Consider the following 114,570-nt stretch of genomic DNA (forward strand, 5'->3'; position numbering starts at 1 on the left):
TTAGGTAAGCCATCAGACCCAAGAACCTCCCTCCAAATTCATCCCGACTGAATCGGGGATACGACAAGGCGCCTCATGGCGCACTGCCACCGGTCCGCGACCTGCACGGCCTGCGGGGCACCGGTGGTGGCGCCCTCGGCGAAGAACAGCGCGCGGTCCCGGCATACCACCTCGATTCCTGGCCGCTGGGCCAGCCATGCGGCCAGGCTCGATGACTCCCGGTCGGGCAGCAGGTCGACTGGCCGGCGGGTTTCAACGTCCACGAGGACGGTGCCGTAGTGGCGGCCCTTGCGGGTGGCGTACTCGTCGACGCCGACCACCCGCGGGGCGGGTACTTCCGGCTCGGGAAGTGCGTCGACCAGCCGCAGGACCGTGCTGCGGCTGACCGGCGCACCGACGATGTCGGCCAGGCGGGCGCCGGCCCGGCCTGCGAGGGCGAGACCGATCGCTGCCAGGGTCGAGCGGAGCCGCTCGGTCCGCTGGCCGTGCCTTCGGGTCAGACCGGGTATCTGCTCGACGAACGTGCGGCGTCCGCACTCGGCGGTCCGGCAGGCGAACCGGCGAACCCGCAGCTGGAGTACGACGCTTCGTCCCGAGCTCGGAACATCAGCGGGAAACCGCAGGTAGGAACCGTGAACGGCCGAACAAGGTTGAGCGCGTTGCCAAGTTCATTCGGGAGCAGTGCTACAGGGTCCGCACTTGGCCGCGAGAGCAGCGCGCGGAACTGTGGAATCTCCACATTGCGCCGTTGCGAGTGACCCTTGATGAGGCCATCAACGAGGTAATCAGCGCACGCTCCCCTGCTGGCCCTCTGTCGCCGAGGGGGGAGCAGCGGAAAGGGACCAGGCTTCAACTCGTCGGTGCCTACAATCCCGTTCATGCTGTTCGCTGAAGCCGCGAAGCCCTGGTACGAGTCCGGAACCTTCTTGCAGTTCACCATCACGACGCTCGTCGCCGTGGCGGTTGGGGCGCTGGGGGCGTTCGCAACCATGCGATCCAGCAATCCGAAGCGGAAGCTGAGCTGGGGGTGCAGTCCAACACGCCCCTCATGCAAGTCTCCACGGGGCACCCCGCACTCAGAGTGTCACTCGGGGGGATTCCGTTGGCTAATCCGCGCATCGTAGAGCTGGTGATCGCGAACAAAGGGCGGCGCGACATCACCGCAGGAATGTTTCACAACGACGAGGGATTTGGGTTTGACTTCGGTGTCGGCGTGACGATGATCCTGGGTCTCACCACCACGCCGAGCGGGACTGTGCTCCCCGTGCTCCGTACTGGTGACAGCCTTCAGGCAACTCGGCTCGAAGTGCGCCCGTCCCTGTTGAGCCGAGGACAGGTGATTACCGTGACGATGTTGATCGACGGCGACGAGAAGCCGGTGGAGCTTCTGCGTGCCCCGCTGGTTGACGTAAAGGTCGTGTCCGAGGTGCCGAGGGCATCCTCATACGACTCTGCGCTTGAGGTGATGGCCAATCAGGGGCCGTGGGCGTTCGCGGCACCAGCTCGGGCAGTCCTGGCCCTGACTCGTCGACCTTGAAACCGTGGCACGATCTCAGCCGGTAAGACTCGGCGGTGCTCCTTCCCATCCACCGGGGGTCACCCCCCACCCCCTTCGGGCCTCTGCTGCCATCCCGCGCCGCTCGCCAGGGCTGAGCCGAGGACGCTGAGCAACCGCGCAACGGCCAAGCAAACACAGACCGGCCAACCTCCCCGGCCATCACATCTACGGCCAGCACGAGGCCACACACGGCCGAGGGGGACATCGTCAACGACTCTTCGGCCAACAGCTCAGGCCAGCAACCAACCAACGAACACGAACAACTCGACGGCGAACAGAGCCAGGTCGAGCAGGAAGGAAGGCAAGCCAACCGCCCAACTGGGAAGGAAGCGATCGGCGATCGAGACCGCCGAAGAACTGGGCGAAGATCCGCCTGCAAGTACTGAAGCGGGATGGCCACATCTGGCAGCACCGCAACGTGTACGGCGATCAGTGCGACGCTCCGGCTACTGGCGTCGACCACATCCGACCGGGCGACGATCATGCGATGTCCAACCTTCAGAGCCTGTGCAGCTTCCACCACCAGCGGTTCAATGGACCGAGCGACACCCCGGCAAGTTGCAAGACAGGCCCCTCGCCCTTGCATGACAACCCCCTGGCATTGCATGACAGAGCCCCGGCAACCCTGACGATGGGGTGACCGGGGCCCCTTCTGTTCTGTCGTTGTGGGTCTACTCGGTGTCGCTGGTGAGTACGTGCTTCCAGTCGACAGTCAGGTGATCCTCGGTGGTCATGTTCCGTGCATGGCGCCCGTTGGCTGCGTTCAGGGTCACGGTCAAGGTGAAGTCCACCCAGGCTCGACGGACGGGAAGGGGGGTGTCAGACCATCCGGTGATCAGGCCAGCAACACCCTGCACGGGGTCGATGGGAGGTAGGCCAGTGACCTTCCCCAACTCGCCCTCTACGGCCTCCAGCTTGGCCCGGAGGGCTTCGGTACCGGCGGTCATCTGGGAGAGGCTGATGTGCCCCTCTGCGTACGCCAGAGCCAGACCGTCGAGTCGTTCCCGGATGGCCTGCGCTTCGGTGTGGAGTGCCGCCGAGTCGGTGTCGTCCAACCCCTGTCGACTGGCCAGGACCGAGGGTAGGAAGTCGGGGAAGACCAGCCGTGCCAGGACAGCATTACCGGCCCTCTTGTCGGCCACATCCCGAGGGGTGCGGGTGTGGGTCAGCTTGCAGCCGTAGACGAGCGTCCCCCGGTAGCTGCGACCGCCCACCGTCTCACCGCACACGCCGCACAGGGCGATGCCCGACAGGAGGGTCTGAGGGGTCCTGCCGGTACGGGGTCCACCGCTCAGCCGGTCGGGGTTGTTCAGGATCGCCACCACCGCGTAGAACGTGGCTTCGTCGAGGATCGCCTTCCACTCACCGGGGCCGACAACTTCCCCCCGGTAGGTGCGCTGCCCGATGTACCGGGGCGAGGTGAGGACGTTCTTCGCACCCCGCAGCGTCCACCCTTCAGCCTTGGTCGACCGACGCGCCGAATTCGGCGTACGTCCAGCGTCGCCCCGATGCGACGTCGACGAGCGCCTCGCGTTCACCGAAGGCCGCGACCGCGCGGCCGAGATTGCCTCCGATGGTGTCGCCGAGCAGCGCCCTGGTGCCGGTGCCGTGCGCGTAGGACAGCTCCTGGGCCCGAGGATGCCCGCCCGCTCCGGCGGCACCGACGCCGGCCCCTTGCGCGGGGGACAGCTCGCTCATCGCAGATCCCCCTCGTCGTACTCGGTGCCGGCGCCCCGGGCCGTGCGCTCGCGCAGTTCGATGCGGCGGATCTTGCCGGAGACCGTCTTGGGCAGCTCGGCGAACTCCAGCCGCCGAACCCGCTTGTACGGGGCGAGGACCGCCCTGGAGTGCTCGAACAGGACCTTCGCCGTCTCCGGTCCGGGCTCCCAGCCCTCCGCGAGCACGACGTACGCCTTCGGCACCGCGAGCCGTACCGGGTCGGGGGCCGGGACGACGGCGGCCTCGGCGACCGCCTCGTGTTCCAGCAGGGCGCTCTCCAGCTCGAACGGCGAGATCTTGTAGTCGGATGCCTTGAAGACGTCGTCGGCGCGGCCGACGTAGGTGATGTAGCCGTCCTCGTCGCGAAAGCCGATGTCACCGGTGCGGTAGTAGCCGTCGGCCATGGCCTCGGCGGTCCGTTCCGGGTCGCCGTGGTAGCCGGTCATCAGGCCCACCGGGCGGTAGGACAGATCGAGGGAGATCTCTCCCTCGGCCGCGCCGGGCTCGCCGGTGACCGGGTCGAGGAGCTCGACCTTGAAACCGGGGCTGGGCCGTCCCATCGAACCGGCCTTCAGCAGCTGCCCCGGGGTGTTGGCGACCTGGACGGCGGTCTCCGTCTGGCCGAAGCCGTCCCGGATGGTGACGCCCCAGGTGCGCCGCACCGTCTCGATGACCTCCGGGTTCAGCGGCTCACCGGCCGCGACGACCTCGCGCGGCGGGGTCTTCAGCTGGGAGAGGTCGGCCTGGATCAGCATCCGCCAGACGGTGGGCGGCGCGCAGAAGCTGGTGACGCCCGAGCGGTCCATCTCGGCCATCAGCCGGCCCGCGTCGAAGCGGGTGTAGTTGAAGATGAAGACGGTCGCCTCGGCGCTCCAGGGCGCGAAGAGGTTCGACCAGGCGTGCTTGGCCCAGCCGGGCGAGGAGATGTTGAGGTGGACGTCCCCGGGCTTGAGGCCGATCCAGTACATCGTCGACAAGTGGCCCACGGGGTAGGAGACATGGGTGTGCTCGACGAGCTTGGGGCTGGCGGTCGTCCCCGAGGTGAAGTAGAGCATCAGCGGTTCGCCGGCGTCGGTCTCCCGGTCCGCCTCGAAGGTCTCGGGCTGCTCGTCGGCGCCGGTGTACGACAGCCAGCCGGGCACGTCCGCGCCGACCGAGATCCGGGTGTAGTCGCCGGGCACCTCGTCGAACTTGGCGGTGTCGGTGTCCCGCACCAGGGCGTGCCGGACCCGGCCGCGCTCCACCCGGTCGCGCAGATCGACCGGGCCGAGGAGCGGGGTGGCGGGAATGACGACGGCGCGCAGCTTCATCGCGGCGAGGGCCGTTTCCCACAGCTCGACCTGGTTGCCGAGCATGACGAGGATGCGGTCCCCGGCCCGTACCCCCTGCGAGCGCAGCCAGTTCGCGGCCTGGTTGGAGCGGGCGGACATCCGGGCGAAGGACACCTCGGTGCGGCCACCGTCCTCCTCCACGATGTGCAGGGCGGTGCGGTCGTTGTTCTCTGCGATGGCGTCGAACCAGTCGAGCGCCCAGTTGAAATGGTCGGTCCGTGGCCAGCGGAAGCCCTCGTAGGCCGCGTGGTAGTCCTCGCGGTGCTGCAGCAGAAAGTCCCGGGCGGCCCGGAACGTCTCCGTCGCGCTGGTTGCCGACATGTGCCCTCCTCATTGCGGACCGGACCGGTCGCTTAACATCATGTAAACAGTGACCCAGGTCTCACCACCCCCGAACGAGGGTGGTGAGACCAGCGGGGGCCGTGGAGCCTGCCGGAGCCGGGCAGGACCGGGCAGAGAGGCGGCAGCGTGCCGGAATCCGTCGATGCGGTGGAAATGCAGGCGGCGCTGCTGCGGCTGCGCCGGACCAGTGGGCTGCCCGTGGCCTTCGGAGGGATGCTCTCGGATTCCCGTCATGCCCGGATAGCCGAGCTGAACGGGGCGCAGACCACCGCTCTGCGCGGGCTCGTCATCTCGGCGGGCAGCGGGCTCGGCGGCAAGTCGATCGCCCTGTCCCGGCCGTGCGCGGTGACCGACTACCGCTCCTCGCGCCACATCAGCCACGAGTACGACCTGGCGGTCGCGGCGGAGGGCCTGCGCTCGGTGGTCGCGGTGCCCGTCGTCGTACGGCGCACGGTGCGCGGCGTGCTGTACGGGGCGCTGCGCGCGCCGGTCACACTCGGGGACCGTACGTTCGACGCGGCGATGGCCGCGGCCCGCGACGTGGAGCAGGCCCTGGTCGTACGGGACGAGGTGCAGCAGCTCCTGGCCGTGACCCGGGAACAGGTCACGGACCCGAGAGCGGCGCCGGAGGCGTGGGAGGACGTCCGCGAGGCCCATCGCGAACTGCGTGCCCTGGTCCCGAAGGTCGTCGACCCGGCGCTGCGCGACGATCTGCTCGCGGTGTGCGGGCTGCTCGCCTCGGCGGCCGGGACCCGCGCGCCGAAGCCCCGCGGGGTGCACCTGGCGCCGCGCGAGGTGGACGTGCTGGCCTGTGTGGCGGCGGGGGCGACGAACGCGGTGGCGGCGGAGCGGCTGGGGCTGCGGCCGGAGACGGTGAAGGGGTATCTGCGTTCGGCGATGCGCAAGCTGGGGGCGCACACCCGGCTGGAGGCGGTGGTGGCGGCCCGGCGCGCGGGATTGCTGCCGTGATCCCGGCGCCGCCGGACTCGTAACTCCTCGCTCCGTGCCGCCGCCTCGCCGGCTCGTCGCCCGAAGTCGCTCGTCGCCCGAAGTCGCTCGTCACTCGAAGTCGATGAACGGAGCGAACCGGATGTCGTACGCCTTCGTGTCGTCGGCCGCCGTCGTCATGGTGGTGAGCATCCGTACGGCCTCTTGCGTGACGGCGTCGCGATCCGCCCGGCTCAGCCTGCCGAGCGGCTGCACGGTGAGGGCCGTCTTCTCGGCTCCGGTACCGAGCCGCCAGATCGCCGCGAGGAATCCGTCGACCAGCACTGTTCCGTACGCCTGGTTGCCGTTCCCGTTGCGCCCCCGGTACTGCGGCGGAATGACGCGCGTACGGTCCGCGTGGCCGAGCAGCACGTTGTCGAACTCGGGCAGGAAACGCGGCGGGGCGAGGGTGTCCTCGTCGGGGCGCGGGGCATCGGGGAGGTCGAAGAGCTCGGTGCCGTTCTCGTCCCGGAAGGTGATGAGCCGCGGCCGCAGCCGTTCGAAGACCTCCCGCAGCCGGGTCAGCCCGGCCCATGTCTGCATGTCCTGCACGGAGGCGGGCCCGAAGGCGCCGAGGTAGCGCAGCACGGTGGCATCGGGTGCGGGGACCGGCTCCGACGGGCTGCCGAGCCAGTGTTCGGCGGTGGTCAGCGCGACCTGGCCGCTCCTCCCCCACACTCCGCGCGGGGTGACCTGGACCAGCGGCAGCAGACAGCGGGCGGCCACGCCCAGCGACTGCGGGTCGGCGTCGGGCCACTCGGCGAGCAGCGCCTCGCGGATCTCCTTGGGGGTACGGGGCCGCTCCTCGACGAGCTCCCTGGCGAGCGCCCCGAGCCGGTCCGGTTCCACCCCGACCAGCCCCTTGCGGAAGGTCCTCAGCTCCCGGTCGCGCGCCGCCTGGACGAGCGGGCGCAAGGTGAGCGCGTCGGCGGCGGTGTGCAGGTGGATGGTGGATCGCATGGTGACCATACGGACCACCTCACGGGACTCCATCAGTTCCGCGAGCTCGGCGGGGGCGAAGCCGTCGAGGCGGGCGAAGAGCTGGTAGTACGGCGGCCTGGTGTTCTGCGCCTGGAGACCGACCAGATGCTCGACGGCGTCCTTCGCGGACATCGCGGTCCGCCGCAGCAGCAACTGCCGCTCCAGCGTGGCGCGCCCCAGTGCGCGCGGAGAGAGCACGACCGGTGCGACGGCGTTCTTCTTCGCGGCGGGGTTCGCCTTCACGGCGGTGCTCTTCTTCGGGGCCATGGACGGCACGTTACGCGGGCTTGCGGACATCTTCGGTCCTCATCGGCTGCCGCGCTCCACTCCGTACGCCCGCTCCGTACGCCCGCTCCGTACGCCCCGCCATGCCGCCACGCCGCCGCACCCCGGATCGTGGGCCCTCCGCCCGCATCATGGATCGGTGATCAGCGTTCTGTTCGCCATCCTGACCGCGCTCAGCAACGGCGCGGCCTCCGTGCTCCAGCGCCGCGCCGCCCGCACCGTCCCCGACACGGAGGCCATGCATCTGTCGCTGATCGGGCATCTGCTGCGCCAGCGCTTGTGGCTCGCCGGTATCGGCCTGGTGATCGTCGCAGCCGTCTGCCAGGCCGTGGCGCTGGCCACCGGGCCGATCGCCGTGGTCCAGCCGATCTTTGTGATCGAACTGCCGGGCGCGCTGCTCATGGCGGGATTCGTGATGCGGGTCCGGCTGCCCCGGTCGATCTGGTACGCGGTGGCGGCCGTGACCGTGGGGCTGGCCCTGGGCATGGCCTCCGCGGCCCCGGGCGGTGGCAGCACGTCCGTGCACGGAGCGGCCTGGGTGCCGACGCTGATCCTGACCGGCGTCTTCGAGGCCACGCTGATCGGCGCGGCCCTGAGCACCCGCGGCAACCCCCGGGGCGCGCTGCTCGGCCTCGCCGCCGCATGCGGATACGCGCTCACGGCCGCGCTCATGAAGGACGCCATGGCACAGCTCGAAGCGGACGGCGGCGGAGCCGTGGCACTCCTGACGTCCTGGCAGCTGTACGCCACCGCCGCGGCCGGGGTGGGCGCGCTGTTCCTCCTCCAGAACGCGCTCCAGGCGGGCACGCTGGTCGCCGTCCAGCCGCCGCTCACCCTCGGAGACGCGCTGATCAGCGTCCTGTACGGGGTGACATTGTTCGGCGAGGAGCTGCGCACCGGCTGGTGGGTGCTGCCCGAACTGGTCGCACTCGTCCTGATCACCATGGGCTGCGTCGAGCTGGCCCGCTCCCCACTGGCGTCCGGAACCGCGCCGCCGGCGCGCAGGGTCAGGTGACCCGGGCGATTGACCGGATCGGGTCGCGCCGCCCGGACGCACAGGGCTATTCTCCGGTCGAGCCCTGTGTGGCGACGGGCAAGGGGCCCGATCATTTTTTTGGGGGTTGGTGTGGTTTCTGGTCGCGTGGTGCGGTTCGACGGAGCACGGGGATACGGTTTCATCGCGCCCGATCACGGCGGTGAGGATGTTTTCCTCCACGTGAACGACATGTTGATCCCGGAGTCCTACGTACACACGGGTACGGCGGTCGAGTTCGAGATCGAGGACGGTGACCGGGGGCTGAAGGCGTCGTCCGTCCGGCTCGCCGAGGGCCCCGACGGGAAGCCGCTGACGCCTCCGAGGCCCGTCGCGGTCCATGGTTCCGGATCGGCGGACGACGACACCCTGTGCGATGTGCTCAGTGCGTCCGAGTACACCAAGGAGGTGACCGACCTCCTGCTGGAGTCGGCGCCGACACTGACGGGGGCTCAGATCCTGCAGATCCGGAGCGGGTTGCTGCAGTTCGCCAAGAACCACGGCTGGACCGAGGGCTGACGGCACCGCACCCGACGGAGCGGTGAACGGCACCGGGGCCGGTCCGGCGATGATCCGCCGGACCGGCCACGGGACAGGCCCCGGGCGGTTCAGACGCTCGATTCACGCACCACCAGTGGGGTGCCGAGCACCTGGTGTCCGCCGGTGGCCAGCATGCGCACCTCTCCGCGGTCGCTGATCTCCGCACGCACGATTCCGGTCTCGTCCTCGTAGATCGGGTACCCGCCCGCGCCCGACTGCGCCGTACGCCGAACAGTCACCGTGTCGTCCTCCACGGCGGACGCCTGAAATACCAGCTCGTAGCTCTCCGGGTAGTCCATGGCGATTCTCCCGATACGGATGGGGCAGGGCATGGTTCCACCTGCCACTTCCATCGTCCCCCCGACCGGCCCGCGGCGCCCGGTCTGGCGGCCCACGGCTGCGGGCTCATGCCCGGGCAACCTATCCTGAACCCATACGGGCGGTTTGACGGCATCAGGGCGCATACCGCACACATACCGCATGTACGCCCCCTTTCCCCCGAGTCGCGTGTGCGCCATGCACGACCGGGATCCCCGAGACCGGGAAGGGACTGACCATGAAGGATGGCGACATGGGAGACGATGTCTACCAGCCCCAGGAACCGGAAGCCTCCGATCCCACCGAGCAGCTCGACATCGAGGACACCCTGGACAACCGGGGGCTGACCGACCTCCTCGACGAGGGCTACTCCCCGCCCGAGCGACCGTGGGCGGTGGAGGACCAGGGCACCACGGCCGCCGAACAGCACAGCGGCGAGCCACTGGAGAGCCGTCTGGCCCGGGAGCTGCCGGAGGTCACCGAAGCCGCAGGTGACGACGTGGGAGACCTGTCCGACGGTGACGGCGAGCTCTGGGACGCGGAGGTCGGTACGGTACGCGCCGGCCGTCTCACCCGGCAGCTGGACATCAACGAGCCGGACACACTGACAGCCGAGGACGTCGGGATCGACGGAGCGGCGGCATCGGCCGAGGAGGCCGCCATGCATGTCGTCCGGGACAGCCAGGTCTGAGGAGGCGCCTCCCTCTTCCTCCTGCACCGATGCTCGGCAGCCCTTTCCTCCGCCCCACCGCATGACCCCGGAGGTAATCGACGCCCTCCGCGCCGTCGGACATCGTGTTCCTCACCAGCACACGGGAGCCCGGCCCAGGGACCGGGACGCGAGGAGAGGACAGCACGATGACCGCATACGAGGACGCCGTTCAGCGCTACTTCGTCGCCTGGAACGCGGCCACCCCCGAGGACCTGGAGAAGGCTGTGGCGGCCGCCTTCACCGAGACCGCCACATACACCGACCCGCTGGCCGATGTGCGCGGCCACGAAGAGCTCACGGCCGCGATCAACGGAGCCCATCAGCAGTTCCCCGGGTTCGAGTTCCGCCCGACCGGCACCCCGGACGGGCACCACGACATCGTGCGCTTCAGCTGGGAACTGGTCTCCACCACCGACGGCTCGGCGCCCGTCGCCGGGTCGGACGTGCTCGAGCTCGCCGACGACGGACGCATCGCTTCGGTCAGCGGCTTCCTCGACCGGGTGCCCGGAGCCTGATCCCGGACCCGAGACCGAGCCCGGTCCCCATGGCGTCCGGGTGGCCGAGCCGGCCCCCGGACCGCCTCGCCATCAGGCGGCTCTTCAGGCCGGCCCGTCGAGAGACTTCCCGCCCTCCAGAAGGGTCTTGAGCGACGAGAGGATCATGATCCAGCCGCCGCTGACGCCCTCCAGCATCTTGCTGTCCGGGCTGTCGAACCCGTCGTGGGTGATCGTCAGCTTGACGCCCATCTCGGGCACCTCGGCCGGCTCGATGTCGAAGGTGACCTTCGACCGTTCCTGGACGGCCTTCTCCCACGCCCCGTCCGAGACGAAGTCGAACATCTGGCGGTGCATGGGCTGCAGGGTGTGCCAGGTGTACGAGAGCCGCTTGCCCGGCTCCGCCACCAGGACCCGCTGGCCGACCTCCTCGAACTCGCCGTCCGGGGCCATCTTCCAGCGGACCGGTGCGCCGACCTCCCACGTCGAATCGGGTCCGTGACCGCCCATGTAGATCTTGATGAACTCGGGGTCGGTCAGCGCCTGGTAGAGCTTCTCGGCGGTGGTCCGGATGTAGATGACGTAGACGAACTCGGGCTTGTCCATGGCCGTTCCTTCCAGGGTCTGCTTGAGGTGGGACAGTGCGCTCAGGCGGTGGCGTTCGTACCGTCCGATCCAGCGGTCGGCGACCTCCTGGATGGGCACCGGGTTGAGGTAGTGCAGTTTCTCCCGGCCCCGGCGCGCCGCGGTGACCAGCAGCGCCGATTCGAGCACCGCGAGATGTTTGCTCACCGCCTGCCGGCTCATGTCCAGGCCCTCGCCCAGCTCCCGCAGGGTCTGGCCGCCCCGCGCATCGAGCCGGTCGAGGAGCTCCCGGCGGCTCGGATCGGCGAGCGCCCTGAATATCGCGTCCATCGTCGCCATCACGTCACCGTCGCCATCACGTCACCGTCACCTGTTCGTGTCCCGGATCCTCACCATAGGCAACCTATTGGTTGCATGTCGAGCCGGGCACGCTACGCCCAGCGCTTCCGGGCCGCCGGCCGTCGGGCCGACGGCCCTCAGCACTTCCGGGCCGCCGGAGCGATTTCTGGAATTAACTTCTGATGTCTTGTCACGGCCGGGTCTACGCGCATAGCTTTTGCCCTCACCACACTTCGGGAGCAGCCCACCGTGCGCATATCCAGACCTCGTTCCGTTCTGCTGTCCGGCGCCGTCGCCGTGACGCTCTCGGCCACCGCTCTGCCTGCCGCCTTCGCGGCTCCGTCCTCGACCGCCGTGATCTCCGAGGTGTACGGCGGCGGGGGCAATTCGGGTGCGACGCTCACCCGCGACTTCATCGAGCTGGCCAACGCCGGCACCGCCGCGTACGACCTGTCCGGTTTCAGCGTGCAGTACCTGCCGGCCGCCCCGTCGGCCGGCTCGCTGTGGCAGGTCTCGGCGCTGACCGGGTCCGTCGCCCCCGGCGGCCGCTATCTCGTCGCCGAGGCGGCGGGCACCGGCGGCACGGTCGCCCTGCCGGCGCCGGACGCCACCGGCACGGTCGCGATGGCGGCCGGCGGCGGAACCGTCGCGCTCGTCTCCGGCACGACCCCGCTGACCTGCAAGACGGCCGCCGACTGCGCGGCCGACCCGCGGATCGTGGACCTCGTCGGCTACGGCACCGCGGTCGTACGGGAGGGCAGCGGCCCCGCGACGGGAGCGTCGGCCACCTCCTCGGTGGCGCGCGGCACGTCCCTCGCCGACACCGACGACAACGCCGCCGACTTCACCGCGGGCGCCCCTACGCCGGTCAACGCGGCCGGTCAGACCCCCGGCGGCTCCGACCCGGGTGACCCCGGCGGCCCGACCGAGCCCGGCACCGTCCGGATCCACGACATCCAGGGCACCACCCGGGTGTCGCCGCTGAAGGGCCGGCAGGTGACCGGGGTCCCCGGCATCGTCACCGGCGTACGGACCACCGGTTCCCGCGGCTTCTGGATCCAGGACACCGCGCCGGACGCGGACGCCCGGACCAGCGAGGGCGTGTTCGTCTTCACCGGCTCCACCGCCCCGGAGGTCGCCGTGGGCGACTCGGTGCTGGTCAGCGGCAAGGTGGACGAGTACTACCCGTCGTCGACCACCCAGTCGATCACCGAGATCACCGCCCCGAAGACGACGGTCCTGTCCTCGGGCAACGCGCTGCCCGCCCCGGTCGTGCTCGACGCGGCCTCGGTGCCGGACGCGTACGTTCCGTCGGCGGACGGCGGTTCGGTCGACTCGCTGGCCCTCGACCCGTCGGCGTACGCCCTCGACCTCTACGAATCGCTCGAAGGCACCCGGGTCCGGATCTCCGACACCCGGGTGACGGGTGCGACGACCGCGTACGACGAGGTCTGGGTGACCGTCAAGCCGGACGAGAACCGGACCGGGCGGGGCGGCACGCTGTACTCCTCGTACAACGACCAGAACACCGGCCGTATCAAGGTGATGTCGCTCGACCCGGCCAAGCCGGTCCCCGTCGCCGACGTGGGCGATGTGCTGTCCGGCGCCACCACGGGTGTCGTGGACTACGCGTCGTTCGGCGGCTACAACCTCCAGGCCACCGAACTCGGCACGCTCACCGACAACCACCTGCGGCGCGAGGTCACCCGGAAGCAGAAGGGCAACGAGCTCGCCGTCGCCACGTACAACGTGGAGAACCTGGACGCGCTGGACGAGCAGGCCAAGTTCGACACCCTCGCCGAGGGCGTCGCGGTCAACCTCTCCTCCCCGGACATCGTGTCGCTGGAGGAGATCCAGGACGACAACGGTGCGGTGAACGACGGCACGGTCGGCGCCGACGCGACGCTGAAGCGGTTCACCGACGCCATCGTGGCCGCGGGCGGTCCGCGGTACGCGTGGCGGTACATCGCCCCCGAGAACAACAAGGACGGCGGCGAACCCGGCGGCAACATCCGTAACGTCTTCCTCTTCAATCCGGAGAGGGTCGACTTCGTGGACCGCGCGGGCGGCGACGCGACCACCGCCGTGACCGCGGTGAAGACGAAGAAGGGGGTGACGCTCTCGGCGTCGCCCGGCCGGATCACCCCGACCGACGCGGCGTGGGCCGACAGCCGCAAGCCGCTCGTCGGCGAGTTCCGCTTCCACGGGAAGCCGGTCTTCGTCATCGGCAACCACTTCACGTCCAAGGGCGGCGACCAGCCCCTGCACGGCCGCTACCAGGAGCCGAAGCGCAGCTCGGAGACCAAGCGGGTGAAGCAGGCGACGGAGGTCAACACCTTCGTCAAGTCGCTGCTGGCCGCGGACGATTCGGCCCGGGTCATCACGCTCGGCGACCTCAACGATTTCGCGTTCTCACCGACGATGGACGCGCTGACGAAGGGCGAGGTGCTCAAGCCGCTGATCACCACGCTGTCCGCGAGCGAGCAGTACAGCTATGTGTACGAGGGCAACTCGCAGACGCTGGACCACATCCTGACCAGTCCCGGCATCCGCCGCTTCGACTACGACGTGGTGCACATCAACGCGGAGTTCGCCGACCAGGCGAGCGACCACGACCCGCAGGTCGTGCGGGTGGACGTCAACGCGCAGGACAACGGCGGGCATTGACCGCCGGGCCCGCGCGAAGACCGCGGGCCGTTCGGCGTGGGTGGGGCCGGGCCTCACCCACGCCGGGCTCCGACCCATGGCCCGAGCCGCCACTCACGCCCTCACCCCGCGGCTGCCGCACACCGACCGGGCCGCGATCACCCAGGGGTACGCGGGCGTGTACTCCAGTTTCCTGCTCCACGCGGAGCGGGCCGGTGAGCGGTACGGCGTACCGGCGCGCGAGATCCTGCGGCGGGTGGGCGAGGCGGGGTACGTGGGCGGCCAGGAGGACGTGATCATCGACGTGACGCTGCAGCTCGTCGCCGAGCGGGAGCGGGGCGCGGTGCACGTCCGAGCCGGCGACTCGGCCCAGGGCCCTGCCCGGTGTCCATGGAGGCGGTCGCCGGACAGGGCCCAGGCCTGCGCCTCAACCGCGTGGGAGTGAAAGGGAGTTCGACACGCGGGCAGATGATTGTCATGCCCTGAACACGTCGCTACTCTGAGCGGGCTTCGCGGCCCCCGGCCCACCCCACTCGGGCCCGGGGGCCGTTCTCCTTCCCCCACAGAGCAGGAGCAGGTATGCCCAGACGAGCCGCAGTCCACACCAAGGGCCGCGCATCCGTCCTAGCGGCCCTCACCGCCACCGTCCTGGCCGCGACCGGCAGCCCGGCCTTCGCCGCTCCGGACGCCGACCACTCCATGAACCGGGCGTTCGCACGGGCGGCCGCGAAGTTCGACGTACCGCGTGACCTGCTCGCCGCCGTCGGGTACGGCGAGACCCGCCTCGACGGGCACCGGGGGCACCCCAGCCAGGCGAACGGGTACGGCGTCATGCACCTCGTGAGCAACCCCACGAACCCGACACTGGAACGCGCGGCCGCCCTCACCGGCGAACCCCTGGCTCACCTGCGCGCCGACACCGCGGCCAACATCCTGGGCGGCGCGGCGGTGCTGCGCAACTACGCGGACAAGCTCGGCCTCGATGCCCGGGAGCGCGACGACGTCAACGCCTGGTATCCGGCCGTCGCCCGGTACAGCGGCACGACGGGACCCGCCGCAGCCCTCTACGCCGACACCGTGTACACCTTCCTGACCAACGGGCTCTACGCCACCGTCCCCGGCGGTGAGCAGATCTCGGTGACAGCCCGACCGGTCTCACCGCAGAAGGGCGCGTTCGACACCACCGACGTACGCACACAGAGCGCCGACTACCCGTCGGCGCTGTGGGTTCCGGCCGACGCGCACAACTTCGCCGTGGGCCGGACGGCCAAGATCGACAAGGTGATCATCCATGTCACTCAGGGCTCGTACGCGGGCTCGATCAGCTGGTTCCAGAACCCGACGGCGGAGGTGAGCGCGCATTACGTGGTGCGCTCTTCCGACGGCCAGATCACCCAGATGGTGCGCGACAGCGACACCGCGTACCACGCACGGAGCCAGAACTCCTCGGCGCTCGGCATCGAGCACGAGGGATTCATCGACGACCCGTCCTGGTTCACGGACACGATGTACCGCTCCTCGGCGGCCCTGACGAAGCATCTGTGCGACCGGTACGGGATTCCGAAGGACCGGGCGCACATCATCGGGCACAGCGAGGCACCGGGCAACGACCACACGGACCCGGGGCCGTACTGGGACTGGAACCGCTATATGCAGTTGGTGGGCGGGGCCAACGGCGGCGGCAACAGCGGTGAGGGCCTGAACTTCACCGTGTACGAGACCCAGCGGAGCGGCTCGACGGGCCCCCAGGTCAGAGCCGTTCAGCAGCTGCTGAGCGAGCAGGGCTACGGGGTGGGCGCGGTGGACGGCAGCTTCGGCCAGGCCACACGGAACGCGGTGATGGCGTATCAGGCGACCCACGGCCTGACGACCGACGGCGTCGCGGGACACAGGACCTGGACCGCACTGCTGTCCGCCGGTCCGACGACGACCCTCGAGCAGGGCGACTCGGGCGACGGGGTGAAGCGGCTCCAGCGCTCACTGACCGCAGCGCTCGGCTCGACGGTCGGCATCGACGGGACCTTCGGCCCGGCGACGGCGACGGCGGTGCGCAGCTACCAGACGAGCCGGGGGCTGACGGCCGACGGCATCGTGGGACCGGGAACCTGGGCAGCGCTCCAGGCCGGTCACTGACCGGTCCTACGGGAAGACGGTGGTGCGGTCCGGCGTGAAGCGGGACGTTCCGCAGGACCGGGCCCCCGGTGCATGCGCCGGGGGCCCGGTCGGCCATCGGGTGTCAGGCCCGCTCGGCCCGGCGGCCGGCCGCCACGACGAGGCCGGCACCTGCGGCGAGCACCACAGCGGCGCCGATGACCAGCGGGACCGTGCCGCTGCTGCCCGTCGAGGCCAGGTCCCCACCGCCGGCCGCGGGCGTCGTGCTCTCCGACGGGCTCGGCGCGGGCGGTGCGGCGGGCCGGGAGGAGTCACCGGACGGCGTGCCGCTCTCCGAGGGCGGTGTCACGGAGGCGGACGGTGTGCTGTCCACCGGCGGCGTGGTCCCGGGCGTGCCGCTCGGCGTCGGCGTGGCGGCCTCGGGTGCTTCAAGCGGCGCCGACGGCGGGTGTGCAGCGCTCGCGCGTCCGGTTCGGGGCCGGTCACGGCTCGCGGTTCGTAGCTTTCGCAGGGGTCTTCGCAGTGGATTTCGCAGAACCCAGCGCGCGGATGATGCGGTTCAGGTCGGCCGGGGCGGCCGCGAGGCGGACCGGATTGCCCGCGTCGTCGAGATCGGCGATGTGCCAGGTCGTGGGGATGGTGTCGCCGTCGCCGCCCCGGGCGCGCCGCACGTCCTTCACGGTGAGCCGCTCCACCGGTATCCGCTTCGCCGCGAACCGGCCGGGGCCGGGGTGGGGTGTCACCGCGAGCGGGCCGCCGCCTCCGAGGACGATGTGGGTGCCGAAGCCGTACGGGTTGTAGTCGGTGTCCTCCAGAAAGCGGGCGGCCAGAAACACTTCCTCCCCCTCGGCGGACCCTCCGGTCGCTCCGGCCTCTTCGGCCTCTTCGGCCTCTTCGGGCGTACGGATACGGGTGGCGCGCCAGGCCCAGGCGAGGAGGCCCAGCGTGACCAGCGAGCCCGCGGCCGCCCACCTGATCGCCACGGAATCGAGCGGAGTCGTGGGGTGGAGGTAGCAGAGCGGCAGCAGCCACAGAGCGGTACCGACGAGCGGTACCGCGAACGGAAGGGCCGACGGGAGGACCTCGTCATCGGGCAGCCGGCGCCCGCGCAGACGCAACAGCACCCGGGCGCCGGGGTAACCCGCGGCGAGGACGAACGCGGCCGCGACCGCGGCCAGGTCCCCGGCGGCGGGCATGTGTTCGCGCCACACGTGGCGCTCCCCCGCGATCTTCCTCACCTTGCCGCGCCAGGCGGTCAGTTCGACCCTGTCGCCGGGCCGGAACGCCTGGGCGTCCTCCCGCGATACCGCGACCCGCTCCACCGGCCGGTTGCCGGCGAAGTACACCCAGCTGCTCTGCTTGGGACGGTTGGCCTCGGTCCGCGCGATCACAGCCGGCAAGACGGTCAGGCACTCGCCGCGTTTCGTGGCGGGCGTCTCGGCGGAGCACGGGGTGGCCGACTTCCACGCCCGCAGATCCGAGGCGGCGTCCGGCACGAACGCCCCGGCCACACCCGCGCACGCGAGCAACAGCACACACAGACTCAGCGCCCCCGCCCAGCCACGCCCGGCGGTGCGGTCCGTGACGACGGGAACGTGGCCCGACTCCGGCGCCCCGTACCGGCGGTGCAGCGCGCGGAGCGCGTCCAACTGCGCGTCGAAGTCCGCGTCGGCGGAGGACCGGCTCTGCGGCAGTGGCAGGACCCACTTGCGGCCGTCGCGCAACACCAGGCCGACGCGACGGATCTCCTGGCCCTGGTGCCCGTGCTTCAGACGTACGCGCAGGTCGGCGACATCGCTCCACGGCGCAATCCGGCGGCGCAACAGCGTCCGGGAGCACAGACCGTACGCGTCGGCGCTCACCCGGGCTGTAACCGCGTGGAGCGCCGCGATACCCACCAGCGCGAACAGCAGACCGACACCCAGCCACGGGTCCGGCCCCCAGTACACCGAACGTACCCCAGCCACGCCCGCCCCGGCCGCCCCGAGCCCGACGAAGAACCACAGGGCACGCCGGTAGAGGGGGTGGCAACTTACTTGCCGGACATCCGTCATGCACGGAATCGTGCCATCGACCCGACCGTGCGTACTTGTGCAGAGTGCGGCAGCTTCTTGTCCCACAACTCTGCCGAATGAATACGAGTTGAAGCGCGAAGCAGCCGACGGTCGGCCGCTACTCGCCCTGGGGCCAAGGACTTTCCTGCGGTTGCGGGGATGGTCCCGCGAACATCGTCTCCCGGCCTTCGCCGCGCTCTACGACCGGGTCGGCCGCAAGCCCGTTGTGATCACCGGCCCCATCGCCTCGGCGCTCGCCGCGTATCCGCTGCTGTGGCTGGTCGACTCCGGTTCCGTCGGCCGGCTCGCCGTGGCCCACCTGGTCGGCAACCCGCTGCTCCAGGCATCGATGTACGGGCCGATGGCCGCCTTCATCAGCGAGATGCTCGGCACCCGGGCCCGCTGCACCGGCGCTTCGCTCGGCTACCAGCCGGCCACCACGCTCGGGGCCGGACCGGCCCCGCTGATCGCCACCGGTCTGCTCTCCGCGGCCGGCGGCGGGACGAACACCGGCACCGTCTCCCTGTTCCTCGCCCGCGTCTGCGTGATCAGCGCCGTGGCCATCTCACCGACCCGGGAGAGCCACCGGAACGACCTGTCCGCCCTGGAGCCGGCCACCGCGGCGAAGCGGGCGCCGTCCGCGGTCTGACGGGTCATGTGCACCGCCCCGGGGGCCGTCGGACGCCGCCGGGGCAGTGCACGTACCATGAGGCCCCACGTCACGTTTGAGTAACCTGCCGGAAACCCTTGACGTTTCTCCTGACTCGTTCTTAACCTCACTGCGTAGTTCGCATTCCTTGCAGTTCACGTGCTGCGGCGCTTTCCGCAGTGTTTTGACAGGCACAGACATAGACCACCTGTCGGTGGTTTCGTCATGCCTGTTTTTTGTGCTCCCCGTGCCGCCGATGGGTCTTCCTCGAAGGCGGATTCATGGCACAACGTCCGAGCGTCAAAGGCGTCGCCGACGTCGTTGCGCTCATCGATGGGCTGGGAAAGATCACCGGCCGGGCGCAAGTCATCTGGTTCTTCGTGTTCGGCGGGCTGTTTCTCGACGCCTATTCGAACGCCGCGCTGAGCGCCGGTCTGGGACCGATGACGTCCCAGATGGAGCTCACCAGCACCCAGGTCTCGATCCTCACGGCCACCGCTCCGGCCCTGGCGATCATCTTCAACCCCGTCGGCGGCTGGCTCGCCACCCGGATCGGCCGCGTTCCCCCGCTGCTCATCGCCAAGGTGTTCGCCATCGCGGGCGCCCTGCTGGCCGCGTTCGCCGGTGACTTCACCGTCGTCTGGCTCGGCCGGGTCCTGGTGGGTGTCGCGTACGGCATCGACTTCGCCGTCGCCATGGCGCTGCTCGCCGAATACACGCCCGCGAAGCTGGGCGGCCGGCTGAACCTGTGGCAGGCCGTGTGGTACGTCGCCACCACCAGCAACCTCGCGCTCGCCCTGCTCTTCTTCAACCTGGACGTCGGCGCGGACATCTGGCGCTGGTCGGTCGGCTCGGCCGCGGTCGTCGCCGTCGCACTGCTGCTGGGCCAGTGGCTGATGCTCCGGGAGAGTCCGACCTGGCTGGCGAGCAAGGGCCGGCTGGACGAGGCCGTCGTCAACCTGGACAAGATCTACCGGATCAAGGCCGTCGCCGGTAAGCCCGACGAGGCGACCCGCGCGGCCACCGAGGGGCCCGCCATCGGGTTCCGTCAGGCCGGACTGCTCTTCAAGGGCGAGTACCTGCCCCGGACGATCCTCTCCTCGGCCATCTCGCTCGGACAGTCGATGCAGTACTTCGCGGTCGGCTGGTACCTCCCGCTGATCAGCCTGACCATCTTCGGCGAGAGCTTCGAGAAGGCCACCATCGGCTCGATGGTCTTCAACGCCTTCGGTATCGCGGGCGGTCTCCTCTCGGCGTACTTCGGCCGACGGCTCGGGCTGCGGCTCAGCTCCGCGGCCGGTTTCGCCGGGGTCTTCGTCGCACTGCTCGCGATGGGGCTGACCTTCGAGAAGGTCCCCACCGCCGTGGCGTTCCTGTTGCCGGTGCTGTTCATCCTCTGCCACTCCGCGGGTCCCGGCGCCAACGGCAAGTCCATCGCCGCGCTCTCGTACAGCAGTGACGTCCGCGCGCTCGGCACCGGTGTCACCGGGATGGTCGGCAGCTTCGGCAGTGTCGTCGGGCTGTACGTCTTCCCGCAGATCAAGGACTCGCTGGGGCTCGCCGACACCTTCCTGGTGCTCTCCGTCGTGCCGCTGCTCGGCCTGATCACCTGCCTGGCGATCAAGTGGGACCCGACGAAGGCCGCGTCCCCCGACGGGGCCGCCGGACAGGACCGGGCCGCCGTCGGCGCCCAGGCCGGCTCACCGCAAGACACGCGGTCCGCGACCGCGCGCTGACCCGGCACCGGACCTGCCGCACCACACGATGGTCCCCTCCCCTCTCGTATCCCTCCGCACAGCTCGCAATGCTCGCAATGAAAGGGCTGCAATGACGCAGACGTTCCCCGGCGCCGCCCCACGGCGCGGTGTGCTGTCCATCGACGAGGGCACCACGGGCACCAGGGCCGGAGTCGTCCTCGACTCCGGCGCAGCCCACGAGGTGTTCTACCGGTCGATCAAGGTCAGCCATCCGGACGACCTCTCGGTCGAGCAGGACCCGATGGAGATCTGGAGTGCCACCGTCGAGGTGGCGCGCCGGGCCGTCGGCCGGGCCCGCGAGGAGGGCATCGAGATCACCGCGGTGGCGCTCTCCACCCAGCGGGCCACCGCGATGTTGTGGGACCGGGTCACCGGGCAGCCGTTGCTGCCCGCGGTGGTGTGGCAGGACCGGCGTCACGCCCATGAGCTCACCGCGTACGAGGCGGAGTGGGACGCCGTGCTGCTGGCCCGTCAGGGCCGGCCGGTCGGCGCCCGCGCCCCGTTCCTCTGGGCCGCGCAGCAGATCGCCACGCACCCGGAGGTGGCCGCCGCGCACCGCGAGGGCCGGCTGCTCTTCGGCACCGTCGACACCTGGCTGATCTGGCGCCTCACCGGCGGTGCCGTGCACGCCACCACCCCGACCAACGCCGCGTCCAGCGGCGGCTATCTGCTGGAACGGCACGCCTGGGACGAGGAGTGGATCAGCCACCTCGGCTTCCCCCTCGACCTGCTTCCGGAACTCCGCTCCGACGACGCCGGATTCGGTACCACCGACCCGGCCGCCCTCGGGATCGCCGTCCCGCTGGCCGCCTCCATGGGCGACCAGCACGCCGCACTGATCGCGCTCGGCGGCCTCGCCGCCGGGCAGGGCATGTGCGTGTACGGGACCGGTGCCTTCGTCGACGCGGCGACCGGCACCACGCCCGCCCTGCCCCGGCCGGACATCTCCGGGGTGCTCGCCCAGCCCGGCCGGCGGCAGGGCGACACCAGCCACTACAGCCTGGAGGCGTACACCTCCACGGCGGGTTCGGCGCTGCGCTGGCTCTGCGACGACCTGGGGCTGTTCGCAGCGCCGAAGGAGCTCGGTGAGGAGGCGGGCCGGGTCCCCACCCGGCCGGGCCGCACCCCGCGTTTCGTCCCGGCGCTCGCCGGGGTCCGTACGCCGGTCTGGCACCCGGAGGCCACCGCCTCCCTCACCGGGCTCACCCTCGCCACCACCCGCGCCGATCTCGCCCGCGCCGTGCTCGACGGGATCGCGCACTCCGTGTGCGACCTGATCGACGGGGTCGCCGACACCATGGGCACGCCGTTCACCCGGCTCCGGGTCGGCGGCGGGGTCTCCGGCAGCGACCCGCTCATGCGGATCCAGGCCGATCTGACCGGCCTGCCGCTGGAGCGGGTCTCCGACTCCGCCACCGCCAGCCTGCGCGGCACCGCCTACCTGGCCGGGGTCGCCCAGGGCCTGTGGTCGTCGCTCGAAGAGGTCGTCGAGGCACAGCCGCACGGCCAGGTCTTCGAGCCGTCGATCACGGCGGCCGAGCGCACCGAGCAGCGGGCCGCCTGGCGCGACGTGCTGATCGCCCACCTGAACGACCCCGCGCTGCTTCCCCTGACGGACCCCGAACCCCGAACCCCCCACTGACGGCCCCCGACCGTCGCACTGGCGGCCCGTACCCGACCACGTGGCCGCCGCACCGAAACACCAGGAGTTGATGTTGTGATCACCATGCCCGCCCGGAAACCGCGGCGCAGCGCCGCGGCGACCCGCCGAACGCCCCTGCTGCTCGACCGGGCGGCCCTCAAGCGCCGGCTGGCCGACGACACGTACGACGTGCTCGTCATCGGCGGCGGCATCACCGGGGCGTACGCCGTGCTCGACGCGGCCTCGCGCGGGCTGCGCGCGGCACTGATCGAGAAGGACGACTTCGCCTCCGGCACGTCGTCGAAGTCCTCGAAGATGGTGCACGGCGGCCTGCGCTACATCGAGCAGGGCAACGTCAACCTGGTCCGCCACTCGCTCCTGGAACGTCACCGCTTCCGCAAGAACGCCCCGCACCTGGTGCACCGGCTGCCGTTCCTCTTCCCGATCCTGGAGAAGGAGGGCATCTTCGACGCCCGCCTCGCCAAGGGCTTCGAGGGTCTGCTGTGGACGTACGACCTGGTCGGCGGCTGGCGGATCGGCAAGCTCCACCAGCGGCTCACCGTCCCCGAGGTGCTCGCGCAGGCGCCGACGCTGCGCGCGGAGAACCTCAAGGGCGGGCTGATGTACTTCGACGCCCGCACCGATGACGCCCGGCTCGTGCTGACCATCGTCCGGACCGCCGCCGCGCTCGGTGCGACGATCCTCAACGGTGCCAAGGCCGAGGGTCTGCTGATGCAGATGGGCAAAGTGTCCGGTGCCCGGGTCTCGGCGGACGGCGACACCATCGACATCCGCTCGCGGGCCGTCGTCAACGCCACCGGTGTGTGGACCGACGAGCTCGACGCGAAGGCCGACGACGGTCACAAGCCGCAGGTACGGCCCGCCAAGGGCGTCCACATCGTGGTGCCGTGGGACAAGGTCCGGATCAACTGCACGGTCACCGTGCCGATCCCCGGCCGGGCCCGTCGCGCGACCTGCACCCGCTGGGGCAACAGCGTCGTGCTCGGCACCACGGACGAGGACTACCAGGGCTCCCCCGACGACGTGCACTGCACCCGCAAGGAGATGGACTTCCTGCTGGAGGGCGCCAACACCGCCTTCGAGGGGAAGCTCACCCCGGACGACGTGGTCGGCTCCATCGGCGGCCTGCGTCCGCTGGTCGGTGGCAAGGAGGGCGCGACGCTCGACATGCGCCGCGACCACCACATCACCGTCGGCCGCACCGGCATGGTGACGGTGACCGGCGGCAAGCTCACCACCAGCCGGCACATGGGCGAGCTCGTCATCGACAAGGTGATGACGGTTCTCGGCCGCAAGGGCAGGAGCCGCACCACCGACCTCCCGCTGCTCGGCGGTGCCGGTTACGACGCCGAGGCCGTCGCGGCCTCCGGTGGCATCGCCGCACACCTCGGCGAGCGCTTCGGCACCGAGGCCCGGTTCGTCGGCGACCTGATCCAGGACGACCCGACGCTGGCCGAGCCGGTCGTCGCGGGACTCCCGTACACCAAGGCCGAGGTCGTGTACGCGGCCCGCGCCGAACTGGCCCGCTCGGTCGACGACGTGCTCTCCCGGCGGCTGCGCGCCCGGCTGTTCGCCCGGGACGCCTCCGTCGACGCCGCCGGGGCCGTCGGCGCGATCCTCGGCCGGGAACTGAACCTCTCGGAGGCCGAGGTGGAGCGTTCGGTCTCCGAGTACCTCGCAGCCGTCCGTCACGAAAAGTCCGTACTCCTCGAAGGGGCAGCAGCATGATCAGCCGTCAGACCATCACCCACCCGTTCAACCGGGGCAACTACACGATCGGCGCCCCCAGCTTCGCCAAGTGGGCGCAGAACACCCCGATCGGGGACGGCGAGGCCGCCCTCCAGACCGACCCGGTCGAGGTTCCCGAGACCGTGATCGAGGCGCTGCGCGAGGCCGCGCACGCGGTGCACACCGCCCGCGAAGAGGTCGTCACCCGGACCCGTGACTGGTGGGCCGGCTCGATGATCGGCGAGACCGAGGGCCGTCCGGCGACGCCGAACGCCGTGATCGTCGAGGCGGCCGACGCCGACCAGGTCGCGGCCGTGCTGCGGATCTGCCACGCGGCCGGCATCCCGGTCACCCCGTCCGCCGGCCGCTCCAACGTCACGGGCGCGGCGCTCCCCGTCTTCGGCGGCGTCGTCCTGGACGTCTGCGGACTGAACCGGATCACCGGCTTCGACGCCGAGTCGAACATCGTGGACGTCCAGGCCGGCATGTTCGGCGACCTCTTCGAGAAGCAGCTCCAGGAGGAGTACGGCGTCACCACGGGCCACTGGCCGTCCGCGTTCGCCGTCTCCACGGTCGGCGGCTGGATCGCCTGCCGGGGCGCCGGCCAGCTCTCCACCCGTTACGGCAAGATCGAGGACATGGTCGTCGGCGTCGACGTCGTGCACGCCGACGGCACGCGGGCCACGTACGGCGACTACGCCCGCGCCGCGGTGGGCCCGGACCTGCGCCAGCTGTTCGTCGGCTCGGAGGGCACCCTCGGTGTCATCGTCTCGGCGCGGCTGCGCGTCCACCCGCTGCCCGAGTACGCGAACGCCGTCGCGTTCGGCTTCAAGACCTTCGCCGAGGGCCTGGACGCCTGCCGCACGATCATGCAGCGCGGTGCCACCCCTGCCGTGCTGCGGCTGTACGACGCCCTGGAGTCGGGCACCCACTTCGGCCACCCGGAGACCAACCTCCTGCTCATCGCCGACGAGGGCGACCCGGCCATCGTCGACGCCTCGATCGAGGTGGCGCGGGAGGTCTGCGGGGCATACGGCCCCGAGCTGGACAGCAAGGCGGTCTTCGAGCGCTGGCTGGACGAGCGGATGCTGGTCGGCAAGTCCGCCGACGGCTTCAAGCCGGGTCCGGGCTTCGTCGCCGACACCCTGGAGATGGCCGCGTCCTGGACCGACCTCCCGGTGATCTATGACGAGGTGGTCGCCGCGATCCAGTCGGTGGACGGCACCCTGGCCGCCTCGGCCCACCAGTCCCACGCGTACACCGACGGCGCCTGCGTCTACTTCTCGCTGCGCGGCGACGTGGCGCCCGAGTCGCGGCGCGACTGGTACCGCTCGGTGTGGGACGCGGCCAACACCGTACTCATCAAGCACGCGGCGGCGCTCAGCCACCACCACGGCTGCGGTCTGCTGCGCGGCCCCTACCTGGAGGAATCCCTCGGAGCGGGCTTCGCGACGTTCGTCGCGGTGAAGAAGGCCCTGGACCCGGCCGGCATTCTCAACCCTGGCAAACTGGGCCTTCCCAGCCGATTCGGTACGCCCCCGCTGAACTGACCTCAGCAGCCGCGAACCCTCCTTCCCCAGGCAGGCCCTTGCCATGACCCCTTCCCCCTCCCGGTCCGGTGCCGCACTCGACCCCCGGCTCACCTCGGCGTTCGCCGAGGTGCCGGTCGTCGCGTCGGTCGTCGGCACTCAGCCGCTGCGGCAGTTCCTGACCGCACCGGCCAAGGTGTGCATCCTCGCGTCGCTCGCCGTGGGGCAGCTGCCCCAGGTCGTGCCGGCGCTGGGCCGGGCGGGGAAGACCGTGTTCGTGAACGTGGACAGCAGCCCCGGCCTGGCTCAGGACCGGGGCGCGCTGGAGTTCATCAAGAACATGGGCGCGCACGGCGTGGTCAGTACCCGGCTCTCCCTCATAGAGAAGGGCCGCCCGCTCGGCCTGCTGACGATGATGAAGGTGTTCGTCACCGACCGGTCCAATCTTCGCCGCTCCACGGACGCGATCTCGCGCGGGGCACCGGACCTGGTCGAGATCATGCCCGCCCCGATCGTCGCCCGGATGAGCGCGCAGGCACAGCGCGCGATGTCCCCGTCGGTCGCCGCCGGCTTCGTGGAAACCGCCGCGGACGTGGCGCTCGCTCTGGCCCTCGGGTCGGCCGCGGCAGCCACGTCCGACCCCCGCCTCTGGCACCTGCGCCGGGACCAGTTGCCGCCGGTCCCGCCCACCGCTCTGAAGAGGCCCCCCGCACCCCAGGAGTAAGCCCCCCATGACATACGTAGTCGTCGCCCGCTACCGCACCAGGGCCGGCGAGGAGAACGCCGTCCTCCCCCTACTCGACACGATGGCCGCCGCCTCCCGCCAGGAGCCGGGCAATCTCGCCTACCGGGTCCACCAGGGCACCGAGGACCCGCGGGCGATCGTGCTCTACGAGGAGTACGGCTCCGAGGCCGACTTCACCGCGCACTGCGCCACCCCGCACTTCCAGGAGATCGTGCTCGGCAAGGTCGTCCCGCTGCTGGAGAGCCGCGACGTGCTGCGCTGCGCCCCGCGTCCGGAGGTGCGGGCGTGAAGACCCGTGCGGTGGTGCTGCGCGGGATATCGACGGCCCGTCCCTACTCCGAGACCCGCCCGGTGGAGGTGGAGGAGCTGGAGCTGGGCGCCCCGCGCGAGGGCGAGGTGCTGGTCCGTATCGCGGCCGCCTCGCTCTGTCACTCGGACCTCTCGGTGGTCAACGGCGACCGGGTCCGCCCGCTGCCGATGGCGCTCGGCCACGAGGCAGTGGGCGTCGTCCAGGACACCGGACCGGGTGTCAGCCGGGTCTCCCCCGGTGACCATGTGGCGCTGGTCTTCGTGCCGAGCTGCGGCTTCTGCGCCGACTGCGCGGCGGGCCGGCCCGCCCTGTGCGCACAGGCAGCGGCGGCGAACGGATCGGGCGCGCTGCTGCACGGCCCGTCGCTGCTGACCGACGCCTCCGGCAACCGGGTCCACCACCAGTTGGGTGTCTCCGCGTTCTCCGAACACGCGGTGCTGGCCCAGGAGTCGGTGGTCCCGATCCCCAAGGACATCCCGTTCACCGTGGCGTCGATGTTCGGCTGCGCGGTCCTTACGGGCGCGGGCGCGGTCATCAACACGGCGGCTCTGCGTCCCGGCCAGTCGACGGTGGTCTACGGTCTGGGCGGCGTGGGGCTCTCGGCGGTGCTGGGCGCCCGGGCGGCGGGGGCGTACCCGATCATCGCGGTCGACCCGGTCCAGGAGAAGCGCGAGCTGGCCGTCCGGCTGGGTGCCACGCATGCGTACGCCCCCGGCCAGGCGGTCGACGCGATCCGCGAACTCACCTCCGGTGGCGTCGAGTTGGCGGTGGAGGCGGTGGGCAGTCCCAGGGTCATGGCGGAGTGCCTGACGGCCGTGGCCCGGGGCGGCACCGTCGTCTCGGTGGGCCTCCCCGCACCCGACCGGGTGCTGGAGGTCCCGGCGCTGGCGTTCGCGGGCGAGGGCAAGTCCCTGCTCGGCTCGTACATGGGCGACGCGGTACCGCGCCGCGACATCCCGAGGTTCCTGGACCTGTGGCGGGCGGGCCTGATGCCGGTGGAGCAGATGCACACGGGCACGCTGCCGCTGGCCGACATCAACACGGCGATGGAGGAGCTGGCTTCGGGCCGGGCGATCCGCCAGGTCATCGACACGTCGGGAATGTTGGACGCCTGACGCCATCCGGTGTCGCCATCCGGTGTCGCCATCCGGTGTCGCCATCCGGTGTCGCCATCCGGCCCGCGCCCCGACTCCGTCGACGGCGCTCCCGCTGGTTGCGGGGGCGCCGTCGGCATGTCACACGCCGCGCGATGTCCGCACATGCGACATGTGACATGTGGCATGCCGTACGACACCCGCACATGTGACATGTGATGCGGGCTACTCCTTCGCGGCTGCAGGCGCCTGCCGCACGATGATCTTGCGACGGCTGATGCGCCAGCCCCGCTCACCGCGCACGATCACGTCGTCGTAGGTCACGCTTCCGCACGTACCGTCCGCCTTGATACCGATCCCCTTGGACCGGGCGCGCACCTGATCGTCACCGGCCTCGGTGAGGATAACGTTGGTGACGTGGTGACTGACGGGCCCGCGCTCCGCCATCGCCAGCGCCGCGTCCCGGAAGGCCGCCAGCCCGTGCATCTCTCCATGCCCGAGGTCCGAGGTGTCGTAGACGATGTCGTCGGTGAACAACTCGTCGAGTCGGTCGAGTTCGCCGTCGTCAACCAGATGCCCGTGCAGGGCGATCAGTTCGGTGATGGCCAGACGGTCCTCGGCTCCGAGTGTCATCGCCTGTCCTTTCGTCAGATCTCGTGACCGTGCGGCCACCTGTACACGGTGCGGCATTTATACGGGGAGAACCGCCCGTACGGTCCGGTGGAGCAGCGGTCACACCACCGCGGCTCGGCGAGTTCATTCCGGTGGAGCAGCCGCGGGGCGTTCGTGGCGAAGGAGCACGACCCCGTTGCCGAAGGTCCGCGTTTCGGCCAGGCGAAGCCCGGTCCGGGCATCCGACGCCGGAAACAGGGGCTTTCCCCGTCCGATGAGAACCGGATGGATGTAGACGCGGTACTCGTCGATCAGATCGTGCCGCATGAAGGACGAGGCCAGATCGGCACCGCCGAGCACCAGGTCTCCGCCGGGCTGCGCCTTGAGAGCCTTGATCTCGTCGACGTCGACCTCCCGCCTGATGGTGGTGTTCCAGTCGGCCCGCTCCAGCGTCCGGGAATACACGATCTTGGGCATGTCCCGCCAGATACCGGCAAACTCGGCCACTGGTCCGGCACTTGAGGGGTCGGAGTCTGCGGTCGGCCAGAACCCGGCCATGAGTTCATATGTCACACGGCCGTCCAGGAAGCCGCCCATGGCCCTGAGCTGCTCGTTGAAGTGACGGTGCAGTTCGTCGTCGACCAGGTGCCAGTCGATCTCACGGCCCGGGCCTTCGATGAAGCCGTCGAGGGACACCGACATCATCAGGACGATCTTTCGCATCGCGGTCCCCTCCCGCCGAAGCCGTCGCACCACGCAGGTGCGCAGCGCCGGAACAGCCGACGCCCCAGTCTCACACCCTGCCTTCTTCAACGGTGGCAATTCGGACGAGACGTCGGAAGCCGGGTCAGTAGTAGCCCGTCTCGCCGTCCAGGATCTCCCTATGGCGTCCAGGTGGCCCGCGTGCCGGGCGGTCTCCTCGATCAAGCGGATTTCGGCCGCTGCCCTTCCCCCGAAGCGCCCTCCACAACACGCTTCTCACCCTGGTACGTTGGCACGCATGTTCCTCTCTCGTGCGTAGGACCCCGTACTGACCGCACCCCGTCCCACCGGGTGCGGCCCTCGGTGTCCCCGCATGCCCGCGGCGCCTTGTACCGCGCTGCCCTCACGAGGAACGTCCTCATGCCTTCGCCCTCACCCGCGCCTTCGCGCGCCCCTTCGTACGCCACCGTCCTGCGCACCCGCCATGCCTCCCGCACCTTCGGTGCCGCTCTGTTGGGGCGGCTGTCGTACGGGATGATCTCCCTCTCCCTGATGCTGGCGGTGAAGGACGCCACCGGCTCGTACTCCGTCGCGGGCGCCGTCATGGCCCTGTTCGGGGCGACCAGTGTCTTCCTCTCCCCCGCCCGTGCCGCGCTGATCGACCGGTACGGGCCGCGCCGGGCCCTGCCGCCGATGGCCGGTGTCTACGCGACACTGCTCACCGCCCTGGCGTACGCGACGTGGCGGCCGGGAGCCTCCTCGCTGGTGCTGGGGGCGCTCGCCGTGGCGGCGGGCGCCTGCACACCGCCGTTGGGACCGGTGATGCGGACCCTGTGGAGCAGCCTCGTTCCCGAGCCAGAGCTGTTGCGGCGAGCGTACAGCCTGGACGGCGTCGCCGAGGAACTGCTGTTCGTCACCGGACCGTTGCTGGTGGGCGTGGTGGTCACCTTCACCGTCCCTGCGGCGGGTGTCGCGATCAGTGCCGTGCTCGTGCTGGTGGGTGCCCTGGCGCTGGCGTCCTCGCCCGCGGTCCGCGGCATCGCCGCGACACCGTCCGCTCAGGAGGCCGCCGCGCCACAGGACGCACCTCGCGAGCGGCGGCTGCTCGGCATCGCCGGGCTGCGGCACGCCGCGATCGTGGCGGCGTCCGTGGGGTTGTGTCTGGGTGGGCTGGACCTGCTGGTGGTGGCGTTCACCGAACAGCGCCACCAGGGCGCGGCGGTGGCGTGGGTGCTGGCCGCGCTCTCGGCAGGAAGCGCGGTCGGCGGGCTCGCCTACGGCGCCGTCTCCTGGCGTGCGCCGAACCGGGTACGGCTGCCGGTGCCGGCCGCCGGCCTGGGAGTGGCGATGGCGGTGGCCGGGCTGTCGCCCGATGTGTACGTGCTGGCCGCTGTGCTGGCGGCCGCCGGGGTGTTCGTCGCACCGGCCCTGACGACCGCGTATCTCGTCGCGGACGAGTCCGTGGGCGCGGGCGGCCGCACGCAGGCGGGTGCATGGGTCAACACCGCGGTCAACGCCGGGTCCTCGGCGGGCACCGCGGCGGTGGGTCTGCTCGTGGACCGCCTGCCGCCGGCCGGGTGTTTCGCGGTCGCGGCGCTCCCCGCGCTGCTGGGCGCGGCCGCGGTGGCGCGCGTCGCGGTCGACCGCTCCCGGATCAGCCGCTCCTGACCGTGATCGAACCGTTGGCCGCGGCGGCGGACCGGTCTTGTGGTCGTCCGCCGGGTCATGGGCAATGCCGATGGGCCGGGTTCAGCGGAGCTTGATCGCCCCGCTGTCGGCCGTCAGCGTCTGACCGGTGATGTACCCGGCGTCGTCGCTCGCCAGGAACGCGACGACCGGGGCGACATCCGCGAGGTCGGTCTTGTTGGTGATCAGGAGGTCGGCGCCGGTGATGCCGGGGCCGCCCTTGCGGGCGACGTCACCGCCGCACGTTGGGGCCCTGGTCGGGCTGCAGGGGTGGGCTGTTCGTCCCACCGCTGGTCGGGCTGCTGGTCAGGCAAGGAAGAGTCTCCTTTCTCGTGGTGTGTGTTCGAGCGCCCACTACTCGGTGAGCGGGGGCGTACGGGCGGGCAGATCGGCCGGGGTCCGTACCGCGAGGGCCTCGGCCACCGCGGCCGCGGCGTGCGGCTCCGCGGCGAGGATCCAGGCGACGGTGTCGAGGGGATCGCCGGGCAGCAGCTTGAGCGCGGCGGAGGCGATGGTCTGCAGTGCGTCGTAGACGACGCCGTGCGCCAGCTCCTCCTCCGACACCTTCATGACGGCTCCGAGGGCGGCCGGCGCGATCGGCCTCAAGGGGCGCGGGCGGATCGCTGACAGGGCGGTGACCGCGGGGTGATCCGGAGCCGGCCGCCGTGCCAGGCGGTGCACCCCGCGGCCGAGCGTCGTCGATGCCTCGCGCAGGGGTGCGGTGAGGGTCCGGGCGGCGAGGGCCTGTTGTACGGGGCCGTAGTCCACCGGGTCCTGCCCTGCGGCCCGCAGGGCGAGCACGGCGGCGGCTGCTTCGGTGACGGCCGCCGTGTGCAGCCGCGCCCGCAGCAGGGCCGGGATGCGGTCGCGGGTGAGGCCTGCCGCGACGGCCGGTTCGAGCCCCGCGCTGTAGCTGTACGCGCCGACCGGGAGCCGGCCGTCGCCGAGCAGCAGGGGTGCGAGGCCCGCCATCAGAACATGGAGTACCGCTGGGCCAGCGGCAGTTCGGTGGCGGGGGCGGGCTCGACGAACTCCCCGTCGATGCGGATGGCGAAGGTCTCCGGGTCGACGTCGATGTCCGGGAGCGCCGTGTTGTTCGGCAGGTCCGCCTTGGTGAGGTGGCGGGTGGGTCGAACTGCGGCCAACTCACGTACCAGACCGAGACGTTCGGCGAGTTTGTCCTCCAGGGCGGCCGGCGCCACGAAGCTGGCCAAGAGGTGCGGGGCGGCGTCGGCCGCGGCGGTGGGGCGCAGCAGGACGGGCTGGGTGGTGGGGATTGCGGCGTTGGCGTCACCGAGGGGCGCGTACACCACCATGCCGCCCTTGATCACGGCGCCGGGCGGATGCCGAAGAAGGCTGCCACCTCCTTGATCAGGAGCTACACCGAACGAACGATTTACAGTCCCTCGATGAAGGCCCAGATCGACAGCTTAGGCCTATCTCGAACTTCGATGTTCCGAGCCAATCAGCCGGTTGTATCGGGGCTCGTGGACTGGTCGGTTGACGCCACCACAGGACTCGTGGACTGATCGGTTGACGTCACCACAGGACTCGTGGACTGATCGCTTGACGCCACCACAGGACTCGTGGACTGATCGCTTGACGCCACCACAGGACTCGTGGACTGATCGCTTGACGCCACCACAGGACCGCACGTGGACTGGCCACAGTAACCAGACGGTGTGGTCGACGGAGTCGACGTTATAGGCGGTGCCGACGGAGTCGACGTTGTAGCCGGTGCCGACGAAGTCGACGTTGTAACCGGTGCCGACGAAGTCGACGTTGTAGCCGGTGCCGACGAAGTCGACGTTGTAGCCGGTGCCGACGGCTCAGACGGTGTGGTCGACGGCGACGACGGTGCCGACGGCTCAGACAGAGTCAGAGCACCGGCGATCCCGCTGGCTCCAACGGTCTTGAACATTTGGAGATTGCGGAAAGCGGTGTTATATGCGTCGCGGTAGCTCTTGAGCCACGCACCTTCATACACGCTGTAGCCTGAGGCCGGAGGGGTTTCCGGAACATTCCGGGGCTGTTTCAGGCCTTTAGCAAGGAAGTCTTTCCTGGCATCATTGATCCCTGCAACGTGACCATCGTAGATGCCCTTGTTGTACTCCGTGAAAGAGTCGGGACCGGGTTCGCCACCTTGCCCAACGTAGGCGTGGAGGCTCGGGGCTGACACCGGTACCTGCATTGGGGCCGGGGCCTTCGCCAGGGCTGTGCCGGCTCCGCCGAAGAGCGTGCTGATCGCTATCACGGCGGCTGCTGTAATCCCGCTCACTCGCTTCTTTCCTTGGTGCTGAGCGCCTTTGCTGGACATTTCAATTACCACTCTCTTGATGTTCCAACCGCTCTCTCCCTTTTCATGGTATGCCGCGTCGTTCGATGTCACGAGGCCCGGACAGCGCATGGTGCGTGGACCGGTTGGGCACGACGTCCGCGGTGTCGGTCTTGAAACTGTCGTGGCGCGAGTGACCGTGGGTTCACATCCCACACCCACCGCAGATGAATGGCCCCTGCCCAGGTCATACGGTCAGGGGCCGCTGTGCTGCACGGTGCCCACTCGCCACCGTGGTTCGCCGGGGCTTCCCGCAGGATCGGGCACGAATGGGGCACGGGCACCTGAGGAGTAGGCACTACGTTGTCGGTTACCTCGGCCAGAATGCTTGGTATGAGCATCAAGATGCAGCTGCGCGCCATGCCGGAGTCCGAAGTCCGAGAGGACTGGGCTTGGCTGGAGAATTTCAAGGGGGAGGCCGGAGACTTCGACCGCTTCCAGGCCGAACGCCAGGCCGGAATCGCCGAAGTCGTGGTACCACTTCCCCGCCCTCCATGAGGTCTATGGCACGGCGTGCACCCCGCGGGATCCTCACGATTGGGAGCTCCCAGTCTTCGGGGGCAGCCCCGTGTACCACGCCGCTCACAACCAGCCGCCGCTTCTGATACTCCGCCCCGCCCAGGTGCGCGAGGTGGCAAACTTCCTGGCTGCGGCCTCTTTCGACGATCTTTGGGAGGCTGCCCGGGCGAAGGTTCTGCCTCCGTTCTCCGCCTTCGACGAGGCTGAGGTCAAGGGCTGGTTCCTCACCCATCACACCGACCTGCAAAACTTCTACACCCGGACCGTCCCCACGGGGCACGCGGCCGTCAAGGCCTTCTGGTACTGAACCGCAGTCTTCTCGTGGCCCGACGTACCGAGCGGTCGGCGGAGCGACTTTGGGCAGGAGCTGCCATGCAACACCGTTGCGTTTGAGTCTTGAGTCGCAGGTCAAGCCCCTGGTGAATGACGCAACGGGACGCCCTGACAGATCAGCCTGTATCGAGCAAGAAGATCACCGGGAGTCCCGTCGCAGGAGAAGTCTGTCATCACGACCATGCTGGATGACCGTGTCCTGCACTCCCGCAGCCCGCAAGGGCTTGACCAGGAGGACTACGCCCTGCTCACCACCTACCAGGCCCTGATCCGGGCCGCCGCCGACACTGCCTGCACCCGGCCCGGCCTGGCCGGGACATGGACCGCATCAGCTTCACCTTCCTGCAGACCACCGCCGCCAACACTGTCACCACCGCGACCGGAATCCTGCCCCCGGCGGGACCCGCCGAGCTCGTCGGCACCACCGGCAGGGCCGGTCCTCGACGCCCTGTACCCCGCCCGCCGCCGGCACCGCGTCAAGGCCCGCACCCACAAGAACCCCACCAGCAAGTACGGACCGAACGCCGGACAACACCCCTCGACCAGCCAGAACTGCACCGTCCACGCCACCGTCACGTTCCTCGAACACGGACTCACGAATCGCTCACGGACATAAACGCGACGGCGTTGATAAAAGGTGGCTCCACACCCCTGTCGGAGGGTGTGGAGCCACCTCTCGTCCGGAACCTCCCGAGCGCCTCCCGCGTGCCTCCCGAGCAACCTCAAGAGGCACTGTCAGCAGGTCACTTCAGCCGGACAGTCACTTCAGGCCGAACGCCCGGATGATTTCCTGATCGATGCCGAGCCCGTCCCCGGCCTCGGCGTGCGCCTTGATCGAGACGAATCCGCCGGCCTTCTTCGGCGTCTTGAACCGGGCGGTCCAGGAGCCGGCCGAATTCTCGCGCAGCTCCACGTCGTTCCAGCTCTTGCCGTCGTCGTAGCTGACCGACAGCGACGCCTTCTTCGCCTTCACCGCACCGTCCAGCCACTCCTGCGTACCGGAGGTGAGACCGATCTCGGTCCACTGGCCGGCCTTGACGTCACCGGCGAGGTCGGTGTGAACCTTGTAGTCCAGCTGCAGCAGCGGAAGGTCGGCCTGGTACGGGCCGTTCTCGTCCATGGCTCCCGAGACGAAGTTCCACTCGGTGTGCGTGCGGGTGGAGGTCTTCCACACGTCGCCGTCCCGGGTGGCGTCGAGCACGAAGCGATACGGCAGCTTCTCGGCGGACACGTCCCAGGCGAAGCCGGCCCGGCCCTTGACCTTCTTGATCAGCGTGTCGCCCTGGTAGAAGGCGGTGGTGGTGGTGTCGTACTCGTCCGCGTACATGGAACCCGAGTGGCCCGCGCCCGAGTCGGTCCACGGAGTGAAGTTGAACTGGATGTCGTTGTAGACGGAGCGGAACGGACCCCAGTAGCCGGTGCCCAGACGCGGACGGGTGATCGGCGCGAACCACTCGGCGGGGTAGGTGCGGCCCGCCGTGTAGTCCAGGTCGCCGCTGCGCATCTCCTGCGCGAAGTCCGTCTCGGTGGCGTTGAAGATCGAGTGGTTCTCGTACCAGAAGGAGGCGCCCGGAAGCGGGTTGACCCACTCCTCGCGGGTGCCGGGGAACTTCTCGTACTCCTCGAAGCCGAGACCCGGGCCGTAGTCCGGGATGTCGTAGCGGAAGCCCGCGCCGAGCACGCCCTTGTGGCCGTAGAAGGTGTTCTCCACCTTCGCCAGCTGACGGGTCGAAGGGGCGAACTCCAGCGAGCGGTCCGGGACGACGCCGTCGTGGCGGTCGACCAGGTCGTACACGTAGCCGGCGAAACGGTGCTGATCGATCGTCAGCTTCGCACCCTGCTGGACGGACTTGATCAGGTCCTCGCCCGCCAGGCGCTGGACCGAGGCGACCGGGATGGTGCCCTTGGTCCCGTAGGGGGTGTAGCTCTGCATCAGGACGCCGTCGCCGTCGTTGACGACGAACAGTGCCCCGGCGCCCGCGGCCACCGCGTTGGCGAGCCGGTCGGCGGGAGCGACCGCATCACTGCTGCGGATGACGACGGCCTTGCCCTTGACGTTCAGACCTTCGTAGTCGGCCACGGCGCCGTTGCCCGCGAAGACGCCGGCCAGCTTCTTCTCGCCGTCCTCGGCGATGGCCGCACCGCCCTGCGGGAAGACCGGCACATCGCGGCCCTCGGAAGACACGTCCAGCTGCTTCTCGCCCTGCCGCCAGCGGGTCAGGAAGGAGAAGCTGCCCTGCGTGACCTTCTTGGTGGGGCTGGCCCACAGCTGGTCGTAGGTCAACGGGATCTGGTACGCGTCGCGCTGGACCGTGCCGTCCGGTGCGGTACGTGCCATGTCAAATCGCAGCTGTCGGGTCTCGGTCTCCTTCGGTGTGCGCACACTGACCTTGCGGGCCTTGGACGCGTCGAGGGTGACCGTGGTCGCCTTGTCGAGGATCGTCTCGGGAGCCGCGAGGAAGGCCACGGCCTTCGAGTCGGCGCGGTCACCGGCGATGTCGACGGAACTCCAGGCGGTGTAGTTGCCCGGCGGCAGCCGCAGAGTGGTCTCGCCCGACACCTGAACGATGCCCAGGTTCGGGTCGCCGAGCTCGCCGATGACGACCAGGCCGTCCATCGGCTTGCCGTCGCGGTCACGGAGCCTGAGCGTCAGGTCGTACAGCTCCCGTTCCTTGTTCAGGGCGAAGCCGGTGTGCGCGACTACGGTGCCCGCCGCGTCCTTGGCGATGACCTGACCGGAGAACTGGGTGCCGCCGGCGACCTTCGACGGATCCAGCGAGAGAACGGCCTCGGCGGTGGAACCGGCCGGGACGGTCAGCTGCTTCGCCGACAGGGTGTACGCGTCGGCGTCCGTGTCGGTGGCCAGGTCGAGGGTGACATCCTTCGTACCGGTGTTGCGGTACGTGATGGTCCGCTGGGCGACCGGGTCGGACGCGGAGTGCGGCCAGTCGTAGGAGGCGACCGCGACGGAGCCGGTGGCCTCGATGGTGGTGTCGACGGCCGCCTTCACATCGAGCCGACCGGTGCCCTGCTCGTACGGGGTGTACGCGTCGAGCTTCTTCGACGAGCTCATCAGCGCGTCCTTGATCCGCTGGCCGGACCAATCGGGGTGACGCTGCTTCAGAATGGCTGCGGCGCCCGCGACATGCGGGGTCGCCATCGACGTACCGGACATCGACCGGTACATCCCGCTGACGCCCGGGACCGCCTGCGAGGCGGCCGCGTTGATGTCCACGCCCGGTGCGGACAGGTCGGGCTTCAGGCCGTAGGACCTGACGAGCGGGCCCATTGAGGAGAAGGCCGCGCGGTTGTCCTTCTTGTCGACGGCGGCGACGGTGAGCGCCTTCTCCGCCGAGCCGGGCGAGCCGATGGTGCCCGCGCCGTACGCGTTGCCCGCGGCGATCACGAACAGCGGTCCGCCGTCGGCGGAGAGCGCGTCGACGGCCTGGGACATCGGGTCGGAGCCGTCGTCCGGGATGCTGGAGCCGAGGCTCATGGAGACGACGTCGGCGCCTTCGGTCTTCGCCCACTCCATGGCTTCGATGATCCCGGAGTCCGCGCCGGTGCCCCCATCGCTGAGCACCTTGCCGATGATCAGGTCGGCGCCCGGGGCGACGCCCTTGTTGACGCCCTCCGAGGCGGCGCCGGAGCCCGCGATCGTGGAGGCGACGTGCGTGCCGTGGCCGTGCTTGTCGAGGACCTCCTCGCCCGGCACGAAGCTCTTGGTTTCGAGGATGCGGGCCTTGACGTCCGGGTGGGTCGCGTCGATTCCGGTGTCCAGAACTGCGACCTTGGAGCCCTTGCCGTCGTAGCCCTCGGCCCACGCCTGCGGGGCGTTGACCTGCGGCACGGAGTCCTTGAGGGCGGCCTCCACCCGGCCGTCGAGCCAGAGCTTGGCGATGCCGTTGTCCAGCGAACGGGCGGTGGCGGTACGGGCGATGTCGTTCCAGAAGGCCCGGGCGGTGTCCTTCTCGGCCTTCAGTGCGGCGCCGTGGATGCTCTCCAGAGTGCGGGTCTTCTTCGCGCCACGAGGGGCAGCGGGCAGTGAACGGCCCTGGCTCGCCGAGTAGGTGGCGATCAGCGGAATGCCGCCCGACTTCCTGTCGTCGTACCCCATCTTGGCCAGAGCCGAGACATTGAACAGCCGGCGGTCCAACTTGCCTGCTGCCAGGAGGGAGTTGGCCTCGTCGGGCAGGACGTACAGATCGTCACCGGCCTGCTGGACATGCACGCCGCCGACCGCTCCGTCGGGGCGGTCCACGGTGACGGTGTCCTGCTTGCCGACGCCGTCCGAGTAGTGCACGACATCACCCGTGAGCAGGGTGATGTCGTACTCCTTGACGGGGGCGGCGGCCTGGCGGTCGACGGGCCTGGACTTACCTGCGGCGGCGGAAGCGGAGCCCGCTGCGGGCAACAGTGCGCCACTCACCAGGGCGACCGAAGTCGCTATGAGCAGAGCCCTGCGTCCCGCACGAGCGGATCTCGCCCGGCCGGAAGCGGAGGAGGGTGTGAATGTCATGCAGCAGATCTAAAGGTAAATCCGAAGCTACGGTTGAGTTCACACCTGGCGTGAAGCCGCCGTGGCGGCAACCCGCCCACGGACAATCATGGTTCACGGGTCGGTTCAGGCCACGGATGTGATCAGTCCCGTCGACGGCCGGCCGCCCTCGTGGTGGATCGGGGTGTGTGCGCCCTTGAGCGGTACGCCGCTGCCGCCGCGCCGGTCGGCGACGATTTCGGCGGCGATCGACAGCGCGGTCTCCTCGGGGGTACGGGCGCCGAGGTCGAGGCCGATCGGCGAGTGCAGCCTGGCCAGTTCCAGCTCCGTGACGCCGACCTCGCGCAGCCGGTCGTTGCGCTCCAGGTGAGTGCGGCGCGAGCCCATCGCTCCGACGTACGCCACCGGCAGCCTCAACGCCAGTTCCAGCAGCGGGACATCGAACTTGGCGTCGTGGGTGAGGACGCACAGGACGGTGCGCGCGTCGACGTCGGTCGCCGCGAGATAGCGGTGCGGCCAGTCGACGACCAGCTCGTCGGCCTCCGGGAAACGGGTCTTCGTCGCGAAGACGGGGCGTGCGTCGCACAATGTGACGTGGTACCCGAGAAATTTTCCGGCCCGGACCAGGGCGGACGCGAAGTCGATGGCCCCGAAGACGATCATCCGGGGCGGCGGGACGCTCGATTCGACGAGCAGGGTGAGTGGTTGCCCGCAGCGCGAGCCCTCGGCGCCGATGGTGACGGAGCCGGTGCGGCCCGCGTCCAGCATCGCGCGGGCGTCGGCCGCCGCGGTGCGGTCCAGCTCCGGATGTCCGCCGAGCCCGCCCTCGTACGAGCCGTCGGGGCGAACGAGCAGGGGGCGGCCGAGGAGCTCCGCGGGCCCGTCGGTGATCCTGGCGACCGCCGCCGCCTCCCCCCGAGCTGCGGCGGCGAGCGCGGCGGCGAACACCTCCCGTGCGGGGTCGTCCGCACGGACCGGTGTGACCAGGATGTCGATGACGCCGCCGCAGGTCAGCCCGACCGCGAAGGCGTCCTCGTCGCTGTAGCCGAACCGCTCCCGTACGGTCCTGCCGTCGTCGAGGGCCTGCCGGCACAGCTCGTACACCGCGCCCTCCACACACCCGCCGGAGACCGATCCGATCGCCGTGCCGTCGCGGTCGACGGCGAGGGCGGCTCCCGGCTGCCGGGGCGCGCTCCCGCCGACCGCCACGACGGTGGCCACGGCGAAGTCGCGTTCCTGCTCGACCCACCGGTTGAGCTCTTCGGCGATGTCCAGCATGGCGATTCTCCTTCTACGGGGGTGCGGAGGGACTGACCGATCCCGTTACGGGCGGGCCTACTTGGCCCCGATCCAACTCTCGATCGGGCTGAGCGCGAAGTACACGACGAACACGCCGGTCAGCACCCACATGAAAGCGCCGACCTCACGGAATCTGCCCTGCGCCGCCTTGATCGCGACGAAGGAGACCACTCCGGCGCCGACACCGGCGGTGATGGAGTACGTGAACGGCATCAGGGCGACCGTCAGGAAGACCGGCACCGCGACGGAGCGGTCGCCCCAGTCGACATGGCGGGCATTCTGCATCATCATCGCGCCGATGACGACCAGCGCGGCAGCGGCGATCGGCCCCGGCACGATCTGGGCGAGCGGGGTGAAGAACAGTCCGGCGGCGAAGAGTACACCGGTGACGACGGAGGACAGACCCGTGCGGGCCCCCTCGCCGACGCCGGTCGCCGACTCGATGAAGACGGTCTGGCCGGAGGCTCCGGAGACGCCTCCGATCGCCCCGCCCGCGCCGTCGATGAACAGCGCCTTGGACAGGCCGGGCATCCGGCCCCTGCTGTCGGCGAGCCCGGCCTCGGTACCGACGCCGATGATGGTCGCCATCGCGTCGAAGAAGCCGGCCAGCACCAGGGTGAAGACGATCATGCCTACGGTCATGACGCCGATGTCGCCCCAGCCGCCGAACTCGACATGGCCGAAGAGCCCGAAGTCGGGCATCGAGACGGCACTGCCCTGCAGTTCGGGTGCGCTGCCGCCCCATGCCTTGGGGCTGATGTCGCCGACGGCGTTGACGATGACGGCGAGGACGGTGCCGACGACGATGCCGATCAGGATCGCGCCGGGCACATTGCGGGCCTGCAGCATGAAGATGAGCAGCAGGGTGACGCAGAAGAGCAGTACGGGCCAGCCGGAGAGCTGTCCGCCCACGCCGAGCGTGACCGGGGCGCCCTTGCCGACGAAGCCGGCGTTGACGAGGCCGATCAGCGCGATGAACATGCCGATGCCGATGGTGATGCCGTGCTTCAGGGCCAGCGGTATCGCGTTCATGATGATCTCGCGCAGCCCGGTGACGACCAGCAGCACGATCACCGCGCCGTACATCACACACATGCCCATGGCCTGCGGCCACGTCATGTGGGGCGCCACCTGGGTGGCGAGCACGCCGGAGACGGAGAGTCCCGCGGCGAGAGCGAGGGGCACCTTGCCGATGAAGCCCATCAGCAGGGTGGAGACGGCGGCGGCGAGTGCGGTCGCCGTGATCAGCCCGGCGTGGCTGAGCCGGTGGCCCGCCGCGTCCGGTCCGGACAGCAGGAGCGGGTTGAGCAGAAGAATGTAACACATCGCCATGAAGGTCGTGATGCCACCGCGCACTTCGCGGGCGACGGTCGAGTCACGTTCGGAGATGTGGAAGTACCGGTCGAGCCAGGATCTTCCTGCGGGGATGCGCGAGCCGGAGCCCGCGTCCTGCGCAATCGTCCCGGACTCCACTGACTGCTGGGTCATGATGCCTGACTCCCAAGGTTCACAGGGGCACCCGCGATGAAGAATCGATATGCGGGATTTGGGATGGCTGCGCTGGCGGCACGACCCGGGGGACGGCCCGAGACGAACTGTGCATGCAGAGTGGAATGTGCTGGTACTACGGAACTGCGGGGCCGCGTCGTCACCGCTGGATTGCGCTACTGCGGGACTGCGTCGTCACCGCGGAACTGCGCTACTGCGGGACTGCTGGTTGTGCCAACATCTTTGAACGGTGCGGCACTTGAGTACTCCGGGCGGTGCGGGCAGCGGAAGTGTGACGTTCCCGGGATGCACGCACCGCCCGGAGAGTTCAGGAGGGAGCAGTGACTCAGGTGCCGGTGATGTGCTCGGGGCGTACCGGCGTCCTGTTGAGCTCCAGGCCCGTCGCGTTCCGGATCGCCGCGAGAACGGCCGGGGTCGACGAGAGGGTGGGGGCCTCACCGATGCCACGGAGCCCGTACGGGGCGTGGTCGTCGGCGAGTTCGAGCACATCGACCGGGATGGTCGGGGTGTCGAGGATGGTGGGGATCAGATAGTCCGTGAAGGACGGGTTGCGCACCTTCGCGGTCTTCGGGTCGACGATGATCTCCTCCATGACGGCGATGCCCAGGCCCTGGGTGGTGCCGCCCTGGATCTGTCCTTCGACGGACAGCGGGTTGAGGGCCTTGCCGACGTCCTGGGCGCAGGCCAGTTCGATGACCTTGACCAGGCCGAGTTCGGTGTCGACCTCCACGACCGCGCGGTGGGCGGCGAAGGAGTACTGGACATGGCCGCTGCCCTGTCCGGTACGGAGGTCGAACGCCTCGGTGGGCCGGTGGCGCCACTCCAGCTCGATGTCGACCGCCTCGTCCTCCAGCACGTCGACCAGATCGGCCAGCACCTCGCCGCCGTCGGTGACGACCTTGCCGCCCTCCAGGAGCAGTTCGGCGGTGGCCCAGGCGGGGTGGTACGTACCGAACTTGCGGCGGCCCATCTCCAGGACCTTCTCGCGGACGGCCTCGCAGGAGTGCTTCACGGCGCCACCGGTGACATACGTCTGCCGGGAGGCGGAGGTGGAGCCGGCCGAGCCGACCTGGGTGTCGGCCGGGTGGATGGTGACCTGGGCGACGCCGAGTTCGGTACGGGCGATCTGGGCGTGGACGGTGACGCCGCCCTGCCCGACCTCGGCCATCGCGGTGTGCACGGTCGCGACGGGCTCCCCGCCGACGACCTCCATGCGCACCCGGGCGGTGGAGTAGTCGTCGAAGCCCTCGGAGAAGCCGACGTTCTTGAGGCCGACCGCGTAACCGATGCCCCGTACGACTCCTTCGCCATGGGTGGTGTTGGACAGTCCGCCGGGCAGGGCCCGTACGTCGGCCTGCTCGCCGGCCACCTCCCACTGGCGCTCGGGCGGCAGCGGCCTGGCCTTGACCCGGCGCAGCAGCTCGGCGACCGGGGCGGGCGAGTCGACGACCTGTCCGGTGGGCAGGACACTGCCCTGCTCCATGGCGTTGAGCTGCCTGAACTCGACCGGGTCCATGCCGAGTTCGGCGGCGAGCTTGTCCATCTGGGCCTCGTAGGCGAAGCAGGCCTGGACCGCGCCGAAGCCGCGCATGGCGCCGCACGGCGGGTTGTTGGTGTAAAGCGCGATGGCCTCGATGTCGACGTCGTCGACGACGTACGGGCCGACGCCGAGCGAGGAGGCGTTGCCGACGACGGCCGGAGAGGCGGAGGCATAGGCTCCGCCGTCCAGTACGATGCGACATTTCATATGGGTCAGCTTGCCGTCGCGGGTGGCGCCGTGCTCGTACCAGAGCTTGGCAGGGTGACGGTGCACATGCCCGAAGAAGGACTCGAACCGGTTGTAGACGATCTTGACAGGCTTGCCGGTGCGCAGGGCGAGCAGACAGGCGTGGATCTGCATCGACAGGTCCTCGCGGCCGCCGAAGGCGCCGCCGACCCCCGAGAGCGTCATGCGGACCTTGTCCTCGGGCAGACCGAGGACGGGAGCGATCTGGCGCAGGTCGGAGTGGAGCCACTGGGTGGCGACGTACAGGTCGACGCCGCCGTCCTCGGCGGGCACGGCCAGACCGGACTCGGGGCCGAGGAAGGCCTGGTCCTGCATGCCGAAGACGTACTCGCCGCTGACCACGACATCGGCGCGGGCCGCCGCCGCGTCCGCGTCGCCGCGGACGATGGGCTGGCGGTGGACGATGTTGGGGTGCGGTACGTGCCCCGCGTGGTGGTCGTCGCGGCCCTCGTGGATGAGGGGCGCGTCGGGGGCGGTGGCGGAGGCCTCGTCGGTGACGACGGGCAGCTCGCGGTACTCGATCTTGATCTTCGCGGCTGCGCGCCGGGCCGTCTCGGGGTGGTCGGCGGCGACGAGCGCCACCGGTTCGCCGTGGTGGCGGACCTTGCCGTGGGCGAGGACCGGGGTGTCCTGGATCTCCAGCCCGTAGTTCTTCACCGAGGTCGGCAGGTCGTCGTGGGTGAGTACGGCGTAGACGCCGGAGGTGGCGAGCGCTTCCGAGGTGTCGATGGAGACGATCTTGGCGTGCGCGACCGTGGAGCGCAGCGTGTGGCCCCAGAGCATGTCCTCGTGCCACATGTCGGAGGAGTACGCGAACTCGCCGGTGACCTTCAGGATGCCGTCGGGGCGGAGCGTGGACTCGCCGATGCCGCCCTTGGTACGGGTGCCCTGGTTGATGCTGGTGGGGTTGCCGGTAACGCCCATCGTCAGACCGTTTCTTCCGCGCGGGCGGCCGCCAGGCGGACCGCGTCGAGGATCTTCTCGTAGCCGGTGCAGCGGCAGAGGTTGCCGGAGAGCGCCTCGCGGATGTCCGCGTCGGACGGCTCCGGGTTGCGTTCGAGCAGTTCGTCCGCGGCGACCAGCAGGCCGGGGGTGCAGAAGCCGCACTGGACGGCGCCGGCGTCGATGAACGCCTGCTGGATCGGGGAGAGTTCACCGGTGTCCCGGCTCTCCTCGCCGGCCGGCTCGGCTTCCCACTGGCGGGCCTTGTCGAGTGCGGTGCCACACGCGCCGGAGGCGCAGCCACTGCCGGGGTGTGCCTGGGAGCGGTGGGCGGCGAAGTCCGCGAGGCCCTCCACGGTGACGACCTCGCGGCCCTCCACCTGGCCTGCGGCGACCAGGCAGGAGCAGACCGGGACACCGTCCAGACGGACCGTGCACGATCCGCACTCGCCCTGCTCGCAGGCGTTCTTCGAGCCGGGCAGGCCCATCCGTTCACGCAGCACGTAGAGGAGCGACTCGCCCTCCCAGACGTCGTCCGCCTCGTGCCTGCGTCCGTTGACCGTGAAATTGACGCGCATGATCAGGCAGCTCCTTCGGTGCTGCGGCCGTTGCCGCGGTACGACTCCCAGGTCCAGCCGAGGGTGCGGCGGGCCATGATCCCGACCGCGTGCCTGCGATAGCTCGCGGTGCCGCGCACATCGTCGATCGGGTTGCAGGCGGCTGCTGCGAGCGCGGCGAACTGCGAGGCGATGGACGGGGTGATGATCGTGCGGCTGTCCCAGAACCCGCCTTCTTCGAGCGCGGCGTTCAGGAATTCCTCCGCTTCCTTCGCCCGTACGGGCGTGGGAGCGGCCGAGCCGATGCCGGTGCGGACCGTGCGGGTCTCGGGGTGCAGGGCCAGGCCGAAGGCGCAGACCGCGATGACCATCGCGTTGCGGGTGCCAACCTTGGAGTACTGCTGCGGCCCGTCGGCCTTCTTGATGTGCACGGCCCGGATCAGCTCGTCCGGTGCGAGGGCGTTGCGCTTGACGCCGGTGTAGAAGGCGTCGATCGGGATCAGCCGCGTTCCGCGTACGGACTCGGCCTCGACCTCGGCGCCCGCGGCGAGCAACGCCGGGTGCGCGTCTCCGGCGGGCGACGCGGTGCCCAGGTTGCCGCCGACGCCACCGCGGTTGCGGATCTGCGGCGAGGCGACGGTGTGGGAGGCGAGCGCCAGTCCGGGCAGCTCGGCGCGCAGGTGCTCCATGATGTGGCTGTACGGGACGGAGGCGCCGAGCCTTACGCTCTCCTGGCCCACCTCCCATTCGGACAGTTCTCCGATGCGGTTCAGGTCCAGGAGGTACTCGGGCCGCCGGTGGTCGAAGTTGATCTCGACCATCACATCGGTGCCACCCGCAATGGGCACAGCCGTCGGGTGCTCGGCCTTGGCGGCGAGCGCCTCCTCCCAGCTGGCGGGGCGAAGGAAGTCCATGAGTGGCTCTCTTCTTCTCAATCGGGTCGTTCGCTGGGGCTGGGGACGGCCGGCCCTCGACTGGTCGTTCATGTGTTGTTAACGCGGTGTGGGGCCAAGTACACAAGCCGTGCTCCACCTGGTGCAGTCACCGAAACCATGAAGGAGTTGGCTGGTCGATCTCCTCGTCTTGTAGATTCGAACGAATGGCGGGGGTCAGTAACCTCACCGCAATAACCAGTTTTCACCCGCACCAACGAAAGAGACGGCGGCGACGAGATGCGGCTGCGCGCACTGCTGGAGACCGACGCGCTGGGCCTGCGGCTGCTCGGCGGCGAGGACGAGCTGGACAGGACCGTCCGCGGCGTGATGACCACCGACCTGCGGGATCCCAGCCGCTATCTGTCGGGCGGTGAACTGGTCCTGACGGGCCTGGCCTGGCGCCGGAACGCGACGGACTCGGAGCCGTTCGTACGGATCCTGGCGGGCGCCGGGGTCGCCGGGCTGGCGGCGGGCGAGGCGGAGCTCGGCAATGTTCCCGGCGACCTGGTGGAGGCGTGCGCGAAGCACCGGCTGCCGCTCTTCGCCGTCCATGAGACCGTCGCGTTCGCAACGATCACCGAGCATGTGGTGCGCCAGGTGTCCGGCGAGCGGGCGGGCGATCTGGCCGCGGTCGTGGACCGGCACCGCAGGCTGATGACCTCGGGTCCGGCGGGCGGCGGCCCCGAGGTGGTGCTCGATCTGCTCGGCTCCGACCTCGACCTGCATGCCTGGGTGCTCTCCCCCACCGGCCGGCTGATCGCGGGCGCCGGTGACGCGCCGCTGGCCGGACCGGTGGGTACGGCGCTCGCCGGCCACCATCTGGCCGCCACCCGCACCGGCCGCCGGGCCCCGCACCGGACCACGGTCGGCGGCACCACGTATTCGCTCTTCCCGATCCGCAACACCGGGCGGGGTGCGCTCCCGGCTTCCCGGGATGTGCGCGAGTCGGTGCTCTCCGACTGGCTGCTCGCGGTCGAGGCGGACGCGAGCGACTGGCCGCCCGCCCGGCTGGATCTGCTCCAGGGCGTCACCCAGCTGATCGCGGTCGAACGGGACCGGCGCGACGCCGCCCGTACGGTACGCCGCAGGCTCGCCCAGGAAGTCCTGGAGCTGGTCCAGACGGGCGCCCCGCCCGCCGAGATCGCCGCCCGGCTGCGGGTCGCCGCCCCGGTGCTGCTGCCGGGGCTCGGAGCCGCGCCGCACTGGCAGGTCGTGGTGGCGCGGGTCGAGTGGGGCGGCGCGGAGGGCTCCGCGGGCACGGGCGGCCCGGCCGGCTCCGTCGCGGGCGCCCCGGCCGGGGGCCCCCGCTCCGCCGTCACGGGCGGCCCGGTCGCCCAGGCGCTGCTGGAGGAGATCCTGGTCGACCCCGCGGTCACCGGCCCCGACTCCGCGGACCGGATCGCGGTCGCCCACACGGGCGACGAGGCCGTGGCGCTCGTACCGCTGCCCTCCGTCACCGCGTTCGCACCGGCCCACGACTCCGCCCCCGATGCGGCACCCGCCGAGGAGGACTCCGCGCTCCACGCCGATGTGCTGCTCGCCGCCGTCCGCGAACCGCTCTCCGCGGGCCTCGCCGACGACGGCCGGCTGACACTGGGTGTCAGCGCGGCCGTGCATTCGCCCGAAGGCCTGCGCGGCGCCCTGGAGGAGGCCCGGCACGCCCGCCGGGTGGCGGCGGCCCGCCCCGGCCGGGTCTGCGCGGCCGGCCATCACGAGCTGGCCTCGCACGTGCTGCTGCTGCCGTTCGTCCCGGACGACGTGCGCCGCGCGTTCACCGCACGGCTGCTCGACCCGCTGCGCGACTACGACCGGCGCCACCGCGCGGAGCTGATCCCGACGCTGGAGGCGTTCCTGGACTGCGACGGTTCCTGGACCCGCTGCGCGTCCCGGCTCCATCTGCACGTCAACACACTGCGCTACCGGGTCGGGCGAATCGAGCAGTTGACGGGGCGTGACCTTTCGCGCCTGGAGGACAAGCTCGATTTCTTCCTCGCCCTGCGTATGAGCTGACGTCCGGGACCTGCCGCGGCTCGCGGCAGGTCCCGCCGTTTGTGAAATTTTTCACCTGACATTGACCCGACCCCTTGGCCCGGCGTGCCAATCCGTGCTGAGATGCGGCCAGACTCAACAGCTCAATGGCGCGCTCGGGGAGGGCAATGTGGCGCATACCGCCATGTCTGGTTCCGGAACGACAGCAGATGACGATCCGCCGCTCCAGACAGCGGTATGGCGGCTGCGGTCACGCGCCTGCTGGACGGACGCCGCCGCGCTGCTCGAACCCGACGCCGCCACCGATCCGGCGGCGGCACTCCAGCGGACGGCCCTGCTGACCGAACGCTGCCTGTACACCGGGCAGGGCTGGACCGATGCCGAGGACGCGCTGCGCACCGCCGAGGCACTGGCCCACGACGATGCCGAACGGGGTGCGGCCGCCTGCGAGCGCGGTCATCTGGCGTACGCGTCGACGCTTCTGGGGGTACGGGACCGGGCCGACGAGGCCAGCGTCGCGCTGAGCCGGGCCGCCGCGCTGCTCGCCCCGTCCGCGCCGGGCCGCCCGCTGCTGGACTTCCGCCGGGGCCTGATCGCGCAGAACATCGCCGACTCGCCGCAGGCCGCGCGCGCCGCGTACCGCAGGGCCCACGCCGGTGCGACCGCTCAGGGCGACGCCCTGCTGCTCTCCTCGACCTGGCGTCATCTCGCCCTGCTGGCCCTGCGCGAGGGCGAACTCGCGGAGGCCCGGCACGGCTTCGCCGAGTCCCTGCGGATCAGGGAGGAGCTGGGCTATCTGATCGGTACGGCTCCGGCCCTCATCGCCCTCGCGGACTCCGAGCCTGAACCGGAGGCGGCGACCCGGCTGCGTGCCGAGGCGGGCCGGCTCTTCCGGCTGCTCGGGGGCGTGCCGACCTGGCTGGCCCCGCATCTGGACCCGCCGCCCCCGGAGACGGCCGAGGCGAACTGAGACCCGGAAGCCGGTGCTCGGTCAGTTCTCGGCGCCGGTGAAGTGTTCCCGTACGAGCGACTGCACGACGGTCAGGTCCTGGGCGATGAGCGCGTCGAGCAGGGCGGTGTGCTCGGCGGCGTCGGCGAGCAGGTCGGCGCGGCGGGTGACGGGGCTGTTCCCCAGGGGCCACTGGGAACGGCGGTGCAGGTCGTCGGCGACCATCACCAGTTGCTCGTTGCCGCAGAGCGCGAGGACCGCGCCATGGAAGGCCCGGTCCGACTCGGCGTAACTCGCCCGGTCGCCCACGGCGGCGGCCGTCACCGTGGCGTCGGCCAGCGGGCGCAGGGCGCACCAGCGGGCCGGCGGGACGGTACGGGCCAGTCGCAGCATGACGGGGACCTCGATCAGGGCCCGTACCTCGGCCAGCTCGGCCAGCTCGTGCGGGCCCCGCTGGGACACCCGGAATCCGCGGTTCGGTACGACCTCGACGGCGCCCTCGACGGCCAGCTGCTGCATCGCCTCGCGCACCGGGGTCGCGGAGACCCCGAAGCGGGCGCCGAGGGCCGGCGCGGAGTAGACCTGCCCCGGGACCAGTTGGCCGTCGACCAGGGCGGCGCGCAGGGCGTCGAGGATCTGACCGCGTACGGAATGCCGCTGCACCCCCGCGCGCGGGGCGGGCGGCTCGCTGTGGGTGTGCTCGCCACGTGCCTGTTCCCTGCGTGCCTCTGCACCACGCGCCTGCTCGCCGCGTGACTGTTCGGGTACGCGTACGGATGCCGGGGTGCTCGCGGACGCGGCGGACGCGTACGTCGGTCGCGCCTGCTCTCGCGCACTGCCCTGCTCCACTCGGACCTCCTCGGCCTGCCGTGGGCGCCGCTCGCGTGCGCCATGCCCCCTGTGCACGATAGGCGGAGCAGGCCGCAGTTCAAACATCGATCCGTTCGGGTAAGGTAAGGCTTACCTGCAAACGATCGCGATTCGGTGGTCCCTGCATGACACTCCCCGCCCTGCTTCCCGGCACCACCGCGTCCGCCGTGACGGTCGCGTACACGCGTCTGACCGAGGTCTTCCCCGGCCTGCGCGCAGAGGTGCTGACGGACGATGACGCCGCACCCCGCGGCGCCGGCTGGGTGGGCGCCGACGAGCTCGCGGCCGGTGGTGCCGCGCTCGACGCCTTCCTCGCCTGGGACCACGCGCAGGTGGTGCGGGACTACGGACAGCAGCCCCGCCCCGATGTGGTCGCCGGCTTCGGACTGCACCGGTATGCCTGGCCCGCCTGCCTGCTGGTGACGCTGCCGTGGTTCCTGCACCGGCGGGTGCCCCGGATCCCCGTCGGCGATGTGGCGTTCCAGCGCGCGCTGGGCCATCTGACCGTCCGCGTAGGCGAGTTCGCCTGCCTTCCGGACGATCCCGCGGCCGGACTGCCGGGCGCCCGGGTGGTCCCCGACGAGGCGGCGCTGCGGGCCGAGGTGCTCGCCGCGGTGGCCGACCACATCGGCCCGGTGCTGGACGGCTTCGGACCACGGATGCGGCGCGGCAGGCGGGCGCTGTGGGGCATGGCGACGGACGAAATCGTCGAGGGCCTCTGGTACATCGCCCATCTCCTCGGCGAGGAGCGGCGGGCGATGGCCGAGCTGGAGGCGCTCCTGCCCGGCACCACGAAGCCGTACGTCGGCGCGGCGGGCTTCCGTGAACTGACCGGGCCGGACGGCGGATCGCTGCCCACCCGTGACCGGACGAGCTGCTGTCTTTTCTACACGCTGCGCCCCGAGGACACCTGTGTCACCTGCCCCCGCACCTGTGACGCGGACCGGGTACGGAAACTGACGCCCACTCATTGATCCACACCACCTTCACGAGTAGTACTATTCGAACGCACTTCATCGGCCGCGTACGGATATTCGATCAGATCCCGGCTATCCGTATGCCCTGCCAACCCAATGGCGTTCTCTTGCCCCGAAACCCCCTGAGCGTGACGGGGTTTCGGCAATCATGGCGCCCGAAATGCCCTACGCGACGCAAGGGACCGCGCATGAGACTGACCGACATATCGCTGAATTGGCTGCTTCCGGGCGCCGTGATGCTCGTGGGGGTCCTGGCGGCGGTGGCGGTGGTCGCACGCGGCAAGCGCGCCGCTGACAGTTCCGCTGCCGACGACAGCTGGGAGCGCAGCGAGGAGCGTCGCAGACGCAAGGAGGCGCTGTACGCCACCGCCTCGTACATCCTGCTGTTCTGCTGTGCGGCCGTCGCCGCCGCGCTCTCCTTCCACGGGCTCGTCGGCTTCGGCGAGCAGAACCTCGGCCTCACCGGGGGCTGGGAATACCTCGTTCCGTTCGGCCTCGACGGGGCCGCGATGTTCTGTTCCGTACTCGCGGTGCGCGAGGCCAGCCACGGTGACGCGGCGCTGGGCTCACGGCTGCTCGTATGGACGTTCGCCGGTGCCGCGGCCTGGTTCAACTGGGTGCACGCGCCGCGCGGAATGGACCACGCAGGCGCCCCGCAGTTCTTCGCGGGGATGTCGCTCTCGGCGGCGGTGCTCTTCGACCGGGCACTGAAGCAGACCCGCCGGGCCGCGCTGCGCGAACAGGGCCTGGTGCCCCGTCCGCTGCCGCAGATCCGGATCGTACGGTGGCTGCGCGCCCCCCGGGAGACCTTCGGCGCCTGGTCGCTGATGCTGCTGGAGGGCGTACGCACTCTGGACGAAGCGGTCGAGGAAGTACGTGAGGACCGGCGGGAGAAGGAGCAGAACCGTCTCCGCAGGAAGGGCCAGGAGAAGCTGGACCGAGCCCACATCAGGGCGCTGAACCGGCAGAACCGGGCCTGGCGCCGGGTCGGCCGGGGTGGCACCCAGGTGGACATCCAGGCGATCGCCCCGACGACGGCCTCCGCGCAGTCCGTCGTGGAGCCCGCCATATCCGAGCCGGGACAACTGCCCTCGCGCTACCGGCCGTCCCTGCAAGCCGTGACGGGTCCGAACGCCGCCGCCCCGGACCGGAACGCGCTTGATCCGATCACCGTCGACCTCACCGCCGAGGACGACACCCAGGCACTGCCCCGGCTCGATTCGCTGGAGCGGAAACTGAAGGATCTGGAGCAGCAGTTCGGCTGATCCACTGATCCATACGGATGCGCTGATCCATACGGATGCGCTGGTCCGCTGATCCGTCGCAAGAGGCCTTGACGGCCCGGTCTTCTCCGGGCTCTCAGGGCCTTTCGCCGTGCAGTTCGAACCAGACGACCTTGCCCAGCGCGTGCGCGCCGACCCCCCAGGCGTCCGCGAGGCTCTGCACCAGGAACAGCCCCCGGCCGTGCGTACCGTCGTCGGCGTTCGGTACGTACGACGGGGGCAGCCCGGACACGAAGTCCCGTACCTCCACCCGTAATTTGGCGGGTGCCACGCTCACCGTGACGACCGCGCCGTGCCTCGTATGGATCAGCGCGTTGGTCACCAGCTCACTGAGCAGGAGCTCCGCCACCTCGGCCGGCTCGGCCCGCCACTGGTACCGCAGGAACTCCCTTAACGCACACCGCACTTCTCTCACCGCCGCCAGATCGGTATGGGCCAGTCTGCGATGCAGCCGGACCGGCTGCTGCCCCTGCGCCCCGGGCTCGTGAGCCGGCCCGCCCGCCATGGAATCGCCTTCCTGACGCTCCATCATTTCCCCCGCCCGCACAGTGAATCGCCCCCTGTTCGCCGTATCGTCGAACGCCTTCGCGCGACGTCTCCACGGGGATGCATGCCCCACAGACCGGCCGCCACGCTTGTCGACTCATCAATAAGTGAACAGGCGCGCAGAATCGGCCTGGCGACCCCGGACACATCGACGTCACATTTCCGCCCCTTCGGTCAACTTCCAAAATATTCACATCGATTGGCGTTGACGGCACCGTGTCTACGCGCGTCATCATGGTGGCTATGCGAATCCCCCCACGGATCACCACGCTCGGTGGCGCTGCCGCCCTCCTGTCCGCCCTCTTCATCGGCGGCCCGGTCCCCACGACCGCAACGGCCGCCACCACCTCGGTCGGCAGCATCTGTTACTCGGCCCTGCCTGCCCAGGCGCACGACACCCTCGACCTGATCGACGCGGGCGGCCCGTTCCCCTACTCGCAGGACGGTGCCGTCTTCCAGAACCGTGAAGGCGTCCTGCCCAGCCGGAGCACCGTCTACTACCACGAGTACACGGTCATCACCCCCGGCTCCCCCACCCGGGGCGCGCGTCGGATCGTCACGGGTGAAGAGGTGCAGGAGGACTACTACACCAGCGACCACTACGCCACGTTCGACCTGATCGACCAGGGCTGCTGAAGCCCGGCCCTCAGAGCCGGTCCGCGCCGTAGCCCCCACCTGCGGCGCGGATCACGGACCGCCGGAAGCGGCCGGACTTGTACCCTCCCCCCATGACCGTGACCTATGTGATCGACGGCTCCCGGGTCACCGGCCTGGAGCAGTTCTGGGAAGTGATCGGCGAGGCCGTGAACGGCCCGGGCGGATACTTCGGCCGCAACTTCGACGCCCTCGCGGACTGTCTCGGCGGCGGGATGGGCACTCCGGACGACGGCGACTTCGTCTTCGAATGGCGGGACCACACACTCTCTGCGCAGGCCCTGGGCCATGAGGAGACGGCTCGCTGTCTTCGGCAGAGCCTGAGCCGGGTGCACCCCACCAACAGACCCGCGGTCCAGCAGCGGCTCGACGATGCCCGGGCCGGGCGGGGACCGACGCTGTTCGACCTGCTCGTGGAGACCCTGACGAACGGGACGGCCCCCGGCACGCTACGGCTGCTGTGAGCCGCCGAAGTACGGTACGGCCGGCCGACGGAGCGGGACCACCGCTCTGCCGGCCGGCCGTTGTCGTGTGACCGAAGGCACTCAGTACTGGTGTTCAGTACTTGGTGGAGACGGTCACGCCACTGAAGTCTTCGACGCCGTGGAGGCTGATGTAGTTGTATCCGGCCGCGGGGTGGTCGATGGTCAGCGTGTGCTCGTTGCCGGCACCGACGGCCCGCTGGGTGTAACTGCCGGTGGCCGCCCAGCCGTCCGCGCTGTAGTAGAGGTCGGCGTCGCCCGTGCCGCCCGAGGCGGTGATCTTCAGCTGCGCGGTGTCGGCCGGAATGTACATGTACAGGTAGGTGTAGTTGTCCCGGGTGTGGGCCAGCTCGCTGCGCTTGCAGTCCTGGCCCAGCTCCCGGGTGTCGCCGCCCGTGCACTCGGCAGCGGGGTCGGTGGGCGGGTTGGTGCCGGTGCCGCAACTGCCGGCCGCGCAGGCGGTCAGCCAGGTGTTCCAGTCGGCGTCGTAGCGGCTGCCGATGGTCGATGTGAGCAGGGTGCGGGCACCGTTCCAGTCACCCTTGCGGTAGAGCCCGAGGAGCGTGTCGACGTCCGCGCGGTGGGACTGCAGCATGTAACGGACGGCCAGATAGCCCCAGTTGTAGACACGGGTCTGGTCGGCGTTGTCGTAGGTGGTGTCGAACAGGGTCCGCAGGGTGTAGGTGTGGTTCGCGGCCTGGGCGACGGCGGCGTCGTAGGCGACCTTGCGGTACGAGTAGGAGACGTACTCCGCGAAGCCCTCGACCCACCAGACGGTCGGCGTGGTCATTCCGGCGTTGAAGTCGCCGTGCATGTTGAAGCGGCCGTCGAGGTAGTGCGTGTACTCGTGGTTGAGGTTCCAGATCTGGAACTCGGGGCGGACCCACTCGGCCTCGTACGCGATGAACCGGGGCTGGTTCCCGGCCGCTGAGGGGTCACCCTCCAGGTACATGCCGCCGTTGTTGGTGTCGATGCCGTAGATCGCACCGGCGTAGGTCTGGTAGTCGGCGCTGGAGTCGAAGGCCACGACCTCGATGGTGGAGTTGCGGTCGCCGTCGACCGGCCCCTTGTCCCGGGCGACGTCGTGGAAGTAGGCGTCCTGGTTGCGCAGACTGGTGCAGCTTGCGGCGAGCTCCGCGGTGGACATCTGCTGTGCCAGAATGCGAATGCTGTCACTGCAGGTGTAATTGACGGGCAGGACGGCGCTCTTGAGGCGCTGGGCAAGATTGCAGGTGTTGTAGGAGGAGCAGTTCGCCTTGTCGTAGGCGTCGGTCATCTCCGCCACGCCGACCCACAGCGGGGCGGTGGGTCCGGTGAGGGAGCTCTTGCCGAGCAGTGAGACGGCGAGCGGACTGACCTTGGGACGCAGGGACGCCTCCTGGAGGAAGCGGCCGAGCTCACGCCCCGCATTGGAGGTCAGGTACGACCGCTTCGTGCCCAGCAGGTCGAGATGGCGCGAGGCGAAGTCGTGGAGTGCGTTCAGCAGGCTGGGATCGGACTCCACGGCACGGATGAACTCCGGCAGTTGGTGGCCGCGAAATGTCACCGTGTACACGTTGTTCACGGCGTTGAGCATGTACCAGGACCTGTCGTACGAGGAGTCGTAGTCGGCCAGCAGCCGCTTGACGACCTTCAGGTAGCGGGCGTTCTGCTCGGCGCTGTCGATCAGCGTGACGGCCTCGGCCAGGGTCTCGCCGTTGGCGTCGGTGACGTCAAAGGCGTGCGGGGCGGCGAAGAACGCATCGAGCCCGCCCTGGATGGCCGTACGCAACTGCGGCCCGTAGTCGCCCACGGTGTCGGGGTCGTAGTACTGCACGTAGTACCCGGCTCGGAGATAGAGGACCAGCTGGGGCATGCCGGTGCTGCTGTCCCCGGGGTAGGCGGCCGATCCGTCGCGCAGAGCGTTGGCGATGGTCACCATCTGTGCCTCGCGAAAGGCGTGGTAGCCGTCGCTGCCCTTGACACGGAACAGCGTGTTGACGCAGTCGGTGGTCGATGACGTGACCTGCTGGACCAGGGCGCTTCCGGTGCGGCTGGTGAAGTCGCTGACGTTGCACGCGGCCGCGGCCCCGCCGGCGGGTGCGGTGAGACCGGCGGCCTTGGCCCGGGCTCGGGCCTTGGCCTTCATCGAGGGCGCCAGGTGGCTCGGGAGCGCGGTGCCGAGGTCGTCGTAGTCCCGCCGCAGTGCGTCCTTGGATGCGGACAACGGCGGGCGGTCGGCGGCCTTGAGCGCCTTACGGCCGCCATGTTCGGCGTCGCCGCCGGGTGCGGTCGGCGCTTCGGCGGAGGGGCCGCCCGGCTCTGCGGCGAGTCCGTTGCCCGTACGCACCGAACCGGCGCCTGCGGTCCTGGTGTGACCGGGCGCCGCGGTCGCTGCCGATGCGGTGGAGTGCTGCTCAACGGCCTGGCTCGGTGCGGAGAGCAGGCCCACGCCCAGGCATGCTGCCAGGGCCACAGTGGACAGTCCCGTGAATCTCTGTCGAACCGTACGGTTCTTCACGTGCCGCCTCCCAGCGGAGTGGTGACCGCGCAACGGGGCGCGGCTGTGGGGGAATGCACGGGGGTGGGGCCGGACCGGATTCCGGTGCGCTCACGTTGTGACATGGGCACGACCGCTCCCCTCTGCGCGCTGTACAATGGCACATGTCACATGTTCTTCGGAAGCCCTCTGGCGCACATTCATCTCCGCGCCAACTCATCGCCGTAGTCACGGACTTGAGCCGCAAGCCGCAAGCCGCAAACATCGAGCCCCGAGCCCCGACAGAACCCTGAGGAGCAATGCCCGTGCCCCGTTCCCTCTCCGCACCCCGCACCAGCAGTCATGACTTGCCGGTGTCGCCCGCGCTGGACGCCTTCATGAGCACGGCGTGGGCGGACACCCCGCTCCCGGCGGATGTCCGCGTTCCCTCGTACGACGTCACGCCCGCCCGCCGCGCCCGACTCGCCGCCCGCTTTCCGGGTGAGCGCCTGGTCATCCCGGCGGGCGCGCTCGCGGTCCGCTCCAACGACACGGACCACCGGTTCCGTCCGCACACCGGCTACGCCTGGCTCACCGGCCTCACGGGCGAGGACCAGGCCGGCCATGTCCTCGTCCTGGAACCCGACGGTGCCGAGCGGCACGAGGCCGTGCTGTATCTGCGGCCCCGGTCACCGCGCACCGGCGACGAGTTCTACCGTGACCGCAGATACGGGGAGTTCTGGGTCGGGCGCAGGCCCGACCTGGCGGAAGCCACCCGGATGACCGGCATCCGCTGCGCGCACCTGGACGCCTGGGAGAAACTGCTGACCGGGCCGCAGCCCCCGGTACGGGTGCTGGGCGGCGTAGACCCATCCGTGGACGAACTCCTGTGTTCCTGCCGCTCGTTCACGCCCGGCCGGTCGGCTCCGGCCGGTCTGGAGGCGGTGCTCAGCGAGCTCCGCTTCATCAAGGACCCTTGGGAGACCGGGCAGTTGCAGCAAGCCGTCGATGCGACGGTGGCGGGGTTCGAGGATGTGGTGCGAAGCCTGCCGCAGGCACTGCGGCATCCACGGGGTGAGCGCTGGATCGAGGGCGTCTTCGATCTGCGGGCCCGGCTGGAGGGAAACGGTCCGGGCTACTCCACGATCGCCGCAGCGGGGGCACACGCCTGTGTTCTGCACTGGATCCGCAACGACGGCCCGCTGGACCGCGACCGGTTGCTGCTCCTGGACGCCGGGGTGGAGACGGATTCGCTCTACACGGCCGACATCACCCGCACCCTGCCGCTTTCCGGCCGGTTCTCCCCCGTACAGCGCAGCGTCTACGAACTGGTGCTCGCCGCGCAGGAAGCGGGCATCGCGGCGCTGCGCCCCGGCGCGCGCTTCCGTGACTTCCATCTGGCGGCCATGCGGGTCATCGCCGAGGGACTGCACGAATGGGGTGTGTTGCGGATGTCCGCCGATGAGGCACTCGACGCCGACAACGGCTTCTACCGCCGTTACACGCTCTGCAGCAGCGGTCACATGCTCGGCATGGACGTTCACGACTGCGCCCAGGCACGGGCCGAGACGTATCTGGACGGGCGGCTGGAAGCCGGCCAGGTCCTGACTGTCGAGCCGGGGCTCTATCTCCAGCCCGACGACGAGACGCTGCCCCCGTCGCTGCGTGGAATCGGGGTGCGGATCGAGGACGACCTCGTGATCACGGCCGACGGCGCTCGTCTCATGTCGTCCGCGCTGCCGCGCACCGCCGACGGAGTCGAGGAGTGGATGGCCGCCCTGCTGGACAGTTGAGCCGCGAGTCGAGCCGTACGGCCCACTTCAACGGCCGCCCCGAGCGGTTCCGGGGCGGCCCGCGGAAGGCGGAACGCCGCAGGCGTACCGGGGCAGCCGACGGGAGACGGAGGGAGCCGGGAGGGAGCGAAAGAAGGCGGAGGGCCGAGCCGTACCGGCGACCCTCCTCGGGCCCCTGTGGTGCGACCGGTGTTCAGGCATCCACAGCCAGTGGTTCAGACCTCGGCGGCCGGCAGCGTCACCCTTCTGATCCGCATGCCTCCCATGCGCGCCTCCTCGGCCGCCTCCGCTGCCTCCTCCTCGGCCCAGAGCTTCCTGACATGTGACATGTGGATCAGCATGGCTCTCTCGGCGCCCTGTGCGTCACCGGCGATCACGAGGTCGAGCAGTTCGACATGCTCCTCGGCCGATCTGGCCAACAGGCCTCTGTCGGCCAGCCGGTTGAGCCCGAAGAGGCGCGATCGCTTGCGCAGGTTGCCGACCTCTTCGACCAGCCTGCGGTTACCGGCCAGTCCGAGCAGTTCGAGATGGAAGCGACGGTCCGCCTCCAGATATCCGATGATGTCGTGCTCGGCGGCCGCGTCGACGATCTCCACGGCGAGCGGGCGCAGCGCCCTCAGCTGCCTGGTCTTGCCCATGCGGGCGATGCGGCCGACCGTGGGTACCTCGATCATGGCGCGGAGTTCGGTGAAGTCGTCGAGGTCCTGTTCGGTCAACTCCGTGACGCGGAAGCCCTTGTTGCGGACCGCTTCGACCAGGCCCTCGCGCGCCAGGTCGAGCATGGCCTCGCGGACCGGAGTGGCGGACACCCCGAAGTCGGCGGCGAGCGCGGGAGCGGAGTAGATCACGCCCGGACGGAGGTCCCCGGCGATCAGCGCCGCCCTGAGGGCGTTCGCCACCCGGTCGCGCAAGTGCTCTTGCGCCGAGATGGCGTTGAGCGTCGTCAGGCGGGCCATATGTGTTCCTCCAGCGCCGTACGGGCCCTCAGAATACAATGGCGCGTTTCCGCTCGCGCGCGTCGTTCCAAGCCTGTGGACAACTCGGTCAGAGCGCCGAATCCCGGTGCACCGCGGCGGCGACCGCAAGGTCTTCCCAGCCCATTCCGACGCTCTTGAAGAACCGGGGGCACTCGCGGGCAGCCGGCTTCTCGCCGAGGCTCCGGCCGGCCACCAGGTCGGCGAGGGTGCCGGTGATGTCGTCGGCGCTGAAGGCCCCTTCCGCCATCGGGATCAGCAGATCGCCCGCCTCCGACAGGGCCGCCGCCCTCGATTCGACGAACACGGCGGAGCGCGACACCAGGGCGGTGTCGACCTCCCGGGCATCCGGGGTGTGCGAGCCGACCGCGACGACCACCGCCTCGTCCGGTACGAGGGTGCCGTCGAACAGTGGGGTCGCGGACGTGGTGCAGCAGAGCACCAGATCGGCCGTGGCGACCTCCTCCGCCCCGTGCGTCTCGCTCGCGCGGGCGTCCACGCCGAGCCGGCGGGCGTGCTCGACCAGTGCGGCGACCCGGTGCTGGGTGCGGCCGATCACGGTGACCCGTTCGACGCGGCGTTCCGCGCGGACCGCGGCAAGGTGCCCGTAAGCCTGCGGGCCCGTTCCGAAGAGCACCAGGTGGCGCAGGACGGGCCCGGTGAGGTGGCGGATCGCGAGTGCGGACACGGCCGGTGTGCGCAACGTGGTGAGCGCGGCTCCGTCGAGCAGGGCCAGCGGCAGCAGCGTGGGACCGTCGAGCAGCAGATAGCTTCCGGTGATCCGGGGCAGGCCGTGTGCCGGGTTGCCGGGGGCGACTCCGGCGATCTTCACCCCGGTCACCTGCTGGGTGGTGGCAGGCATGATCAGCAGTTCGCCGCCGGGCACGGTGACATGGTGCCGGGCGGGGGAGGTTTCCGGATCGAGCCCCCCGCTCAGCGCCGCCGCCAGGGCGTCCACGGCTCCCGCCGGTCCCAGGGCCTCGATGTCGTCGGCGCCGAGCAGGGGCAATTTCACAGCAGGAATCCTTCGGGGAAGGGGTCGGACGGGTTCAGGAAGAATTGTGCGGTACCGGTGATCCAGGCGCGGCCCGTGACCGTCGGGACGACGGCGGGCAGCCCGCCGACGGTGGTCTGCTCGACGAGGCGCCCGGTGAACGAGGTTCCGATGAAGGACTCGTTCACGAAGTCGGTGTCCAGGGGCAGTTCGCCGCGCGCGTGCAGCTGGGCCATGCGCGCCGAGGTGCCGGTTCCGCAGGGCGACCGGTCGAACCAGCCGGGGTGGATCGCCATCGCATGCCGGGAGTGGCGGGCGTCGGAACCGGGCGCGATGAACTGCACGTGCTTGAGGCCGTGAATGGCCGGGTCCTCCGGGTGGACGGGCCGGTCGGCCACGTTGACCGCGTCCATCAGAGCGAGTCCGGCCGCCAGGATGTCGTCCTTGCGCGCCCGGTCGAAGGGCAGCCCGAGGTCGGACAGACGCACCATCGCGTAGAAGTTGCCGCCGAAGGCGAGGTCGTAGCGCACCGGTCCGTGGCCGGGCACGTCCACTGTCCGGTCGAGTGCGACGCTGAACGCGGGAACGTTGGTCAGCGTGACAGCGCTGGCCGCGCCGTCCCGCACCTGTACGTCGACGCTGACGAGTCCTGCCGGGGTGTCCAGCCGTACGGTCGTGACGGGTTCGGTGACCTCGACCATGCCGGTCTCCACCAGAACGGTCGCGACCCCGATGGTGCCGTGCCCGCACATCGGCAGAAACCCGGAGACCTCTATATAGAGGACGCCGAAGTCCGCGTCGGGCCGGGTCGGCGGCTGGAGGATCGCGCCGCTCATGGCGGCATGGCCGCGTGGTTCGTACATGAGCAGGGTGCGCACTGCGTCCCGGTGCTCCTGGAAGTACCTGCGCCGTTCGGCCATCGTGGCGCCGGGGATGGTGCCGATGCCACCGGTGATGACGCGGGTGGGCATGCCCTCGGTGTGTGAGTCGACCGCATGGAATATGTGACGTGTCTGCAAGGCTCCCCCTCGTTCGTCACGAAGAACACAAAGAAGATGAAGAACGGGCTGCGTCGGGCATTGACCGGACGTACGCCGTCGGAAGAACCGCGCTCAGCGGAGGCCACCGGCCAGTGCTTTCTCCGTCGCGGCACGTACGGCCGCCGCGTCGTCGTCGGGCAGGGGAAGGCGCGGCGGGCGGGTACGGCCGCCGTGGCGTCCGGCGACGTCCATGGACGCCTTGATGGCCTGGACGAACTCCGGCTTCGAGTCCCACCTCAGCAGGGAATGCAGTTCCCGGTACAAGGGCAGTGCAGTTGCCATGTCACCCGTCACAGCCGCCCGGTAGAGCTCGACGCAGCAGGACGGCAGCATGTTCGGGCAGCCGGCGATCCAGCCGACGGCCCCGGCGAGTGCAAGTTCAAGCAGGACGTCGTCGGCACCCACGAGCAGGTCGAGGCCGGGGGCCTGTTCAGCGATCTCGTAGGCCCTTCGGACATCGCCGCTGAACTCCTTGACCGCAACGATGCTGCCCTCCTGGTGGAGGGCGGCGAGCAGGCCCGGTGCCAGGTCCACCTTGGTGTCGTACGGGTTGTTGTACGCGACCACCGGAACCCCCACTCGGGCCACCTCGGCGTAGTGGGCGCGGACCGCCGCGTCCTCGCAGCGGTAGCCGTTGGGCGGCAGGAGCAGCACGGAGCCGGCACCCGCCTCCGCAGCCCGTTCCGCCCAGCGCCGCGACTCCGCGCTGCCGTAGGCGGAGACGCCCGGCATGACGCGGCTGCCGTCGCCCGCCGCTTCGACGGCGACCCGGACCACCTGCTCGCGTTCGCTGTCGGTCAGGGTCTGGTATTCCCCCAGTGATCCGTTGGGCACCACACCGTCGCAACCGGCCGCGATGAGCTGCTGTACGTGCGTGGCATAGGCGTCGTAGTCGATCGTGCAGTCTTCGCGCAGGGTGATCGGGGTGGCGACCATGACGCCGTGCCAGGGGCGGGTGCGCGGGTGGGCGTTCGTCTGCATCGTGGCTCCTTGAGAGGTGTGACATGTCACGGTGTAGCGGGGTGAAGCGTGGGCGGCAGTGCGCGATGCCGAGGCCCGTCGGGAAGTGGCCGCGGTTCTGCGCAGATGGTTCTATCCGGGGTCGGCCAGGTCGGCGAGCGTGGACAGTTTCACGGGGCAGGCCAGCGGACGCCGGTCAGGGCCCTCCGGCACCTCCCCGGTGGCGCGTCCCGAACGGTGCGCGGCGGCCAGTTCGCGTACGGCGAATCCGCACGTACGGCCCTGGCACCACCCCATTCCGGCCCGGGTCAGCAGTTTCACCGTCCTGGTATCGGCGGCGCCCAGTTCCTCGCACGCGGTACGAATCCGGCCCGCGGTGACCTCTTCGCAGCGGCAGACCTCGGTATCGCCGGTCAGCCACGCGCTCCACCCGGCCTCCGGCCGGTGCGCGGCCCCCATCACCGCGGCGAAGGCCCGCAGACGACGCCGGGAACGACGCAGAGCGACCACTCTGCGCGCCGCGCCCCTCCGCGCCCCGATCCCCACCCCGATCCCCGCCGCGCCCCGAACGTCGCGAATGACCGAGAGTGCGGCCAACTCACCCTCGCACAGGGCCAGTTCGATACCACCGATGCCGCCGGTCTCCCCCGCCGCCCAGACCCCCTGTGTGGTGGTCCTCAGCTGCTCGTCCAGGACGACCGCATGCGTACCGTCGGCGCACAGGCGCGTACCGCACCCCGCCGCCAGGGCGAGTTCCAGCTGAGGAACGAGGCCGTGCCCCACGGCGAGTGCGTCGCAGGCGATCTCACGGCCGGACCCCGGCACGGGACGCCACCGGCGGTCCACCCGGCTGACGGTCACCCCTTCCACCCGGTCGTCGCCGTGCACGTCGGTGACTGCCCGGTGAGTCAGCACACGGACTCCGGAGCGGGCCAGTGCCGCCGCGTAGCGGGCCCCTTCCGCCGCCTTGCCGGGATTGGCGGCCAGCACCCGGGGAGCGCGCGCGTAGGCCCCGTAACCGGACGCCTCGATCAGTGCCGGAACGCTCGCACCGGCACGCGTCAGCGACAGGGCAACGGCCTGCAGGAGCGGCCCGCTCCCCGCGACCACGATCCGGCGGCCGGGCAGCACCAGGCCGGACTTGAGCATGGCCTGGGCGCCCGCAGCGCTCACCACCCCCGGAAGTGTCCAGCCGGGGAAGGGCAGTTGACGCTCGTGGGCGCCGGTCGCCAGCAGCAGCCGGCCGGCCCGGACCGCCGAACGGCGTTCCCCCTTGTCTTCGGTGACAGCTCCGGTGACGGCGTGCAGGATCCAGTCGCCGCCGGCGGCGCGCTCGACCGTCCACACCTGATGGTCGGAAAGATGACGGATCGCGCCGGAGTCACGGTGCGCCGCGAGTCGTGAGGAGAGTTCGGCGAAGACGCTCCAGCCGTGATGGAGGGCGTCGGGCCGGGTGGCGCCGAGGCCGTCGGCAGGGCTGCGGTAGTACTGTCCACCGGGCGCGACGGCCGCGTCCAGCAGAACCACGTCGAGCCCGTCGTCGGCCGCTGTGACGGCAGCGGCCAGACCGGCCGGTCCCGCACCCACCACGGCGAGTTCGGCGCGGTCCGCGCCCCGTGGCCGGTGTTCAGCTGTCGACTGGGGCATGCCCGTCACCCTCCTGCGTGGTGATGGCGTCGCCGGAACGCGCGGGAAGCAGGCACGCCCGCTGGTTGGGACGGCCGTTGACGGTGGCCAGGCAGTCGTAACAGGCACCGATGCCGCAGAAGGCTCCCCGCGGCCGACCGTGGACGCGTGTGGTGCGCCAGGTCAGGATGCCCGCCGCCCAGAGTGCGGCGGCGATGCTCTGGCCCGGCAGTCCGCGGATCGGGCGGCCGTCGAAGGTGAGCCGGAACTCCGGTTCGGGCTCGGCCCCGACGAGTTCGGCGGGGGTACGTGCGCGGGTGCGTCTCACAGGTTCCTCTCCTGGGGCACGGGGGGCACGGGGGCCGCGTCGAACCGGTCGGGCGCGAAGGGTCCGAGATCGAGTGCCGGCCGGCGCCCGCCGATCGTGTCGGCGATCAACAGTCCGGTCGCGGGGGCCAGTCCGATCCCGGCTCCTTCATGGCCGCAGGCGTGGAAGAGGCCCGGTACCCGGGGGTCCGGGCCGATCGCGGGCAGATGGTCGGGCAGATAGGGGCGGAATCCCTGGTAGGCGCGCAGCACCCGCACATCCGCCAGTACGGGGAACAGTGCGGCGGCCCGCGCGGCCAGCCGGGCGACCACCGGTACGGACAACGTCCGGTCGAAGCCGACCCGTTCGCGGCTGGCCCCGATCAGCACCGGACCCGAGGGGGTTCCCTCCACCACCGGCGAGGTCTGCAGCGCCGCGGACCCGCTCGACACATCGGCCACGTACTCCGCCGCATAGACCTTGTGCCGGATCAGCCGCGGCAACGGCTCGGTGACGAGTACGAAGCCCCTGCGAGGCAGGACCGGCAGGTCCACCCCGGCCAGTGCGGCCAGCTCGCCGCCCCAGGTGCCGGCCGCGTTGACGACCACAGGGGCCCGCAGTTCCTCGCGCGTGGTCCGCACCCCGCGTACGGCACCCTTCGAGTCCCTGAGTATCCCGACGACCTCCTCCCCGGACCGCAGGACCGCTCCCGCGCGACCGGCCGCCCGCAACAACTCGGCTGCTGCCAGCGCTGGTTGAACCTGGGCATCCTGCGGGTAGTGGCACCCTCCGGCGAGGTGCGGTGCGAGGTGGGGCTCGACGTCCCGTAGCCGGTCGCATGTGACGTGGTACGCCTCGACTCCGGCGCTCCGCTGGCCTGCGGCCGTCGTGGACAGGATGGCCAGGGACTCCTCGGACGCGGCCACGACCAGGCCGCCTTTGAGTTCGTATTCGATGTCCGCGGGCAGTTCCTCCGACAGTCGGCGCCACAACTCGGCGGAGAGCAGGGCAAGTTCCAGTTCGGGGCCGGGCAGTTTGTCGGAGACCAGGAGGTTGCCCTCCCCGGCTCCGGTGGTGCCTCCGGCGACCGGCCCGCGATCGACGACGGCTACGGACAGTCCGGACCGGGAGGCGTAGTAGGCACAGGCGGCACCGACCACTCCGGCCCCGACGATGACGACATCCAGGGGCTGTCTCATGAGCACGGCAGTAATATGTCACATTGCTCTAGAGGCGCCAAGGGTGCGTGCAAGGTCAGTTGATCAGCCTGGCGGCTTTCAACTCGTCCCCGTATCACCGCAGTCAGGTCATCGAGCTGGGCGCGGAGGCGAGCGCGGTGCTGCCCTCCGGCGCACGGGTGCCGCCGCTGGGCCACGGGCGTACAGCGGTGCTGGCCCAGGCACCCGGGCTGGGCACCGGTCTGCTGGACGGCTCGGCGGTTCCGGAACGCGCGGTCACGGCGACCGGGTACGCGATCGAATCAGCGGGTGGTTCGGCAACCGGCCCGGCGCGCGAAGGATTCGTACTCGACAACGGGCTGCTCCGAGTCGTCGTCGACGGCGACGGATTGATCACCGCCGTCCGCGATCTCGACGCGGGGCGGGACATGCTCGCCCCCGGTCACCGGGCCAACCTCCTTCAGCTGCAGCCGGATCACCCCAATCGCTGGGATGCCTGGGACATCGACCGGCACTACCGCCGCACCCGCACCGATCTCACCGACGCCGACTCCGTCGATCTGGTCGAGGAGGGGCCGTTGCGGACCGCTGTCCGGGTGACACGGTCGTTCGGGGGGCGCGCATCGCGCAGGTGACACGGTCGTTCGGGGGGCGCGCATCGCGCAGGTGATCCGGCTGGCCGCGGGCAGCCGGCGGATCGACATCGAGACGGAGGTGGACTGGCAGGAGTCGGAGAAGGTCCTCAAGGCGTCGTTCCCGCTCGATGTGCATGCCGAACGGTCCACGGCCGAGATCCAGTTCGGGCACATCCATCGTCCCACGCACGACAACACCGCCTGGGACGCGGCTCGTTTCGAGATCTGCGCCCATCGCCGGCTGCGGGTCGCCGAACCGGGATACGGCGTCGCGTTGCTCAACGACTCCACGTACGGTCACGAGGTGACACGGACCCCGCACGGTGCGGGCCTGGGCACGACCGTACGGCTGACGCTGCTGCGCGCCCCGCACAGCCCGGACCCGGAGACCGACCTCGGTACGCACCGGTTCACGTACGCTCTCGCGCCGGGCGGCGAGATCACGGACGCGGTACGGGAAGGGCTGGCGCTCAATCTGCCGTTGCGGGCGGCCGTGGCCCCGGCCCTGCCGTCACTTGTCAGCACCGGACATCCGGCGGTCACGGTGGAGTCGGTGAAGCTCGCCGAGGACCGCGGCGGCGATGTGATCGTACGGCTGTACGAGTCGGCGGGAGGGCGCGCCGACACGACGCTGCGGGTCGGATTCCCGGTCGCACAGGCCCGGATCACCGACCTTCTGGAACGGCCACTGCACGAAGCGGAGACCGATGAGCACGGTCTCGTGCTGTCGCTGCGGCCGTTCCAGATCCTGACGGTGCGGCTGACCCCGGCGTGAGGTCCGGTCGGCCCCCGCCCCGGCTTCCGGTCAGGGGCGGGGCACGTTCCGCAGGTTGGAACGGGCCATCTGGACCATCCGGCCCACCCCTCCGTCCAGCACGATCTTGCTGGCGGAGAGCGCGAAACCGGTCACCATGTCCGCGCTGATCTTCGGCGGGATGGAGAGCGCGTTGGGGTCGGTGACGACATCGACGAGCGCCGGGCCCTTGTGCTTGAAGGCGTCCTTGAGGGCGCTTTCCAGCTGCTTGGGCTTCTCGACCCGGACGCCGTACGCCCCGGCGGCCCGGGCGATCGCCGCGAAGTCCGGGTTCTTGTTGGCCGTACCGAACGACGGCAGTCCGGCGACCAGCATCTCCAACTCGACCATGCTGAGTGAGGAGTTGTTGAACACCACGACCTTCACCGGCAGGTCGTACTGCACCAGGGTGAGGAAGTCGCCCATCAGCATGGTGAATCCGCCGTCGCCGGACATCGACACCACCTGCCGGTTCCGGTCGATGAACTGGGCTCCGATGGCCTGCGGCAGCGCGTTCGCCATCGAGCCGTGACTGAACGAGCCGATGACACGGCGCTTGCCGTTGGGCGAGAGGTAGCGGGCCGCCCAGACATTGCACATGCCGGTGTCGACGGTGAACACGGCGTCGTCGTCGGCCAGTTCGTCCAGCACCGAGGCGACGTACTCCGGGTGGATCGGGATGTGCTTCTCGACCTTGCGGGTGTACGCCTTGACCACGCCCTCCAGTGCGTCGGCGTGCTTCTTCAGCATCCGGTCGAGGAACTTGCGGTCGGTCTTGACCTTCACCCGCGGAGTCAGACAGCGAAGCGTCTCGCGGACATCGCCCCAGATCGCCAGATCCAGCTTGGAACGGCGGCCGAGGTGCTCGGGCCGCACATCGACCTGGACGATCTTCACATCGTTGGGGAGGAAGGCGTTGTACGGGAAGTCGGTGCCGAGCAGGATGAGGAGATCGCACTCGTTGGTCGCCTCGTAGGCGGCGCCGTAGCCGAGCAGCCCGCTCATGCCGACGTCGTACGGGTTGTCGTACTGGATCCATTCCTTGCCGCGCAGCGCGTGCCCGACCGGGGACTTCACCCGTTCGGCGAACTCCATCACCTCGGCGTGGGCGCCCGCCGTGCCGCTGCCGCAGAACAATGTCACACGTTTCGCCTCGTCGACCATGCGGCAGAGTTTCTCGATCTCCGCGTCACCGGGCCGTACCGTCGGCCGCGAGGTGACCAGGGCGTGCTCGATCGACTTCTCCGGGGCGGGCTGCGAGGCGATGTCACCCGGCATCGCGACGACGCTGACCCCGCCTCGGCCGATCGCGTGCTGAATGGCCGTCTGGAGCAGCCGCGGCATCTGCTGCGGGTTGGAGATCATCTCGTTGTAGTGGCTGCACTCCTGGAAGAGCAGCTCCGGATGGGTCTCCTGGAAGTAGCCGAGACCGATCTCGCTCGACGGGATGTGCGAGGCGAGGGCGAGAACGGGTGCCATGGAGCGGTGCGCGTCGTAGAGGCCGTTGATGAGGTGCAGGTTGCCGGGGCCGCAGGATCCGGCGCAGGCCGCCAGGGAGCCGGTGATCTGGGCCTCGGCTCCGGCGGCGAACGCGGCGGTTTCCTCGTGCCTGACCTGGATCCAGTCGATGGCCGAGTTCCGGCGAATGGCGTCGACGACCGGGTTGAGGCTATCGCCGACGACCCCGTACATGCGCTTGACCCCCGCCCGGACGAGGATGTCGACGAACTGCTCCGACACATTCTGCTTGGCCATGGGTGCGTACCCTTTCCGCGCTTCGGCTTCCGGACTCCGTATCCATCAACCCATGACGCGCGCGGTTACGCCTCCCAGACCGCGGCACTCGTGCGGTCGCCGGAGTACCCCTTCACCCTGAGCTGGGAGTCCGCGAGGAAGGTCGCGAGCCCGGGCGCACGGTCGTCGGCCCAGCGTTCGGCCAGTTCCCGGGCCAGGGCGGGCTCGCCGCGCAGTGGTTCGGCGAGGCCGGTGCTGCACAGCAGCAGCGTGTCCCCCGGCCGGGCCACCGAGGCCCGGAACCGGAACGGCTCGGCGGGCGGAGGTCCGGATCCGGCCGCGGCTTCGCCACCGACGTCACCACCGGGTTCCGGAACCTCCGGTTCGAGGTCCTGCCAGACGCCGTCGCGCAGCCGGAAGAGCCCTCCGGCGCCGACGCCGAAGAAGATCCTGGTACGGCAGTCGAGATCCGCCGACAGCAGGAGGCAGCGCAGCCCCGCGGTGTACTGCTCCGGTTCGAGGCCCAGTTCGGCGGCGCGGGCGCGCAGCTTGCCGTAGGTGCGGTCGGTGAGACGGTGCAGGCCGGATCTGAGGTCGTCGCGGCGGCCGGCCCCTATGTCCTCGGAGAGCCTGGCATGGCTGCGGCCCACGGCACCGCCGATCCAGCGGCAGGCGTCGGCCGCCGCCAGATGCGCCCGCCCGGTGGCGCGGGCCCCGGTGGCGACGGCGACCAGGACGAGCGCGCTCCGGTCGGTGCCGAACCGTACGGTGAGCAGTGCGTCGCGGCGGGGCTCGCCGCGGAACCGCGCGGAGTCCCCGCGCACGGAGGCGGCGCGCAGGGTGTACGTGCCGTACCGGGCGCCGTCGAGCACGGTGTCGGCGACGAGACCGTCGAGCTCCTGGGGGACGGTGGCGGGCAGCGCGGTGGGCTCGGCGTCGTAGGTGGGTGGCCGGTCACCCACATGGCCGATGACGGGGCGTCCGGCGGGAGCGGATGCGGGCTCGGGAGCCTGTGCGGTGACGTCGGTGGTGGTGACGTCGGTGGCGGTGACGTCGGTAGCGGGGCCGTCGGTGGCGGGGCCGTGCGGGGCAACGGTCCTCTCAGCGGCCGGCCGTTTGGGCAGAGGCGGCACCTGCGGCACCGGCGCGGACGCTCCAGTGGCGACGGCCGGGTGGGACGACTCCGACGCCCCAGGCCCCTCGGGCACCTCTCTCGACTCGGGCGGCACGGGCAGCGCGGGCGCCTCGGGCGGCAGATCCGGTGACGACGGCGGGTCAGGGACGGGCGGTGGATCGGCCGGAACCGGCGGTGCGGCGAAGGCGCGCGGCTGCGGCGGGCCCGCCGGGGCCGCCCCCGCCGCGTGCAGGGACGCGACGGGCGGCTCCTCCCACGGAGTCCGCCCCCGCACCGGCTGAGGCACCACCGGCGCGGACGCCGGAGGCGGAGGATCGGCCGCCGCGGCGACCGGAGCCGAACCCGGAGGCGGAGCCGCGGCCGAAGCCCCGTCCAGGTCCCCTTCCCCCTCGCTCCCCCCGCGCCCGCCCCGGCCCACCGCGTCCGACGCCGAGTCGAAGCGGTCGTCGACGCTGTCGGCCGCGTCGGTCGCCCCGGTGTCCCTGGCGGTCTCGTCGTACAGCCTGCGCCACCAGTCGTCCTCGTGGGCGGCGGACCTCTCCCCCTGCTGACTCATGCCCTTATTGTCGACCGCACGGGCCGTACGAAAACGGGTCATCCGGAAATAGTGGCCGGGTAAAAGAGGTCCGCCGGGCGTCCCCACCCCCCACGGGAAGGACGCCCGGCGGACCGGTCGGGACGTGATCAGCGCACGGCGTACGCGTCGTTCACGGTCTGGATGACGGAGTTGCCGTTGGCGTCCGTCAGTTCGGTCTTCAGGGTGACCGGCTTGCCGGCCGCGCCCCCGTGGTTCACGGTCGCGGTCCACCGGCCGCCCTGCTGTGCGGTGGTGGCCCGGGTCCAGGTCTCGCCACCGTCGTACGAGTAGGAGACCTCGGCGGCGACCAGCTTGCCGGGCGTGTAGCCCGCGTGGCCGGTGACGCTCAGGCCGATCGTCTGACCGTCCTTCGCCGCAAGGGTCTTGAGCCCGTCGGTCTCCAGGTCGTAGCCCGGGAAGAGCAGCGGGATCCCCTGCGAGTACACGTTCTCGTCCCGCTTCGAACGGAACTTCCAGGTGGTCTCGGTCCGGGTGGACCGCTTCCACACGGCGGCGGGCTGGCCGAACTTGGTGGTGCTCATGGTGAGTTCGTACGCGGCGTCCCCGGCCGGGACAGTGAACACCCCGGACGGCCAGCCGGACTCGCCGAGCACTTCACCACCGCTGGTCAGCCGCATGTTGCCGATGTCTCCGAAGGAGCCCTGGAGACCGGCGTGCTCGGTGTCGCTCCAGAAGCCCGGGGCGACGCCGATCAGGTTGTCCTGCCGTTCGGCGGCGAGCTGGACCTTGCCCGCTGCGTCGCGCGGAGCGGCCGGGGCCGGGATGCCCCGGTACCAGTTCTCCGTACGCTTCGAGCCCGCCGTGTAGGTACGGGGCCGGTCGACCATGTACTCGCCCCAGGGGAAGCTGGAGGAGAGGTAGCGCTCCCAGCCGGTGTCGCCCGCCGAGTAGTACTCGGTGCGCTTGCCGGGGACGGCGACGGTGTCGAATCCACCGGAGTAACTCCCGCCGTACGGGCGGTTGATGATCATCGTGTCGACGTAGTCGGCCGCGATGCCCATCGCCTCGTACGTGGCGGTCGACTTGCCGAGCTTGCTGTCACGGACCTTGTAGGTGCGGTCCGAGGTGACGGGGCCGGTCTCGGGGAAGGCGAGGTTGTAGACGAACGGGCTGTTGGCGGTGGCCTTCCAGCTCAGCTTCACGGGGCCGTCGGCCAGGGCGGCCTTCAGGGCGTCGGCCTCGCTCGACTCGATACCGAGAGAGGGCAACGGTGCCGGACCGTATCCGACGGACGGCTTCCAGGAGCCCGCGGACGGCCGGTACGCGATGACCGCCTTGGCGCCCGCGGCCTTGGCGTTCCGCGCCTGAGTGGCCATCGCCCCGTCATCGGCGATCTTGACCAGGGCGATCTTGCCCGAGACACCGGCGGCCTTCAGCTCGTCGGGGGTGCCGGTGCCCGCGTCGACGAGGGCGGCCTCCCCGGTACCGTCGAGGTTGACGGAGCCGGTGCTCGCCACCGTCGGGTGCAGAGCGGCGCCGCCGACGACCGACAGCTTCTCGATCTGCGGCGCGTACGCTCGCCAGAAGCTGGCGAACTCGAAGTCGCCGTCACTTGCCTTGCCCTGCACATCGGCCAGGTAGTTCTTGACGAGGCCGGTGCCGCTGATGGAGCCCGAGTGCAGCCATGTGCCGTCCCAGCTGCGGCCGAAGGAGAGCGTGGTGGAGCGGTTCTCGGACGCGCGGTCCTCCGTCGTCACCTGGATCCGGTGGGCCTTGCGGGCGTCCAGGACCAGGGTGGTGTCCTTGGTGACGTTCAGCTGCGGCCGCGCGAGGTAGCCCACGGACTCGACCAGCTTGCCGGTGGCGTCCTTCGCGTCGGGCGTCGTGATGAAGCTGGAGACGAAGTACGCACCGGGGCGCACCTGGTAGACCTGGTCGGTGGCGGCGTCGTTGAAGCGGCGCTCACCGCTGGCGGTGTCGGTGCCGATGACGTCCAGCGAGGAGGCGCCCGCGGCGGGCTTGCCGGTACGGTCGACGAGCTTGACGCGCAGGGTGACGGTCTCCGCTTCGACGTACAGCGAGAACGGGGTGGAGACCTTGACGCCGTCGGCGCCGGTGGCCAGCACACGCCCGGTGACATCGCCGTACTGGGCGGCCGTCAGCTTCGCCGTCGGGTCGATGTGCAGCGGAACCTTGACGGTGGCTCCGGCCGGAACGGTGACGGTGCTCGCGTCGAGCTTCGCGACCGAGGAGCGGACGTCCGACCCGTCATTGCCGGTGACGCCCTGGACCTTCAGCGACAGCTTCACCGGCTCGGTGCCGGAGTTGGTGTACGGGACCTCGACGGTGGTGCGGTCGCTCTTGTCCTGCGGCCAGTTGAAGGTGCCGGCCTGGACGGCGGGGGCGCCGACGACGGTGGTGTCGATGGCGGCCTTCACATCGAGGCGGCCACCGCCGGTCTCGCGTACGTCGCCGGGGATGTCGCTCTTCGCGGACGACACGAGGGCCGCCTTGATCTGCTGGGCGGTCCAGTCCGGGTGACGCTGCTTCACGATGGCTGCGGCGCCCGCGACATGCGGGGTGGCCATCGACGTACCGGACATGGTGCGGTACGCGTAGATTCCCCGCCCGCCGGCCGCGGCGGCCGAGATGTTGACGCCGGGCGCCGAGATCTCGGGCTTGAGGGTGTGCGAGCCGATCGCGGGTCCGCGGCTGGAGAACTGGGCCGTGGAGTCGTCGCGGTCGACGGCGCCGACGGTCAGCACGCTCGGGGCGCAGCCCGGCGAGGAGACGGTGTTCAGCGTCGGTCCCGAGTTTCCGGCCGCGATCACGAACAGGGTGTTCTTGCTCTGGGCGAGTTCCTCGGCGGCGACGCTCATCGGGTCGGTGCAGTCGGTCGGCGTCGGGCTGCCGAGGCTCATGGAGACGACGTCGGCCTTCTGGTCGACGGCCCACTGCATTCCGGCGATGATCCAGGACTCGGCACCGGAGCCGCTGTCGTTGAGGACCTTGCCGGCGAGCAGGTCGGCGCCGGGGGCGACGCCCTTCTTCTTGCCGTCGCCGGCCGCTCCGGAGCCGCCCACGGTGGAGATGGTGTGGGTGCCGTGGCCCTGCCGGTCGTCGGTGGTGTCGGAGTCGGTGAAGTTCTCCGAGGCGGCGATCCGGCCCTTGAGGTCGGGGTGTTCGGCGTCGACACCGGTGTCGAGCACGGCGACCTTGGTGCCCTTGCCGTCGTATCCGGCGGCCCAGGCGAGGTCGGCGCCGATCTGCTTGGTCGACTTGTCGAGGGTGGCCTGAACCTTGCGGTCGAGCCAGAGCTTCTTCAGACCGGAGGCCGAGCGGGAACGGGTGTTGGTGACGTCCGACCAGAAGTCGGCGGCCTTCGCCTTGTCCGCCTTGAGCGCAACGCCGTCGATCGCGTCGAGTGCGAGTCCGCGCTCGGCGCCGCGCGGGGTGGCGGGCGCGGAGCGGGCCGTGTCCTTGCCGTAGACGGCGATCAGCGGCAGCGACTTGGTGCTCGCGTCGTCGTAGCCCTGGCGGATGAGTCCGGTGACGTTGAAGAGTTCTTCGTCGACCGTGCCCGCAGCCAGCGCGTCGGTGGCGGTGTCGGGGTAGACGTAGAGGTCCTTGCCGGACTGCCTGGTCTGGACGAGGGGGACGGTGCCGTCCTCGCGCGGCAGTGCGGTGACCGACGCGGCCCCCGAACTGTCCGTGCTCACCAGAACCTTGTCGCCGGTCACCAGAGTGACGGTGACCGGTTTGGCCGCCTTGGCGGCGGCGGCCGCACTGCCGGTCAGTGGTCTCTTGGCGCTCGTATCGTCCTGCGGCGCTGCCGTGGACGGTGCGATCGCGGTGACGGCCAGGACGGCGGCGGTGGCCGCTCCCAGCGCCATACGCGATATCGGACGCATCGCTCTCCCCAAGTAAAACCGGAACACCTGTGAACAGACCGTGGGATTCCGGAGGTTGTCGGTACTGCGGTGGCGCCACATTGGCAGAGCGACGGGCGATAAAGGGATGATGTACAGGGCGGGTTTACGCCGTGGCCGCTTTCCGCCACGGCCGGGCACCCGAAGACAGCGACATCGTGCGGAATCAATGCGTCCGGAGGAGTCCAGGGGTGCTGGGAGCCATAGGTCTCGACGAGATACAGGAGTCGGCGTACCGCGCGCTCGTGACGGTGGGAGCCGCGGAGGTCTCCGATCTCGCGCACCGGCTGGCTCTTCCCGAGTCGGACACGGAGCGGGCGTTGCGCCGGCTGGAACAGCACGGGCTGGCCGCGCAGGCATCGTCCCGCACGGGCCGTTGGGTGGCCGCGCCGCCCGGGGTGGCGCTGGGGGCGCTGCTGACCCAGCAGCGCCATGAGCTGGAGCAGGCGGAGCTGACGGCGGCACTGCTCGCCGAGGAGTACCGGGCGGAGGCCACCGAGCCGGCCGTGCACGATCTGGTCGAGGTGGTGACGGGCGCGAGCGCGGTGGCGCACCGCTTCCACCAGTTGCAGCTGGGTGCCACGAGCGAGGTGTGCGCCCTGGTCACCGGCAAGCCGATCGCGGTGAGCGGAATGGAGAACGAGGCCGAGGAGCAGGCCGCCACGCGCGGGGTGTCGTTCCGGGTGGTCATCGAACGCGAGGTGCTGTCGCTGCCGTCCGGGATCCTGGAACTGTCGGCCGCGCTGAGCCGTGACGAGCGGTGCCGGGTCGTGGACCGGGTGCCCACCAAGCTGGTCGTCGCCGACGGCGCCCTGGCGATGGTGCCGCTGACCGGACGGGGCGCCGAGCCGGCGGCGCTGGTGGTGCATGCCTCCGGGCTGCTGGAGTCGCTGATGGGGCTCTTCGAGGCGGTGTGGCGCGAGGCCATGCCGCTCAGGCTCGGCGAGAGCGGCCGGCTGGAGGAGGTGTCCACCGGGCCCGATCCGACGGACCTGGAGATCCTGTCGCTGCTGCTGGCCGGGCTGACGGATGCGAGCGTGGCGAAGCAGCTGGAGCTCGGGCTGCGGACCGTGCAGCGGCGGGTGAAGGGGCTGATGGAGCTGACCGGGGTGTCGACCCGACTGCAACTGGGCTGGCACGCGTACGAACGGGGCTGGGTGTCCCGGGCCGCTCGGACCTGAGCCGGCGCCTCTCCCGGCAGGCTTCGTCCCGTCACGGCACCCGGCCCCGCCGGATGCCTCGGCACGGTGTTCCCGCAGCGCCGTTACGGCCCTGAGCTGCGTAGACGTCCCCTGCCCGGGGCCGCGCTGACGGGCGGGACCGGCCGGACTCCGGCACGCTGGTCAGATGGGTGTGTGGCAACTCGTCGCCGTCGGCCTGGTCATGTTCCTCGGCCTGGTCGGCGTGCTGGTGCCAGGCGTTCCGGGGCAGGCGATCGTCTGGGCCGCCGTGCTGTGGTGGGCGCTGACCGACATGACGCCGGCCGCCTGGAGCGTACTCATCGGGGCCACGGCGCTTCTGCTGGTGAACCAGGCGCTGAAGCCGCTGCTGCCGCATCGCCGCCCCCGTGAGTCGGGGGCCCCGCGCAAGACGCTGATGCTGGGCGGGATCGGCGGGATCGTGGGCTTCTTCGTAGTGCCGGTGGTGGGCGGGATCATCGGCTACGTGGGGGCGATCTACGGGGCGGAACGGTTGCGGCTCGGCAGCAGCGGGGCAGGGTGGGCGTCGGTCCGCTCGGTGATGCGGGCGACCGGCTATGCGGTGCTCGTCGAGCTCTTCGCGTGTCTGCTGGTGACAGGGGCCTGGCTGGGCACGGTGCTCTGGGGCTGACCCCGTACCCCTGAACAACCAGGTGGATGCCGTACAGATGGACGGAAGCACATCGGATGTCTCCCTCTCTATTGACGCAAGGATGCCCCATGCCTACCTTCCCTGAAGGAATAGCTCGGATGAATTGTTGTGCCTGCATACGAGTCGCCAGGAGACGCCTTGCCCCCAGCACCGGACCGCTCCCGCCCGTCCCGGAACGAAACCCGGGACCCTTCCCGTAGAAGCGTCCTCGCCACCGGCAGTGCGATCGGCGGCGCGCTCGTGGTGGGCGGCGCGGCGGCCGTCCCCGCCCGGGCGGCCACCCCCGACGCCCCGGCGGCCACCGCCCCGGCCCCCGTCACCGTCCACTCCCCCGACGACGCCTGGCGCACGGTCCTGGACGACGCCGACCTGCTCTGGCAGAAGCTCCCGAAGACCTGGTACGAGGGCCCGTATCTGGGCAACGGCCGCCTCGGCTCCGGCATCTACGCCGAGCCCGGCGCCACCACCACGGCCATCCGCTTCAACGTCCAGCACTCCGAGGTCCAGGACCACCGCCCCGAGTTCGGCTCCCTCTTCGGCCTCGCCCGCCTCCCGATCGGCCATTTCACCCTGGAACCGGCCGGCACCATCACGGGCATCGAGTGGTGGATGCGACTGCGCACCGCCGAACTCGAAGGCACGATCACCACCACCGCGGGCACCCTGAAGCTCCGGGCCTTCGTCCACTCCGCCAGCGACCTGCTGGCCGTGGAGGTCACCCCGAGCGCGGGCGAGCAGGACTTCCGCTGGGTCTTCCACCCCGCCGACGCGATCAGCCCGAGGGCCGCTTTCAAGCCCCTCCCGGACGGCTACACCGGCAACCCTCCCGCGGTGACCGAACAGCACGCCGGGACCACCGCCGCCGTCCAGCCGCTGCTCGCGGGCGGCCACCACGTCACCGCCTGGCGCGAGCGCACCAGGGGCACGGCCCGCACCCTGTACGTCACGGTCGCGCACTCCCACCCCACGACGACGGCCCTTGACCGTGCGCTGCGCACGGTCAAATCCGCCTCCGCGCTCCCGTACGGTCTGCTGGCGGCGCCCCACCGCACCTGGTGGGACCGGTTCTACCGGAAGAGCTTCCTGTCCCTGCCCGACGCCCGGCTGCAGCGCTTCTACTGGATCCAGCTGTACAAAACGGCGTCGGCGGCCCGCAAGGACGCACCCGTGATGGCCACCTCCGGCCCCTGGCTGGAGCCCACGCCCTGGCCGAACACCTGGTGGAACCTCAACGTCCAGCTGGAGTACTGGCTGATCCACGGCTCCAACCACCTGGAGCTGGACGCCGTCACCCGCGCCCTGAGCGAATTCCGCGACCAGCTCTCCCGCGAGGTCGCCGCCCCCTACCGGGCGGACTCGGCCGGCATGCCCCGCACCACCGACCCCCAGCTGGTCAACGGAGCGTCGGTCCCCGACGGCGGCTTCGGCGTCGGCATCCCCGGCCAGGACCAGCCCACCCCCGAGGTCGGCAATCTGACCTGGGCGCTGCACAACGTATGGCTCTCCTACCGCCACACCATGGACGAGTCGATCCTGCGCGACACCCTCTTCCCCCTGCTGCGCAAGGCCGTCAACTACTACCTGCACTTCCTGACGCCCGGCGCGGACGGAAAACTGCATCTCCCGGCGACGTTCTCCCCCGAGTACGGCGTGAACGCGCCCGACTGCAACTACGACCTGATGCTGCTGCGCTGGGGCTGTCGCACCCTGCTGGACTCGGCGCGGGAACTCGGCGTCCACGACCCGCTGACCGCCCGCTGGCAGGAGGTCCTGGCCAGGCTCGCGCCGTACCCGGTCGACGCGAACGGCTTCATGATCGGCGCCGGGGTGCCGTTCGCGCAGTCGCACCGCCACTACTCGCACATGCTCGCGGTCTACCCGCTGTACGAGCTGACGGGCGCGACGCCCGACGAACGCGCCCTGATCGAGAGGTCCCTCGCCCACTGGGTGGGCTTCGAAGGCGCCCTGCAGGGCTACACCTTCACCGGCGCCGCGTCGATGTCCGCGCTGCTCGGCAAGGGCGAGGACGCGCTGAAGTACCTGGGGCAGCTGATGAGCCGGTTCATCCAGGCGAACACCATGTACAAGGAGTCGGGCCCGGTCATCGAGACCCCGCTCTCGGCCGCCCAGTCGCTGCACGACATGGTGTGCCAGTCGTGGGGCGGCACGATCAGGGTCTTCCCGGCTCTGCCCGCCGCCTGGCGGGACATGACCGTCCATGACTTCCGCACCCAGGGTGCGTTCCTGCTGAGCGCGGTACGCGAAGAGGGACGGACCCGCTGGGTACGGGTGACCAGCGAGGCGGGCGCGCCGTGCGTCGTACGCCACGGCATCGAGGGTGCCGTCGAGATCCGCGACCGGCACGGACGCCCGCTGGATCACGAGGAGTTGGCCGACGGTACGGTACGCATCCGCCTGCGCAAGGGCGACTCGGCGCTGATCACGGCCGAGGGCGACCGCCCGGACCTGACCATCCGCCCGGTCACGGCGAACGATCCCGCACCACGCTGGGGGCTGCCCGCCTGAACCCCGTCACCAACCTTCATGGACAGAACGCCCAGGACGGGCCCAGGAGGCTCAGGTGGCGCACGGCGTACGAACGCCACGGCCGCCACCGCTCGGACCCGGGCCTGCCCTCCGGGTCCACATCGGGGTCGCCGAGCGCCCGCATCCTGATCAGTCCCGCCGCTGCCGGGCCGATCCCCGGCAGCCGCAGCAGTGCCTGCTCGGCCTCGTCGCGGTCGGCCCCGGTGTCGAGCCGTACGTCCCCGTCGGCGAGGGCGGCCGCCAGCGCCCGCAGCGCCGGGTCGTCCACCGCACCGGCCAGCACCCCCGGCTCGGGGAACACATGCGTGAGCCCGCCGCAGGGGACGTCGAGGACCTTGCCGTACCTCTCCACGAGCCGCTCCGCCCCGGACCTGCCCACCAGCGTCCGTACGGCGAACTCCTCCGGATCGGCGGCGCCCGGCGAGCGAAGCCCGGGTCGGGCGGCGACGCCCGGTGCCAGGCACGGGTCGGCGCCGAGCCGCTCGTCGACGGCGTACGGATCGGCGTCCAGGTCGAAGAGGCGCCGCAGCCGCTGCACGGCCGTCGTCAGATCCCGCAGGTCCGTGAGGTGGATCCGGGCGTCGAGCCAGGACCCGGCGGACCGCTCGTCGACGGCCACGATGCCCGTCCCGTACGGCAGCCGCAGGGTGCGCCGGTAGGTGCGCGTGCCCGGCTCGCCGCTGACCTCCTCGATCCGGGCGACCGTCTCGCCGGCCAGCAGGTCGAAGGCCTCGCGGGCCGCGTACGGCCCCCGGTGGGCCAGCCGCAGCGGGACCCCGGTGGTCCGCGCCTCCCGTACCGCCGCTCCCAGCCCCGTACCGGCCTCGGCCCGCAGGGCGCTGGGCGTGCGGGCGTAGATCTGCCGGATCGTGTCGTTGAACTGGCGCACGCTGGCGAATCCGGACGCGAAGGCGATCTCGGTCACCGGCAGAGTGGTCGTCTGGAGCAGCACGCGTGCGGTGTGGGCCCGCTGGGCGCGAGCGAGCGCGACGGGCCCGGCGCCCAGCTCCGCGTTGAGCTGCCGCTGCACCTGGCGTGAGCTGTAACCGAGCCGGTGGGCGAGACCGGGCACGCCCTCCCGGTCGACCACGCCGTCGCCGATCATCCGCATGGCGCGGCCCACGACATCGGCCCGTACGTTCCAGTCGGCGGAACCGGGCACGGCGTCCGGGCGGCAGCGCCTGCATGCCCGGAAGCCGTTGCCCTGCGCGGCGGCGGCGGTCGGGAAGAACCGTACGTTCTTCCGCTTGGGGGTGACGGCGGGGCAGCTCGGCCGGCAGTAGATTCCGGTCGTTTCGACGGCGAAGAAGAACTCCCCGTCGAAACGGGCGTCGCGGCTGCTCACCGCCTCGTACCTGGTCCGTTCGTCCATCACACCGTCCAGTGTGCGGCACCCCCGGGTACCGCACTCGCGGTTTTCGGACGTCGACCGGGTCAACAGGGCGACCCGCGGGCTACCGCACCCGACCCCGCTTCGCGTCCATGGCCGCCCGCCCCTCGGCGCCCTTGCGCTTCCACCCCCGCAGCATTTCGGACCGCACCCGGGCATCGGTCTTGGCGACGATGCGCTGGTTCTCGCGGAGCAGCTTGCGGAAGCTGTCCAGGCGCCGCTCGGGCAGCGAACCGTCCTCGACCGCGGCGAGTACCGCACAGCCGGGCTCCGACTCATGGGCGCAGTCGTGGAACCGGCACTGCTCGGCGAGCTCCTCGATCTCGGAGAAGACCTGGCCGACGCCGGTCTCCGCATCCCAGAGGCCGACACCACGCAGTCCGGGCGTGTCGATCAGTACGCCCCCGGAGGGCAGAACCAGCAGATTGCGGGTCGTGGTGGTGTGCCGGCCCTTGCCGTCGACGTCACGGGCGGCCTGCACCTCCATCACGTCGCGGCCGAGCAGGGTGTTGGCGAGGGTCGACTTGCCCGTGCCGGACACCCCGAGCAGCACACTCGTGCCGCCCGAGACGATCGCGGCGAAGACATCGAGCCCCTCCCCGGTGGCGGAGCTGACGGGCAGCACCCGGACACCGGGCGCGATCGCCTCGATGTCCTGGACGAGGTACGACAGCGTGGCGGTGTCCGGCACCAGGTCGGCCTTGGTCAGCACCAGGACCGGCTGGGCGGCGCCGTCCGCGGCGGACGCCCCGTCACGCAGCAGCGCGTCACCACTGCAGCTGGACATGGCGAGCGCAAGGAACCGCTCCACCCGCCCCAGGTCGAGCTCCACGGCCAGCGAGACGCAGATGGCGATGTGGTCGACGTTGGTGGCGAGCACCTGCCCTTCGGAGCGCTTCGACGACGTCGAGCGGACGAAGGCCGTACGCCGCGGGAGCAGCGTCCGTACGAATTGCGGGTCTCCGTCGGGGTCGACGGCGACCCAGTCGCCCGTGCAGACGATCCGCATCGGATCGCGCGGGACGACGAAGGCGGTGTCGGCCCGGAGCGTGCCGTACGGGGTGACCACGTCGCACTGCCCGCGGTCCACCCGCACCACGCGTCCGGGCAGCAGACCCTGCTCGGCGTACGGAGCGAATGCGGCAGCCCAGTCGTCGTCCCAGCCGTACGGGGACAGCGGATGCGACACGGACGCGCCCCGAAGAGAAGAAGAAAGGGACGAGGAGGACGGAGAAGAGGGGAAAGACAAGGGAAACCCTTCACAGGGTGGCCCCGGCAACGCGCGTACATGCGCGGAGAGTTGAGGAGAAGTCAGCCGGCGACCACGGGGGTGGGAACGATGCTCTTCTGGTTGTGGGCAACGCCCATCGCAACGACAGTCATCAATGTCCTCACCTCCTGGTTCAAGCACGGGCCCGACACCGGCGGTTCTTCCCCGCCGTCCGGAACGCTGCACACGATAGCCCGCGGCCATCGGGTGGCGTCAACACATTTATCCACGCCGTCCGCCGGCCCGCATCCGGAAAAGCGCCTCGCCCGCATTGGTCGGAGATATCTGTGAATCTCCCTCGATCAGGTGATACGCATGCACAACGACCGGTCTCAGGCCGTTAGGGTGCCGGGCATGACCTCACCCCAGACCGCCACCGGCACGTTCACCCAGGCCCGGTTGGGCACGATCACACTGATCGGGTGGAGCGGCGAACACCCCGATGGCGGCTCCGATGTCGCCTTTCTCCTCGTCTACTCGCTCGGCGACGGGACGGACGGCCCGGCCGCCGGTGAGGCCGCGATGCGCGTGGCCCTGGAGCGCAGCGGACTGCCGGTCGGCGCCGGCCCGGTGTACGCCGCCGAGACGCCGGGCCTCCCGGTGAAGCTGCTCGTCCAGGCCGGTCAGGCCGTGCTGACGCTGCCTCACTTCACGGCGCAGTACCCCGCACCGCCCGAGTGGCTGGCCGCGGCAAAGCAGCGGGGCGAGGTGCACACGATGTTCGCCACCCGTCCTTGGCCCGAAGGCACGCCGGGCCGGCCGGTCAGCGAGGAACTGCTGCGGTCGTTCGCAGCCGACGCGGAGGTCATCATGACCTCCGCGCACTGCGTCCTTCCGGTACGCAGCCTGGGCTGAGCCGCCCCGTACGCCGGATGCCCACCGCCCCCCGTGGAACGGTGGGCATCGTCATGCGTGGAGCCCCGGGGCCGCGCCCCGGATACTTCTCGGCCGTGCCGTGCACCGGAATGCGGGCGATCGCGGGGGGAGGGGGTTCCCGCGATCGCCCGCATTCACGCGGGTGTCAGCTGTTGCCGATGCCGTTGCCCGAGAGCACCGGGATGTCGTCCACGAGGTGCGACAGCGCCTCGTCGCCCTTGGCCTGGGTGGAGTTCTCGGTGCACTGCTGGTTCTGCGGCGAGGCCAGCACATTGACGTCCCGGGCCGCGACCGGCACGGGCACACCGACGAGCGAACCCGCGTCGGCCTTGAGCGGCAGGCCCACGCAGGCCTTGTTCAGCGCGCCCTGGACGAGCTGGAACTGCGGGCTGCCGTCGCCCTGGGTCACGCTGTTGCCGAACGAGTCCGCGGCGTCGTTGCCGTTGACCGACGCGGTGCCCTCGTCGTTGCCGATCGCCATGGCCGAGGGGGCCGCGGCGGCGGACAGACCGATCAGGGACACGGCCACTGCTGCGCCGGCCATCATCTTCTTCATCAGGCTTCACCTTTCGGAGCGTCCCGTTGTGGAACGTGCTGATCGACCCGCTACGGAAGCGCCGGTTCCGCACTACCACTCAAATGGGTTCGATACGGTGTGAGTTCGACGCACCCCCTCACCCGTCGAAGGCTTCGTCGGACGTACGGGCGGCGGGCACGCGACTTCCCGCGCAGGGCCGCTCGGGAGGGGCCGGCTCCGGTCCGCCGCGGGTCGCCTGCCATTCGGCGAGCAGCCGGTCGTAGATGGGTGTGGCGTCCTGTGCGTGTCGCTGCCGACCGCAGGGGTGTTGGCTGTCGTACTGGTCCATGGTTGGCCCTTACCCGGTGCGACGGGTGACGCCCGCCGTCACTACGGCAACCGGCCCAGTCCGCCCGCCCCTTCGAGGGGACGGCACACACGACGTGGGGCCGGCACATCCGGGCCGCCGACGATCGGCTGCCGCGTGGATGTGCCGGCCCCACGGTGTTTCACGTACTGCGGGCAAGCGGGCTCGAAGCCGCACGTGGTGAAGTCCTCGACAGGTCCGAGGAATCAGCGGCGAGCGACCGGAGCCTTATGGTCCTAGTTGTTGCCGGTGCCGTTGCCGGAGAGCACCGGGATGTCGTCCACGAGGTGCGACAGTGCCTCGTCACCCTTGGCCTGGGTGGAGTTCTCGGTGCACTGCTGGTTCTGCGGCGAGGCCAGCACATTGACGTCCTGGACCGGGACCGGGACGGCGCCGAGGACCGAACCGACATTGGCCTTGGCCGGAAGGGCGATGCAGGGCTTGTTGAGCGAGCCCTGCATGAGCGCGAACTGCGGGCTCCAGTCACCGTGGGTGGCGGAGTTGCCGTACGACTGGACGGCTTCGTTGCCGTTGACCGACATCGTGCCACTGTCGTCGCCGACGGCCATGGCCTGCGGGGCGATCGCGGCGGAGACACCGACGATCGAAGCAGCGACGGCTGCCGAGGCCATAATCTTCTTGATCATTGAATAGCCCTTCTGGGTTTTCTCTTGCTCGCCTGCCCGAGCTCACTGAGCAACTCAAGGCGACAGGGATGGTTGTGCCGATTCACTCGAACGGTGCTTCCGCTGCCCGGAGGTCCGCCGCACAGGCAGGGAAGAGCCGTGGCGTGACGGGTCAGCTGCCGAGCGGCAGGCCGCCCATCAGCGGGGCCGCGCCCTGGGCCGCACCGGTCGCCTGGCCGGCCAGCTTGGTGACGGTGCCGTTCTTCTGCATCGAATCGGCGGCTCCGCCGACCGTGTCGACGATCGGGTCGACAGCCTGCGGTGCGCTTTCCACCACCTGGTTGACGCCGCCGTTGAGGCTGAAGTTGGGGGCCGTGGTGGTGGTAACGGCGAAGGCAGGAGCAGCCGTTCCCAGAGCAGCCACGGAACCGGCAACGAACGCAGCGGTCTTCGCGTACTTCACTTTCGGGTTCCCTTCTGCAGCGGCATCCGTTTCGGCCGCGTATCCGCGCCGCACCAGCCTTCTTTAGCCGTGACTTCTGCCGCTTTTCACCTTGGGTAACGATGTGGTTGCACCCGGGCAACTGGACGGGGCCGCTTTTCTCGGCACCCTTCGATCGAATACCGGAAAAGGGGAAGGCCCCGGATCGCATCGAATGCGTTCCGGGGCCTTCCCGTCATGAGCGTTCGGCTCGGCCGACCAGAGGTCAGGAGGTGGTGCAGGTGCCGCCGAAGGCGGGGTTGACCAGGCCGATCACGCTAACGCTGTTGCCGCAGAGGTTGAGCGGAACGTGGACCGGGACCTGGACGACATTGCCGGACGCGACGCCCGGGGAGTTGTTGGCGGCGCCATCGGCGCCGGAGTCGGCGAAGGCGGGGGCGGCGGCACCGACCGCCATCAGGGTTCCGGCGGCGATGGCGGCAACCTTGGCGTACTTCACTTTTGTCCCTTTCTTTGACGGAGTCCGGAGCGGTCACGTCTTTCGTGCCGCACGAGCGCGGTCCTGATCACTCGTAACTCCGCCGCTGCAATTCGTAACGATTTAGGACCGCAGTCGAAACTCTTCAGGAAGAAGATTCTCGAAAAAACAGCCCGGATGGAGCAGTATCGATCGCTCGACGTCGCGGGCGGGATCACCGGCCCATTCGGGCGCCGATACCGGGAAGGGAAACAGCGGGCCCGGGCCGCGCGGAGGAGGAAGGCCGGCGGCCCGGGCCTGTCACTGCGGCTGGATCAGCTGTTGCCGGTACCGTTGCCGGAGAGCACCGGGATGTCGTCCACGAGGTGCGACAGCGGCTCGTCACCCTTGGCCTGGGTGGAGTTCTCGGTGCACTGCTGGTTCTGCGGCGAGGCCAGCACGTTGACGTCCTGGGCCGCGACCGGGACAAGACCGACGAGCGAGCCGGCATTGGCCTTGGCGGGCAGGCCGATGCAGGGCTTGTTCAGGCTGCCCTGGACCAGGCCGAACTGCGGGCTGCCGTCACCATGGGTCTCAGCGTTGCCGAAGGACTGCGGGGCTCCGTTGCCGTTGACCGACGTCGTGCCGCCGTCGTCTCCGATCGCCATGGCCTGGGTGGCGCCCAGACCGAGGATAAAGGCGGCCACAGCGCCCGTAGCCAGAACCTTCTTGATCACGATTAACCCTTCTCGTACCGGATGCCCCGTACCGGAGCCCCCTGCCCAACTCGCGATCGGACGTTTGGTTCTCTCCGTTCACCCGAATGCCCGGGGGTGGCGTCGCCATGAACGCGCATACGTAATCCGTTCGAGCGATCACAAGATTTCCACCCATTTTCGCGTTTCCTCGACAATCCCCCCTCGTTATGGATGTCACCAAGCGTGCGGCTCCGTTCGGTGTTCACCCTGCGGAAGAGCGGAAGAACCGCCGCTTGCCGACTCATGCATGAAGAACCCGGGGTGACGTTCCCGGCAGAAGCTGCACCGCGTGATGAATTAACCGCGAGCATCGCGCTCGCGCGAAGTGTCCTAGGAAAGGGCAATCAATGCGAAAAGCCTTGAGCAAGAGCGTGCTGGTGATGGCAGCGGCGTCGGGCATTCTGACCGCGGCCGGCGGATACGCGTTCGCGGACGCCTCCGCCGATGGTGCCGCCGTCGGTTCGCCGGGCGTCGGCTCGGGCAACGCCGTGCAGGTGCCGGTGCACGTTCCCGTCAACGTGTGCGGCAACACGGTCAATGTGATCGGTCTGTTGAACCCGGCGTTCGGCAACAAGTGCGCGAACGAGGGCGGCGGAAGCAACAACGGCGGCAAGGGGGCGAGCGCCGAAGGCACCACGGCTCAATCTCCCGGTGTGCTGTCCGGCAACGTCGTCCAGGCTCCCGTGGACGTTCCGGTCAACGTGTGCGGCAACAGCGTCGATGTCGTCGGTCTGCTGAACCCGGCGTTCGGCAACGAGTGCGTGAACGGGAGCGGGCCGGGCACCGAGCCGCCGGTGGAGCCCCCGGTGGTCACGCCGCCGGTCGTCACGCCGCCGGTCACTCCCCCGGTAGTCACGCCGCCGGTCACGCCTCCCGTGGTCACACCGCCGGTCACGCCTCCTGTGGTCACGCCCCCGGTGGTCACGCCTCCGGTAGTCACACCGCCGGTCACGCCTCCCGTGGTCACGCCCCCGGTCACGCCTCCGGTAGTCACACCGCCGGTCACGCCCCCGGTGGTCACACCCCCCGTCACGCCCGCCGTGGTCACACCCCCGGTCACGCCCCGCACCGATGAACCGCGGAATGGCAATGATCCCAGGGTCACCGCCGGGGGCCCGATCACCACCGCGGAGCTGGCGCACACGGGTGCCGACACCAGCCTGGGCCTGGCCGGTGCGGCGAGCGCCGCGATGGTGCTCGGCGGAACCCTGCTGTACCGCCGTACTCGCGCGTCGAGGAAGTGACCGGCGCAGCCGGTAGGTAGCAGACAGAAGCACTGAGGTGTGTGGGTACGGCCGAGGCTGTACCCACACACCTCAGTGTGTTCTTCGCAACTCAGTGTGTTCTTCGCAACCCGTCAGACCCGGGAGAGCCCCGCGCGGTCCAGGCAGTCCGCGATCGTGGCGGTCTCCGCCGCGTCCAGCCGGCGCATCGGCGGGCTCACCATGTTGGTGGCGATGATCCCGCGCAGCATGAGGGCCGACTTGAACGCGCCGAGACCGGCGGCGGTGGCGGAAGCCGTGCCGGGGCGGGCCGCGCGAACGATGTCGAACAGTGCGACGAGGCGGTCCTGTTCGGCGCGTGCGGTGGCCCAGTCGCCACGTACCGCGGCCTCGTGAAGGCGTACGTATCCGTGCGGGTCCACATTGCCGAGCCCGGGGACGGAACCGTCCGCGCCGCCGAGCATCATCGCGTCCACGACCAGTTCGTGCCCCGTGAGCACGGAGAACTCCGGCAGCTCTCGGGCGCCGATGGCCAGACGGCGGAACGAGCCGTCGTCGCCGCTGGAGTCCTTCACCCCGGCCAGCACACCGTCCGCGGCGAGCGGCAGCAACAGTTCCGGGTCGAGTTTGCTGTGGACGCAGACCGGCACGTCGTACGCGAGGAGCGGCACGTCGACGGCGGCGGCGACGTCCCGGAAGTGGCGGTCGATCTCGGTGTCGTGCGTGCGTGTGTAGAACGGGGCGGTGACGACGACTGCGTCGGCGCCGAGCCCTTGGGCGGCGCGGGCCCGTTCGATCGCACGGTCGGTGGTGGTCTCGATCGCTCCGACGAGGACCGGGACCTGGCCGGCCGAGGCGGCCGTGACGACCTTGATGACCTCGTCCTGCCGGCGGGGCGTCAGATAGGCGGTCTCGCCGGAGCTGCCGAGGGCGAACAGGCCGCCGACACCGCCGTCGAGCAGATGCCCCACGACCCTCTCCAGGGAGGGCCGGTCGATCTCGCCGTCCGCGGTGAGCGGGGTGACTACGGGCGGGATCACTCCGGAGTAACGGGGTGTTCGGGCGGTCATGTGGTGCTCCTTGCGGCCGGTACGGCGGACTGGTCCCCGCCGGGGGTGGCGGGGCTCTGGGGGTGGACGCAGTGCCAGCGATGTTCCCCCGGTCCGGCGCTCTCCGCGGGAAAGACCGTGGCGCAGGCGTCGTCCGCCTTCCAGCAGCGGGTGCGGAAGGGGCAGCCGGACGGCGGGTTGGTGGCCGAGGGGACCGGGCCGGTGAGCACGATCCGTTCAGTGGTCTCCAGCAGGCTGGGGGTCGCCGAGAGCAGCGCCTCGGTGTACGGGTGCGCGGGGGCATCCGCGACATCGGACGCGCGCCCCTCCTCGACGATCCGGCCGAGGTAGAGGACGGCGATGCGGTCGGCGAGGTAGCGCACGGTCTGGATGTCGTGCGAGATGAACACCATGCCGAGACCCAGACGTTCGCGCAGGTCGACCAGGAGGTTGAGGACCTGGGCGCGGACGGAGACGTCGAGGGCGGAGGTCGGTTCGTCGGCGACGATCAGTTCCGGTTCGAGGGCCAGGGCGCGGGCGATGGCGACGCGCTGGCGCTGGCCGCCGGAGAGCTGTCCGGGAAGTGCGGCGAGGGTGTGGCCGGGCAGGCCGACCAGGTCGAGGAGTTCCTCGACGCGTGCCTCGCGCTCTTCCCGGGTGCCCCGCCTGTGCACATCGAGCGGGTCACGGAGGATGTGGCGGACCGTGAGCCGGGGGTTGAGAGCGGTGGAGGGGTCCTGGAAGACGACGCCGACGGTGGAGCCGAAATCGTCGCGGCGCTGCGCCGCGGACATCTTCCACAGGTCGCGGCCGTGAAAGCGGACCTCGCCCTCGGTGGGCTTCTGCAGGCCGGTCAGTACCCGGGCGAGGGTGGACTTGCCGCAGCCGGACTCGCCGACCAGGCCGACGATCTCGCCCCGTTCGATCGCCAGGGTGGCGTCGGTGAGGGCGTGCACGGCGTCCCGGCGGAAGACTCCGCCGCTGCGTGCCTTGTGGCGTACGTGGACGCCGTCGAGCCTGATCACAGGGCGCTCCCTTCCAGCTGGGCGGCCTTCGCCGGGTGGTGGCAGGCGAAGCCGTGGTCGTTCGCGGCGCCGCGTGCGGTGAGTTCGGGTGCGGTCGTGCGGCACAGTTCGGTGGCGGTGGTGCAGCGTGAGGCGAACCGGCAGCCGGTGCCGAAGCCCTGGGGTGCGGGGACGATGCCGCGGATCTGGTGCAGCCGGTCGGCGCCCGCTTCCAGGGAGACGACGGAGCCGAGCAGGCCGCGGCTGTAGCGGTGGGTGGGGGCGGTGAGTACGGAGCGGGTGGCGCCGATCTCCGCGAGGCGGCCCGCGTACATCACGGCGACACGGTGCGAGAGGTCGCCGACGAGCGCGAGGTCGTGCGAGACGAGGACCATCGCGAAGCCGAGTTCGTCGCGCAGCTGGACGAGGAGTTCGACGACCTGGGCCTGGACGGTGACGTCGAGGGCGGTGGTCGGTTCGTCGGCGATGAGCAGGCGGGGGCTGCGGGAGAGCGCCATGGCGATCAGGACGCGCTGGCGCTGGCCGCCGGAGAGCTCGTGGGGGTAGCTGCGCAGGGTGCGTTCGGGTGCGAGGCCGACGAGATCGAGGAGTTCGGCGGGGGTCTTCGTACCTCCGCGCGAGGTGAGCTGCTTCAGCTGGGTGCCGACGAGGACGGACGGGTTGAGGGAGGAGAGCGCGTCCTGGTAGACCATCGCGATCTCCGGGCCCATCAGGGCGCGGCGTTCCTTCGGCGGGAGCTTCAGCAGGTCCCGGCCGCGGTACAGGATCTCGCCGCTGACTTCGGCGTTGCGGGCGAGCAGGCCCATGACGGCGAGGCTGGTGATGGACTTGCCGCAGCCGGACTCACCGACCAGGCCGAGTGTTTCGCCCTCGTGGACGGTGAAGTTCAGCGCGTCGACGACGGGGATCTCGGCGTAACGGTCGGGGAAGCGGATCGCCAGGTCCCGTACGACGAGCAGTTCGGCGGCGTCCTCCCGTACCGGCTTGATGAACGGTTCGGTGGCGTTGACGCGGTCCGCGAGCTTGGCGAGGGCGGCGTCGATGTCCACGGTGGAGGTGGCCTCGACCGGGTCGGGTGCGGTGGCCGTGGCGGGGTCGACGGCGGGGCGGGCGCTCTTCGGGGCCGCGGAGGCGTCCGTGAGCCCCTCGGAGAGGATGTTGAGCGCGAGGACGGTGATCAGCAGCGCGAGGCCGGGGAAGAACGTCGCCCACCAGCCGCCGGCAAGGAGGATCTGCCGGCCGTAGGCGAGGACGCTGCCCCAGCTGGGGTCGGGGTCCTGCACTCCGGCGCCGATGAACGAGAGGCTGGCCTCGAAGATGATCGCCTCGGCGACCATGACGGTGGCGAACACCATGACCGGGGCCATGCAGTTGACGGCGACGTGGCGGAGCACGATGTATCCGCGGCGGGCGCCGATGACCTTCTCGGCGGCGACGTAGTCCTCGCCGTACTGGGACAGCACATTGGCGCGGACCACGCGGGCCAGCGAGGGGGTGTAGACGAAGGCGATGGTGAAGATGATCACCGGAATGCTGGTGCCGAAGACCGCGACGAGGACGGCGGCCAGCGCGATCGGCGGGAAGGACATCACGACGTCCAGGGTGCGCATCACGGACTCGTCGCCGAGCTTGCGCGAGGTGGCGGCGATGGAGCCGAGCAGTGCGCCGGCGACCAGTGCCAGGGCGGTCGCGCCGAGACCGATGATCAGCGAGTACCGCGAGCCGTGCACGACCCGGGCGAAGACGTCGCGGCCGGCCCGGTCGGTGCCGAACCAGTGGGCGCCGCTGGGGGCCTGGACCGGGGTGCCGGTGGTCAGCGGGTCCTGGGTGAACAGCGGGGCGAGTACGGCGCCGAGGACGACGACGATCAGCACGCCGAGGGCGATGCGGGAGGTGACCGGGAGGGCGCGGAACGCGATGCCGGGTCGGGACAGCTTGTTGGCCAGACGGCCGGTGGCGAACATGTCACACCGTCCTGATGCGCGGGTTGACCAGCAGGTAGAGCAGGTCGACGATGACGTTGACCACCAGGAACGCGATGGCGATGGTCAGTACGGTGCCCTGGACCAGGGCGACATCGCCGCCGGTGACACCTTCGAGGATGAGCTTGCCCATGCCGGGCAGGTCGAAGATCGCTTCGATGACGACGGCGCCGCTGAGCATGTAGCCGACCTTGATGCCGAGCACGGTCAGCGGAGTGACGAGCGCGTTGCGCAGTACCGAGCGGATCACCAGCAGCGGCGGGAGGCCGTTGCCGCGGGCGGTGCGGACGTAGTCGCGGTCGAGTTCGGCGACCATCGAGGTCCGTACGAGACGGGCGAGGGAGGCCGAGACCGGGAGCGCCAGCGAGATGGCGGGCAGCGCCATGGTGGTGAGCCAGCCACTGAGGGAGTCGGCCGGGTTGGTGTAGCCACCGGTCGGGAAGATCCGGGTGTTCAGCGCGAACTGCTGGATGAGCAGCACGCCGAGCCAGAAGGACGGGATGGCGACGCCGGCCATGGACAGGACCCGGAACAGCTGGTCGGGCCAGCGGTCCCGGTACATCGCGCCGACCACACCGAACAGGACGGCCAGGATCACCGCGAGGATCAGCCCGAGGAAGGTCAGCTGGAGGGTGAGCGGAAAGGCGGCCGTGATCCGGTCCAGTACGGGCTGGCTCGGCGGGACGGTCATCCCGAGGTCGAAGTGGAGCAGTTGGCCCAGGAAGTGGAAGTACCGGACCGGGAGCGGGTCGTTGAGGCCGCTGGCCTCGGCGAAGGCCGCACGGGCCTCGGGGGTGGCGCTCTCCCCGAGCGCGTTGAAGGCCGGGTCGACCGGCGAGAACTGCAGCACCACGAAGACGAGCAGCGCGATACCGAGGATCATCACCGGCATCATCGCGACGCGGCGCAGCGCGAGCCGGAGAAAAGCAACCATCGTCGGGTTCCTTGTGGTTGGGCGGTCTGGGGTCTTTCGTTTGGATCAGGCCGGATCAGGGAGCGGCCCTCCGCGGAGCGGCTGATGTCACCGTGGTGCCGTGCGGAGCCGAGAGCTGAGGAAGGCCGACGACAACGCGGCGAGGCGCGGCACCAGGCCCCGCGAGCCCGGCCTGATCCGAACGAGAGGCCCCAGGTCCGGGACACCTGGGTCGAGCAGGTGTACCGGACCGGGCGATCGGGCGCCGGGTGCCGGTCAGGCGCGGCTGACGTCCAGGAAGGACAGGCCCGTGGTGGGCAGCGGCTTGAAGCCGGGCAGGGCCTTGTCGTTCCAGGCCGTAGGCAGTTTGCGGTGCAGGATCGGGTAGAGCGCGGCCTCGTCGGCGACGAGGTCGGTGACCTCGCCCCACAGCTCCTTGCGCTTCGCCTCGTCGGTGGCCCGGGCCGCCTTGTCGAGGGTCTGCTTGACCTTCTTGTACGCGGCGGACTTGCCCCAGCCGTAGCGGCTCTCGGGCCAGAAGCCGTAGTAGAACCAGCGCAGCAGGAGGTCGGCGTCGTTGCCGAAGACGGACGGGTCGCCGGGGGCGACCAGCACGTCGAAGGCACCCTTGTCGATCTTGGCGTACTGGGCCGGGGACTGGGCGATGTCGAGGGTGACCTTGACGCCGGCCGCCTCCCAGCTCTCCTTCAGCAGCGGGGCGATGTCCTTGACCCAGCCGGTGTCGGTGGTGAGGACGGTGAAGGAGAGGTTCTTCGCGCCGGCCTCGGCGAGCAGCTGCTTCGCCTTGGCCACGTCGTGGGTGTAGACCGTGGCGGCCTTGTGGTAGTCGGGGTGGGTGGCGGGGACGTACCCGGTGGCCGGTGCGGCGTTGCCGACCATCGCGGTGGAGATGATCTTCTCGGTGTCCAGGGCGTAGTGCAGGGCCTGGCGCACGCGCTTGTCGGCGAACCGCTTGTCGGCGGTGTTGAACATCAGGAAGAGCAGACCGAAGGACTGGACGGACTCGGTCTTCGAGGAGCCGGAGAGGCGCTTGACGTCGATGTAGGGGACGTCCTCGATGGCCTGGACCCGGCCCGACTCCATGGCGCTGACGCGCGCCGACTGGTCGGACATCAGGCGCCAGATCATCTTCTTGGCCTTGGCCGGGTGCGCGCCGTTGTACTTGTCGTACGCCTCGAAGACGATCTTGTCCTCGCGGGTCGCTTCGACGAACTTGTACGGTCCGGAGCCGACGGGCTCGGCGTCGAAGGCCTTCGGGTCCGGCTCGACGATCTTCTTCGGGACGATCCGGGCCACGGCTATGCGGGACGGGAAGAGTGCGAAGGGGTACTTCAGCTTGAACTCGACCGTGCCCGCGTCGATGGCCTTCACCGTGTCGATGAAGGGCACGAACTGCGCCATGAGGGAGGCGTTCTTCGGGTCCAGGATGCGTTCGAAGCTGAACACCACGTCGTCGGCGGTGACGGCCGATCCGTCGTGGAAGGTCGCGCCCTTGCGGAGGGTGGCCCGGTAGGTGGTGGCGTTGATCTTCTTCGGCATCTCGGTGGCGAGCGCGGGGCGGGCCACGAGTGTTGCCGGATCGAGATCCACGAGACCCTCGAAGATGTGCATATTGGCGGCGTACGGAGTCGCGCCCGAGGTGATCATGGGGTCGAAGCCGGTCGACAGGGGGTACGAGAGGCCGGCCTCGATGAGGCCGTTGCCACTGCCCTTGGCCGCCGTGCCGTCGGCGGTCGATGACGGTCCGCCACAGGCGGCAAGGCTCGCCGTGATGGCGGCTGCCGCACCGACAGCGCTGGTGTAACGCAGGAAGGTGCGGCGCTCGACACCGGCTGGTCTCAGCTCGGGCACGGGTCCTCCAGGGACGTCGAAGGTGAAACGTGGGGCGGGAACAGGCGTCGGAACGCGGGATCGCGAAGGCCAAGAAGCCTGGAGCATCAGACGTCAGATGTCTGATGCCTTGATAGCGTGGGAACGTAGCTTGACAATCGAGAGGGGTCAAGAGGTGGGGAGTTCACATATGTCCGGTACGAGGCCAGGACGGCAGCTGCTCCGGCAGGAAGTCGTCGACGGCATCAAGCGCTACATCCTGGAGAAGCGGCTGCGCCCCGGAGATCCGCTGCCCACCGAGCCGGCCCTGTGCGAGGCGCTGGGCGCCAGCCGTTCCAGCGTCCGCGAGGCGGTCAAGATCCTCAACGCGCTGGACATCGTGGAGGTGCGGCACGGACACGGCACCTACGTGGGCAGGCTGAGCCTGTCCGCCCTGGTGGAGAGCCTGACCTTCCGCGGCCTGCTCTCCCCCGACGACGACTTCCAGGTGATGGCCGACCTCGTCGACGTACGCGAACTCTTCGAGCGCGGCATGGCCGACCGGATCGTCTCGATGCTCAGCCCGGAGCAGCTCGACGCGCTGGACGGACTGGTCGCCACCATGCGCGAGACCGGCGCGCAGGACGGACACGGCTTCGTGGCGGCCGACCGGGCGTTCCACGCGCTGCTGGTGACCCCGCTCGGCAACGACCTGATCGGCCAGCTCTCGATGGCGTTCTGGGACGTGTACACGATCGTCGCGCCGCACCTCGACGGATTCACCCACGCCGACGAGATGGCCACGATCGCGGCACACCAGAACATCGTGGACGCCGCACGGGCCGGCGACATCGCCGGATTCATGAAGGCACTCGCCGACCACTACGCCCCGGTCAGGCGCCGGATCTCCGAGGCCCGGGCCCGCGACAACGCGGCGGGCTGACCAGCCCGCCACCCCTCCCGGAGGGATGAAGCCGCGCCCCGCCGAGGGCCGGGCCGGGCGGGACCCTTGACGGCCGCCGTGAGCGCTGCCTAGGGTCCGTGTGCCGACAGGACATCTGACGTCTTCTGTCTGGCCGTTCAGCGTTCAGCATCCCAGCACCGCGGTTCCATCCAGAAGGGCACCTTCATGCCGTTGACGGACCTCTCGCTCGCCGACTGTCGCGACTACCGGCCCGAATTGCCCGTTCCAGTCGATTTCGATGCCTTCTGGTCGAGCACCCTGGGCGCGGCGCCCGCCGCCGACGGGCGCGGTCGGGCGGAGAAGCCGGTGTTCACACCCGTCGACACCGGGCTCGCCCAGATCCGTACGTACGACGTGACCGTGCCCGGCTTCGCCGGACGGCCGGTCCACGGTCGGCTGCACCTGCCGGCCGGGGCCACCGAACCGCTCGGCTGCATCGTCGAGTTCCTGGGGTACGGGCGCGGACGCGGCCTCGCCCACGAGAACCTGCTCTGGGCGTCCGCCGGTCACGCGCACCTGATCATGGACACCCGCGGTCAGGGCTGGTCGGCCGCGGAGGGCTCCACCGCCGATACGGACGCCGGCGCGGCAGGCACCGTACCCGGCTTCCTCACCCGTGGCATCGAGAGCCCCGAAACGTACTACTACCGAAGGGTGTTCACCGACGCGGTGCGCTGCGTCGAGGCCATGCGCGCCCATCCCGAGGTCGACCCCGGCCGGATCGTCGTCACCGGGGTCAGCCAGGGCGGCGGCGTCGCCCTGGCGGTGTCGGGGCTCGTGCCGGGGCTGGCCGGGGTGATGCCGGATGTGCCGTTCCTCTGCAACTTCCGGCGTGCCGCGGAGATTTCGGGCCGGCCGCCGTACACCGAGATCGCCGAATATCTGAAGCTCCACCGCGACCGCACCGAGACGGTGTTCACCACCCTGTCGCACTTCGACGCCGCACTGCTCGCCACCCGCGCCACCGCTCCCGCGCTTTTCTCGATCGCGATGATGGACGAGATCTGCCCGCCCTCCACCTGCTTCACCGCCTACAACCACTACGCGGGCCCCAAGGACGTACGGGTCTACGAGTTCAACGGGCACGAGGGCGGCGCGGCGTATCAGCAGCGGGAGCAACTGGCCTGGGTGCGTTCCCTGTTCGCCGGCCCGCCGTCGGGGCGGGCCGGTCACTCCTGACCGGAGGCGCCAGGTCGGCATCCCGGCGCTCAACCCGGGCCAGGGCGCCGACATCAAGGTCCCGGTCACCGTGGCGTCCGGCGCCACGGGCAGCGCCGAGCTCACCGCCACCTACCGGGCCAGTGGCAAGCAGGCCTCCGGCAGCACGACGGTGACCGTGACTCCGTGACGGTGACGCCGCCGTGACTCCGTAGCCGTCCCGGACCTCCGGGAGGTGCCGCGCGTCCCCGTCCCGCACCGAACCGGGTGCGACGATGTGGGCGTTCAGTACCTCCCGGAGCGTCAGAACAGGTGGTAGCGCGGTGGCAGTGACAGGCTTGCGCATCGGGGTGGTCGGCGGCAGTGTCGCCGGCTGTGCCATGGCGATCGCGGGGGCACGCGCCGGGGCGGATGTCACCGTCCACGAGCGCAGCGACGGCGAGTTGCAGGACCGGGGGTTCGGCATCGTCATCCCGCCGGACCTGCATCGGGAGCTGGTCGCGGGCGGGTATCTGGGCGCGGACATGCCGACGACGCCCGTCGCCACCCGTGTCTGGCTCGCCCGGGCCCCGGGGCAGCGGTCGGCGCGGGAACTGGCGCGGTGGACGAGTCCGGTGACGCCGTGCAACTGGGGCCTGTTGTGGCGGGCGTTGCGTTCGAATATCGGGGAGAGCGCGTACCACCGGGGGCTGCCCGTCAGCTCCGTCGACCGGACCTCGGCCGGCCGCGCTCTGATCCGTACCGCGGACGGGGAGCGGGAGTACGACATCGTCGTCGGGGCCGATGGGCACCGTTCCGTCACCCGCGAGCTGATCGCACCGGAGGTACGGCCGGCTCCCGCCGGATACCTGGTGTGGCGGGGCACGATTGCGCTGACCGCGCTGCGCGACCATCCGAAACAGCTCCACCTGCTGGAGACCGCCTGGATCACGCTGGGGTTTCCGCGCGGGCACGGTGTCTTCTACCTGATTCCGGGGGCCGCGCCGGGGTCGCGTCTGCTGGCCTACGCCATCTACGGGTTTCCCCCGGCGGCGACGGATGCGCAGGCCCCGGTCTCCCCCGCGTATGTACGGAGCATCGCCGAGGAGCACTTCCCGGCGGAGTGGGCCGACATCGTCGCCCGGGGCGAGCACGCCGCCCAGGCGCTCCATCCGGTCGCCGACTTCGTCGTGCCCCGGGCCGCTCAGGCGCCGTTCCTGCTGGCGGGCGACGCGGCGAGCGTCACCAGGCCGCACACCGCCAGCGGCGCGGTCAAGGCGCTCCAGGACGCGTGGTGTCTGGAGCGGGCGCTGCGTGGTTCCTCCTCTGCGGCCGAGGCGTTGCACCGGTACGCGGACGAGCGCACCGCCGAGGGGGTGCGCCTGGTCCAGCTGGGCCGCAGGCTGGGGCGTGAACTGGTGGAGCACACGCCGGACTGGGCGGCGATGGGGCCCGCCGACGTGGACGCGTGGAGCCGTGCCGCGTTGAACGGCGCGAGCAGCTACTTGTACGGCAGCGTCCAGCAGCGGTGACGGGCCCCGTCACCGGGCGGGTTCAGCGGCCGGGCAGCGCGGGCGAGGCCGCGGCGGTCAGCGTGGCCATGTCCACGACCCGGTCGGCGGCCTCCGCCACGGCCGGGTCGTGCGTGGCCACGACGGTGACGCACTGATCCTGGCGGGTGCGTTCGGCGAGGAGTCCGGCCGGCTCGGCCGCCTGTGAGCGGTCGACGGCCGCGGTCGGTTCGTCGACCAGGAGAAGTTTCGGGGTGAGGAAGAGGGCACGGGCGAGGGCGACGCGCCGGCGTTCGCCGCCGGAGAGCTGTTCGGGGCGGTGGCGCAGCCGGTGGCCGGGGCCGACCCCGGTCACGAGGCCGGTGGCGGTTCGAGACGGGTGCGGATGCCGTCGAAGTGGGTGCGCATGGCGCGTACCGCGCGTTCGCCGTCGGCCGCCGCGACCGCAGCGACGATCTCGCGGTGCTGGGCGCAGGTGGTCACCGGGTCCTGATGACCGTCGTCGAGGTCCTCGCGCACCCGGTCCATGGCCGCCCAGAAGGCGTCCAGCACCTCACTGAGCAGGTGGTTGTCGAGTGAGGCGTAGAGCGCGAGGTGGAAGGCGCGGTCGGTGCCGCGCGCCACCCGGCCGTCGCGGCGCGCCTCCGCCTCCATCGTCGCCACGAGGCCGCGCAGCACGTCGAGATCCTCGTCGGGGATACCGGCCGTGACGGCGCCGACCAGGCCCGTCTCCAACGCCTCCCGCACCTTCATCAGCTCGAAGAGACCCGGCTCGCCCTGCCGGTGACGGACGGCGGCCCGGAAGGCGAGCCCCTCGGCGAAGGGCGACAGGGAGAGCGACCCGACGAAGGTGCCGAAGCCGCGGCGGATCTCCACGACGTTGACGGCCTGGAGCGCCTTGAGGGCCTCGCGCACCGACACCCGGCCGACGCCGAAGAGCTCCATCAGTTCCGTCTCGGTGGGCAGCGCGTCGCCGGGGGCGAGTCCGCGTTCCAGGATCAGTTCCTTGAGCCGGCGCTCTATGTCCTGAGCCATGGTGGGGCGCGCCACTACGTCCTCCTGAGGTGCGATTGCCCCTTGACCGGTCACAGGGGCACCTGTTTAAGGTGAGGTCAGACATAGGACATCTTACGTCTCATGTCTCGCTCCGTGCAGCCGCTTCGGGCCACGGATGATCGGTGCATCGACCAAGCTGGAGCCCCCACCATGTCTCTGACCGCACCCCTGCACGGCGTCGTCCCGCCGGTCTGCACCCCGCTCGACCCCCAGGGGGAGGTCGACACCGCGTCCCTCGCCAGGCTCGTCGAGCACCTCATCGGTGGTGGTGTGCACGGACTGTTCGCGCTCGGATCCACCAGCGAGGTCGCGTACCTCACCGATGAACAGCGCGCCACGACGCTGGAGACCGTGGTCAACGTGACCGACGGCAGGGTTCCGGTGCTGGCCGGTGTCATCGACACCACCACCGCACGCGTGATCGAGCACGCCAGGTCCGCCGCCGGGCTGGGTGCGGACGCCCTGGTCGCGACCGCGCCCTTCTACACCCGCACCCACGGCAAGGAGATCGCCCAGCACTTCCGGCGGCTGCGCGCGGCGGTCGACCTGCCGCTGTTCGCGTACGACATCCCGGCCGCCGTGCACAGCAAGCTCTCCGCCGCACTGGTCCGCGAACTCGCCGAGGACGGCACCCTGGCCGGGCTCAAGGACAGCAGCGGCGACGAGGGCGGACTGCGCCGGCTGCTCGTCGGACTGGGCGGCCGCGACGGCCGCAAGGACGGCCCCGCACCGCGGTTCAGCGTGCTCACGGGTTCCGAACTCACCGTGGACGCGGCCCTGTTGGCCGGGGTCGACGGTGTCGTACCGGGCATCGGCAATGTCGACCCGGCCGGGTATGTCCGGCTGTACGACGCCGCGCGGGACGGGAACTGGGCGCTCGCCGCGAAGGAGCAGAAGCGGCTCGTCGAGCTGTTCGGCATGGTCGACGTCGGGCCGGAGGCGGACATGGGCCGCAGCTCCTCGGCGCTCGGCTCGTTCAAGGCGGCGCTCCAGCTGCTCGGCATCATCCAGTGCGGTGACACCGCGTTCCCGCAGATCCAGCTGAGTGCCGAGTCGGTCGCTCTGGTCGCCCAGCGCCTGCGCGCCGCCGGTCTGCCGCCGGTCCGATGAACTCCGCACCCCTGTACGCCGGCACCGGCGCCGTCGTGATCGGCCTCGATCTCGGCGGTACGAAGATCGCCGCCGCGCTCTTCGGCGCGGACGGCACGGCCCTGGCCAGGCACACCCGGCCCACCCCGGCCCGGGACGGCGCGCCGGCCGTGCTGGACGCGCTCGCCGAAGCCGCCGTCACCGTCGATCCGGGACGGCTGGCCACGGCGATCGGTGTCGCCGCCGCCGGGGTCGTCGACCCCCGTACCGGCATGGTCACCAGTGCCACCGATGCCATCCGCGACTGGGCGGGCACCGCGCTGGGCACCGGCCTCGCTGACCGTACCGGGTCCCCGGTGGCCTGCGACAACGACGTACGTGCCACGGCCGGACCGGAACTGGCGGCGCTGAACGCCCCGGGGCCGGGTCGCGGGTCGACCGGCCACGGGTCGTTGCTGTTCGCGGCCATCGGTACGGGGGTGGGCGGTGCCGTCGCCGTCGACGGGCGGATGCTGCACGGCGCCGCCGGTATCGCCGGGCATCTCGGCCATCTGCCCAGCCCCGAGGCGGCCGGACTGCCCTGTACCTGCGGCGCCACCGGGCATCTGGAGGTCATCGCCTCCGGACCCGGCATCGCCGCCCACTACGAGCGGCTGACCGGCTCCCCCGTCGACCGGCTCGAAACCGTCGCCGCTCGTGCCGCGCGGGGCGACGCGGCCGCCGTCCGCGCCATCACCACCGGCGCGGCCGCCACCGGCCACGTACTCGGCGGGCTCGCCAACGCCCTGGGACCCGACCGGGTCGTCGTCGGCGGCGGAGTGCCGCGGATCGGCCCGCTGTACGGGGATGCCCTGGCCGCGGCCTTCACCGCGGAGCTGATGCCGCCGCTGCGTGGGCTCGTACCCGAGCCACCGCTGTTCGGCGCCGACGCGGCCGTACTCGGCGCCGCCGCCCTGACCACCACCCTTCCCCTCCACCACCCGGGAGCCCTTCGATGAGCGCACAGGAACTGGCCGACTCCCTCCAGGGCAAGCTGATCGTGTCCTGTCAGGCACCTCCCGGCGACCCCATGCGGGAGACCGGCACCCTCGTCCGGCTCGCGCGGTCGGCCGTCGCCGGTGGCGGCGCCGCGATCCGCGCCAATGAGCCGGACGTCGTCGCCGCGATCGTCGAGGCCGTGGATCTGCCGGTCATCGGTCTGTGGAAGGACGGTGACGTCGGCGTCTACATCACCCCGACCGTCCGGCACGCCCTGGCCGTCGCCGAGGCCGGCGCCGCCGTCGTCGCCGCGGACGCCACCGACCGGCCGCGCCCCGACGGTTCCACCTTCGCCGAGCTGGTCGCGGCGGTCCACGCGGCGGGCGCCCTGGTCATGGCCGATGTCTCCACGCTCGCCGAGGGCATCGCGGCGGCCGGGCAGGGCGCGGACTTCGTCTCCACCACCCTCGCCGGCTACGTGCCCGGCACACCGAAGCAGACCGGCCCCGATCTCGGCCTGGTCGCCGCGCTCTCCGCCGCGATCGATGTCCCCGTGGTCGCCGAAGGCCGTATCAACACCCCCGAGGACGCCGCCGAAGCCCTGGCCCGCGGCGCCCACAGTGTCGTCGTCGGCACGGCCATCACCGCCCCCACCGCCCTGACCGCCCGCTTCGTCGCAGGCATGACCCGGCCCTGATCCCTCCCCACCACGCGGGCCGGCCGCTCAAAGGCGAGTTGCCGTCCCGCATCCTGGAGTCACCGTGCACACCACAACACCCCCCACGCTCCCCTGGTATCGCGAGGTGAGCGGTACCCAGTGGAAGTCGTTCCTGGCCGCCTGGATCGGCTATGTCCTCGACGGCTTCGACTTCGTGCTGATCACGCTCGTCCTCACCGAGATCAGTGACGACTTCGGCCTGAGCACGGTGCAGGCCGCCAGCCTGATCTCCGGTGCGTTCATCACCCGCTGGCTGGGCGGTGCGGTACTCGGCGCCCTCAGCGACCGGTACGGCCGCAAACTCTCCATGATCCTGAGCATTCTGCTGTACTCGCTCGGCACCTTCGCCTGCGGATTCGCCTGGAACTACCAGAGCCTGTTCGCCGCCCGGCTCGCCATCGGCATGGGCATGGCCGGTGAGTACAGCGCCAGCGCCACGTACGTCATGGAGAGCTGGCCGGCGAGGCTCCGCAGCCGGGCCAGCGGCTTCCTGATCTCCGGTTTCTCGGTCGGCTCGGTGCTCGCCGCGCAGGTCTACAACTGGGTGGTGCCGTCGCTCGGCTGGCGGTGGATGTTCTACATCGGCCTGATCCCGATCGCCATCGCGCTGTGGATGCGGCGCACGCTGCCGGAGGCCGAGGAGTGGACGGAGACCGTCGCGGACGAGGGAGCCAAGCCCAATCCGTTCCGGCCGCTGTTCGTGACGCGCGGCAGGGCCGTCGTCAACGCGGTCCTGGTCGTCCTCGCCACCGTCTCGCTCTTCCTCGTCTTCACGCCGGGCGGTGCCGGAATGGTTCCGGTCCTCTCGGTGGTCGCCGGACTCGCGCTCGCCGCGTTCGCCGTGCAGCTCGGCGGGAAGCGGAGCTGGTTGCTGTATCTGTCGATGATCGTGACGCTGTTCTTCGCGTTCCTGTATTCGTGGCCGATCCAGGCGCTGCTGCCCACGTATCTGAAGACCGAACTCGGCTACACCACCGGCCAGGTCACCGATGTCCTGTACTTCGCGGGCTTCGGCACCATGGTCGGCTGCTGGACCGCGGGATTCCTCGGTGACCGGATAGGCGCGAAGAAGGCGTACGCGCTGACGCTGCTGGCCTCGTTGGCCTTCGTGTACCCGGTCTTCGCCGTGCACGACAATCTGCTGCTGCTCGGGATCCTGCTCTTCCTGCTGCAGGCGACCAGCTTCGGCATCTCCGGGCTGCTGCCCCGCTACATCGGCGGGCACTTCCCGACCGGGAGCCGCGGTGCCGCGCTGGGCTTCACGTACAACGTGGGAGCGCTCGGCGGCGCCGTGGCCCCGGTCCTCGGAGCACATCTGGCGTCCGGGATGGACCTGGGCCAGGCACTGGCGGTGCTGACCTTCGCGGGCACGGTGATCGTGGTGCTCCTGGTCGGCTTCGATGTGCCGGCCCGGCTGAACCGGCTGACGGACCCGGACGCGGAACGGGACCATCTCGCGGTGCCACTGGCGACGGAGCGCGGCGAGGCCTCACCCGCGACGGCTTCCGGCTGACCCAACGGGAACGCGGGGCGGGGCGGGGCGGTGTTCACCGTCCCGCCCCGCCCCCTGTCGGTCGCCGACACGGTCGGGACCGTACCGCTGCCGACCGCGGCCGAACTGCGACTGCTGCGTGAGGACGTGGACCCGGACCGCGTCTATCTTCGCTGAGACGCATCACATGCCACACCCCGATCACCTGTCATACCCGATCACATGTCACACCCTGAGAGGACCGCAATCGCCATGCGTATCAGGATCGTCGGCGCCGGGGCCATGGGCCGCGGCATCGCCCAGTGGGCGGCGACCGCCGGACACACCGTCGAGCTGTGCGACGTACGTACGGAGGCGGTGACGGCCGCCGTGGACTTCGTACGGTCCATGCTCGAACGGGCCGTGCAGAAGGGCCGGATGTCCGCCGAGGACCGTACCGCCGCCCTGGAGCGGCTGATCCCGCTGGACGACCCGTGGGCACAGGGCCCGGACGTCGAGCTGGCCATCGAGGCCGTGCGGGAGGACCCCGACACCAAGACGGAGGTCTTCGGCCGGCTGGAGCGGGCGCTGCCCGCGACGGCCGTCTTCGCGACCAACACCTCGTCCCTGTCGGTCACCCGGATCGCCGCGGCGCTGAAGGATCCGACGCGCCTGGCCGGGCTGCACTTCTTCAACCCGGTACCGCTGATGAAGATCGTCGAGATCGTGCCGGGCGCGGCCACCCGCCCGGAGATCCCGGCGGCCCTCACCGCCCTCGTCGAGAGCTGCGGACACCGCGCGGTCACGGTCGCCGACACCCCCGGCTTCCTGGTCAATCACGCCGGGCGCGGCCTGGTGACCGAGGCCCTCGCCCTGCTGGAGGAGGCGGTCGCCGACCCGGCGGACATCGACCGGATCGCCCGTGACGTGCTCGGCCTGCGGATGGGCCCGTTCGAGCTGATGGACCTCACCGGTCTGGATGTGACGGCCGCGGTGATCGACTCGATCTGGCAGGGCTTCCGGTACGCGGACCGGCTCCGCCCCTCCTACCTCACCCCGAACCGGGTGGTCGCGGGACTGCACGGCCGCAAGACCGGGCGCGGCTGGTTCGCGTACGGCCCCGACGCACCGGCCCCGGTTCCGGAGCCGCCGGTCACGGGGGATGCGGACCGCCCGGTGTACGTGGTCGGGGGCGCGGCGGAGCCGGACGCGACCGCACTGCGGCGGACGCTCACCGCGGCGGGCGCCGTCGTCGAGAGCGGTGCGGAGCCGTCCGCCGATGCGCTGGTGCTGGTCCCGGTCTGGGGTACGACGGTGGCCGCCGCGGTCGCCGCGCACGGACTGCCCGCCACGCGCACGTTCGGCACGGACCCACTGGCCGCGGCCGGGAAGCGCCGGGTGCTGGCCGTTACCCCGGCGGCGGACCCGGCTGCCGCACGGGATGCCCGTGCGGTGCTGGCGCGGGCGGCGGAGGACGGCGGCGAGCCGTACGCGGTGTCGGTGGTACGGGACACGGCGGGTTCGGTCGCACAGCGGCTGCTGGCCTCGATCGTCTCCGTCGCCGCGTCGATCGCCGAGCGTTCCCTCGCCACCCCGGCGGACATCGATCTCGCCGTCACCACCGGTCTCGGCTATCCGGTCGGGCCGCTGGCCTGGGGGGACCGGATCGGCGCTGACCGGATGCTGCGGCTGCACCGGTCGCTGCACACGACGACGGGCGACCCGCGTCACCGCCCGACCCGCTGGGTCACCGAACGCGCCCAACTCGGCCTGGCGCTGGCGGACCCGGGCACGGTGCCCGCCGACTGCCTGGACCACTAGCCGGCCGTCCTGGCCGGACAGGGTGCGCAGGGCCTTGTCGAGCCGGGCCCGGCGGGTCTCGGGGGTGCGAGCCTGGTGCAGGGGCAGGACCAGCAGGTAGCGGCCGGTCCTGACGAGGGCCTCAAAGGCGGCCTCGGCCTCGGGACAGCCGTCGAGGGCCGCCCCGAGGTCGGGCGGCGCGGTCGCCGTCTTCTGCGACGCGTAGGCCGCGCCCCACCGCCCGTCCCGCCGCGCCCTGCGGACCTCGGCCGGCCCAGGCTCGCGCATCCGGCCGACGGCCGTCAGCCGCTCGACCTTCTCCGCCTTCACTTGCGACCACAGGCTCCGGGGCCTGCGAGGCACGTACTTCTGCAGGTAGTGACGGTCGTCGAGGGCGCGGCCCGGCCCCGGGATCCAGCCGTAGCGGAGACCGATGTCCACCAGCTCGTCCGAGCTGACCGAGGGGATGCCCGAGCCCTTCCTCGCCATCTTGATCCACACGCCTTCCTGGCGCGTGTGGTGCCCGGCCAGCCATGTCTCGAAGGCCGTGCCGTCCGCGAAGGCGCTGATCTCCGCACCGTCGAGCTGCTCCTTGCGGCTCAACCTCTGGGGTGTCCGCAAAGTGGGCCTCGACCCCAGATCTTGGGCACTTGAGACGTGGATCTTGAGGATCTGACAACGGACATCTTGTGGCTCATGCGAACCGATCCTGACGCATGGGCCGACCCCCACGAGATCGCAACCAGACTCCCCTTCGCCCACCGAAGCCAGACGTCCGGCCACCAATCGAGACGACGTCTCCGCATGACACCGCGGGCCACTGGTGAGACGTGGATCACATTTTTGGAGCGGATGTCACACTCCGGGTGCCTGGATCGCTCTCAGTTCGGAATGCATCTGCGACGGAAGGCCCTACGATGCACTATCCCCCGCCGGACTCACAGGCAGCCTTGTCCGAAGGCAGCCCGCGGGAGGCGGCGTCAGATCCGGTGGCGAACACCGCGACACAGGTGTTCAACGACCACCGTGAGCTGCTGTTCTCCATCGTCTACAACGTGCTCGGCAGCGTCGCCGACACCGAGGACGTGTTGCAGGAGACATGGCTGTCGTGGACGACCAGAAACCAGGCACCGAGCGCGGAGCGGATCGACAACCCGCGCGCCTACCTGGTGCGGATCGCGGTGAACCGGGCCCTCGCCCACCAGGCCACCATCAGCCGCCGCCGTGAAACATACATCGGGACATGGCTGCCTGAACCGCTCGTCAGCCCCCTCACCGACACTCTCGTCCTCGACGATGCCGCTGATGCGACAGTGCGCGCCGAGTCGGTGTCGATGGCGCTGCTGGTGATCCTGGAAACCCTCACTCCACTGGAACGCGGGGTGTTCGTCCTGCACGAGGTGTTCGGCTACGCCCACACCGAGATCGCAGAAATCCTCGGCCGCAGTCCCTCGGCGATTCGCCAGCTCGCCCATCGCGCCCGCGAGCACGTCCACGCCCGACGCCCCCGCTACGAGCCCGACCCGCACGTCCGGCAGCAGGTGACCGAACAATTCCTGGCCGCCGCGCTCGGCGGTGACCTGGACGCCCTCCTGCAGATCCTGGCGCCGGAGGTGACCCTCTGGGGTGACGGCGGAGGCAAGGCAGCGGGGGGCCTGCGGCCGCTCCGCGGCCGGGAAAAGGTCGCCCGCCTGCTCGCCGCTGTCGCCCCCCACTCCGGCAAGGGCCTCAACATCGCCTACCGCAGCGTCAACGGCGCCCCGTCGGCGCTGCTGTTCGTCGGCGACACCGCCTACGCCGTCCTCGTCCTCGACCTCACTCCGGACGGCAACCAGGTGTGCGGGATCTACGCCGTCGCCAATCCCGACAAGCTCTCTCACGTCGACTGAACACCGAGGAATCCACATCGTGCGAAAATTGGCGTCATTGCCCAGTGGCAGAGTGGCGAAATGGGTCGTCCTCGCCCTCTGGATAGCCCTGCTGGTCCCGGCCCTCATGCTGGCCGGCAAGCTCGGCGACGTTGAGGAAAACGACAATTCGGCCTGGCTCCCCAGTAACGCGGAGTCGACCAAGGTCGTCGACCGAGCCGAGAAGTTCCAGTCTGCCGATACCCTGCCCGCGATTGTGATCTACGACCGGCCCGAGGGCATCACCCCTGCCGACATGGCCAAGGCCCGAGCCGACGCCGAAGCCTTCAAGGGCATCGAAAACGTCGTGGGGCAGCCACAGGGCCCGTTGAAGGCCCAGGACGGCAAGGCCATCCAGACCGTGGTCCAGGTTCACAAGGACAAGGCGGGCTGGGAAGGGATCGGCAAGGTCGTCGACGCGATGGCCGAGGTCGGCGAAGAGAACGCGGGCGGTCTCGGGTTCCACGTCACCGGACCGGCCGGTTACGCATCCGACTCGATCAAGGCCTTCAGTGGAGGAGGCGGCCTGACAACGATCACCGCGTTGGTGGTGGTCGTGATCCTGCTGCTCACCTACCGCAGCCCGTTGCTGCCACTGCTGCCACTGCTGACCGTGGGCGTCGCCCTGGTCACGTCGGAAGCGGTGATCTACCTGCTGGCGAAGAACGCGGGACTCACCGTCAACAAGCAGACCAGCTTTATCCTGACCGTGCTGGTGTTCGGCGCCGCCACCGACTACGCACTCCTGCTCATCTCGCGATACCGGGAGGAGTTGGGGCGGCACGAGGACCGGCACGAGGCGATGGCGGAGGCCCTGCACCGCTCCAGTCCCGCGATCATCGCCAGCGCCGCAACCGTCGCGGTCAGCCTGATGCTGCTGATGCTGGCCACCCTCAACTCCACCAAGGGGCTCGGACCGGCCTGTGCCGTGGGCATCCTCGTCGGGCTGCTCGCCATGGTCACCCTGATGCCGGCCCTGCTGGTCATCTGCGGCCGCTGGATCTTCTGGCCGGTGAAGCCGTCGTACGGATCGGTCGTGGCGACCGACGAGGGCCTCTGGACCCGGATCGGCACCGCCGTCTCCGGCCGACCGCGGATCGTGTGGACCGGCACCGCGCTCGTCCTCGGCGTCATGGCGATCGGGGTGTTCGGGCTCAAGGCCGACGGGCTCTCCGCCCAGGACCAGTTCACCGACAAGCCGCAGATGGCCGTCGGCGAGGAGATCCAGTCCAGGCACTTCCCGGCCGGGTCGGGCGACCCCATCTACGTCGTGGCCAGGGCCGCCTCGGCGGAGCAGGTGAAGACCGCGCTGTCCGGCGTCCCAGGAGTCGCTGACGTCTCGGCGCCGAGGGTCAAGGATGGTGAGGCCATCATGCTCGGGGAGCTCAAGGACGATCCCAGCAGCACGGCCGCGATGCGCACCGTCGAGCGGGTCAGAACCGCGGTCCACAGGATCGAGGGGGCGGATGCCCGAGTCGGCGGCAACACGGCGATCGCTCTCGACGCGCAAGAAGCGGCCGCCCGTGACTCCAAGGTGATCATCCCCATCGTGCTGGTCGTGGTGTTCCTGATCCTCACGCTGCTGCTGCGGGCGATCGTCGCACCACTGCTGCTCATGGCGACGGTGGTGCTGTCGTTCGGAGCGGCCCTCGGCGTGAGCAGTCTGATGTTCAACCACGTGTTCCACTTCGCCGGGGCGGAAGCCTCCTTCCCGCTTCTGACGTTCGTGTTCCTGGTCGCCCTGGGCATCGACTACAACATCTTCCTGGTCACCCGGGTGCGCGAAGTGACACTGCTGCACGGCACCCGGCGCGGCGCACTGATGGGTCTGTCCACCACCGGGGGTGTGATCACCTCGGCGGGTCTGGTGCTGGCCGGTACCTTCGCGGCTATGGCCTCGCTGCCGCTGGTGTTCGCGGCGGAGCTCGGGTTCGCGGTGGCGTTCGGCGTGCTGCTGGACACCATGATCGTCCGCTCGGTGCTGGTCACCGCGCTGACCCTGGACGTGGGTCGGTGGATGTGGTGGCCCAGCAAACTGTTCAGGCATCACGACGCCCCCCAGCCGCCGGCGGGCGAGCCCGACCTCGAACCCGCCCTCAGGGGCATGTGACAACCTTCCCCCACGGGCCTTCTGGCGCAGGCCGGGAGGCCCGGTAGGGATGACATGCGGACACGACCCCGTTCTTGGTCAAGGTTTCGAGAACCTTGATCATCAGGGGGTTGGTCCGGCGCAGGCTGAGGCAGGCCTCCCCGAGGGCGGCCAGGCAGCCGATTCCGGCGACGGCGTACCCGACGGTGATCCAGTGCGAGGCGGTGAACCGGCCGAGCAGCCACTCGGTGGACTCGTCCGCCTGCGCGTCCCCCGCCTCGACGGCGTCCTGCCGGCCCACGGCGAACGCGGCACCGGCGAGGGCGACGGCGACGCCCCCGCGGCCCGGTGCAGGAAACGCCCGGCCATGAACGACAGCAGCACGACCGCGGCGATGCCCATGAGCGGCGCGCCGCCGGCCAGGTCATCGGTGCCGCAGCTGCCCTCGTCGTCGCAGCTCCACATCACGCGCGACACCTCGGCCGAGCTGACGTGGAACAGCAGCCACACCTGCCACGCCATCAGCGCGCAGGCCACCGCCGGCGGCGCCTGCGCGAGAATTCTTCCCGGTCCCATCTCCTCGATCCCCTCGTCCCCTTCGTTCCTCCTGGCCGAACCCCCTGGTTGTCACCGGAAATCCAAGCCACCCGCCCCGACGCCCCCGCAGCCGGGCGAGGGCATGACCGATTCGTACAAGACCCGTGGCGCGTGTCCGTTCTACGTTCGGACCATGACTCCACGACTCGACGCGATCGGCATCACGACCGCGGATCTGACCGCATCGCTCGCCTTCTACCGCCGGCTCGGGCTCGACATCCCGGCCGAGGCGGATTCCGCACCCCATGTCGAAGTGACCCTGCCGGGCGGGCAGCGCCTCATGTGGGACACCGAGGACGTCATCCGCTCCTACGACCCCGAGTGGTCCGGTGCGCGGGGCGGCGACCGGGTCGGGCTCGCGTTCCGCTGCGACGGTCCGGCGGAGGTGGACGCGGTGTACGACGATCTGACCGGCGCCGGGTACCGGGGCCATCTGAAGCCGTGGGACGCCACGTGGGGGCAGCGCTACGCGGTGGTCCTCGACCCGGACGGCTGCGCGGTGTCGCTGTTCGCCAACGCCTCGCAGTAGGCGGTCAGCGTCGTACCGGCCAGTTCGCGCATCTCCCGCGCGAGATGCGCCTGGTCGGTGCAGCCCGCCGCGAGCGCCGCCTCGGCGTACGGCGTTCCGGACCGTACGAGAGCGAGCGCGCGCCGCAGCCGCAGGATCCGGGCCAGGGTCTTGGGCCCGTACCCGAAGGCCGCCAGGGAACGGCGGTGCAGTTGGCGGGCGCCGAGACCGGCCGTGTGCGCGGTGTCGGCGACGGACCGGCCCCGCGCCAGCTGCACGGCGACGGACCGCATCAGCGGGTCCGCCGACCCGGTCTCGGCCGCCCGCCGCAGTGCCACGGACTCCAGGGCTGCGGCGGGGTCGGCGGCGTCGGCGATGCGCTCGGCGAGTACCCGCACCTGGGCGGCCGGCCACAGATCGGCGAGCTCGACCCGCTGGTCACGCAGTTCGTCCGCCGGTATACCGAGGAGCGCCGGGGCGGTGCCGGGGGCGAACCGGATGCCGGTGAACCGCCCGCCGGTCGCCCCGGCGGGCTCGTACGCACGGGTGTCGGGCCCGGCGACGAGCAGCCGGCCGTCGGTCCAGAGCAGGTCCATGCAGCCGTCGGGCAGTACCGGCCGGACAGGCCCCTCGGGCACCTGCCGGGTCCAGACGATCGCCCCGCCGAACCGGGACTCGCGCTCCTCGTAGGTGTCGCCCATGGCTCCACGCTAACGGCCTCCCCCACGGCCGGGAGCCCACTCCCTGTCGTGAGGGAGGCCGTAAGGGCTGTCCCCGCTACGAACGGGACTCCCGGGGCCCCTTCCTCTCCTGCTCCGCCTCCTTGGCCGGGTCCTTGGCGATGTCCTTCTCGCCCCTCGGCTGCAGCCTGGACTTCACATCGTCCGGCGGCAGGAACCTCGACCACCGCTCCGGGAACTCGGACGGCATGTAGGGACTCTCGCCGACGTCGTCATCGTCGTCGTCATCGCCGTAGTCCTCGTCCCCGTCCCGGCTCTCCGCCTGCGCCCGCGCGACGAGCTCCGCGGCCTGGGCCGCCCGTACCCGCTCGTTCGCCGCACGCGCCGCGGCTGTCGCCAGCGAGGGCCACACCCGGTCGATGGCGGCATTGACCGCAGCGCCCACCAGCACCGCGAACGCGGAGATGCCTATCCACAGCAGGACGGCGATCGGGGCCGCCAACGAGCCGTAGATCGTCGGCCCCTCGACCGTACTGGTGAGGTAGATCCGCAGCAGAAAACTGCCGAGCACCCACATCGCGAGCGCCACCAGCGCACCGGGGACGTCCTCGATCCACGGCGAACGGACCGGTACGGACACGTGGTAGAGCGTCGTCAGGAACGCGATCGACAGCAGGATCACCAGCGGCCAGTACAGAACGCTTATGAGCTCGGTGCCCCACGGGATGAACTCCACGACCCGGTCCGGGCCGACCACGAGCAGCGGCAGCACCACGGCGCCGAGCAGCAGCGCGATCACGTACAGCAGGAAGGAGAGCAGCCGCGTCTTGACGATGCCGCGCTGGCCGTCGAGGCCGTACATCACCGTAATCGTGTCGATGAAGACGTTGACCGCGCGGGAGCCGGACCAGAGCGCGATCGCGAAGCCGATGGAGATGACATCGGGCCGGGCGCCGGTGGTGACGTCCGCGAGGAGCGGTTTGGCGAAGTCGTTCACGCCCCGCTGGCTGAGCACCGTCTGGGCGGCGTTGAGGATGTTGCGCTCGATGGAGGCGACCGTGGTGGTGTCGGTCCACGCGTCGACGTATCCGAGCAGCCCGATCAGGCCGAGCAGCAGCGGAGGCAGGGACAGCAGGGTGAAGAACGCCGCCTCGGCCGCGAGTCCCAGAATGCGGTACTCCATGCACGAGTTGACGGTGTCCTTGAGCAACTGCCAGACCATCTGCCGCTTGGATACGTTGCGGTAGAGGACCCTGGCCCGGTGGAGCCGCCCCGATGGCCGCTCGGGTGTTTCATTTGCTGCCTGCACATCCTTACCGTATCGGCATGGCAGCCACCACCCACACCGTGTTCAACCAGGTACCGCCGCTGGTCGGCTACGACGCCTTCGGCGCCGACCTCGCGCTCACCGAGGCGGTACGACGTCACATGTCACCCGAACTGCTCGCCGAGGCCCGGGGCGGGCTCAGTGAGCTGGGCAAGGCCGCGGGCTCCGCACAGGCGCAGGCGTGGGGGGCGCAGGCGAACGAGAATCCGCCGGTGCTGCGTACCCACGACCGGTACGGGAATCGCATCGACGAGGTGGAGTTCCACCCGGCCTGGCACCGGCTGCTGGGGCATGCGGTCGCCGCGGGTCTGACCGACGCCTGGGGCAGGCCCGGCGGTCATGTGCGGCGGGCGGCCGGCTTCCTGGTGTGGACGCAGGCCGAGGCGGGGCACGGCTGCCCGCTGTCGATGACGCACGCGGCGGTGCCCGCGTTGCGGACCGATCCGGCGCTGGCCGCCGAGTGGGAGCCGCTGCTGACCTCGACGGTGTACGAGCAGGGGCTGCGGCCCGCCGCGCGGAAGGCCGGTGTGCTCTTCGGGATGGGCATGACGGAGAAGCAGGGCGGCACCGACGTACGGTCCAACACGACGCGGGCCGAGCCGCTGTCCGCGTCGGGCGAGTATCTCCTCACCGGGCACAAGTGGTTCTGTTCGGCACCGATGTCCGACGGCTTCCTGGTGCTGGCGCAGGCGCCCGGCGGCCTGACGTGTTTTCTGCTGCCCCGGGTGCTGCCCGACGGCACCCGCAACCCGTTCGCGATCCAGCGGCTGAAGGACAAGCTGGGCAACCGGTCCAACGCGTCGAGCGAGGTCGAGTTCGACGGGACGTGGGCGCGCCGGGTCGGCGAGGAAGGGCGCGGGGTGCGCACCATCATCGAGATGGTGGCGGCGACGCGGCTGGACTGCGTGGTCGGTTCGGCGGCGCTGATGCGGCAGGCGGTGGCGCAGGCGATCCACCACTGCACCTACCGCAGCGTGTTCGGCGGGGTGCTGGTCGAGAAGCCGCTGATGCGTAATGTGCTGGCCGATCTGGCGCTGGAGTCGGAGGCGGCGACGGTGCTGGCGCTGCGGCTGGCCGCGGCGTACGACACTGACACGGAGAGCGAGCGGGCCTTCCTGCGGATCGCTGTGCCGACGGCGAAGTACTGGGTGACGAAGCGGTGCGCGCCGATGGTGGGCGAGGCGCTGGAGTGTCTCGGCGGCAACGGCTACGTCGAGGAGTCCGGGATGCCGCGGCTGCTGCGGGAGGCTCCGCTCAACTCGATCTGGGAGGGCTCGGGGAACGTACAGGCGCTGGATGTGCTGCGGGCGCTGCAGCGCGAGCCGATGGTGCTGAACGCGTTCCTCCAGGAGATCGGCAGGGCGCGCGGCGCCGATCACCGGCTGGACAGGGCGGTCAAGGACATGCTGACGGAATTCGCGGATCTGACCGGAATCGAGGCGCGGGCACGCAGGCTGGTCGAGCGGATGGCACTCGTGTTGCAGGGTTCGCTGCTGGTGCGCTGGGCACCGCCGGAGGTCGCCGACGCGTTCTGCGCGTCACGGCTGGGCGGGGACTGGGGCACGGCGTTCGGGACGCTGCCGCACAGCCTCGCTCTGGCATCGGTGGTGGAACGGGCACGGCCCGTCGAGCGTTAGGGCCTAGCGACAGAGGGTGGTGCTGCGCCGACACGGCACCACCCTCCATGCTGTGCACATCGTGCGGCGGAGCACAGGCTCCGCCGCACGGTGTTCCGTCACTCTCATACAGACCCGTACCCCCTCGCCAGAGTTGCAAGGGGTTGCAACTCTTGTGTGGAATGTGCGCTGTCGGCCCCCTGGCAACGGGCAGGATGGGCCTGCGGGCCCACGGGCCTTCGCGTCGGCTCCGGCATCTGGGGGGAACGAGAGTGGAGACAAGCGCCGCCGAGACGCATTCGGCCGTCCCGCAGTCCGTCCAGGCCCGGCGTCTGATCCACCGGGCCCGGGAGGCCAGGCTCGCGGGCGAGCGTCCACCGGTCGCCCCGCGGGCGGCGATCAGCGCCTCGTGGGACCGGGTGCTGCGCTGCGGTGTCGATCCGGACCAGTCCACCGAGAGTGTGCTGCTGGAAATGGACGAGATCGAGCACCGGCGCCGGACTTCGGCGCTGAGCGCGGTGATGCCGCTGCTGAGCGAGTCCCTGGTCACGCTCGCGGACACCGCGCAGCAGATCGTGGTGGTCACCGATGTGGAGGGCCGGGTGCTGTGGCGCCAGGGCAATACGGGGGTGCTGCGCCGGGCGGACGACATCTGTCTGGCGGAGGGCGCGGCCTGGGCGGAGGCGAGCACGGGGACGAACGCGATCGGTACGGCGCTCGCCTCGCGCACCCCGGTCCAGGTCCATTCGTCGGAGCACTTCGTGCGCAGTCTGCACAGCTGGACGTGCGCGGCGGCCCCGGTCCGTGATCCGCGGGACGGGCGGCTGATGGGCATCGTCGACATCAGCGGTCCGGCGTCCACGTTCCATCCGACCTCGCTCGCCCTGGTCGGCTCGGTCGCCAGGCTGGCCGAGAGCGAGATCCGCAACCGGCATCTGCAGGCGATCGACCGGCTGCGTTCGGTGGCGGCGCCGCTGCTGTGCCGGCTGGGCGGCCGGGCCCTGGCGGTGGACACGCACGGCTGGCTCGCCGCGGTGACCGGGATTCCGCCCGTCGACCGGCTGCCGCTGCCCAAGTCGTTGCAGCCGGGCCGGGTATGGCTGCCGTCGCTCGGTATGTGCCAGGTCGAGCCGCTGCACGGCGGCTGGCTGGTGCGGGTCACCGACGCTCCCGCGGACGAGCCGCAGCGGAGGGTGGTGCTGGATCTGAGCCGGCCGCGCGGTCTCATGGTCAATGTGGTGGGTGCGGTGGGTACGTGGACGCAACGGCTCTCGCCGCGCCATGCGGAGCTGCTGTTCGCCCTGGCGCTGCACAGCGAGGGGCGTACAGCGTCGGAGCTGGCGCAGGACATCTTCGGCGACGCGACCCGGACGGTGACGGTGCGGGCGGAGATCTCGCGGATTCGCCGCCATCTCGCGGAGGTTCTGGCACACCGCCCGTACCGCTTCGGCGAGGGGGTCGAGGTGGAGGTGATCCACCCGGATCACCCGGCCGATCTGCTGCCGCGCTCGACGGCTCCGGTGGTGGTCGGGGCGCGTAAGGCCTCATAGGGCCTCCCTTTCGCCGCTTGCGGTCGGTGCCGTCGTCCGGGCCGTGGGACCGGCTTGGGTCCGGGCCGCGCGGCGTGATTCCCTGGCGGTCATGAGCAACCCCGCGCGCACCGCCGACACCACCGCCGAGGTGACCATCTGGTCCCTGGAACAGACCTCCCCCGACGATCTGCGCCCCGCCGCCGTCCCGGAAAGTGATGTACGGATCGTCCGGTCCGAGGTGCCGCTGCCCGAGTTCAGCCGGTTCCTGTACACGGCGGTCGGCGGCGACATCCAGTGGACGGACCGGCTCACGATGACGTACGCGCAGTGGCAGGAGGCCCTGGACCGGCCCGGGGCGGAGACCTGGGTGGCGTACGCGAACGGGACCCCGGCCGGATACATCGAGCTGGACCCGCAGGACGACGGCGTGGTCGAGGTCATGTACTTCGGGCTGATACCCGCCTTCCGGGGGCGCCGCATCGGCGGCCATCTGCTCTCGTACGGGGTCGCCCGCGCCTGGGACCTGGCGGAGCGCTGGCCGGAGCGGACGCCGACGAAGCGGGTGTGGCTGCACACCTGCTCCAAGGACGGTCCGCACGCCATGGACAACTATCTGCGGCGCGGCTTCCGGCTCTTCGACACGAAGGCGGAGCGGGAGCCCGAGGTGGCGACGCCCGGGCCGTGGCCGGGGGCGAAGCGGTAGTACGCGGGCAACGGGGCTGCGGCTTCCGGCGACAGGTGGGGTGATCGCGGCCATTACGGGCGGCCCGGCCCGCCCGGATCGGGTGACAGGCACCACACCGTCTCGCATGACGGGACACTCTCGTCCACATCATGGATAGTGGTGGACTGCTCAGAGATTCGCGTGCCACGCTTCCGTCATGCCTGGAACTGGAATTGCCTTGGTGAGTCGACGCCACGTCGACCTCGGCCGCGTGTCCAGCGCCATCTGTCCGGCGAGCTGAGAGTCCCAGCACCGCCGCGATCCCCTTTTCTCCGCCCACCCTGCGCACCGCCGCGCCTCAGCGCGAGTGTGCAGTTCAGAGCCGCCCTCCTGCAGTCCCGAAGGACGTACTGTCATGGCCGCTACCCCGGAACAGCCTGCGCCCGTCACGCCCCGCCGCAAGGCCGGACGCCACCGTGGCGAAGGCCAGTGGGCCGTGGGGCACCACACTCCGCTCAACGGCAATGAGCAGTTCAAGAAGGACGACGACGGTCTCAATGTGCGGACACGCATTGAGACGATCTACGCCAAGCGCGGTTTCGACTCGATCGACCCCAACGACCTTCGTGGGCGCATGCGTTGGTGGGGTCTGTACACCCAGCGCAAGCCCGGCATCGACGGCGGCAAGACCGCGGTCCTGGAGCCGGAGGAACTGGACGACAAGTACTTCATGCT

Annotated in this window: 97 protein-coding genes and 10 pseudogenes (1 of these 107 only partly in view); 54 read left to right on the forward strand and 53 right to left on the reverse strand. The window is 70.4% G+C overall.

Annotated elements, in window-relative coordinates:
• Positions 1–38 precede the first annotated feature (38 nt).
• Positions 39–641: pseudogene (locus ACFVV1_RS30420) on the reverse strand (ISL3 family transposase); the annotation flags it as partial.
• 488 nt (positions 642–1,129) lie between these two features.
• On the opposite strand from ACFVV1_RS30420, the gene ACFVV1_RS30425 reads away from it, so the two are divergent.
• Positions 1,130–1,537, forward strand: a complete 408-nt coding sequence (locus ACFVV1_RS30425; protein WP_389995729.1) for a hypothetical protein — start codon at positions 1,130–1,132, stop codon at positions 1,535–1,537.
• A 692-nt stretch (positions 1,538–2,229) separates the two neighbouring features.
• On the opposite strand, the gene ACFVV1_RS30430 is transcribed toward ACFVV1_RS30425, so the two are convergent.
• The 4 genes and pseudogenes from ACFVV1_RS30430 to ACFVV1_RS30445 form a co-directional block, all read right to left on the reverse strand.
• Positions 2,230–2,883 (reverse strand): zinc ribbon domain-containing protein, encoded by a 654-nt coding sequence (locus tag ACFVV1_RS30430; RefSeq protein WP_389996050.1) that lies wholly within the window; start codon positions 2,881–2,883, stop codon positions 2,230–2,232.
• 45 nt (positions 2,884–2,928) lie between these two features.
• Positions 2,929–3,096: pseudogene (locus tag ACFVV1_RS30435) on the reverse strand (hypothetical protein); the annotation flags it as partial.
• A pseudogene (locus ACFVV1_RS30440) lies at positions 3,020–3,256 on the reverse strand (AMP-binding protein); the annotation flags it as partial. The pseudogenes ACFVV1_RS30440 and ACFVV1_RS30435, both read right to left, overlap by 77 nt.
• Positions 3,253–4,929: an AMP-binding protein gene (locus ACFVV1_RS30445; RefSeq protein WP_389995731.1), complete on the reverse strand. Its 1,677-nt coding sequence runs from the start codon at positions 4,927–4,929 to the stop codon at positions 3,253–3,255. The pseudogene ACFVV1_RS30440 and the gene ACFVV1_RS30445, both read right to left, overlap by 4 nt.
• 147 nt (positions 4,930–5,076) lie before the next feature.
• Between ACFVV1_RS30445 and ACFVV1_RS30450 the strand changes: the two genes are divergently transcribed.
• On the forward strand, positions 5,077–5,919 hold the full coding sequence (locus tag ACFVV1_RS30450; protein ID WP_389995734.1) for a response regulator transcription factor: 843 nt from the start codon (positions 5,077–5,079) through the stop codon (positions 5,917–5,919).
• A 90-nt stretch (positions 5,920–6,009) separates the two neighbouring features.
• On the opposite strand, the gene ACFVV1_RS30455 is transcribed toward ACFVV1_RS30450, so the two are convergent.
• Positions 6,010–7,185: a winged helix DNA-binding domain-containing protein gene (locus ACFVV1_RS30455; RefSeq protein WP_389995736.1), complete on the reverse strand. Its 1,176-nt coding sequence runs from the start codon at positions 7,183–7,185 to the stop codon at positions 6,010–6,012.
• 157 nt (positions 7,186–7,342) lie between these two features.
• On the opposite strand from ACFVV1_RS30455, the gene ACFVV1_RS30460 reads away from it, so the two are divergent.
• Together ACFVV1_RS30460 and ACFVV1_RS30465 are read left to right on the forward strand one after the other, a co-directional pair.
• The gene (locus ACFVV1_RS30460) at positions 7,343–8,218 is read left to right on the forward strand and encodes a DMT family transporter (protein ID WP_389995739.1); all 876 of its coding nucleotides are present in this window, start codon (positions 7,343–7,345) and stop codon (positions 8,216–8,218) included.
• A 111-nt stretch (positions 8,219–8,329) separates the two neighbouring features.
• Complete coding sequence (locus tag ACFVV1_RS30465; RefSeq protein ID WP_266749600.1) at positions 8,330–8,755, forward strand: cold-shock protein; 426 nt, start codon at positions 8,330–8,332, stop codon at positions 8,753–8,755.
• Positions 8,756–8,844: 89 nt separating this feature from the next.
• Here ACFVV1_RS30465 and ACFVV1_RS30470 read toward each other — a convergent pair whose 3' ends face one another.
• Positions 8,845–9,075 (reverse strand): DUF6296 family protein, encoded by a 231-nt coding sequence (locus ACFVV1_RS30470; RefSeq protein WP_389996026.1) that lies wholly within the window; start codon positions 9,073–9,075, stop codon positions 8,845–8,847.
• A 257-nt stretch (positions 9,076–9,332) separates the two neighbouring features.
• Between ACFVV1_RS30470 and ACFVV1_RS30475 the strand changes: the two genes are divergently transcribed.
• Both ACFVV1_RS30475 and ACFVV1_RS30480 read left to right on the forward strand, forming a co-directional pair.
• Positions 9,333–9,785, forward strand: coding sequence for a DUF5709 domain-containing protein (locus ACFVV1_RS30475; RefSeq protein ID WP_389995743.1), 453 nt, complete (start codon positions 9,333–9,335; stop codon positions 9,783–9,785).
• Positions 9,786–9,952: 167 nt separating this feature from the next.
• Entirely contained in the window at positions 9,953–10,321 is a 369-nt protein-coding gene (locus tag ACFVV1_RS30480; RefSeq protein WP_389995745.1) for a nuclear transport factor 2 family protein, read from the forward strand.
• 84 nt (positions 10,322–10,405) lie between these two features.
• Here ACFVV1_RS30480 and ACFVV1_RS30485 read toward each other — a convergent pair whose 3' ends face one another.
• On the reverse strand, positions 10,406–11,215 hold the full coding sequence (locus ACFVV1_RS30485; protein ID WP_389996029.1) for an ArsR/SmtB family transcription factor: 810 nt from the start codon (positions 11,213–11,215) through the stop codon (positions 10,406–10,408).
• Between the two features lie 258 nt (positions 11,216–11,473).
• On the opposite strand from ACFVV1_RS30485, the gene ACFVV1_RS30490 reads away from it, so the two are divergent.
• The 3 genes from ACFVV1_RS30490 to ACFVV1_RS30500 all read left to right on the forward strand — a co-directional run bounded on the left by ACFVV1_RS30490 (position 11,474) and on the right by ACFVV1_RS30500 (position 16,003).
• Positions 11,474–13,891, forward strand: coding sequence for an endonuclease/exonuclease/phosphatase family protein (locus tag ACFVV1_RS30490; RefSeq protein ID WP_389995748.1), 2,418 nt, complete (start codon positions 11,474–11,476; stop codon positions 13,889–13,891).
• A gap of 76 nt (positions 13,892–13,967) precedes the next feature.
• Positions 13,968–14,315 (forward strand): hypothetical protein, encoded by a 348-nt coding sequence (locus tag ACFVV1_RS30495; RefSeq protein ID WP_389995751.1) that lies wholly within the window; start codon positions 13,968–13,970, stop codon positions 14,313–14,315.
• A gap of 134 nt (positions 14,316–14,449) precedes the next feature.
• Positions 14,450–16,003, forward strand: a complete 1,554-nt coding sequence (locus ACFVV1_RS30500; protein ID WP_389995753.1) for a peptidoglycan-binding protein — start codon at positions 14,450–14,452, stop codon at positions 16,001–16,003.
• A gap of 103 nt (positions 16,004–16,106) precedes the next feature.
• Here ACFVV1_RS30500 and ACFVV1_RS30505 read toward each other — a convergent pair whose 3' ends face one another.
• Together ACFVV1_RS30505 and ACFVV1_RS30510 are read right to left on the reverse strand one after the other, a co-directional pair.
• A complete protein-coding gene (locus tag ACFVV1_RS30505; protein WP_389995756.1) occupies positions 16,107–16,355 on the reverse strand; it encodes an LPXTG cell wall anchor domain-containing protein in 249 nt (82 codons plus the stop codon).
• 109 nt (positions 16,356–16,464) lie between these two features.
• On the reverse strand, positions 16,465–18,036 hold the full coding sequence (locus ACFVV1_RS30510; protein WP_389995759.1) for a PH domain-containing protein: 1,572 nt from the start codon (positions 18,034–18,036) through the stop codon (positions 16,465–16,467).
• Positions 18,037–18,187: 151 nt separating this feature from the next.
• On the opposite strand from ACFVV1_RS30510, the gene ACFVV1_RS30515 reads away from it, so the two are divergent.
• The 8 genes from ACFVV1_RS30515 to ACFVV1_RS30550 all read left to right on the forward strand — a co-directional run bounded on the left by ACFVV1_RS30515 (position 18,188) and on the right by ACFVV1_RS30550 (position 27,532).
• Complete coding sequence (locus ACFVV1_RS30515; protein WP_389995762.1) at positions 18,188–18,685, forward strand: hypothetical protein; 498 nt, start codon at positions 18,188–18,190, stop codon at positions 18,683–18,685.
• Between the two features lie 281 nt (positions 18,686–18,966).
• Positions 18,967–20,421: an MFS transporter gene (locus ACFVV1_RS30520; RefSeq protein WP_389995765.1), complete on the forward strand. Its 1,455-nt coding sequence runs from the start codon at positions 18,967–18,969 to the stop codon at positions 20,419–20,421.
• Positions 20,422–20,512: 91 nt separating this feature from the next.
• Complete coding sequence (locus ACFVV1_RS30525; protein WP_389995767.1) at positions 20,513–22,084, forward strand: FGGY family carbohydrate kinase; 1,572 nt, start codon at positions 20,513–20,515, stop codon at positions 22,082–22,084.
• A 75-nt stretch (positions 22,085–22,159) separates the two neighbouring features.
• Positions 22,160–23,833 carry an FAD-dependent oxidoreductase gene (locus ACFVV1_RS30530; protein WP_389995770.1) on the forward strand — a complete coding sequence of 558 codons (1,674 nt, stop codon included), beginning with the start codon at positions 22,160–22,162 and terminating at the stop codon, positions 23,831–23,833.
• Positions 23,830–25,383: an FAD-binding oxidoreductase gene (locus ACFVV1_RS30535; protein WP_389995773.1), complete on the forward strand. Its 1,554-nt coding sequence runs from the start codon at positions 23,830–23,832 to the stop codon at positions 25,381–25,383. Before ACFVV1_RS30530 ends, ACFVV1_RS30535 begins: the two co-directional genes overlap by 4 nt.
• A 43-nt stretch (positions 25,384–25,426) precedes the next feature.
• Entirely contained in the window at positions 25,427–26,086 is a 660-nt protein-coding gene (locus tag ACFVV1_RS30540) for a glycerol-3-phosphate responsive antiterminator (protein WP_389995776.1), read from the forward strand.
• Between the two features lie 7 nt (positions 26,087–26,093).
• Positions 26,094–26,396 (forward strand): putative quinol monooxygenase, encoded by a 303-nt coding sequence (locus ACFVV1_RS30545; protein ID WP_389995779.1) that lies wholly within the window; start codon positions 26,094–26,096, stop codon positions 26,394–26,396.
• Positions 26,393–27,532 (forward strand): zinc-binding dehydrogenase, encoded by a 1,140-nt coding sequence (locus tag ACFVV1_RS30550; RefSeq protein WP_389995782.1) that lies wholly within the window; start codon positions 26,393–26,395, stop codon positions 27,530–27,532. The genes ACFVV1_RS30545 and ACFVV1_RS30550 overlap by 4 nt, the downstream gene beginning before the upstream one ends.
• Positions 27,533–27,736: 204 nt before the next feature.
• On the opposite strand, the gene ACFVV1_RS30555 is transcribed toward ACFVV1_RS30550, so the two are convergent.
• On the reverse strand, positions 27,737–28,144 hold the full coding sequence (locus ACFVV1_RS30555; protein ID WP_389995785.1) for a nuclear transport factor 2 family protein: 408 nt from the start codon (positions 28,142–28,144) through the stop codon (positions 27,737–27,739).
• 123 nt (positions 28,145–28,267) lie between these two features.
• Positions 28,268–28,846, reverse strand: a complete 579-nt coding sequence (locus ACFVV1_RS30560) for a dihydrofolate reductase family protein (protein ID WP_389995788.1) — start codon at positions 28,844–28,846, stop codon at positions 28,268–28,270.
• Positions 28,847–29,245: 399 nt separating this feature from the next.
• Between ACFVV1_RS30560 and ACFVV1_RS30565 the strand changes: the two genes are divergently transcribed.
• A complete protein-coding gene (locus tag ACFVV1_RS30565; RefSeq protein WP_389995791.1) occupies positions 29,246–30,493 on the forward strand; it encodes an MFS transporter in 1,248 nt (415 codons plus the stop codon).
• A gap of 144 nt (positions 30,494–30,637) precedes the next feature.
• On the opposite strand, the pseudogene ACFVV1_RS30570 reads toward ACFVV1_RS30565, so the two are convergent.
• The 3 genes and pseudogenes from ACFVV1_RS30570 to ureC form a co-directional block, all read right to left on the reverse strand.
• Positions 30,638–30,751, reverse strand: a pseudogene (locus ACFVV1_RS30570) (urease accessory protein UreG); the annotation flags it as partial.
• 114 nt (positions 30,752–30,865) lie between these two features.
• Complete coding sequence (locus ACFVV1_RS30575) at positions 30,866–31,483, reverse strand: urease accessory protein UreF (RefSeq protein ID WP_389995794.1); 618 nt, start codon at positions 31,481–31,483, stop codon at positions 30,866–30,868.
• A pseudogene (ureC, locus tag ACFVV1_RS30580) lies at positions 31,483–31,868 on the reverse strand (urease subunit alpha); the annotation flags it as partial. The pseudogene ureC and the gene ACFVV1_RS30575, both read right to left, overlap by 1 nt.
• A gap of 325 nt (positions 31,869–32,193) precedes the next feature.
• Between ureC and ACFVV1_RS30585 the strand changes: the two are divergent.
• The 4 genes and pseudogenes from ACFVV1_RS30585 to ACFVV1_RS30600 all read left to right on the forward strand — a co-directional run bounded on the left by ACFVV1_RS30585 (position 32,194) and on the right by ACFVV1_RS30600 (position 34,314).
• Positions 32,194–32,472, forward strand: coding sequence for a hypothetical protein (locus ACFVV1_RS30585; RefSeq protein ID WP_389995796.1), 279 nt, complete (start codon positions 32,194–32,196; stop codon positions 32,470–32,472).
• 707 nt (positions 32,473–33,179) lie between these two features.
• Positions 33,180–33,344 carry a hypothetical protein gene (locus tag ACFVV1_RS30590; RefSeq protein ID WP_389995799.1) on the forward strand — a complete coding sequence of 55 codons (165 nt, stop codon included), beginning with the start codon at positions 33,180–33,182 and terminating at the stop codon, positions 33,342–33,344.
• 49 nt (positions 33,345–33,393) lie between these two features.
• Positions 33,394–33,672, forward strand: a pseudogene (locus ACFVV1_RS30595) (DUF1877 family protein); the annotation flags it as partial.
• Positions 33,673–33,879: 207 nt separating this feature from the next.
• A complete protein-coding gene (locus tag ACFVV1_RS30600) occupies positions 33,880–34,314 on the forward strand; it encodes a hypothetical protein (protein WP_389995802.1) in 435 nt (144 codons plus the stop codon).
• A 144-nt stretch (positions 34,315–34,458) separates the two neighbouring features.
• On the opposite strand, the gene ACFVV1_RS30605 is transcribed toward ACFVV1_RS30600, so the two are convergent.
• The 6 genes from ACFVV1_RS30605 to ACFVV1_RS30630 form a co-directional block, all read right to left on the reverse strand.
• Positions 34,459–38,217 (reverse strand): S8 family serine peptidase, encoded by a 3,759-nt coding sequence (locus tag ACFVV1_RS30605; protein WP_389995805.1) that lies wholly within the window; start codon positions 38,215–38,217, stop codon positions 34,459–34,461.
• A 105-nt stretch (positions 38,218–38,322) separates the two neighbouring features.
• Positions 38,323–39,474, reverse strand: coding sequence for an XdhC family protein (locus tag ACFVV1_RS30610; RefSeq protein WP_389995808.1), 1,152 nt, complete (start codon positions 39,472–39,474; stop codon positions 38,323–38,325).
• Between the two features lie 57 nt (positions 39,475–39,531).
• Positions 39,532–40,983: an NCS2 family permease gene (locus tag ACFVV1_RS30615; RefSeq protein WP_389995811.1), complete on the reverse strand. Its 1,452-nt coding sequence runs from the start codon at positions 40,981–40,983 to the stop codon at positions 39,532–39,534.
• Between the two features lie 346 nt (positions 40,984–41,329).
• Complete coding sequence (gene pucD, locus ACFVV1_RS30620) at positions 41,330–43,714, reverse strand: xanthine dehydrogenase subunit D (protein WP_389995813.1); 2,385 nt, start codon at positions 43,712–43,714, stop codon at positions 41,330–41,332.
• Positions 43,715–43,716: 2 nt separating this feature from the next.
• Positions 43,717–44,310: a (2Fe-2S)-binding protein gene (locus ACFVV1_RS30625; RefSeq protein ID WP_389995816.1), complete on the reverse strand. Its 594-nt coding sequence runs from the start codon at positions 44,308–44,310 to the stop codon at positions 43,717–43,719.
• A 2-nt stretch (positions 44,311–44,312) separates the two neighbouring features.
• The gene (locus tag ACFVV1_RS30630) at positions 44,313–45,203 is read right to left on the reverse strand and encodes an FAD binding domain-containing protein (RefSeq protein WP_389995819.1); all 891 of its coding nucleotides are present in this window, start codon (positions 45,201–45,203) and stop codon (positions 44,313–44,315) included.
• A gap of 258 nt (positions 45,204–45,461) precedes the next feature.
• Here ACFVV1_RS30630 and ACFVV1_RS30635 point away from each other — a divergent pair, with 258 nt between their 5' ends.
• Entirely contained in the window at positions 45,462–47,234 is a 1,773-nt protein-coding gene (locus ACFVV1_RS30635) for a PucR family transcriptional regulator (RefSeq protein WP_389995823.1), read from the forward strand.
• A 163-nt stretch (positions 47,235–47,397) separates the two neighbouring features.
• The gene (locus ACFVV1_RS30640; protein WP_389995826.1) at positions 47,398–48,183 is read left to right on the forward strand and encodes a hypothetical protein; all 786 of its coding nucleotides are present in this window, start codon (positions 47,398–47,400) and stop codon (positions 48,181–48,183) included.
• A 21-nt stretch (positions 48,184–48,204) separates the two neighbouring features.
• On the opposite strand, the gene ACFVV1_RS30645 is transcribed toward ACFVV1_RS30640, so the two are convergent.
• A complete protein-coding gene (locus ACFVV1_RS30645) occupies positions 48,205–49,011 on the reverse strand; it encodes a GntR family transcriptional regulator (RefSeq protein WP_389995829.1) in 807 nt (268 codons plus the stop codon).
• Positions 49,012–49,157: 146 nt separating this feature from the next.
• On the opposite strand from ACFVV1_RS30645, the gene ACFVV1_RS30650 reads away from it, so the two are divergent.
• Both ACFVV1_RS30650 and ACFVV1_RS30655 read left to right on the forward strand, forming a co-directional pair.
• Positions 49,158–50,006 (forward strand): (2Fe-2S)-binding protein, encoded by an 849-nt coding sequence (locus ACFVV1_RS30650; protein ID WP_389995832.1) that lies wholly within the window; start codon positions 49,158–49,160, stop codon positions 50,004–50,006.
• Positions 50,007–50,197: 191 nt separating this feature from the next.
• A complete protein-coding gene (locus ACFVV1_RS30655; RefSeq protein WP_389995834.1) occupies positions 50,198–51,274 on the forward strand; it encodes a DUF2637 domain-containing protein in 1,077 nt (358 codons plus the stop codon).
• A 94-nt stretch (positions 51,275–51,368) separates the two neighbouring features.
• On the opposite strand, the gene ACFVV1_RS30660 is transcribed toward ACFVV1_RS30655, so the two are convergent.
• Positions 51,369–51,731, reverse strand: a complete 363-nt coding sequence (locus ACFVV1_RS30660) for an ATP-binding protein (protein WP_389996032.1) — start codon at positions 51,729–51,731, stop codon at positions 51,369–51,371.
• A 350-nt stretch (positions 51,732–52,081) separates the two neighbouring features.
• On the opposite strand from ACFVV1_RS30660, the gene ACFVV1_RS30665 reads away from it, so the two are divergent.
• Entirely contained in the window at positions 52,082–52,474 is a 393-nt protein-coding gene (locus tag ACFVV1_RS30665; protein ID WP_389995837.1) for a ribonuclease domain-containing protein, read from the forward strand.
• 92 nt (positions 52,475–52,566) lie between these two features.
• Positions 52,567–52,956 carry a barstar family protein gene (locus tag ACFVV1_RS30670; protein ID WP_389995840.1) on the forward strand — a complete coding sequence of 130 codons (390 nt, stop codon included), beginning with the start codon at positions 52,567–52,569 and terminating at the stop codon, positions 52,954–52,956.
• A gap of 94 nt (positions 52,957–53,050) precedes the next feature.
• On the opposite strand, the gene ACFVV1_RS30675 is transcribed toward ACFVV1_RS30670, so the two are convergent.
• On the reverse strand, positions 53,051–55,474 hold the full coding sequence (locus tag ACFVV1_RS30675; RefSeq protein WP_389995842.1) for a M9 family metallopeptidase: 2,424 nt from the start codon (positions 55,472–55,474) through the stop codon (positions 53,051–53,053).
• 284 nt (positions 55,475–55,758) lie between these two features.
• Between ACFVV1_RS30675 and ACFVV1_RS30680 the strand changes: the two genes are divergently transcribed.
• Positions 55,759–57,225, forward strand: coding sequence for an aminopeptidase P family protein (locus tag ACFVV1_RS30680; RefSeq protein ID WP_389995845.1), 1,467 nt, complete (start codon positions 55,759–55,761; stop codon positions 57,223–57,225).
• A 215-nt stretch (positions 57,226–57,440) separates the two neighbouring features.
• On the opposite strand, the gene ACFVV1_RS30685 is transcribed toward ACFVV1_RS30680, so the two are convergent.
• The 7 genes from ACFVV1_RS30685 to ACFVV1_RS30715 form a co-directional block, all read right to left on the reverse strand.
• A complete protein-coding gene (locus ACFVV1_RS30685; RefSeq protein WP_389995848.1) occupies positions 57,441–58,181 on the reverse strand; it encodes a GntR family transcriptional regulator in 741 nt (246 codons plus the stop codon).
• 88 nt (positions 58,182–58,269) lie between these two features.
• Positions 58,270–59,214, reverse strand: coding sequence for an ornithine cyclodeaminase family protein (locus ACFVV1_RS30690; RefSeq protein WP_389995851.1), 945 nt, complete (start codon positions 59,212–59,214; stop codon positions 58,270–58,272).
• The gene (locus tag ACFVV1_RS30695; protein ID WP_389995853.1) at positions 59,211–60,212 is read right to left on the reverse strand and encodes a proline racemase family protein; all 1,002 of its coding nucleotides are present in this window, start codon (positions 60,210–60,212) and stop codon (positions 59,211–59,213) included. The genes ACFVV1_RS30690 and ACFVV1_RS30695 overlap by 4 nt, the downstream gene beginning before the upstream one ends.
• 93 nt (positions 60,213–60,305) lie before the next feature.
• A complete protein-coding gene (locus ACFVV1_RS30700) occupies positions 60,306–61,214 on the reverse strand; it encodes a dihydrodipicolinate synthase family protein (protein ID WP_389995856.1) in 909 nt (302 codons plus the stop codon).
• 111 nt (positions 61,215–61,325) lie between these two features.
• A complete protein-coding gene (locus tag ACFVV1_RS30705) occupies positions 61,326–62,840 on the reverse strand; it encodes an NAD(P)/FAD-dependent oxidoreductase (RefSeq protein WP_389995858.1) in 1,515 nt (504 codons plus the stop codon).
• Entirely contained in the window at positions 62,821–63,147 is a 327-nt protein-coding gene (locus ACFVV1_RS30710) for a (2Fe-2S)-binding protein (RefSeq protein ID WP_389995861.1), read from the reverse strand. The genes ACFVV1_RS30705 and ACFVV1_RS30710 overlap by 20 nt, the downstream gene beginning before the upstream one ends.
• Positions 63,144–64,331 carry an NAD(P)/FAD-dependent oxidoreductase gene (locus ACFVV1_RS30715; protein WP_389995864.1) on the reverse strand — a complete coding sequence of 396 codons (1,188 nt, stop codon included), beginning with the start codon at positions 64,329–64,331 and terminating at the stop codon, positions 63,144–63,146. The genes ACFVV1_RS30710 and ACFVV1_RS30715 overlap by 4 nt, the downstream gene beginning before the upstream one ends.
• Positions 64,332–64,393: 62 nt before the next feature.
• Here ACFVV1_RS30715 and ACFVV1_RS30720 point away from each other — a divergent pair.
• Positions 64,394–65,714 (forward strand): annotated as a pseudogene (locus ACFVV1_RS30720) (glycoside hydrolase family 38 C-terminal domain-containing protein); the annotation flags it as partial.
• Between the two features lie 30 nt (positions 65,715–65,744).
• Here the strand turns inward: ACFVV1_RS30720 and ACFVV1_RS30725 are convergent.
• The 3 genes from ACFVV1_RS30725 to ACFVV1_RS30735 form a co-directional block, all read right to left on the reverse strand.
• Positions 65,745–67,487 carry a pyruvate dehydrogenase gene (locus tag ACFVV1_RS30725; protein WP_389995866.1) on the reverse strand — a complete coding sequence of 581 codons (1,743 nt, stop codon included), beginning with the start codon at positions 67,485–67,487 and terminating at the stop codon, positions 65,745–65,747.
• Positions 67,488–67,552: 65 nt separating this feature from the next.
• A complete protein-coding gene (locus tag ACFVV1_RS30730) occupies positions 67,553–69,157 on the reverse strand; it encodes a protein phosphatase 2C domain-containing protein (RefSeq protein ID WP_389995868.1) in 1,605 nt (534 codons plus the stop codon).
• A gap of 128 nt (positions 69,158–69,285) precedes the next feature.
• Complete coding sequence (locus tag ACFVV1_RS30735) at positions 69,286–73,050, reverse strand: S8 family serine peptidase (RefSeq protein ID WP_389995871.1); 3,765 nt, start codon at positions 73,048–73,050, stop codon at positions 69,286–69,288.
• Between the two features lie 209 nt (positions 73,051–73,259).
• On the opposite strand from ACFVV1_RS30735, the gene ACFVV1_RS30740 reads away from it, so the two are divergent.
• From ACFVV1_RS30740 to ACFVV1_RS30750, 3 genes are all read left to right on the forward strand, one after another.
• Entirely contained in the window at positions 73,260–74,249 is a 990-nt protein-coding gene (locus ACFVV1_RS30740) for a helix-turn-helix domain-containing protein (protein WP_389995874.1), read from the forward strand.
• A 166-nt stretch (positions 74,250–74,415) separates the two neighbouring features.
• Complete coding sequence (locus ACFVV1_RS30745; protein WP_389995876.1) at positions 74,416–74,898, forward strand: DUF456 domain-containing protein; 483 nt, start codon at positions 74,416–74,418, stop codon at positions 74,896–74,898.
• Between the two features lie 159 nt (positions 74,899–75,057).
• Complete coding sequence (locus ACFVV1_RS30750) at positions 75,058–77,445, forward strand: glycoside hydrolase family 95-like protein (protein ID WP_389995879.1); 2,388 nt, start codon at positions 75,058–75,060, stop codon at positions 77,443–77,445.
• 16 nt (positions 77,446–77,461) lie between these two features.
• On the opposite strand, the gene ACFVV1_RS30755 is transcribed toward ACFVV1_RS30750, so the two are convergent.
• The gene (locus tag ACFVV1_RS30755) at positions 77,462–78,838 is read right to left on the reverse strand and encodes a bifunctional transcriptional activator/DNA repair enzyme AdaA (protein WP_389996035.1); all 1,377 of its coding nucleotides are present in this window, start codon (positions 78,836–78,838) and stop codon (positions 77,462–77,464) included.
• A gap of 82 nt (positions 78,839–78,920) precedes the next feature.
• Positions 78,921–80,105 (reverse strand): ribosome small subunit-dependent GTPase A, encoded by a 1,185-nt coding sequence (gene rsgA, locus ACFVV1_RS30760; protein ID WP_389995882.1) that lies wholly within the window; start codon positions 80,103–80,105, stop codon positions 78,921–78,923.
• A gap of 375 nt (positions 80,106–80,480) precedes the next feature.
• Here rsgA and ACFVV1_RS30765 point away from each other — a divergent pair, with 375 nt between their 5' ends.
• Complete coding sequence (locus ACFVV1_RS30765) at positions 80,481–80,981, forward strand: DUF5949 family protein (RefSeq protein ID WP_389995885.1); 501 nt, start codon at positions 80,481–80,483, stop codon at positions 80,979–80,981.
• A 166-nt stretch (positions 80,982–81,147) separates the two neighbouring features.
• Here the strand turns inward: ACFVV1_RS30765 and ACFVV1_RS30770 are convergent, their stop codons facing one another.
• From ACFVV1_RS30770 to ACFVV1_RS30795, 6 genes are all read right to left on the reverse strand, one after another.
• Complete coding sequence (locus ACFVV1_RS30770; RefSeq protein WP_389995887.1) at positions 81,148–81,558, reverse strand: rodlin; 411 nt, start codon at positions 81,556–81,558, stop codon at positions 81,148–81,150.
• A 118-nt stretch (positions 81,559–81,676) separates the two neighbouring features.
• Entirely contained in the window at positions 81,677–81,868 is a 192-nt protein-coding gene (locus ACFVV1_RS30775) for a hypothetical protein (RefSeq protein ID WP_389995890.1), read from the reverse strand.
• A 254-nt stretch (positions 81,869–82,122) separates the two neighbouring features.
• Positions 82,123–82,533 (reverse strand): rodlin, encoded by a 411-nt coding sequence (locus ACFVV1_RS30780; protein WP_389995892.1) that lies wholly within the window; start codon positions 82,531–82,533, stop codon positions 82,123–82,125.
• 151 nt (positions 82,534–82,684) lie between these two features.
• Positions 82,685–82,975 (reverse strand): hypothetical protein, encoded by a 291-nt coding sequence (locus ACFVV1_RS30785; protein ID WP_389995895.1) that lies wholly within the window; start codon positions 82,973–82,975, stop codon positions 82,685–82,687.
• 244 nt (positions 82,976–83,219) lie between these two features.
• Positions 83,220–83,453, reverse strand: a complete 234-nt coding sequence (locus tag ACFVV1_RS30790) for a chaplin (protein WP_389995897.1) — start codon at positions 83,451–83,453, stop codon at positions 83,220–83,222.
• Positions 83,454–83,746: 293 nt separating this feature from the next.
• Positions 83,747–84,148, reverse strand: coding sequence for a rodlin (locus tag ACFVV1_RS30795; protein WP_389995899.1), 402 nt, complete (start codon positions 84,146–84,148; stop codon positions 83,747–83,749).
• 368 nt (positions 84,149–84,516) lie between these two features.
• Between ACFVV1_RS30795 and ACFVV1_RS30800 the strand changes: the two genes are divergently transcribed.
• A complete protein-coding gene (locus ACFVV1_RS30800) occupies positions 84,517–85,413 on the forward strand; it encodes a chaplin (protein ID WP_389995902.1) in 897 nt (298 codons plus the stop codon).
• A 113-nt stretch (positions 85,414–85,526) separates the two neighbouring features.
• Here ACFVV1_RS30800 and ACFVV1_RS30805 read toward each other — a convergent pair whose 3' ends face one another.
• From ACFVV1_RS30805 to ACFVV1_RS30825, 5 genes are all read right to left on the reverse strand, one after another.
• Positions 85,527–86,462 carry a dihydrodipicolinate synthase family protein gene (locus tag ACFVV1_RS30805; protein WP_389995905.1) on the reverse strand — a complete coding sequence of 312 codons (936 nt, stop codon included), beginning with the start codon at positions 86,460–86,462 and terminating at the stop codon, positions 85,527–85,529.
• The gene (locus tag ACFVV1_RS30810) at positions 86,459–87,466 is read right to left on the reverse strand and encodes an oligopeptide/dipeptide ABC transporter ATP-binding protein (protein ID WP_389995908.1); all 1,008 of its coding nucleotides are present in this window, start codon (positions 87,464–87,466) and stop codon (positions 86,459–86,461) included. The genes ACFVV1_RS30805 and ACFVV1_RS30810 overlap by 4 nt, the downstream gene beginning before the upstream one ends.
• The gene (locus ACFVV1_RS30815) at positions 87,463–89,430 is read right to left on the reverse strand and encodes a dipeptide/oligopeptide/nickel ABC transporter permease/ATP-binding protein (RefSeq protein ID WP_389995911.1); all 1,968 of its coding nucleotides are present in this window, start codon (positions 89,428–89,430) and stop codon (positions 87,463–87,465) included. Before ACFVV1_RS30815 ends, ACFVV1_RS30810 begins: the two co-directional genes overlap by 4 nt.
• 1 nt (position 89,431) lies before the next feature.
• The gene (locus ACFVV1_RS30820; protein ID WP_389995913.1) at positions 89,432–90,382 is read right to left on the reverse strand and encodes an ABC transporter permease; all 951 of its coding nucleotides are present in this window, start codon (positions 90,380–90,382) and stop codon (positions 89,432–89,434) included.
• Between the two features lie 255 nt (positions 90,383–90,637).
• Positions 90,638–92,233, reverse strand: a complete 1,596-nt coding sequence (locus ACFVV1_RS30825) for an ABC transporter substrate-binding protein (RefSeq protein ID WP_389995916.1) — start codon at positions 92,231–92,233, stop codon at positions 90,638–90,640.
• Between the two features lie 169 nt (positions 92,234–92,402).
• On the opposite strand from ACFVV1_RS30825, the gene ACFVV1_RS30830 reads away from it, so the two are divergent.
• From ACFVV1_RS30830 to ACFVV1_RS30845, 4 genes and pseudogenes are all read left to right on the forward strand, one after another.
• A complete protein-coding gene (locus ACFVV1_RS30830) occupies positions 92,403–93,134 on the forward strand; it encodes a FadR/GntR family transcriptional regulator (RefSeq protein ID WP_389995918.1) in 732 nt (243 codons plus the stop codon).
• A 186-nt stretch (positions 93,135–93,320) separates the two neighbouring features.
• A complete protein-coding gene (locus ACFVV1_RS30835; RefSeq protein ID WP_389995920.1) occupies positions 93,321–94,334 on the forward strand; it encodes an acetylxylan esterase in 1,014 nt (337 codons plus the stop codon).
• A gap of 7 nt (positions 94,335–94,341) precedes the next feature.
• Positions 94,342–94,503, forward strand: a pseudogene (locus ACFVV1_RS30840) (exo-alpha-sialidase); the annotation flags it as partial.
• A gap of 133 nt (positions 94,504–94,636) precedes the next feature.
• Entirely contained in the window at positions 94,637–95,824 is a 1,188-nt protein-coding gene (locus tag ACFVV1_RS30845) for an FAD-dependent monooxygenase (protein ID WP_389995922.1), read from the forward strand.
• A gap of 22 nt (positions 95,825–95,846) precedes the next feature.
• Here the strand turns inward: ACFVV1_RS30845 and ACFVV1_RS30850 are convergent.
• Both ACFVV1_RS30850 and ACFVV1_RS30855 read right to left on the reverse strand, forming a co-directional pair.
• A pseudogene (locus ACFVV1_RS30850) lies at positions 95,847–96,155 on the reverse strand (ATP-binding cassette domain-containing protein); the annotation flags it as partial.
• Positions 96,155–96,853: a FadR/GntR family transcriptional regulator gene (locus ACFVV1_RS30855; RefSeq protein WP_389995924.1), complete on the reverse strand. Its 699-nt coding sequence runs from the start codon at positions 96,851–96,853 to the stop codon at positions 96,155–96,157. The gene ACFVV1_RS30855 and the pseudogene ACFVV1_RS30850, both read right to left, overlap by 1 nt.
• Before the next feature lie 156 nt (positions 96,854–97,009).
• Here ACFVV1_RS30855 and ACFVV1_RS30860 point away from each other — a divergent pair, with 156 nt between their 5' ends.
• The 6 genes from ACFVV1_RS30860 to ACFVV1_RS30885 all read left to right on the forward strand — a co-directional run bounded on the left by ACFVV1_RS30860 (position 97,010) and on the right by ACFVV1_RS30885 (position 102,936).
• The gene (locus tag ACFVV1_RS30860) at positions 97,010–97,969 is read left to right on the forward strand and encodes a dihydrodipicolinate synthase family protein (RefSeq protein WP_389995926.1); all 960 of its coding nucleotides are present in this window, start codon (positions 97,010–97,012) and stop codon (positions 97,967–97,969) included.
• Positions 97,966–98,946 (forward strand): ROK family protein, encoded by a 981-nt coding sequence (locus ACFVV1_RS30865; protein ID WP_389995928.1) that lies wholly within the window; start codon positions 97,966–97,968, stop codon positions 98,944–98,946. Before ACFVV1_RS30860 ends, ACFVV1_RS30865 begins: the two co-directional genes overlap by 4 nt.
• The gene (locus tag ACFVV1_RS30870) at positions 98,943–99,623 is read left to right on the forward strand and encodes an N-acetylmannosamine-6-phosphate 2-epimerase (RefSeq protein ID WP_389995930.1); all 681 of its coding nucleotides are present in this window, start codon (positions 98,943–98,945) and stop codon (positions 99,621–99,623) included. The genes ACFVV1_RS30865 and ACFVV1_RS30870 overlap by 4 nt, the downstream gene beginning before the upstream one ends.
• Positions 99,624–99,687: 64 nt before the next feature.
• Positions 99,688–101,157, forward strand: a complete 1,470-nt coding sequence (locus ACFVV1_RS30875) for a sialate:H+ symport family MFS transporter (RefSeq protein WP_389995932.1) — start codon at positions 99,688–99,690, stop codon at positions 101,155–101,157.
• A gap of 30 nt (positions 101,158–101,187) precedes the next feature.
• Complete coding sequence (locus tag ACFVV1_RS30880) at positions 101,188–101,313, forward strand: hypothetical protein (protein WP_389995934.1); 126 nt, start codon at positions 101,188–101,190, stop codon at positions 101,311–101,313.
• Positions 101,314–101,388: 75 nt separating this feature from the next.
• Positions 101,389–102,936, forward strand: coding sequence for a 3-hydroxyacyl-CoA dehydrogenase (locus tag ACFVV1_RS30885; RefSeq protein ID WP_389995937.1), 1,548 nt, complete (start codon positions 101,389–101,391; stop codon positions 102,934–102,936).
• A gap of 78 nt (positions 102,937–103,014) precedes the next feature.
• Here the strand turns inward: ACFVV1_RS30885 and ACFVV1_RS30890 are convergent.
• Positions 103,015–103,404 (reverse strand): annotated as a pseudogene (locus tag ACFVV1_RS30890) (YdeI family protein); the annotation flags it as partial.
• On the opposite strand from ACFVV1_RS30890, the gene ACFVV1_RS30895 reads away from it, so the two are divergent.
• The 3 genes from ACFVV1_RS30895 to ACFVV1_RS30905 all read left to right on the forward strand — a co-directional run bounded on the left by ACFVV1_RS30895 (position 103,349) and on the right by ACFVV1_RS30905 (position 106,932).
• Complete coding sequence (locus ACFVV1_RS30895) at positions 103,349–103,591, forward strand: hypothetical protein (protein WP_389995939.1); 243 nt, start codon at positions 103,349–103,351, stop codon at positions 103,589–103,591. The pseudogene ACFVV1_RS30890 and the gene ACFVV1_RS30895 sit on opposite strands and share 56 nt — an antisense overlap.
• 313 nt (positions 103,592–103,904) lie before the next feature.
• Complete coding sequence (gene sigJ / locus ACFVV1_RS30900; protein ID WP_389995942.1) at positions 103,905–104,804, forward strand: RNA polymerase sigma factor SigJ; 900 nt, start codon at positions 103,905–103,907, stop codon at positions 104,802–104,804.
• 16 nt (positions 104,805–104,820) lie between these two features.
• The gene (locus ACFVV1_RS30905; protein ID WP_389996038.1) at positions 104,821–106,932 is read left to right on the forward strand and encodes an MMPL family transporter; all 2,112 of its coding nucleotides are present in this window, start codon (positions 104,821–104,823) and stop codon (positions 106,930–106,932) included.
• Here the strand turns inward: ACFVV1_RS30905 and ACFVV1_RS30910 are convergent.
• Positions 106,919–107,212, reverse strand: coding sequence for a hypothetical protein (locus tag ACFVV1_RS30910; RefSeq protein WP_389995945.1), 294 nt, complete (start codon positions 107,210–107,212; stop codon positions 106,919–106,921). The two genes, ACFVV1_RS30905 and ACFVV1_RS30910, sit on opposite strands and share 14 nt — an antisense overlap.
• Before the next feature lie 378 nt (positions 107,213–107,590).
• Here ACFVV1_RS30910 and ACFVV1_RS30915 point away from each other — a divergent pair, with 378 nt between their 5' ends.
• A complete protein-coding gene (locus ACFVV1_RS30915; protein ID WP_389996041.1) occupies positions 107,591–108,037 on the forward strand; it encodes a VOC family protein in 447 nt (148 codons plus the stop codon).
• Here ACFVV1_RS30915 and ACFVV1_RS30920 read toward each other — a convergent pair.
• Both ACFVV1_RS30920 and ACFVV1_RS30925 read right to left on the reverse strand, forming a co-directional pair.
• On the reverse strand, positions 107,974–108,717 hold the full coding sequence (locus tag ACFVV1_RS30920; RefSeq protein WP_389995948.1) for a DUF6597 domain-containing transcriptional factor: 744 nt from the start codon (positions 108,715–108,717) through the stop codon (positions 107,974–107,976). The two genes, ACFVV1_RS30915 and ACFVV1_RS30920, sit on opposite strands and share 64 nt — an antisense overlap.
• Positions 108,718–108,793: 76 nt before the next feature.
• Positions 108,794–110,005, reverse strand: a complete 1,212-nt coding sequence (locus tag ACFVV1_RS30925; RefSeq protein ID WP_389995950.1) for a YihY/virulence factor BrkB family protein — start codon at positions 110,003–110,005, stop codon at positions 108,794–108,796.
• Between the two features lie 17 nt (positions 110,006–110,022).
• On the opposite strand from ACFVV1_RS30925, the gene ACFVV1_RS30930 reads away from it, so the two are divergent.
• The 5 genes from ACFVV1_RS30930 to ACFVV1_RS30950 form a co-directional block, all read left to right on the forward strand.
• A complete protein-coding gene (locus ACFVV1_RS30930; RefSeq protein WP_389995952.1) occupies positions 110,023–111,660 on the forward strand; it encodes an acyl-CoA dehydrogenase family protein in 1,638 nt (545 codons plus the stop codon).
• A 251-nt stretch (positions 111,661–111,911) separates the two neighbouring features.
• Entirely contained in the window at positions 111,912–113,189 is a 1,278-nt protein-coding gene (locus ACFVV1_RS30935; protein ID WP_389995955.1) for a GAF domain-containing protein, read from the forward strand.
• 91 nt (positions 113,190–113,280) lie between these two features.
• A complete protein-coding gene (locus tag ACFVV1_RS30940; protein ID WP_389995957.1) occupies positions 113,281–113,874 on the forward strand; it encodes a GNAT family N-acetyltransferase in 594 nt (197 codons plus the stop codon).
• A gap of 178 nt (positions 113,875–114,052) precedes the next feature.
• Positions 114,053–114,136: a putative leader peptide gene (locus ACFVV1_RS30945; RefSeq protein ID WP_317864749.1), complete on the forward strand. Its 84-nt coding sequence runs from the start codon at positions 114,053–114,055 to the stop codon at positions 114,134–114,136.
• Between the two features lie 114 nt (positions 114,137–114,250).
• Positions 114,251–114,570: the 5' end (the start) of a nitrite/sulfite reductase gene (locus ACFVV1_RS30950; protein WP_389995960.1), read on the forward strand. 1,378 nt of this gene lie beyond the right edge of the window; only the first 320 of its 1,698 coding nucleotides appear in the window; it begins with the start codon at positions 114,251–114,253; the stop codon falls past the right edge of the window.

It is taken from the genome of Streptomyces sp. NPDC058092, assembly GCF_042884935.1.
Lineage (GTDB): Bacteria > Actinomycetota > Actinomycetes > Streptomycetales > Streptomycetaceae > Streptomyces.

Bases quoted from the DNA above. Each gene is read 5' to 3' on its own strand.
- ACFVV1_RS30445 (WP_389995731.1), bottom strand. From the start codon at position 4,929: ATGTCGGCAACCAGCGCGACGGAGACGTTCCGGGCCGCCCGGGACTTT.
- ACFVV1_RS30455 (WP_389995736.1), bottom strand. From the start codon at position 7,185: ATGGCCCCGAAGAAGAGCACCGCCGTGAAGGCGAACCCCGCCGCGAAG.
- ACFVV1_RS30470 (WP_389996026.1), bottom strand. From the start codon at position 9,075: ATGGACTACCCGGAGAGCTACGAGCTGGTATTTCAGGCGTCCGCCGTG.
- ACFVV1_RS30475 (WP_389995743.1), top strand. From the start codon at position 9,333: ATGAAGGATGGCGACATGGGAGACGATGTCTACCAGCCCCAGGAACCG.
- ACFVV1_RS30480 (WP_389995745.1), top strand. From the start codon at position 9,953: ATGACCGCATACGAGGACGCCGTTCAGCGCTACTTCGTCGCCTGGAAC.
- ACFVV1_RS30485 (WP_389996029.1), bottom strand. From the start codon at position 11,215: ATGGACGCGATATTCAGGGCGCTCGCCGATCCGAGCCGCCGGGAGCTC.
- ACFVV1_RS30495 (WP_389995751.1), top strand. From the start codon at position 13,968: ATGGCCCGAGCCGCCACTCACGCCCTCACCCCGCGGCTGCCGCACACC.
- ACFVV1_RS30500 (WP_389995753.1), top strand. From the start codon at position 14,450: ATGCCCAGACGAGCCGCAGTCCACACCAAGGGCCGCGCATCCGTCCTA.
- ACFVV1_RS30510 (WP_389995759.1), bottom strand. From the start codon at position 18,036: ATGACGGATGTCCGGCAAGTAAGTTGCCACCCCCTCTACCGGCGTGCC.
- ACFVV1_RS30520 (WP_389995765.1), top strand. From the start codon at position 18,967: ATGGCACAACGTCCGAGCGTCAAAGGCGTCGCCGACGTCGTTGCGCTC.
- ACFVV1_RS30525 (WP_389995767.1), top strand. From the start codon at position 20,513: ATGACGCAGACGTTCCCCGGCGCCGCCCCACGGCGCGGTGTGCTGTCC.
- ACFVV1_RS30535 (WP_389995773.1), top strand. From the start codon at position 23,830: ATGATCAGCCGTCAGACCATCACCCACCCGTTCAACCGGGGCAACTAC.
- ACFVV1_RS30540 (WP_389995776.1), top strand. From the start codon at position 25,427: ATGACCCCTTCCCCCTCCCGGTCCGGTGCCGCACTCGACCCCCGGCTC.
- ACFVV1_RS30545 (WP_389995779.1), top strand. From the start codon at position 26,094: ATGACATACGTAGTCGTCGCCCGCTACCGCACCAGGGCCGGCGAGGAG.
- ACFVV1_RS30555 (WP_389995785.1), bottom strand. From the start codon at position 28,144: ATGACACTCGGAGCCGAGGACCGTCTGGCCATCACCGAACTGATCGCC.
- ACFVV1_RS30560 (WP_389995788.1), bottom strand. From the start codon at position 28,846: ATGCGAAAGATCGTCCTGATGATGTCGGTGTCCCTCGACGGCTTCATC.
- ACFVV1_RS30565 (WP_389995791.1), top strand. From the start codon at position 29,246: ATGCCTTCGCCCTCACCCGCGCCTTCGCGCGCCCCTTCGTACGCCACC.
- ACFVV1_RS30575 (WP_389995794.1), bottom strand. From the start codon at position 31,483: ATGGCGGGCCTCGCACCCCTGCTGCTCGGCGACGGCCGGCTCCCGGTC.
- ACFVV1_RS30590 (WP_389995799.1), top strand. From the start codon at position 33,180: ATGAGCATCAAGATGCAGCTGCGCGCCATGCCGGAGTCCGAAGTCCGA.
- ACFVV1_RS30600 (WP_389995802.1), top strand. From the start codon at position 33,880: ATGCTGGATGACCGTGTCCTGCACTCCCGCAGCCCGCAAGGGCTTGAC.
- ACFVV1_RS30605 (WP_389995805.1), bottom strand. From the start codon at position 38,217: ATGACATTCACACCCTCCTCCGCTTCCGGCCGGGCGAGATCCGCTCGT.
- ACFVV1_RS30610 (WP_389995808.1), bottom strand. From the start codon at position 39,474: ATGCTGGACATCGCCGAAGAGCTCAACCGGTGGGTCGAGCAGGAACGC.
- ACFVV1_RS30615 (WP_389995811.1), bottom strand. From the start codon at position 40,983: ATGACCCAGCAGTCAGTGGAGTCCGGGACGATTGCGCAGGACGCGGGC.
- pucD (WP_389995813.1), bottom strand. From the start codon at position 43,714: ATGGGCGTTACCGGCAACCCCACCAGCATCAACCAGGGCACCCGTACC.
- ACFVV1_RS30625 (WP_389995816.1), bottom strand. From the start codon at position 44,310: ATGCGCGTCAATTTCACGGTCAACGGACGCAGGCACGAGGCGGACGAC.
- ACFVV1_RS30630 (WP_389995819.1), bottom strand. From the start codon at position 45,203: ATGGACTTCCTTCGCCCCGCCAGCTGGGAGGAGGCGCTCGCCGCCAAG.
- ACFVV1_RS30635 (WP_389995823.1), top strand. From the start codon at position 45,462: ATGCGGCTGCGCGCACTGCTGGAGACCGACGCGCTGGGCCTGCGGCTG.
- ACFVV1_RS30640 (WP_389995826.1), top strand. From the start codon at position 47,398: ATGTCTGGTTCCGGAACGACAGCAGATGACGATCCGCCGCTCCAGACA.
- ACFVV1_RS30650 (WP_389995832.1), top strand. From the start codon at position 49,158: ATGACACTCCCCGCCCTGCTTCCCGGCACCACCGCGTCCGCCGTGACG.
- ACFVV1_RS30655 (WP_389995834.1), top strand. From the start codon at position 50,198: ATGAGACTGACCGACATATCGCTGAATTGGCTGCTTCCGGGCGCCGTG.
- ACFVV1_RS30665 (WP_389995837.1), top strand. From the start codon at position 52,082: ATGCGAATCCCCCCACGGATCACCACGCTCGGTGGCGCTGCCGCCCTC.
- ACFVV1_RS30670 (WP_389995840.1), top strand. From the start codon at position 52,567: ATGACCGTGACCTATGTGATCGACGGCTCCCGGGTCACCGGCCTGGAG.
- ACFVV1_RS30685 (WP_389995848.1), bottom strand. From the start codon at position 58,181: ATGGCCCGCCTGACGACGCTCAACGCCATCTCGGCGCAAGAGCACTTG.
- ACFVV1_RS30700 (WP_389995856.1), bottom strand. From the start codon at position 61,214: ATGCAGACGAACGCCCACCCGCGCACCCGCCCCTGGCACGGCGTCATG.
- ACFVV1_RS30705 (WP_389995858.1), bottom strand. From the start codon at position 62,840: ATGCCCCAGTCGACAGCTGAACACCGGCCACGGGGCGCGGACCGCGCC.
- ACFVV1_RS30725 (WP_389995866.1), bottom strand. From the start codon at position 67,487: ATGGCCAAGCAGAATGTGTCGGAGCAGTTCGTCGACATCCTCGTCCGG.
- ACFVV1_RS30730 (WP_389995868.1), bottom strand. From the start codon at position 69,157: ATGAGTCAGCAGGGGGAGAGGTCCGCCGCCCACGAGGACGACTGGTGG.
- ACFVV1_RS30735 (WP_389995871.1), bottom strand. From the start codon at position 73,050: ATGCGTCCGATATCGCGTATGGCGCTGGGAGCGGCCACCGCCGCCGTC.
- ACFVV1_RS30745 (WP_389995876.1), top strand. From the start codon at position 74,416: ATGGGTGTGTGGCAACTCGTCGCCGTCGGCCTGGTCATGTTCCTCGGC.
- ACFVV1_RS30755 (WP_389996035.1), bottom strand. From the start codon at position 78,838: ATGGACGAACGGACCAGGTACGAGGCGGTGAGCAGCCGCGACGCCCGT.
- ACFVV1_RS30765 (WP_389995885.1), top strand. From the start codon at position 80,481: ATGACCTCACCCCAGACCGCCACCGGCACGTTCACCCAGGCCCGGTTG.
- ACFVV1_RS30770 (WP_389995887.1), bottom strand. From the start codon at position 81,558: ATGAAGAAGATGATGGCCGGCGCAGCAGTGGCCGTGTCCCTGATCGGT.
- ACFVV1_RS30775 (WP_389995890.1), bottom strand. From the start codon at position 81,868: ATGGACCAGTACGACAGCCAACACCCCTGCGGTCGGCAGCGACACGCA.
- ACFVV1_RS30780 (WP_389995892.1), bottom strand. From the start codon at position 82,533: ATGATCAAGAAGATTATGGCCTCGGCAGCCGTCGCTGCTTCGATCGTC.
- ACFVV1_RS30800 (WP_389995902.1), top strand. From the start codon at position 84,517: ATGCGAAAAGCCTTGAGCAAGAGCGTGCTGGTGATGGCAGCGGCGTCG.
- ACFVV1_RS30805 (WP_389995905.1), bottom strand. From the start codon at position 86,462: ATGACCGCCCGAACACCCCGTTACTCCGGAGTGATCCCGCCCGTAGTC.
- ACFVV1_RS30815 (WP_389995911.1), bottom strand. From the start codon at position 89,430: ATGTTCGCCACCGGCCGTCTGGCCAACAAGCTGTCCCGACCCGGCATC.
- ACFVV1_RS30820 (WP_389995913.1), bottom strand. From the start codon at position 90,382: ATGGTTGCTTTTCTCCGGCTCGCGCTGCGCCGCGTCGCGATGATGCCG.
- ACFVV1_RS30830 (WP_389995918.1), top strand. From the start codon at position 92,403: ATGTCCGGTACGAGGCCAGGACGGCAGCTGCTCCGGCAGGAAGTCGTC.
- ACFVV1_RS30835 (WP_389995920.1), top strand. From the start codon at position 93,321: ATGCCGTTGACGGACCTCTCGCTCGCCGACTGTCGCGACTACCGGCCC.
- ACFVV1_RS30860 (WP_389995926.1), top strand. From the start codon at position 97,010: ATGTCTCTGACCGCACCCCTGCACGGCGTCGTCCCGCCGGTCTGCACC.
- ACFVV1_RS30865 (WP_389995928.1), top strand. From the start codon at position 97,966: ATGAACTCCGCACCCCTGTACGCCGGCACCGGCGCCGTCGTGATCGGC.
- ACFVV1_RS30870 (WP_389995930.1), top strand. From the start codon at position 98,943: ATGAGCGCACAGGAACTGGCCGACTCCCTCCAGGGCAAGCTGATCGTG.
- ACFVV1_RS30885 (WP_389995937.1), top strand. From the start codon at position 101,389: ATGCGTATCAGGATCGTCGGCGCCGGGGCCATGGGCCGCGGCATCGCC.
- ACFVV1_RS30895 (WP_389995939.1), top strand. From the start codon at position 103,349: ATGTCCACCAGCTCGTCCGAGCTGACCGAGGGGATGCCCGAGCCCTTC.
- ACFVV1_RS30915 (WP_389996041.1), top strand. From the start codon at position 107,591: ATGACCGATTCGTACAAGACCCGTGGCGCGTGTCCGTTCTACGTTCGG.
- ACFVV1_RS30920 (WP_389995948.1), bottom strand. From the start codon at position 108,717: ATGGGCGACACCTACGAGGAGCGCGAGTCCCGGTTCGGCGGGGCGATC.
- ACFVV1_RS30930 (WP_389995952.1), top strand. From the start codon at position 110,023: ATGGCAGCCACCACCCACACCGTGTTCAACCAGGTACCGCCGCTGGTC.
- ACFVV1_RS30940 (WP_389995957.1), top strand. From the start codon at position 113,281: ATGAGCAACCCCGCGCGCACCGCCGACACCACCGCCGAGGTGACCATC.
- ACFVV1_RS30945 (WP_317864749.1), top strand. From the start codon at position 114,053: ATGCCTGGAACTGGAATTGCCTTGGTGAGTCGACGCCACGTCGACCTC.